The following is a 91,055-nucleotide window of genomic DNA, read 5'->3' as shown; positions in this document are numbered from 1 at the left end:
TTATGTAATAATTCAGTCAAGTGCATGATGGTGAACCCTTATAATGTCGAAAATATATTGGATCACATATCTTCATGCACTTCAAAAAAAATTATTCTTTTTTTAAAAATAATGGTCACTTTTTGTGACCATCTCTCAGGCATAAAGCGCTGGAAATAGGCGTAATTAAATGAAATGTCAACAGACTTTAGTGGGGAAGGGGCCTGACCCCATAAGTGCAAGCTATGCTGAATAACTGTTATCGATTTTTTGGCGAACTCCAATTTTCCAAAATTTCACCTGCTGTTTGGACAATTTTGTTTAATTCCTGCTTAAAATTTTTAAAAATAGAAGAGTTAGATAAAGAAAGATCGGTGCTTTGTTTAATATCTTGTGATGTTTCTTTCTCAGCAGTCAGTGCATAATATTGATTAAGTTTGGGATAGAAATCTGTGGTAAAACGTTCAATAAATTTTGTTTTATCTGGTTCAATTAAAGCCTCAAAGTCCAAGGGGATTGGATGCTCATAGGGTATAACCGGTAAACCAATTTTTTTCATCATCGTTCTGGCAAACAATTCTGTCGTTGCAGCACTACCGCGATCACAAGGCATGGCATGAGCCAAATACCATACCATTTCACCTATTTTTTGCATGTTTTCTTTTGTTGGCTCCGGATGTTCAAGAACTGCATGAAACAGCTTATTAATTTTTTCATAAACTTTGGGAATATGTTGGGCTTCGGTGTGAAGAAAATTAAAACTCGGATCGAACCCCATCATATGTGGCAGCGGTTCTTTGGGATAGGTAATTCCTGTCAAGGGCAAATCGCCATCGGTTATGACTACCCAGTCACCTCGCCTGAAATTTCCCTTGTTAGTATCTTTCTGAATTACATATCCACCCTGTGCCTGTGGCACTTTATTGTATAACGACCGGATTCGTTCTTTAACTTCTGGAAAGAAATCTTGATACTTGCCATTTGGATAAACTGGAGTAGTTGGATTGCCCGGTTCATCATAGGATCTCATGATCCCAACTCTCTTCTTTGAGGGTTGGTTCAATTGTAGCGCAATCGCATGTCTTTGCTCGGCTAAAAACTCATATAACGATTTAACAGTCATGGGTTCAGTATTTAGCTTTTGCAGCGATTGTTCAACCGCAGCATGACAAAGCTGGGCGTAATGTTCCTGATCGCTATTCCATGCATTACTAAGACTTTTTGAGTTATTTTGAAAAACTCGCCATTCTTGCTCAGGATCAACACTGTAATCGATCAGATCTGAATCAGGAGCCGGAACAGGTTTCTTTTCCATTCTTGGACCTGTTTGTGAGTCTAATGGTAATGTCTGAGACTCTTCAGAATCAGGATTAAGAGGATCTGAATTCATAATACGGCCTATAAATTCCAGTGTTTTTATTAGTATAGGATAAAAATGATAGTTTATTAGGTCGCTTAAAATGGTAAAGAAACCTAAACATCTCTAGCTTTTCTAATTGCAGTTTCTAAAGCATCTCTTCACGGAAATTTTGAATCATTTATATTCTCCCTGCTATTTATAAATTTTGTATTGCATAATAAAATGTCCAGTGGTATAATTATTGAACAATAACTGATTGTAATTAAAACTTCAGTTATAGCGGCCTATCTTCTCCCAAAGGATTTAAGGAGGACTGGTACTACCTAGTTTTAATCACTAAACGGGTTCGTCGCTGATAAGACTTAATGAAGGAAAGTGTATTCGTTACATACTCATTAAGCCTGGCTCAGCAAACCTGGCTTTTAGTATTTCTCGCAATCACCAATTTTATTAAGTCTATTAGGTTAGATATTCTTTTATGAGGTGATTTATGTATACGAGAAAGGACTATAGGCAATTTTTTGGTGGTTATAAACGTCCAACTAAAACACCATCACGACCTTTAATACAGACACGTGGATTGAAAGAGCGATTATCAGACGAGCAAAAATTAGTGGCAGAACTTTATAAGGAAGGATACGAAGAACTAAAAGAAATTTTTGAAGCAACGAGAGAGGCAGATAGACGCCTTGATCGTATGGCGCATGAGTTCGATCAGAATAATTTAAACTACAGTACAACAAGTGTAGATTCTTCAAACTCAGGCCAGACAGTACAGAATGGTGCTTCTTATTCCAGCGGACAGACAGCGGATTCGCAAAGTACTAATTCTACTTCGCAAAGTACTAATTCTGCTGATTCGCAAAGTACTAATTCTACTGATTCGCAAAGTACTAATTCTGCTGATTCGCAAAGTACTAATTCTGCTGATTCGCAAAGTACTAATTCTGCTGATTCGCAAAGTACTAATTCTGCTGGTTCGCAGAGTACTAATTCTACTGATTCGCAGAGTACTAATTCTACTGGTTCGCAAAGTAACAACTCTACCGATTCTGACGCAACATCAACTGCTCCTAGAAGACGGCCAGCCAATCCAAGAGACAATCTCGCTATAAGCGCAGCCTGCAAATTATTATTGGACCAAATGTTTTATGATGTCCGCGAGAAAGCTGGCAGCTTTGCAGTTGCAGTAAATCTGCTCGAACCAATGTTCCGCTCCAAAGCAAATCCTTGGTTAGAACGTCTTATTGCTGCTTATGTTTTTGCTAAAAAAGAAAGAGAAGTTACACCGGAAATGTATGCAACAATATCTTGTAAATCAAAATATATACTAATTGCTTTACTGATAATTGTAGCCAATATATTCATTTACGAGAAGCTTAAAGAGTTGGAAAAATTGTTTTCTGAAGTCAACGAGCTCCAGAAGCGTTATGATCAAGCCCTTTTACAACATGGAGGAGATGTTGCAGCTGTTAATCAAATATTAACAAAATTAGAAGCCATTGCGAAACAAAAAGAATATTACGAGAAAGCGCTGCACGAGATTAGCACAGTGGTTCGTGAACTCGATGAAGGAGAAAAAAGTTATGTTCAAAAATTATTAACTAATTATATTCATAGTAACATCACTAATGAAGCGCACAGGAATTTTGAGGTTAAAGAGCATTTGAAAAATACCAGCGACAGCATCGAGTCGCCTGGATATCGGGAAATGGCCAAAATAGGTAGCGTTGATGGTGCAATATTTCATTGTGAAGACCAGGTCAAAAAACTAAGCAGTGATATAAATGGGATTAATGAAAGGCTTCAGGAAGTACAAGAAAGAACAATGAAAAAGAAGGCACTTGTCGAGGAAGTTGGTACAAACCTGGATAAAACGCAGGCCAAGTTAAAAGAAAAAACAAAATACCTGGGGGTATTTTTTAAGCAGCCATCGGAGCCAAAAGAAACCGAACAGTACAATACCCATATCCCCTCTCTTGAGTAAAGAAAAACAATCCTTTTGCAAACTGCACTAAGTGCAGTTTGTTTCTTTTCAGGTACACAATAATCTATAAAAGAAATTCATCCTGTATTGAAAAGGAATGCGCCTATCTCTATAAATTAACAACTGTAGAAAAATCTACTCCATATATCTTTGAACTGCCAGAAAAATGGGAATAGTCATAAATGAATGACAACTTTTGACAAATATTATTTTAATGTACATGTCAAGGACTGAGTCTCGCGAGATTCAGCATCAATTGCAGCAATAAAATTATTACCAGTATCTTTTAGTTGTTTAATATTTTCTGGAGTTGGGTCTTTTATAACCTTATCAAGATAGTCTGCATAGGTATTCAGGTGTTTTTCTCCCTCGTAATTTCTACCTTGAGAATGGTGTTTTTTTGTTTTAAAAAATTGTAGCATTTCCTCTCCTGTTTTGATTTGCTCAAAATTTCATTTATATTATCAAAAATTGAATAAAAAATGAGGCAACATTGCCGGCCTAAGTACAAATTATACTAATTTCCTATTTATTTGGGTACATAAATTCTGATTACAGCTCCCAATCAGATAACTAATTTTATTTTGCAGTGGATCGAGAAAATAAACGACTTATTATCTCAACTAATGAATTGTTGGAAGGAGTTCGTCTTTAATTAGAGCGAAGGCATGATTTTGATTAATCATGCCTAAGAATAATATTTCTAAGAAGCGGAATAACTCACTTATTTTATTCTTTGAGATTTCACAGATAAATTTAAATGTTCTTAGAAGAACATTATGCAAATTTATAATAAGCACCAAAAAGAACAGAATTAACTTGTACACCTTTTAAATTAGGCACCGCGTTAATGTTGATAACGTTATTAGCTGGAGAATCAACGTTAAAATCAAATTGTGGATTCGTGATACCAAAAGCATGGGTATAAGCTACTGATACTCCCCAACGCTGCATATCATAAACCGCGCCTACCTTCACTTCAGGTAAAATATAGCTTTGATTTAAATTGCCGGTAAATCCACTGTTTATAACAACATTTGAACCGCTTATTGATAATGTACTTACTTTACTATTAGCGAATTTGTACCGTGCATTTTCAAAAAACGTTCCGCCTTTGAGAAACACACCAAAATGGGTAGGTTTATATAAAACCCCCAATAAAAGGTCTGCGCCATCTAAAGAAAGAGACCCGGTGCTTGAACCATTGTTTTTAGACTCATTCTTCTTACCTAAATAAGACCAACCGGTTTCTGCTGTAAAACTAAAATTATTCAAGTAGGAATAAATTAAACCACCAGCCACACGACCACCCCAAGCATCTTTATTTGAAGAAATGGCAGTAACGGTAGAATGTAAAAAATCCAAATCAAATGCAGTCCAAGAAGCTTCAGCACTGACAAAGGGTATAACCGCATGATTTACTTGCACAGGACCCATTGTTCCTGCTTGAGCAGTAGCACCTATTAAAGCGGTCATTATCCCCAAACCACAACTTACTTTTAAAAATTGATTCATATATTTATCCCTAAACTTTGAGAAAAAAAATTATTTTCCTGTATAGAAAATCACGAGGTGTAATTTTTAAATATCTTATAATTGATATGGTCTGTAAGCAAGAACATTAGTTGTGTAAGGCATTAATGATCTCATAAGTGCGGTTAGATTGTTCTTCATGGGTCTGGACGTTATTGATACTTATTGGTGTCTAAAATCTTGCTGTTCGACATTTTGTTCTAATTTCATTTGTTCTGGGGTTAAGAACACACCTTTATATACATGCCATTTGTCATCAAATTTTGAGTTAACAACTATCTGGTTATTTTCCGCATCGAAATAAACATCCATATCACCTCGGTGATCAACCGACTTAAACTCATTAATTTGAAGGGTTTTTTGATCGGCTCTAAGTGTAAAATGATTTGGGAACATTATCTGATATCCAACAATGCAAACTTGAAGGTTTTCTGGATTACCAAGATGTTCCATAATCTTTGATCTAAACTCATTCATTGTTTTTCCATCACAGCTGTCTCTAGAGTAAACATGGGAAACAAACAGCAGATCATCGGTTATAACAATTAAAGCAACACAATTGGTAATACGCTCCAAGCAATACACCACATGGTTAGCGCTCTCTAAACGAGTGAGTTCATCTTGTGTAGATCCTAAGGGTACAATTTTTTTTCCTTTCAATTCATCAGGCATTTGTTTTGTATACCAGGATTGCAAATTGGGATTAGTGAGATATAAGCAATCAGAATTATTCAAAAGATCAATGTATTGAGTAAAGTTTTTTACTTCTGTTGTTCTTTTAAGTCTGTCTGATAAGGATTCGTTTATGGACAAAATAAGGTCATAAGGCAGTTGTCCACGAGGAATTCCAAGGAATACTTGGGCAAACTTCAGTTTGCGGAGTAAAATCAATTGTTCTTCAGAATCTCGATCTCTTAACAGAGATTTATTTATGAGCTGTCTGGTGCTTATTTTCTTTTCTGTACTTATAGTATTCGATGAGACTTGATCAACCAGCTCTTCTATAGACGGATTAGGGTTGCATAAAACCAGGAACTTAGCCGAATGCGATATAAAACTATGAAACAAGGGTGATAATTTTGTTGATTTAAGATAATTGTTTTGCCAGTGTACTGATAACATAATGAGGTTTTGTTCGAGAGAATTTAATAGCTCGTGATTTAGATTATCTTCACCAGTTTCGTTCATCCGCTCTAAACAGTTTTTTAAAGATAAGCAGAGTTCTGACAATCTCTTGTCTTTAAATATTTTTTCCTGATTTGCTTGATTTATTTTGGATAAATCAGAAAGCAATCTATTTATATTCTCTTTTAAAACCATGATATTTTCTTTTGCCCTCCATATTGGAAGTATAGATGTGAGTATTGAATCAATCCATTTTTCCATAATGCATTATGGAGTGACGCAGATTACAAAGAATTCAATATTCAAAAAGGTTTGATTCAATGCGATCCGCTTGTCTAATGAGTGGGGTTACACTCGAAAAAATACTCTTCTTTCGCCCACAATTTGGTTCTATGCAAGATGAAGAAATATGGTCGTGTACAAACACACCCTAATAATTCGTAAGAAAAAAAACTGGAGGTATAAAACACTTAATAGTTAATTAATAATCATTGTGTATTATGCATATGTCGTTGGCGTGGCAATTATCTATTGCCTTAACCTTGTAGTCTTCTATGCTTAATCATGAACATTTAGTTGCTATTAATGGATTATTTATGAACCCCAAAAAAGGGAAAAGTAAAGGAGTATGTTATGGTCTCTCATGTAAATATTTAGATGCGTTATTTTGTAACGATAGAGCTACTCTCTATAGCCGGTTCGAACTAATTGAACGATACCAAGAAAACCCAGATGAGTTATTACAAAATATTCAAATGGCATATGATAAAATTAAACAATCAATCAAAGATAATCCAGTTCTAACCCATGAAGAATTTGCATGCCTTGAAATTCGTCCTTTTTTTGAAAGCATTATCTTACAGCTTCACCCTGATTTTTATCCTGAAATTTATGATCAACATGTAATGCAAAACTACGCTGCAAACCATAAAGTTTCGGCCCCCAAACAATTAGAGAATGCAGCCCCCAAACTTTTGCATCGCTCTTATCATGCTAAAAATAAAGATGAACTTACTATTTATTTTGAAGAATTAAAATCGCTACTCCAATCATGTGAACAAGTGGTTGGCTTTATTCTAGAATCTGATGAACATGCGATTGCTTTAAGCTACAATCAAGAACATGACGTATGGGAATTATTAAATGCGGATAATTTGATTAGGTCTGAAATTACTGGATTTTATCACCAAGAACTAAATAGTATTGAGTTAGCTGAGGCGTTGTATCAAGCATTTAACCCTCAGATCGAAATTGATGAGGAAGAGAAAGCGGAGTACAAGCCCTCTGAATTCACTGTTTTTAGTATGAGCTGTTTTGGTTTAGAGTTTGACCCAACGCTGACATACCGACTTAACTCTACTTGCCCTCTCCCTATTGATAAAAAGATCTTACATAGAGCAAATGAAGATCATGTATCGATTTTTTTTCTTGCTGCCCAATCTGGTGATATTGAAGCAATGAAGGTACTGCTTCCAAAAATAAACGATATTGATGAGGAGCGATATGATGGTGAAACTCCATTATCGATCGCGGTACAGGAAGGCCATATTGAAGCGGTAAAATTTTTAATTAGTAACGGCGCAGATATAAATCATTGTAATGAGAGGGGTGAATCCATACTCCATTGTGCAGCAGTGATGGGCCATTCTGAGCTTATAGAATATTTAATTTCATTAGATTTAGATCTTGAAGAAGAAGACTTTAATTTTAATACCCCATTAATAAGCGCGATTTTCAACAATAAAGAAAAGTCTGTTTTAAGTTTATTAAAAAATGGAGCTGATGTTAATGTTCTTGATAAGGATCAATTCTCACCCCTATTCATTGCTGCATTTATCGGCAACCCTGAGATAGTAGTTGCATTAATTAATACTGGTGCAAATGTAAACTATCAAATAGACGATGGTACCACCGCATTGGATATAGCATTATCTAGGAATAACGTAGAGGCTGCAGAAGTCATACGCTTGTTTAAATCTACTAATGTGCAACACGATACGCAGAATTCTATTTCACAAAAAGCGTACAAGGATAGGTTGTTAAACGTTGTTGCTGATAATTCTTACTTAGTTGATGGGCAAGATAAACCAGTAGCTTTTTTTGATAAAATGCCTCAGAAACAATTATCTGAGATCTCTAATCAGTCTAATGTGGGGAAGCAAAATTTTATTCCCAAGTGTTAAAAAAATACTATATTTTTCAAATTGATTCGGGCTTAAATATCCTAAGAGCGCAATTTGTGGCAGTTATAAAGGCATCGCGATGTGAATCAAAATCTCCTGTTGAGCCTCCTTACACTTCTACTTATGGGGCCATATTTACGGGGTCAGGGCCTGACCCCACTGATGCTCAAATTATTTATTTGATTAATTCTTAATTATCGTACATGGACCTTGGCCGTTAGGGGACCATTTTGCAGCGACAGGATATAATTTATCACAATTATTATTTGTACAAATGAGGTTCGCAGGCCTAATGATGCAAGCACCATTTTTACCGTTATAATTAATTCCAATGGCTTGCAAATTGTTTTTGGGGTTAGCTATTTGAACTGTATAATTCGTACTGGTTGGATCGTTTACTGTCTTAGCTGATGTCCAATTATTACCTTTATCTTGAGTATTTAATGAAATATCCTGTAAGGGAAGTTTTAAATCATCTACATTAAATTGCAATGTCATTTCCCCCGAAGGTTTTGAAGGTGAAGGCGGAAGCTGATTAGGATCTAATTGAAATTGATCCATCCCTGGAAATTGCGCCGGATCACAAGTGATTTTTTTTTACTGCGATTGCATCGGCATCTAAACTCAACTGGGGAGTTCCATTAAATTCCGCGATTAAATTAGATAAACCTCCATTGGTTGTGGGTGTTTGTAATGTTTGATCCGTATATAAGCCAAAATTACCCTCATTAGGTCGCTGAATTAAACGAAAAACCATACCGCCACTCACCACCTTCGCTCCGTTATTAAACATCCAATCTACTTGAGCAAACAAACGAGGCGAGTCTATTCTGCCAAATTCTGTCAAAATGACGGGTACGTTAATACCAGCAAACCCATTGCTTTGACTATCGCCATTGCCCCCAGGTAAGACGGGTTTATATCCGATATAAGTTTTTAATAAAGAGGGGTAGGAACCCGGGTCAGAGCCTGCTCCCCAACGATAGACATTGTAGCCAATAAAATCTGCTGATGTATCTTGTGCTTCCTCTGGTAAATGGCAGGCGTAATAGTACGCTAAAGGAATGGTGACATCTGGGGTATCTCTAAGCACAATACCTACTGGAAGCTTATATTTAAGATTAGAACTCGCTTTAATATAAGCCTTCATATCTCTGATTAATGCCTTCATCGTAGGTGAGGGTCTTAAATAATTTTCATCTACTTTACTCGGTTGTAACCATACTTCATTGCCAACAGAAAACCCTAACACATTAGGATATTGGCTAAATTCATCGATTTAAGCTGTGTAGCATTTATATAATGTTGATGGATAATCACCTGTATCTCTATTCACAGTACACGTTGTTCACTTTTTATAATCAGCTAATCCTACTAAAACAGAAATATTATTAGCACTTAATAAATTCATAACTTTACGGTGGGAAGCGCAAGTGCCACCTGGGCATACTTGATAGACACGAATGCTATTAACACCGATAGTTTTTAGCGTTGGAATTAAAGTATTTTGTACATAACTTAATTGATCATCGCTGAGTGGATCAACATTTTCTTGCGGCTGAAAGGCTACACCTTTGAGCATTAAGCGTTCTTGGCCAGCTGTACAAGACTAAACACCAAGTTGTTTACCACAAATTAACATACCTGCTTGAGCTGAATTGGCTAACAATATGCTAAGCATTAGAGATGAGCACTTTACTTTCATTTATAAAAGTCCAGTTGATTATGAATTACTTTTATTATAGTAAATAATCACAAAAACATTACTTAAGTTAAACTAAATGTGCACTAATCTTTCATTTTTATTTTGTTACGGCTTGTTTTGTTTGAGTTAATATATTTTGTGACTAGCTTTTAAAAAGCACCACTATTCAGATGAGTAACAGAAGGCTTTCGCGAAAAGAATTAGAATTATTAAGATGCAAAGCGGTCGAAGCGGTATTAACACTTATCACTAAAGAGGGCATGGCCTGCCCCACTGCTTTACTTCTTAATTTCAATCGATAAGTTCATGAACATTTTTGAATCATTTATATTATAATTTAAATAATGGGGTTGCAATTTATGAGGAGATTCTAATGTGTAGTCTCAGAGATATAGTGATCTCTTTTGCAGGAGCAGAGTTCTTTCATACCATTAGCCATATTTTATTGCCATACTTTATAACATTGCCTATCGATATGAAATTCATGCAATTAACTGCAACTTTTAATTATTGGACAATAGCAATTAATGCAGTTATTACCATAGCATTATTATGGTGGGCTCATAAACTGAAGAAAAACGCCACATAGTAAAAATAGGAAAATAATTAATTCAACTTGAACGGTACCTATTTTAATTAGAGGTTGTTGACATTAATTTAATTCCGCCTAGTTTCCGCGTGGTCTTTATACAGAGCACACATAAATGTACCTTTTTTTAATGCGCCTTTACTGGATTTCGCGCATAAGGAATGGAACGTAGGCTAAAAAAGCAATTGTCAACAGACCCTAATTTATATCGAATTTATTTAATGAATTTTTTTAAAATCATTTCAAGTGGGCAAAATTGAGTAAATCCACTTTGCAACAAATTTGCACCGACAAAAGCGGTAAACCATAAAAACTTAGAACTGATGTAGACTGGGCTAGCAGGAACTCCAAGACTTAGCGAAATCAAAATGAAAAAACCTGCAACAATTCGAATAATGCGTTCAATACTCATATTTTTCTCCTAGTCATTGTCTCGTCTTATGCATTCTTTTCCACCAACTTAAATAAATTAAAGGAATTAAGAATAAGGTAAGAACAGTTGAGGCAAAAGAACCAAACATTAAGGATATGGCAAGCCCACCAAATACTGGATCCGATAACATGACGGCGGAGCCTAAAATAATTGCTAAAGCAGTCAAAATAATAGGCAAGAGACGCTCAACTCCTGATTCAATCACTGACTGTTCAATCGAATATCCTCGATGTTGATGCTCCAAAATAAAATCAATCAATAATAGGGAATTACGAACTACAATCCCTGCTAAAGCAATTACGCCAATCATGGACGTTGCTGTAAACGGTTGGTGCATGAGCCAATGGCCTGGGAATACACCAATAATCGTCAGAGGAATGGCCCCCATAATAATAAGAGGAATAAAAAAAGATTGATAAAAAGCAGTCAGTAAAATGTAAATTAATACAATAGCCACAATAAAGGCCGAGCCGAGATCACGAAATACATCAAGGGTTAAACGCATTTCTCCAAGCCATAATAATTGATTCTTGGTCAAGTTTTGTGGTTGCTCTTCATGAAAGCCTAAATTACCTATCTCGAGCGAGAATGGTGGGTTTTTAAGCATTTGTGTCGCAGAAGTGACTGCATACGCAGGACTGGAACCTAAAACTTCACCTGTCACATAAACAATAGGAGTTTGATCTTTAGTAAGAATAGGTTTTTGCTCTTTACCAAGATGTAACCTGGCAATTTGTGCCAGCGGAATTAGTTGTTGCTGGTGGTTTTTAAGATAGAGATGATTTAAGACATGAGCATCTTCCCGGGCTTCACGTGGCAATCTCAAGATAATATGTTCTGGCTCTCTGGCGTTTGACTCATGCCCATTACCTACATAAACTCCTTTGAAAAAAGATGCAACTTCTTGCGCTACTGTTTGTGGCGGTAGTCCAGCGAGCATTGCTGCGTTGTGATTGATTTCAATACGGTATTGGTTTGCATCTGACATGACGGAATTATCAATATTAATCATGCCGTAGATTCGAGGATATACCAATTGAGTGATTTTATTAGCAATTATTCTTAAGTCATTATAATTAGGACCATAAAGACCAGCTTCCATTTGTGAGCGAACAGGAGGGCCTGGAGGACTTTCAAAAAGTTTAATAGTACTTTCAGGGTATTGCTTTTTAATCGGCATAAGGCTTTGATATACCGCTTCGGCTATTTCATGAGAGCCTACGCTACGGTCATGTTTATTAAGCAAATTAATACGAATCTGACTGTACTGATTTCCTCGTAACAGACTATCTCCACGCACCATGGCGGCAAAATCCTCAGGTGCTGTTTCCCCTAAATACAGCTCATAGTCACAGACATAAGGATTTTGTTTAATTATTTGGCTCATCGCTTTTACTACAGCGGTTGTTTTTTCTAAAGTGGCATTAGGCCCAGCATCAACGGAAATTAAAAATGTATTGACGTTATCATCGGGTAGCATTTTAATTTCAACGCCGAGAGGACTTAATGGGCCATTCGCGCCCGCAGGACGAATAAATTGCCATAAAGGCTGCAATAACACGACACCCAAAAGAATCACGATACTTAGATAAAATAAATGTCGCTTTTTAGATGAGACGAGTAATCCCTTGAATAAATAAAGATAAATGCGCTGCAATAGCGTTGTATGCGCATGATGTTCTTGATTAATTTGGCTATGTGCTTTTTTTCTGAGCCAGCGATATGCCAGATAGGGCGCGACACTGTAGGCAATAAAAAGCGAGACTATCATCGCTAAAGGCGCATTAAACGGAATAGGGGCCATAAAAGGGCCCATCATTCCACCAACAAAAGCCATAGGTAGCAAAGCCAACATCACCGTAAAGGTGGCAATAATTGTTGGTTTGCCAATTTCATTGGCGGCATAAATTACTAAACGGGTAAAATTCCGTTGTACTCCTTTCATTATGTGGCGATGAATGTTTTCAATCACCACAATACTGTCATCAACTAATAAGCCCAAGGATAGAATCAGGGCAAACAAGGTAATACGATTAATCGTTTGTCCCGACAACCAGCCAATCCCAAGAACTAAACATAAAATGAGTGGGATGGAAAAAATTACGATGGATGCTTCTCGCCAACCTAAAAATAGCATGAGTAAAACAACAACACTGGCAATCGCAATACCTAAATGCTCGACCAGGGTATTGACTGCATCATTTGCTTCATCACCATAGTTACGGGTGATTGAGACCCCAATGGTCTCTGGAATCAATTTATCATGTTGCATCAGTTCAAGTTTTTTTAGGATTGCTTGAGCCACATCTACCCCATTACTTCCTTTTTGACGTGCTAACGCAATGGTTACAGCAGGTTCTAAATCAGGGTTGTTTTGCTTCACATGTGATCCATAAGAAAAATAAGAAGCAATGGATTCTTGTTCAGGACCTTCCTCAATAGCGGCAATTTCCTTTAACAGAATGGGTTTTGCACCATCAGTGCCAATGATGATGTTGGCTAAATCCTTGTTGGAAATCAATGAGCCCTCAATGCGTAAAGGGGTTTCACTGAATCGATGCTCCAGAGTACCCGCATCAAGGCTGATGTTGTTAATGGATAACGCTTGTTGGATATTGGCAATTGAAATGCCATGCTCTGCCATTTTTTGGGGATTAAGCCATACGCGAATGGCTTTGGGCGATGCGCCCATTACCCAACTTTTTCCTACCTGAGGTACTGCACGTAATTGCTCTAACACTTTATTTGCGAGTGTGCGAAGCTTGAGTGGATTTTCACCTTTGGCATGCAAGGTAACTGTTACCAATGGAACATCATACAAACTAACTGAACGGATTAAGGGCATCAACGTGCCCGGAGGCATTTTGTCCATGTTACTGTTAATCTGGTTATAAACCTTAACCAGACTACTCTCTTCATTTTCATTTACTTTAAAGCGTACCGTTACCAAAGCGCTGTCATCTATAGCCATTCCGTAGGTATGTTCCACTCCGGGGATAGAAGCCATCAGCCCTTCTAAGGGGCGAACGATTTGATTAAGTATTTCCTGGGTGTCACTGCCAGGCCTGCTCACCGAAATGGTTACCACTGGGACAATAATTTCAGGGTTATAGGTTCTTGGTGTGCGCTCTAAAGCCAGGGCACCAAATAACAAAATACTAATGATTAACAGAAGAGTAAGCTTTGACTGAATAAACGTTCTTGCCAGTTGCCCTGCTTTATTTAATTTATCCTTTGAATAAGGAATATAATTCACAATACGTCTCCCTTAGAGGTATCAGTTAATCAGGCTTTCGTGGTTGCCTTGGGAATTAATTGATTCGTTAGCATCAAAATATGTGCTTGAGTGAGTCTTAATTGATGTAAGGCTTGAAGTTCTTGCGCTTTGCTTTGAGTCAATTTCATTTGGCTTTCTAATAATGCACTTAATGGTATTAAGCCTCGGCCAAATCGTTTGCTTAATTTTTTGATGGCCTCTTCTTCTTTTTGAGCCATTTGACGGCTTAATTGCAATTCATAGTTAAATTGCATCTCATTACGTGTTAATTGTCTAAGAAGTAGTTTGAGTTGATTACGTTGTTCATCCAATTCAAATTGTGCCTTTTTCGCCTTGGCTGTAGCCGATTGAACAGCTCCTGCACGTTCTCCTGCACTAAAGAGTGTCCAATTAGCACCTAAAGCGATTGTATCTGAGGGTAATCCTGAACCGAGGGTGTAGCCATTCCAATCATGTCTTAGTTGAAGATTTACTTGTGGTTTATATAAAGATTGCGAAGCAAGAATATTTGCCTTTTCGGCTTTTATATGAGAACGAAGCGCTTTAAGCGAGGCATTTTCTTCCAGCGCCTTTGATATTAGAGAGTTTAATCCACTGTTTCTTTTCCTCAACGGAGTATGCTGACTCGGAATAAGAGAACTATTAGGATTGCCCATAAGCGTTCTGAAGTTATCCAGCTCATTTTCTGCTTGTAATCGGGCGCTTGATAACCCAAGAGAGGAGCTATTTAAATAAGCTTCAGCCATCAATACATCGCTATCTAAAGTTATTGATTGCTTTCTTAACGCTTTGGTGGTTGCTAAAAATTCTTGTGCGCGAGTAACTTGTTGTTGGGCAACATGGATTAATTGATTGGCTGTTAAAAAACCTTCATAAGACATATAAAGCTGATAGGCTAATTGGTTTTGTGCTTGTTGATTCCCATGCTGAGCGGATATCAGTAATGCGCGAGTATTTTCTTGTTGTGCTTTTATTTTTCCACCTGAATAAATGGGTAGAGTCAATTTAAACGCGGTATCTAAATTGCTGTAATAACCAGGATGATTTAACGCATTAGGTCTCGTAAATAAGGTACTTGGCCCTGTATATTGATCGGCACCAAAATCAGCAAATGATGCATTCCCTTGACTTAATTTATACCCAAATACAGACAGAGGATTATTGCTCCGCGCTCCATTGAATTCTAACCCAAGCTGAGGCCAACGCATGCTATTTGCTTGTTTCAAAGCACCATAAGCTGCTTCAATTGAAGTCTTAGAGCTCTGTATGGATGGATTATGATTTAAGGCCCGCCTTACCGCATTAGGGTAGGAAATAGGTTGTTCTGTATGTGCCCAGAGTGTGGTCGAAAGAGAGCATGCGATAACAATGAATATGATGCATTTTTTTATTATATGACAACTGAGCAACATTAAATATCCTTGGTCATTATATTAGATTTTACTAATATATTGGTTAAAATTTAATCTTTGCAATAAATTAAATACAAAGTTGATAAAATCGCTTCCACTTCAGGCTTGTTGATGTGGTAATGAACATACTTCCCTTGCTTTGTAACGGATAAAAAGCCATCTTTTTTCATTTTTGCCAGATGTTGAGATAGTGCAGACTGGGATAATCCTATCAATTCCTGAAGTTCACTAACAGTACGCTCATTTTTCAATAAATGGCATAAAATAAGAAGCCTCTTGGAGTTTGCCAAGAGTTTAAGCATTTTTGCTGCCTTAGAAGCATTATTTTTCATGACTTCAAGGCGATTATTAGTTAATGTTATCATTCCTACATTATATTAGAATAAACTAATATTTCAATAGTCCAAAATACTTGCTTAATTTACTCATAAAATATGATGGCTTTAATTTGCTAAGATCCTCTATCTCGCGTCATTAAATTCGAATATTAATAAACTGCCAAGGGTCGCTTTGGTCCGTATCTTTATTATTTGAATTGCTCCGGTCCTGTAGGGGATTCCAATTTGTATAATAACCCCCGACTTTACCAAGATAAGGGAGGGCGAGACTCAAAATATACTCATGGTCCATATCTTCAGGCTCTATAATTCCACGCTCTGGGTTTTTAATAGCCCAAATCAAACCCGATAAAACTCCAGCTGCAACTTGTAAGCTTGTAGCATTATTATGATTAACTAATTTTCTGGCTTCATGTATAGATAGATAAGAGCCATACCAATAAGCTCCATTTTTATTTCCCATTAATAACACTCCGAGTTCATCAGTGCCATCAACAATCTCTTTTAAAATAATTCGTTTTTCTTTTTGTGGTCTGTATTTTCTTTGCACGAGTTCTTTTAAAGATAAAATAGCATCAGGGCAGGGATGATAAGCATAATGAACTGTGGGTCTGTAATATACTTTATTATCTTTTTTCAAAGTTAAATATTCTGCAATAGATAAAGACTCAGCGTGAGTAATTAAAAAACCATTAATAGGGCCAGAGTTTGGGGTCCAGGTACGGACTAGAGTCTCGGCTCCTGGCTGACTAAGATATATGCCGCAATTTGAGCCAAAGTCGTGATGATTTGCATCATGCGGCCAATGACGTTCATGGCTTCCCCAGCCCAGTTCGGCAGGTCGAAGCGCTTCAGAAATTAAGGCATCGACGGACCATGTATTTATAAATTCATCTGTTTTTTTAGTTTGAGAGGAAATTTGAGTATCATGTTCAGAAATATGGATCGTTTTTATATCAAGATCATGGGCTAATTGAGCCCATTCCACAGGTTTTTGTGGTAGATTACCCTGCCACTTGTTATCGTTAGCGACATTCCATAACGCTTGTTTAAGAAAGTGAGAGACCAGCCCAGGATTAGCTCCATGGGTTAAAACTGCGGTAGGGCCCTGCTTTTTATGTTGTAATGTCGCATCTCGCAGAGCATAATTAGAAAGTAGTTGATTCGAATCGCTATACCTTTTCTCCCAAGATTCAGCGGCAGCATCCAAATACAATATTTTATTTAACTGGCAATATTTTATTAAATCAATAGTCGATACCCCTACGGATAAATTTAACAAAAAATCACCAGGTTTAAGAATAGAGGACAAAAGTTCTTGGTAATTCTGTTCTTCAACAGCAATTTTTTGGAATGAAACGTTATAATTTTTTGCTACATCTGCGCCAAGATTATGTTTTGAGAGGATGTAAATTTGCGATGGATCTAATTTAAGACATTGAAATAAGAGTGGCAATATTGCTTGGCCAATACTTCCGAATCCAAGAATCAGAATTTTATTTTTAAATGCTATTTGAGTCTCAAATTTATCCATAATTCCCCCAAATAGAAACATCTATAATTATGAAAAAAGAGGTTTCCAGAGTGTTTAACCAAATCAATTTACTTAACCATCATATTTTAAGTTTAGCTCACAAAGATAATCTAATTCTAAAATTTTAACTATTTGATGCGGCATAGTGAAATGATATGCTGATTAGGTCCACTAATTGGTGAATGTAGGTTTTTCTGATTCGGCGGTGATTTTTCCTCACAAGGAAAAATTAATTTTATAATCCGAACGGATCTACAGATTTACAGTTTAAATTTCGCCGAGTTGACTTTCCTTGTAGACTGTAAACTATTCTGCGACAGAACCAAACTCAAGTGGTAAAGGAACTTATCGCGCTCAATAAAAAGGGACTCAATAAATGAAAAATTATGAAATGTATATTGATGGAAAATTTACTTTAGCCATAAGCGGGAACACTCGCGACATTATTGATCCCGGTAATGGCCAATTGCTTGCAAAAGTTCCAGAAAGTGCCAAAGAAGATGTTTTGCTCGCCATCAAGGCTGCACGTAAGGCTTTCGATGAAGGTGGTTGGAGAAAAACATCAGCGCTTGATCGAAGTAAACTATTGTTCAAGGTTGCTGATTTGATTCGTGCTAATGCAAAAATGTTAGCGGAGCTTGAAACACGAAATTGTGGAAAACCTTTGTTAGAGGCAGAATATGATGTGATCGATGCAGCCAATTGCTTTGAATTTTATGCTGGGCTCACTACTAAAATTCATGGCGAAACCATGTCGGTTCCAGCAAACTCTTTTAGTTATGTTATACGGGAGCCTATAGGGGTATGCGGACAAATTATTCCCTGGAATTTCCCACTCGTTATGGCTGCCTGGAAGATTGCTCCAGCACTTGCAGCAGGAAATACCATAATATTAAAACCTTCAGAATTGACACCGATAACTGCACTTGAGTTATTCAAACTTATTGATCAATGCGGATTTCCAGCTGGTGTAGTGAATCTTGTTACTGGCCCCGGCGTGGAAGTGGGTGAAGAATTAGCAATGAATCCAATGGTGGATAAAGTTGCATTCACAGGTGGGACAGTTACTGGCAAAAAAATAATGCAGGCCGCTACAGGAAATTTGAAGAAAATATCCTTGGAGCTGGGTGGAAAAAATCCAAATATTGTATTTGCAGACTGTGATCTTGAGATGGCAATTGATGGTGCTCTTTTCGGCGCTTTTGCCAATCAAGGTGAAGTTTGTTCCTCTGGATCTCGTTTAATCGTTGAGCGTTCTATTCACAAGAAAATGGTGGAAGGGATGTTGAAAAAAATTCCAAATATCAAGCTTGGCCATGGTTTAGATTGTGGTGTCAAAATGGGCTCACTGGTTTCAGGTGCTCACCGTGAAAAAGTAGAACAGTACATCAAGATAGGGATTGATGAAGGTGCAAAATTGATTTGTGGCGGGAAGCGTCCTACAGGTGACGTTTTTGAAAAAGGAAATTTTTTTGAGCCAACTATTTTTGATGAGGTGAAGCCTACAATGCGTATCGCTCGAGAAGAAATTTTTGGTCCGGTACTCGCAGTCATCCCTTTTGATACGGAAGAAGAAGCAATTCAAATTGCAAACGATACCGATTATGGTTTGGCAGCAGCTGTGTGGACTAAGGATCTTACTCGTGCTCATCGCGTGACCTCTCAAATTCGTGCCGGAATTCTTTGGGTAAACCACTACCATCCAACTCATAATGAAATGCCTTGGGGCGGATACAAACAAAGTGGATCAGGACGTGAGTTAGGTTTGTATGGAATCGAAAGCTATCTTGAAATCAAGCAGGTGAATATTAATCTAGATGATGAACCAATTGGGTGGTATTAATGAATCAAATTAATATTAAAACACAAATACCGGGACCAAAATCACAAAAATTAATGGAGCAGCGTTATAAACATGTTGCGCGAGGTCCATTTCACGCTACTCCCATCTTTGTGGAACGAGCAAAAGGTTCATTTGTAGAGGATGTAGATGGAAATGTATTCTTGGATTTCTCATCTGGAATTGGTGTGGTGAATACAGGGCACTGTCCCGATACGCTGGTCAATGCAGTCAAGGCACAGGTTGATAAATTCATGCACACGAGTTTTAATATTCTTCCTTATGAAGGCTATATCAAGGTGTGTGAAAAATTAAATTATCACACTCCCGGTTGTTTCGAAAAAAAATCAATCCTATTGAATTCGGGAGCTGAGGCTGTAGAAAATGCGATTAAAGTTGCTCGTGCCTATACTGGAAAGCAAGCCGTGATTTGTTTTGATCATGCTTACCATGGTCGTACTTACATGGCTATGGCACTTACCGCAAAGAATAAACCCTATAAGCATGGATTTGGTCCATTTCTTTCAGAGGTTTATCGTGCTCCCATTCCATATGAGTATCGTTGGCAGGGAAAAAATTGTGTCGAAGAATGTTTCAACGATTTTTCTGAACTCGTTAATTTGCGTGTGGGTGTTGAAAATACCGCTGCAGTGATTTTAGAACCCGTGTTAGGGGAAGGGGGATTCATACAATTCCCAGTTCCATTTTTACAAAAGCTTCGCGAGTTTTGTTCTGCAAACAAAATTGTTTTCATCGCCGATGAAATTCAATCAGGTTTTGGTCGTACAGGAAATCTATTTGCAATGAAAACAATGGGCGTGGAGCCTGATCTTACGCTGACAGCAAAGGGGTTGGGTGGTGGAACAGTGATTGCTGGTGTAACAGGAAAAGCTGAAATGATGGATGCTGCAATGGTGGGTGGGTTGGGTGGAACCTTTGGCGGAAATCCACTGAGTTGTGCAGCAGCTCTTGAAGTATTCAAAATCTTTGAAGAGGAAGGGCTTTTGCGTCATGTTGCGAGTCTTTCAAAAGTACTTCATTCCAGGCTTTCTGGATTTAAAGAAAAATATAAAATAGTAGGTGATGTTCGTGGTTTAGGTGTTATGCAGGCGCTCGAACTGGTGGAAGATAAGAGTACGAAGGTACCAAATAAAGAAATGGCGGACAGATTAACAAGATTTTGTTTAGAGCGTGGACTGGTAATTCTTAGCTGCGGAGGATATGGAAATGTAATTCGCCTCCTTATGCCTCTTTCGACAGAGATAAAAGATTTGGAAATTGGACTTTCTATCATTGAGGAAGGACTCAAAACCTTATAAAAAGAAGTGCAATATAAGTGGCGTGAGCAAGTGTGCCTAAATGCGTTAAAAGTCAAAAATCGCTAAAATGTTCTATATTTAACCATGATGGTTAAACTTCAAGGAGGAATAGAAATGCATAAAAAGAACATTTGGTCGATAGTATTAACACTTTTAATTTCTTCATGCTTCATTTTTACAGAAGCTCAGGCTGCATCGGTAAATGTTGACCACCTGTCACAATGTATGGCAGCTTGTAAAGGAAATAAAGGCTGTGTTGATAATTGCGTTTCGAAGGATACTACGCGAGGGTTGAGTAAAGATATTCTTCAATGCCTTGCTGGTTGTGGTCTAGGAGTCACCTCGACAGCGAGTGATGCAACCCTAAAAGAGCAAATCAAAGCCTGCTGTCAAGGTTGTCTCAATGCGATGCATTAACGCAGCAATGAATAAAAAATTAAAATTTAGCCTAAATTTTAAATTGACACGAAAAAATAGTGAAGGAGCATGTTATGGATAAGTCATGGAATAAAATTTGTACCATCTTGCTGGGAGCAGTAATTACTATTGGCTTTAGTAATTTGGCAGTTGCTGATGATGCATGCAAAGCAAAATGCGAAGTCAACTCTAAAAGTTGTACCAAAGGATGCGATGGGAATACCGATTGCATATTAAACTGCTCTGATACACGAGATAGTTGTGTTCAAGGCTGTGGTGATTAGCAAGAAACGCTCTATTTAGCATGAGTTTTACACAATATAGAAAAGGAATAGTGACCTGAGAAAGCAGCTTTTTTATTCTTATTGCTATTCCTTTTAACCTTTCTTAGTTAATAATCCATGACTCAAACATCCCCTTGGCGGTAGAGAGATCTTTTTCATATTGTTTTATTGGTGAAGCATAGCTCCAGGTATAAAAAGCTAATCCATCATCCCTTAAGAAGATTATATACATTTGCTTAAATTCTTTATTTTTATATTTGTAAGTAAAAACCAAGAATTCTCCATGAAATCTCTTAGGATTTTGGGGCAGATTTATCTCTCCTTGTTGTAATAACTTAGGGTCTTTGGTATTCGCAAAAATCTGAGATTTTAAATCATCTTTTAATTCTTGAATGGTTGAGTATGTTCCTTTATTTTTTTTGGTCAACAGCGTCTGGATGGTAATTGTTGTGTTGTAAGAATCAGTGCCTTTTTTACCTTTAAAGTGAACAGTTCCTTTTCCTGGTTTAATATATTCCCAGTTACTAGGATATTTTAGGGAGTATCTACTGTTTTTATTATCGAAATTCACCCATGTAAATTCCTCAGATGTCGATAAGTTTGGTGGAGTGAATTTTTTATGATCTATATCTATTCCTGCCCCAGTATAACTTACCTTAATATTTAAAATCTTCCATGCTCCATCTTCCCATATTAAGCGATATTCAATTGGTGTCTTTGCGCCATCTTTTGCCGTCAGGGTTCCTTTAACAAATCCTATATTATTTTCAATGATTCGTTCATTAAAAAATGCGCTCTCATTATTCGTTAATGAAGGATACTGATTTATAAATTTTTTAAAATCAGAAAGAGAGGTCGCTTTTTGGAAGTCTTTTGAAGTATAGGAGTATGCTTTTTCAACATTACCAGATTTTAATGCACTAAGCTGATGATCAATGGAGTAAATCAAGCCACTTGTAAGAAACAATACAATCGCAAATACCGTACCAACAAAGAGTAAAAACCAGGCGCCAATAATCCCAATTATCATCATTGCTTTTTTTAATGGAGATGGATTTTTTGTTAGTTGAATCAAGTTGCCATTTTTATCTTCAAATTTGTTAGTAACTAAAAGAAGTAAATCGATTAAATACCATATGCCAAGTCCTCCTACTGTAAGGAGCATTAATAAGCCGGTAGTTATTTTTCCTACATAAATTCGATGAATCCCTAAAACTCCTAAAAATAAACCTAAAATGAGTACAAGAATGGGGGATTTCTGAGAACTTTCTTTGCCGGTGTATGGCTTTTGTGTCTGAGAGAAAGAAGAATCTGCTTCTATAGATGCGCCGCATTTACTACAAAACTGGGCATCTTGTGTTAGGTTATTTCCACAATGCTTACAAAATTTAGATGCATCCATGCTTACTCTCCAATGTAATATCGAGCCAGTTCGAATAGACTCTAAATTCTATAGGCTAGATCTTGATATCTTACTTTTATATATAGATTAAATTTTAATAAACTCAATAAATCTTATCTAAAATAGGAGATTTCCTACAAAAGGTTTCAATATATTGCTTCGAGGAGATAACCATGCAAGAAAATATATTCAATTGCTTCAATGATCGGCTAAGGGAACTCAAGCTGCATCTCACTGCCTACATCCCGCGAGATGAATTGCAACAGCCCCTAGCTGATTTTATTACAAAAAAAATTAATAAAGATTTTTTATTAACGCTTCTTTTCTATTGTCTGTAAACGAATTCCGTTCTCTTCAATATCAATCAAACCGCGTTTATAAAGTTGTCCCAATGCACTTTTAAAATTTTTTTTACTCTCGGCAAATGCCTGCTGAATTTCTGCAGGAGAGCTTTTATCATGTAAAGCCAAAAAACCACCGGATTGTTCAATCTTGGATATAATGCGCTGCGCTAATTCATTAATAGTGTTTTGCCCTATTTGTCTCAAAGTAATATCAATTTTGCCATCATCACGTACCTTTTTAATGTACCCTTTCATTTTTTGGCCATAAATTAATGTTTGAAAAATATCACCTGCATGGATTAATCCCCAGTGACTGTCGTTGATAATTACTTTTCTTCCAAGCGGTGTACTCTCTGCAATAAGTAAACTAACTTCCTCACCTGGCTTAAAGTTAGCTGTTGTCTTATCCAAAAAATAATCGATTTTTGAGCTTGCAATAATGCGTCCCTGATTATCTTGCTTTAAATAAACAAGATAAGATTTACCAATTTCCATGGGCCGGTGTTGTTCTGGTTTGGGCACCAATAAATCCTTATCTAATCCCCAATCAAGAAAAGCTCCTACAGGATTTACATCAATTACTTTTAAAAATGCACAGCTGCCTAGTTTGGCAAGAGGATGCCTGGTTGTTGCTATAATTTTGTCGTCTGAATCAAAATAGACAAAAACATCCAGTACATCACCAACCAAAGCGCCTTTAGGGACCGATTTATTGGGTAATAAAATTTCCCCCCACTCTCCTCCTTGAAGATATACTCCAAAAGGAGCTTCCCGTACCATTTTCAATTTATTAAATTGCCCAATTTTTATCATGACCAAACTCGTTTTTTCATATATAAGTCAAGCTTAACACAGAATGTGTGTATTATTTATTAATGTTGTAGCCAAATTATTAACTGATAGTTGTATGGGTAGGACTATCTATGATGTTATAGCCGCATAACAAAGTGGAGATACAAGGTTGATGCATTTTGACCCAACACAAAAATCCACTCAAAAATATGTATTTCAAGGCATTTTAAACATATGTTGCAAATTGATTAATAAAAGAAAATAATCGGCTCCTAATTTTGTTTCAAAGAGTCGATTATTATGAAGCCAGCGAGAATTATAATATCCCTAATACAAGTGGCTATTTTAACTTTTTTGATAATTAAAGGGGCCATTTCTGGTGATGTGCATGTTATTGGCTCAATAAAACATACAATACAACCTACCGCCGAATCTTCTTCAAATTACAGTGGACTAAATAATACAAAGGTCATTCAACTGCTTAAAATTGAGTTATCTGACGAGGCTAAAAAACTGCTGGTGAGACGCATAAAAGATATCGCCACAGATCATTCTCAGACTTCACTTTCATTGCTAGATGCCGAAACTCCTAAAATGGTTCAATTGGCTATGAATCATGTTCCTGTTCTGGATCAAGGGCCACATGGAACATGCATCACATTTGCCATAACTGGCGCGCTTGACGCCGTGATTGGACAAGGGGATTACATTAGTCAACTTTGTCATTTACAGCTAGGCAATTACTTAGAAAAATATGGATATGCTCTGAGCGGTTGGGATGGCAATTATCCTATTGCAGTAATAAATCAGATTGAACAGTATGGAGTTGTGAACAAAGAAAAACAAACAACTGTAGGATGTGGTGGTTTGACTGAGTACCCCAATCATTCGAATAAGAAACCTGAGACTTTTATAGATCCCAAAGAATACAGCACAATGAATGAGCTAATCTTCGGTAAGATAGTGAATTGGTCAAATATCTATTGGAGAATCAGTTCTTCCTGGACATTAAATGAAGTAAAAGAAGCGCTTCGCTCGGGCGACCGATCTGTTTTTGCGATCATGCTACCGCGTCTTGACATAGGTGTTGTTGGTGCTGTTGGAAATTATAAAACCAAGAACGATACTTGGTTAATCACCTCAGATGTGTTAATGGGTTTATCAAATATACAAGCGGCCCATGGAATGATCATTACTGGTTACGATGATAATGCGGTTGCTGTTGATAATTACGGTAAGAAACACACCGGATTATTAACCCTACGTAACTCTTGGGGGAGTAACATGGGGAATAATGGAGAGTTTTATATGTCATACGATTATTTTAGATTACTGACATATGATGTAAGACGTTTTTCGCCCAATTAAGAGCATGACCTAATATTCAACCCAGTATATCTTGGATGCATGCAAATGACGTCGTACTTACTAAAATGTAGGCAGGATCCTAAAATTAGAGAAATTCTGAAATCCATCCATGACAAGCAAAACGATGTGCAGAAATTAGAACAACTGCATAGTTAAAATGGAACTACATCAACTTGGCAGCCATTCTCGCCAGTGATAATGGCTATAAAATTCTACAAGCACAAAATCGAGTTTTGACAATCTATTTATAATTCCAATATAATACAACCATAATACTATTTGGACAATTTGTTTAATATGAGTGGTAAAGGCTTAGCTTATTGGCGACAAGCTTGGCAGGATGCAGGGTTTGGTAATAATTATGAGAATGCTCTGTATTTGTTGAAGCGTTATGCACGCCAATCATTTAATACTTACGGCAAGGACGTCGCCAATTTTTATTTTGGTGAATCAAGAAGTATTTTTGCTCCAAGTATTAGTCATAAGAGTTGTCGCTTAACTCGTGATGAAAGAAGCATGGAGCGTGTTATAAAAGATTTGCAAGGTATTCTTGATGGCCGCCCAATTTATCAAGATGGGGATTTGCATAATATACTTAAAGTCTTTGGTGAAAAGATGAAGCAGGATTGCACGACATCTTTTAAGATTGTACAAAAGCCATCCTTTTTTGAACATTTTATGTTCCTTGAATATTTTCTTTCATTGTTGCAGAAATGTTTTGGGAACGATCCAACTGAAAAAACAGGAAATGGTTTCTCTCCGAAAAATTAAAAGTACTCTGTTTTTCCTTGATCTTAAAATATAACCCACTGCATCGATGCTGATTTTACCTTAAAGATTGCCTACCTTGTGGTAGGCAATCCAATTTAAGACAAATTGCGTTTTGCAAACACTTCCATCGCCGCAGTCAAAAACTCGACCAAATCAGGATGATAACGATTAAAGAAATCACGAAAATCAGGATGGTTGAGATAAGTTTGCCCAAGCCCTAAATAAGTATCTTTGGTTGGCGTCCAACAATTTTTGACCCAGTCATAGTGCTGTTGAATAAGGTCCTGTACTTCCTTTGATTCTATATTAAGGCCTTGTTTAACTGCATTAGCAAGTGCAAGATTTAATTGCTCTCCAGAAGCTTTAAATGTCTCCCAATCAGGTTTTTTCCAATGAGAAACTTTTGCCCAACTGTCATCAATTTGTTGCTGTGACATTACGCCCGCTTCAACCAGATATTTTTCATGTTCTTGTTGTTTGATGGGGTCAAATCCCTCAAACATTTCTTCGATATTCATTTTATATTGTCCTCTTAAATGGGAAATGGTTTTATCAATCGTCTGTATGAGTGTTTGTGTTCGCTCAACATTAGACTGCAATGAGGATTTTTGTTGCTGTAACGATTTTATTTTATCGAAATCATTGCAGCTCAAAATTTCCTTAATGTCGTTAAGAGGAAACTCAAGTTCACGAAAAAACAGAATTTGTTGAAGTAAAAGTAACTGCTCTTCCTGATAATAACGATATTGATTATCACCATAGAATGCAGGCTTTAATAAACCAATTTCATCATAAAAGCGCAAAGTCCGGGTGCTTATACCAGAAAGCTTCGCTATTTGTTTAATTGTGTACTTCATATGGTATTCCTCTTAAGCCACAAGAGACACAATAAGGGTTAACGTTGCGGCAAGGTCAAGTATTATAATCTACTTTATAAATTCATTAATTTTTAGCAAGCATTCCCTGATTGCTATCCAAGCCTAATTATGTTGTCCATAAATTATTTTATCTGATATATTTGAGGCTTTGGTGTTCAAATGTAAGTCTTTTGGCAGTTGATGTTCTAACCAATTCATTTTAGCCCTCTTAAGACTAGTTTTAGAGGTTAACTACGAATTAAAATCCAAATAATAAGAGGATAATACATGAAACTGATGTTGGTCATTGGTATAAACCTTGAAATAACAAAATGGAGCGTAAGTGAATCCAGATCTCCATTCGATGAGGATGATTATCTGTGTGTTTATGAATGCATTACGCCAGAAGAGGCTAACCAGATGCTGGAAAATATAAAGTCAGCATTCAAGATGGACTATCCTATGGAGTTGGATATAGAAGAGCAAGAATCCTTATCATCGGAATATTATCTAGAAACACATGGAATTTATGTTGTTGCATCAATGAAGTTTTTAGAAAGATATTTTGACGGGAAAGTTCAGGAGGTTCATCCGGAAGACAAATTCGGAAATAAATCGTTCTATATATACAAGTCAAAGATGGGGCAAGATGATAATTCACGTGCCCGTTTAATTATAGTAAATACCAGTAAAGATTCACTAACAATTAAGCGTATATCACCTGAACAAATTGAGGAGTCAGAGTTAATTGATTTTTCGGAAGAATACCTGGGTGCTACTTCATATACTAAAAGGAATAAGGGGAGTGCTCAAATAAAAGCAGCCTATAATTTTAATGGACTATTCTTACCTGGTGATAATTTTAATGTACTTTGGTTACCTGCCAAGCCTCATCAAGGGCATGCTATGTTTACTGCCTATGGATGTACGAATCATAAGATTGCTAAAATGCTGGAAGCAAAAATTAGAGATGACGAAAAAAGGAAACAAAAAGAAACACCGTTGGTAATTAATAGTGAACACATTACTCTGGTGTGTGAGGGGCCTATTTTATTGGCTTCAGGGAATTATTTAGAACAAATGTATGGTAAGCCAATTCATGTCTCTCTAGTCAATGATTTGGTAAGGCGAGGTCTTGCTGATAAACAGGCGCAACAACGAGCAACTGCTGTAGATAAAATCTATGCTGAATGGGATGCAAAAGTTCAATTAAGGAATCAGACTTATCTTTTAAAGCAACAAAGCAGAACAGCTCCAGTGTTCTTCCCGCCGCAATGGATTCCAACTGGACCCTATCAAAAACCTTCGTGCGCATCTTCATTCAATAGTGAAAACACGATTGTTCCCAAACCTGAACCGCTACCGTATCCTGCAATTCTTATGAAGGAAAAGACCGTTGTTCCAAAGCCTGAGCCACTGCCATATCCCTTTATTACCGGGAGACAAAGTTCTCTAACAACTCATGAGCAAACGAAAATGGTTGCTCCACGAGCTCAATCAATATTCCATGAGTCTGATGCAAATGAGCCGTTAAAAGCCTTTACTGAAGAGGAGTATTTGGGCCTTTTTCAGTAATAGATTAAGCAGTCCATAGCCAGGTTGCAAGCAACCAGGCTTCGCTTTTTTGATATACGAATACTCAAACAGAAATAATGTCAATCTACCTTTTTGCCAGTCGGTTTTGCACTGATTTTTGCGGGGGTAAGGTTATTAGTGATCCGCGAGACTGCCTTATCTACTCGGCGCTGAAGCGTGATTTCAACCATTACTGTTTCATTTGGATGAATAATTTTGTTCATGTCGGTAAGCGAGGAATGAAAATCAAGCAACCTATAATAGGCGAGGGCTTGGTTACTTGACTCAGGGTATGCCTTAATACGTAATCCCAGATTACCTTTCATTTTGGGCGTATTAATCCCTGCCTCCATGATGTCGTAGTTAAGAAAATAAGTGAGTTTTCCTCGATTATTCAAGTTTTTTTGGCGATCTACGAAGAACCCTGTAGGAAGTGCCTGCTCGCTATATTTGGGACCAGCAGTTAAATAGAGATCATAATCGACAAGATGATTGCCCCGGTCATCAATAAGCCGGAAAATAATCATGGAGTAGCGATTGGTGATATATTCGCGCTTAAAGATAAGCGTGTTCACTGATTCTTTATGCTCATTGTTCTGAGTTTCTTTAGTAATCTTATCGAGCTCTTGTACTAATGTATTATAAGAGGCAGGATTTTTTACTTGCAGGCATCGCAGAACCCATATTGCCGTGGGATGAGTGGCGGCATTGGCCATAGTAACACTACGGATGATTCCGATATTTTTACCGGAATGCGAAAGCCCAGGAAGAACCCCAAATGCCATTGGTTTTGACCGTATCATTTGGGAGAATGCAAGATTTTCACCGTTATTTCCCTCCTGATGTAGTTTCAACAGACTATAATTCATATTGGTAGCCGCCACGCGTACCACTCCATCAGACCCAGCTTCCCCCGTGTAGGAGTTAAGTGCATCATAAAGTTGGCGATCAATTTTCTGGCCGGTAAGTACAAAGGAATAGATACCATAAGCTGTGCAATCGTAATCAAGCCAACTTTCATTAAGTTGCCAGCTCATATCGCTTCCGAGCTCAAGCCAATCAAGTACACGTTGCCCAGGTTCAACACCTTCAAAAAAACTCTTTATACGGCCTAGCCGAGATTTACCAAGTTGTGCAAGAGCAGAGCCGTGGTTGGTAGGGGCCAGCATGATAAGATGGCTCAAGGGACATTTCGCAAGATTATTCTTAAAGTATAAATCCATCCATTTTCGTACAATGGGGCCACCGGTAGAGTGCGTAATACAAGCAAAACGCTCCCCATCTCGCAGCTTATCAGCAATTTCATCACGTAATGCCTCATCCAATGCACGGGCTATATCGTCAACCGTTATCGTATCGTCAAAGCTGATGTAGTGCCCGAGATAAATATTGCCAACCCGGATATCCAGCGTACCGTTTTTGCTCTGACTTGCAAGCCATTGGGGAAGCTCCCCATAAGTATTGGTATGTGTGACACTCCAACCATGGACGAAGATAACAATCATGATGCTCCTTAACTGATTGACTCTACAACAGGACATTGTTGAGTAACTCGCTGATATTAGATTATTTTAAACTTGAACCTCAAGTTTTTTAGTTTGGCCTCCATGATTAGATTAATTAAGATGCTCTTCTATGAAGAAGAGGCTATCAAAGTGCACAAAGGGTTTTGGAAGCATCCATCTAAATCCGCATAAACATACCGCAACACACATTTACAGGACTTACGAAAAACCCCAATCTCTTTGTTAAAAAATGTTTTTAATTCGGTCATTTAGTCTATCTAAACTCCCTCATTAAAAACATTTTTTGCCTCGACCTTGAGATTTTTCGTAAGTCCTGATTTATAAAGAATATACTCATTCATCAAGTTTGAGATTGTAGATTCTGGTTGCTTGTTTCTTCAGTTTTAAACAAGGTATATTGGTCAATTATCATTAAAATATCCCTATTAATCTAAAAAAGAGAATGTATTTTGAGACGCAATAAATTTTTAAATAAGGTGCTTAGATGAAGATTATGGAGATTCATATTGCGCAATTAACTATTCCATTAATTCGCCCATTTATAACTGCGGTAAGACGTACTGAATGCGTTGAGGATGTGGTGGTAATGATTAAAACGGATAGTGGCAATTGGGGGTATGGTTCAGCTGCTTCAACTCCTGCCATCACTGGAGACAGTACGGAATCTATTATCTTTGCAATTAAAACCATTCTTGGTCCGCAATTAATTGGACGAAGTATTTCAGAATTGAATTTATTACTCCAAATGAATAACCAGGCCATAGCAAGGAATACCTCGGCAAAAGCGGCCATTGATATCGCATTGCATGATTTATTTGCCCAACATTGTGGCTTACCTCTTTATAAATTGCTGGGCGGTAATACGAACAGCATTAGCTCGTGTATTACGATAAGCGTTAAAGAGATTGATGCGATGGTGCAGGATGCGGTTGACCTCGTCAATCAAGGGCACCAAACTATAAAAATAAAATTGGGATTAAATCCAATTGAAGACATCAAGCGCGTCCATGCGATTCGTCAAGCGGTAGGTGATTCTATTACGTTACTTGTTGATGCGAATCAGGGATGGTCTTATGACGATGCCTTGAAGGTTATTGAGTCATTGAAGCAACAGCATTTGAATATTGCTTTGGTCGAACAACCTATTCGTGCTCAAGATCTGCTGCACTTAAAGGCTATTAGCGAACAGGTAGACTGTCTGATTATTGCCGATGAGGCGTGTTTTTCCCCTGAAGATACTCTGAATATTGCAAAAATTAATGCGTGTGATGGGGTCAATATTAAGCTAATGAAATCGGGTGGCATTGAGAATGCGCAAGCGATCTATAATATTGCTAAATCAGCACACATGAAAATCATGGTTGGATGCATGCTGGAATCACCCATTGGAATTGCTGCTATCGCCAGTTTTGCTTTAAGTAAGCCGGATATCTTCTATGCAGACCTTGATCCTATTTATTTGATTCGTGACAATTATGTACTTGGTGGGGCGCAACGCCTTGGCGCTAAAATCATTTTATCAGACAAACCTGGTTTGGGAATTGAAGGTATTTTCCAGGGATTAAATCAGATTGGAGTGATCCATTAATGTCTTTTTACATTCAGTTAGCCAGTTTAGGTATTATTGTTCTTTATGCTGTAATGCTATTTCGCAATGTTGATGCGTTAATCGCGACCGCAATCTGTGTTGGACTGGGCTATTTGTGGAATCTAAGCAGCCCAATTGACATCGGAAACTCTATGGCTAATGCGTTAGGCTCATTCATGGCCTTAGTTGGTTTTATTATCATGCTGGGTCATGGCTTAGGTGAGATCTTAACGCATACTCAGGTCAGTCATACCTTGGTGCACCAAGTTGTTTATGGGATTGGGATTAATACTCAGCGACGCGCTAAAATTGGCATTGTACTTTCATCTTTTATCATTGTAGGTTTGCTTGGCACTTTGGCAGGAGGGTTAGCTATTTTAGCTCCCAGTTTACGCCCTATTGCAGGTTCTGTTGGACTATCACGCCCCAGTTTGGCTGTGTTAATGCAGGCTTCAGCCGAAGAGGCTTTAATTCTTGGACCTTTTGCTCCTCCAGTCGTGGCGTTACTGGGTGTTACAGGACTAAATTATGTGACGGTGCTTCTTTATGCATCTCTTCCAGTGGCCTTGGTTACTTTAATTACTACGTGGGTGATGGCTAACCGATTACAACGAAAGTATGCGAATGAATCTTGTGAAGATGAGGATACTTCAGAGCCATTTGCGCCCAGTAAACAACAAAAGCGGGCTACTTTGCTCTTCTTAATTTCTTTTATGGCGTGTGTCGTCTATGGTTTATTGGCTCAGGCAAAAACCACCTATGTCATTTTTGTCATGTTATTTCTAGCGCTGATTACGGGATTGGCGAGTCAATTAAGTTTAATCCAAGTTTTTAAATTGTTTGTTGAGGGGATGCAAAAAAGCCTACATCTCTTCTTTTTGTTTATTTTGTTTGATCCTTTTATGGTTTTAATTCATCAGGCGGGAGGATTTATTGCATTAACAGAATTATTAACCCCCTTAATTAATTTAGGGGGCAAACCCATATTATCGATGTTAATTGGATTCACAGGTGCTTTTGGCATGCCGGGTGCTGCGGAAGCAACCATTAAAATGCTGCATCAGCTTTTTTCTCCTAGTGTCCTTCAGATGCAATTGCCCATGATATCGTTCGCTTTGTGCATGATCTTCGCGACCCGTGTGACTAATTATGCCTATCCTGGTGCCAATATGTTTGCTGCGATGGGCTTTGCTGGAAGCGAAAATGTCAAAGCAATGATACAAAACGGACTAACTGTCACTGCGGCACAAGTCTTATTTCTAATTGTATACAGTTTATTCTTATGATTGAGCGTGTTCATAAAGTTAGGTTGGGTCGTGACTCAACCTAACTAATTTTGCGGAGAATGAGAGTAGGTATATTCCTGGTTGCAAGTGACTAGACTACGCCTTGTTGCGTAAAGCAATTGCTATGAATATGTAAGTCCAACCACTGATAATCATATCAATCGCAATAAACAATCCGATGACCCATAATCCACTCATTGGCCAGTGTGATAAAATCATGATACCAAGTATTAAAGTGCATATCCCCGCAAATAAGATCCAACCCCACCCCTTGGTGTGCCGTAAGGATATGGACATGCTAATGCGAACAATACCGATAACGATAAGCGTCCATGCGAGTAATGCAGTAATGATAGTTGACGCTAATAAAGGATCATATAAGACGATGCCGGCGCCAATAAGGTAGAGTATTGCAATGAGAATTTGCCAAACCGTACCTTTCCATTCTTTATGTTTAAACGCATCAGCAAAGTGCGACAATCCTGAAATCATGAGTAATGCAGCGAAAAAATACATGCTGACTATGGTTAAGAAGATATCCATTCCTAAACCAATAACACCCAAGACCAAGAGCAGAATTCCAAAACCTAAAAACCATCCTCTATGTTGCTGCATGATTTTTGTGTCGGGATGAAGTGCACTGTTAGTTACATTTTCCATATCAGTTCCTTTTGATCTATGTAACTTTAAATATAGCCTATTATTAATAACTGAATGATTATTTTGTTACCTTTTCCTGTTTAACTACTATCCAACACCATCTAATACCTTTTCTATAGTTGGAAGAATAGATCATAAAATGGAGTTTATTGTAAAGTTACATTAAATGCTGTCGATCGTTTTGAAGGCGAACGTATTTTACTGGATATTCTTAAAAAAAATGGAACATCTAGACCGTAAAATGTAGACAGTTCGAGACGTGGAATTGAAAAGGGGATAAATGTAAGATGAGATTAGTTCTATAATTGAAAGATAACTACGACGAAAAAAAGTAGATATGAACACTCTTCATAAACGACTGATTCGATCTTCAACTGTAGGGACGCTTGTCATACTGGCACTCCTTTTTATTCCTGCGGGCACCCTGGACTATTGGCAAGGCTGGATTTATATGGTGGTGACTGGTATTGAATCCGCTGCATACAGTGTATATCTAGCAAAACATGATCCTGCTCTTCTTAAGCGTCGTACCGAAGTAGGCATATCGTATGAAAAGGAACCCGCTCAGAAAATCATTATCTTTTCTCTTTATGTTACCTGTCTTGTACTTGTCGTTCTGCCACCACTTGATGTACGTTTTGGCTGGTCGTTAGTACCTTGGTATATTTCGATCCTGGGTGACATGTTGGTTGCATTTTCATTCTACGTTTTCTATCTTGTATCGAAAGTAAATACCTATGCCGCCGCCAATATTCGCGTTGAAGAGGGGCAAAAAGTAATTACGGCGGGTCTGTATGGAGTCGTCCGTCACCCGATGTATTTTGGTGCTATTTTTCTTTTTATCGGCACACCGCTTGCGCTTGGATCATGGTGGACACTGCTGTTGGTTCCCGTCTTCTTATCCATTCTAATTGCCCGTATCCTGAATGAAGAAAAAATACTCGCCCGGGATTTGCCCGGATATAGGGAGTACCAAAAATAAGTCACAACTCGGCTTATCCCATTCATTTGGTAACTGCTATGATTCGCAAAACAATAAATAGTCAATTCTCTGCTGTTGCTGTGATTATGAGTTGTCATTGCGAGGTGCATAAGAGTAATTTGCAAACAATCAGTTGATACGTACTATAATTTAATTTCAGGAGGTAAGATTATGGAAGTTGACCTTTTAGATGATTATAAAGATATTCTTTCCCGACATGGGTATGATGAGAATGATTTCGATTTGACTGAGAAAGATGAAACTGATTATGCTCAAGATCCTTATCTCATCATTGGAAAAGTTAGCATTCGATGTAAAGCCACAGATATAACAAAAACGTACAATACCGGTTATGCAACTATTTGGCCAACTGATTTTGAAGATGATTTAAGAAATGGGTATTTCAACGATACAATTTAGGCTTAGATTATTGTGACGCTTCGGTTGCAACCTGGCTGCGAACAACCAGGCTACATTTCCGTTTTAGATGCAGTTTTCTGAGTTTTATCCACGCTTTGGTAGTGCTATAAATAATGAGCCTGAGTGATTTAGTTGATTTGCTTCCACACCAGCTTGATCTCCCTCCCCCTTATAGACGTCCACATGAGCTCCCATAATAGCGCCACCGGTGTCTTGAGCGACACACCATGAAGTCGATTTTTTGCAATTATAGATAAAACTCATTCCAACAGGGATTACCTTGTGATCTGTTGCACATGAAGCATGTGGCGTAAGAGAAATATTTTCTGAACCATAAGGGCCACCATCTTCTTTAGCAAAAAATACATAGCTTTGATCGCGATTTCGCAAGTCGGCGGCTTTATCACGGTTAAGAGGGTTATCCAAATATTGGCGAATTAGCTTTTCTGATGCAGCACTTTGTCTAATTGCTTTAGACACATTGCAGCGCAACTTTGCTTCATCATGACATTTAGGATCTTTAGCACAACGTTCTATTGTATCCAGGTTGCCGCCGCAGGTTGGGTCTTGTGCGCATTGGACTATGCGACCTAGCATAGTACGGGGCCTGCCGTTGGCGCCATCGTAATTGATATGGAATAATTTGCCATCAAGAATTAATGAGCCAGAGCCTTCAAGCATTAAAAATGCTGGGTCATTTGGATCTTTAACGTAGCCAATTATATATTTTGGATTTAAAGCTCCATGCTCAATCTCTTCTCTGTCCGGCACTACAGAGTATGTGCCATCGGCGTTTTTCAGACAAAATCCACGTGCCATTTTAGTCAGTGGGTCGACTCCGCAAAGAGGTGCTTTCAAATTAAATTTTTTGCATTCTGAAGCTACATTTACAACACCTGGATTACTGTACATAGGATATAAAAATCCGTCGCCACGTTTAGTGCGCGCTTCAACAGGGGCTGGTGCATAATAGGCAGTAAATTGAAATTCACCCTTTTTAAATCCGGCATGATTTTCAGGCCATCCTTCGCTTTTATACCAGTCAAATTCAGTTTTGATGCTTGATAAATATTTTTGAAAATCACCACGGGCAGCTTTAGCAAGAGCGAGCATTTTTTTGTTGATATTATGGCACCATTCCTGGCGTTTGAATTTATGACCCGCGATAGTCATGGTCTGAAATTCACCGCGGCTTTTATTGCAGTTTTCAATCTGATTATTTAATGCTTTAATCACTTCATCCATATTACCCACAGGGTTAGCTAACGGTAGCTCTGATGCCGAAATTTTATGAAATTTAAAGCGCAACACACCGGGTTCTTTAGCAGCCATTTTCTGTCTTGTGGTAAAGTCCGCGAGTCTTCTAACATCTAAGCAGCGCTGAATCGGATCAGCAGGAAGGGTTGCTTGAGCGATGATGCTAAAAGTCATTAGTGCAATTATTAACGCTGATTGAAACATTGGTATCCTTTACCAGCCATTATTATGTAACAAGATTATATAGGACTATTGACTCGTCATCAAAGATGATGAACATAGATGAGATGCAGAAGTGAATCAATCCAAGTGTAGCCTGGTTAGAGCATTGGTAAAAATGCGATTAAATTGTTATAATTGAGCCAACTTGAGTTAAATTTAAACCAATCCCTCATCATTTTTATCGTCAAAGGTTGATGTATGCGCCATCAAGATATTACCGACATGCTTAAAAATACAACGAAACAAAGCGGTTTCTTTTCGAGTGAACTTACTACCTGGACTTGCGTCGAAATTTTTTCAAATCAGGAATGAACGATACTTTGGTTAAGGATTTTTCTGGACTGAAACTGGGCATTGAAATTTGTTATGATAGCATGCAAAGTGCTTTATCTCATTTTGTTAATGACAACAATATGTCCTTAGATGTACAGCTGATTATCGCTGATGGCGCTGAAAAACCTACTTTAGTGACTCGGCCAGGGACACTTTTTATTAAGGTTGAGAAACAGGCAAACCAAACGGTGATTGGTATGATAACTAATACTTCTAATGCTACTTTTGATATACAACCGGCCATCTTCTTAGGCTGCGTTGAAGAAAACGATCTCATGTGTTTTAAATTTAGGTGAAGCTTAGCCTGCAACCTGGAGTACCAGATTATTGCCATAAAGGTTGAGGCAAGATGCTTGAACGCTTGAGCATTTAGTTGATTAAATAATCTCAGTATAAAGACAATATCTGAACTATAATTTGATTTAAAGTTAATTAATTTGGTTTTTTATGAAGTTGCCAAAGGCCATTGTTCCTTATTCAAATAAGGATGCTGCTCTTCTTGCGAATAAATATGCAAGAGAATTTATAATAGAGGGCGGAACTCAACTTATCAATAATACTTATCCTATTGATAAGAAAAAAAGTCTTAGTGATGCAGTAAAAGATGTAAGAGAACAATCTCAAAAAACCGTAAACTCATGGTTAGAGTTTGACTATTATATTTACGAATTTTATCAATCGGTTGAATGCAGTAAGAAATATTCAATTGGAAATTGTAATGAGCTCTCGGAATTAGCTTTGGATTATATTGCTCATTATGCTCCTCATGTAAACGCGGAAGTTTTTCAATTAATGGGCGGAAATCATGTGGTACTTGTAGTTGGAAGACAAAAAGGGAGTGATCCGCGTAAACCAGAGACTTGGGGTAAAGATGCTTATATTTGCGATCCTTGGTCCGATGATGTATATCCTGCCTCCGAATATCTGGCTCGAACTAAAAATTACTATCAGACCTATGACGAGGTTTTAGATACATATACTAATCATGTAGAAGATTTTAATCCTTCCAAACATACTTTTGGCCTGATTCGAAATTATAATACCGACTACATCAGAAAATATAATACTCAAGAACACATTATGGAGGTTTTTGATCTTTTTCAAAAAAAACAGCAAATGATTGTTGAGGCAGCAGTAAATTTAGAGAGGGCTCTTATTACAATACGCAATAAACTAGAAGAAAAATATGGCGAAAGTAATGAAAAATATCAGATTATCCAAAACAAAATAAACCAGATAAAGAGCGCCACGGAACAACTCACTAGAGATTTTATAACGCCAATTGACGAATCAAGTAATTATTATGAAACCATATCTCAATTAGATAAGACTCTACGACAATCAATTAAGACTTATATTAAAGCAGCGGAACTCTCAAAAGAAGAAGCAATTACTTTAGCTAAACCTGTTGCAAAGACCGGACGACATAAATTTTTTCATTCAAAATACGATGTGGTATCAAAAATTAATGATGCGTTAGAGGAGTCTAGTGATATGTTAAAAAATGTTACCGGAAAGAAGTAACTAATATAAAATCCAAGCTGAATATGAGCGAAACAAATCAGCAAAAATACCTTCTGAGAGCTTTGCTTTTTTAAGTTTGAAGAGTATTTAAGTAAAAGGCAATTAGTTAATATGGAAAATTATGATGCTTGCATGTATATTCCCCCCCAAATCCTAGTTTAGGTTAAGGATTTCCTTTGATTCAAGGATATAGTTTGGTTGCACTATTTTCCTGGAAGAAATGAGTGCAACATTATAAAATGTAGTGATGTCAGTCGCCGAATTCTGTGAGCAAAAATGATTTCAATGTTTGCAATCCCCAATTGTGATACTGTAAAAAAAGCACGAACGTTCCTGGAGAAAAATAACATTGATTATGAGTTTATCGATTTCAAAAAAAATCCCCCGAAAGCAGCACAAATAAAAGCATGGGCTGATTACTTGGGCGAACTTCCCATCAATAAAAAAGGAACGACGTACCGAAAATATAAAGACCATTATGAAGCATTGAGTATGTCGGAAAAAATAGATTTTATTATCGAAAATGCATCGCTCATTAAGAGACCTGTTTTAGTCGAAAATGGCAAAACAATTGCCTTGGGTTTTAATGAAGAACAATATAATGAATTATTTACGAATTCCTGAGGTATGATTCCAATCTGTCCTTAAAAAGATAATTAATGAAAGTAAGGCGCAAAATAATTCCGGATTTTGACGGCTAAAAATCACTGGGAAATCCTGGTTGCGAGCTACACGTACTGCACCTAATTAAAGTCCTAATAGAGAGCCAATAGTGTCCATAATCAATTAAGATGCTCGTTGATTTCTAAAAATGTACCTTGTTTTTTGTCAGAGATTTCTCTTTACGAATTTATTCATCTGAAAAATAAGTATTATATAATTTTATGTATGTATTATCTTTTTCTATTGCTTTTAATACATCATTAATACGATCGATTAATGCTTGATTCTTGGGTGATGCCAGAATTACTATGCCATCTCCAACTTCATCTACATCGCCTAATGGCCTAAATTGATTACCCCCTTCATGAGTCCAATAATTTACTGATGAGCGATTGAGAAAGGCAGCCGATATGGTTTTATTGTGTATATCTGCCAAGACATCTTCAACATCTTCATAGAGTTTAATTTGAAATAGTTTTGGATAATGTTCTAGTAAATATTCATAAAACACCCCCCCATTGAGCGGGTTTTGCAAAATACCGACAGTTTTTCCTTGTAATCCGTTAATTGAATCAATTTGACTATTTTTCAAAACGAGAAACTGCCCCTTACTTAACATATAAGGCAAGCTGAAAATGAAATTAGTTTTTAGGTCATAAGATATCGGAATACCTCCCATTGCCAAGTCAACTTTACCCTCTTGTAGTTTTTTGTAGAGCTCATTTATTCCCATTGGAATAAAGTTACATTGTTCTTTTAAGCGCTGGCATAGCAATTGTGCCAAATCAATATCAAATCCATTTTTTGGAGAGAAAATGTAAGGTGGTTTAAATATAAGAGTTCCAATATTAATAGTGGCATAACCCATTGAAGAGATAAGAAGACCGAGCGCCATTAAAAAGGTTTTAATTGGCATTATTTTAACTCCTTTTAATAATTCACAGATCCATCCTTATATTTAAATATAATACCTAGAATATATAATAGTTAAAAAATATAAATATTTGTTTCAGGAAGGATTTTTCTTTTATCTATTCATCGTGGGTTTGTACACCTTTTTAGCCCGTTCATGGGACCAGCTATCGTGACCCCATTTGAGTTGATTTTAACACCGAGTACGTGTTGTTGACTGGGTGAGGGCGCAAGTCGTAACCCGGGTTATGCTGCATTTTACTCACCTTTATTTTCTTAAAGAGCCGCTGTGGCACTATAAGTGTGTGAATGAGGCGCAATTAGATAAGAAATGGCCTGCTTATCTAAGCTGTGATCTCTATTATAATTATAATCAACGTCCGGTCTTGCCAATGATTGAGTTAGTGACATTTTTAACTCGTTGTGTAAATGCTCAAATAGATGCTTATCAAATGTTAATAAATTTGTTACGTGCAGCTCCAGTACCAAAGCAACCCAAGGAGTAGCATGTGGAATAATTGCTTTTAAGATTTTTTGCAGTCTTTCCTTTTCGATGGGGCTATCTTTCTTAATCTGAGCGATGATTATTGCAAAATCTGCATGTCGTTCAAGTGGGGCATGGCAAATAATCGTTGCAAATTGTTCTGGAGATAGAACCCGGGCGGCCATTTCACAAAATGGTTCTTGAGTATTTCTAAAAATTTCCCAAAATTTATTTTCTTTCAGAGCACTTTCTAATTGCGATTTAGTTATATTCTCTAAAATAATCTTTAGCCTATTTTCTCTACAATCTATATTTGATTTACTGTTTAATGTTTTCGCATCGAGTAACCAAATGTGGTTTAGCAGATGTGTATATCTTGCTGCAGATGCGGCTTGTTCTACAAGCATTTTAATTCGATAATCGGGCAAGCTATCTAAATCTGCAATTATTCTTTCTGCATTTAACATAAATGTTGGGGCATTTAAATCGCGTATGAATGCATCAAAAGCCTCATCACTCCAATTCTTTCTTTGAACAGCGCTGCTCGCGTAGACTGGCTTGGTAGCCGTCGGCACTGGAGCCCATTTTCTTGCAGGATGGGGTGTTGGTATGCTATGCGATGTGTTTGATTGCGAGGCTTCATGCTGTTTTTCATGCGTTTGAAAATTAACTTGAATGTAATGGTCGACCAATTTTGTCAGTTCGAGCTTAAAGGATGGTGGATGCGCCATATGGCTTATCTGATCGATGAGCGACATTCTGATGCTCCCTGTAGCATAAGGCATAATTGAAACAAGTTTACCTAATAAGTATGGGCCGGGTTTGAGTTTCTTGATCATTGAGTTTAGCGTTTCATGCCGTGTGCTATTGGCTGCAAACAACTCCAATTGCTTACGCGTGAATGTATTCACTGCACTATCAGCAAAGGCGTCCTTATTTAATACGTTTAAGAAGTCGGGTGAGTCAAACGATGCTTTTAATTGTTCCTCAGAAAGAGCTTCGAGCATTATTGCAAATTTGCTTGCTTTATTTTCTCTTTTTGAGACTTCAAATTCAAATCCGTTAAATTGACGCCATAAATAATCCAGTTCAGTTGAACCAAACTTGCCGTTTTTTTTGTTGGCACTGAGTTTACTTACAAATAATTTAATGTCCTTGTTGCTCATCTGTTCCAAGCGATCCCAGAAATCATTTTTTGCAGAGGCTGGATTTTTGATTAAGGTAACTAGTGTTTCGATATAGAGTTCTTTTACTTTAGAGGAATCATCTTCTCTTTTAATTGGAGCTTGTGCCTCATCTTGAGCTATAAATTGATTAACTTTAACTAGGAATAGCTGAATTTTCGCAGAATCATTGGCCTCATGGGATGAAGTAGCTTGAGGTATCCCTGCTTTTATTTTTAACTCGGTTCGGGAAAAAAAGCGATCGGAAACAGTGCTTGGTTTGAGCGTTGGACTCGTGTCTTTGGTTTCTTCCGTGGCTTTTGAGATGACAATTGGAGCGTTATCCTCGACATGTAATTCAGTGGGTTTGCTTTTTACCAACGGTTTCTTTTGTTCGCCAGACTCTAGAACATTGGGTCTGAAACGTACTAATTCTATTCCGAGAAGAATTATATTTATAGAACCAAAGGAGGCTATTCTTATTCCTTCAAAACCTGATTCCAGTGGGTCTTTTCTATCAATAATTCCCTTTAACAAGCCGAAAATTCCTCCTAAAAGAGAAATGGGGGAGGTTAATATGAATCCGAAGATACCAAGCAAAATAAGCAAGAGACCGCCGATACGCTTTAAATAATAAGATATTACGGATTCGTTTAAAAAGTTAAGGAGCATATTTTAATTCCAATATTTGAAAGTTTAGGTGCCAAACTTAAACCGTTTGAGTTCATCTCTCACACGATGCGTTGCTTTTCGTCCTTCATAAATGGTTGCTTGGGGTCGATCGAATTTCCATCAAACCAATATGATGAATCTTAGGTGTAATCAGGACATAATTTCTAAGTCATTCAACGATGTGTATCGTTTGATATGAACATATAAGGTCTTCTCATTTCAATAGCCAGAATCTTTTGTCATTACTGAAAATGTAATTATGCTAGCGTCCACTCTTGGTCAAATTTTTTAATATCCAACGAAAAAAATCCCGAACAACTTGTCTAACAAGAGTATTCTTACTGATTGTTACCAATATAGAAGATTCTGAGCTTGCTGTTTTCTCTTGCCCAGGTGCAGATGAGGAATCCATAGCTGGGTTTTGTTTCTTTTCTGCCAGCATTTCTGATGCCGAATGCGGATTTTCTGCACGAGCATAGCGTTGATACAAATGAGATTTGCTTAGTATGTGCTGTGCTTCATCCTCAGTCAAGACACCCATTCTTGATTCTGGTGGTCGAATCAAACATTGAATTAGTGGGGTTGGCTGTCCTTCTGCATCAAGGGCACTTAAAAGCGCCTCACCAATACCCAGTGTAGTTAACATGTTCTCTGTATCATAATGAGTTGATGGCGGAAAGTTTTGGGCAACTAATTTCATTGCTTGCCGATCTTTTGCTGTAAATGCTCGTAGTGCATGTTGAATTTTTAATCCGAGCTGCCCCAAAACAGCCTCCGGGATATCGTTTGGAGTTTGAGTGCAAAAAATTAAGCCGACACCTTTAGAGCGAATTAATTTAACAATCGTGTCTAATGTATTTAATAAGGCTTTACTGGCATTTTTGAAAATAAGGTGCGCCTCATCAATAAATAAAACTAATTTGGGCTTATCAGGATCACCCAACTCGGGTAGTTGACGGTAAATATCAGTAAGTAATTTGAGCATAAATGTTGAAAACAGTTGTGGCCGATCTTGCATGTCCATTAAACGAACAATGGAGATAATTCCCTGGCCATTTTCGTCGCATTGTAATAAATCATCAATTTTAAACGCGGGTTCACCAAAGAAATCTGCGCCACCTTGGGATTCTAATTCAACAATTTTACGCATAATGGAGCCTATAGAGGCTGTAGCGACACTACCATAGCGAGATTCTATTTCTGAATTACCTTCTTTACTTTGTACATATTGCAATAAGGCTTTAAAATCTTGCAGATCAATAAGTGGCATGCCATTGTCTTTAGCATATTCAAAAAGAATAGTGACAACTCCCGCCTGGGTTTCATTGATTCCTAACATCCTTGAAAAAAGTAGTGCACCAAAATCAGAAACAATTGCACGTAAAGGAATTCCAGAGACCCTGCTTAGGGTAAATAATTCTACGGGATATCCGCGTGGATTAAACGATAATTGAAGCGATTTGCATCGTTTATCAATACCTGAATTGACCTCGCCTGGCATTGCCAAACCGGAAATATCCCCTTTAATATCCATGACCAGACAAGGAACCCCAGCCAAAGACAATTGCTCAGAAAGCACTTGCATGGTTTTGGTTTTCCCACTACCTGTAGCTCCAGCAATTAATCCATGGCGATTAAATGATTTGAGTACGAGATTAACGGGGGTATCTTTTAATAATTTATCTTGAACAAGAATACCTCCCATTTGTAAGGATGCGATACTTTTAGGTGTTTGATAAGGAGTGCTGAGATCGTCATACATAAAAACATCCTTGTTGCAGTTTCATATGAATTAATTATATGCATTAATTTAGATTATTGTTGGATCCAGGAGCAATCTTCATTTAGGGGGCAAATGAACACAATTAAAATGCACGGTAAATGAGTTTTAGGATAAGCTTTTAATAACTTCCCCTGTATATCTATATTTTATGTTAGATATTTCATTTTCTATTGTTAAATTAACTTTATAGATCGCATCATTAATTGCCTCTGTCATCAGCCCACATGTTTTTGTTTTATTATCCAATTCTGAATAGGCGGGATCCAAGGAAAGTTCTATAATTTGGTGAGTACCATTCACCTTTGCTTTAGCAAGTCCATTACTGGAAGAGCCTTCAACAACCAATGACTCTAATTCCTCCAATTTTGCGGCGATTTCTGCTTCCATCTGGATTCCTTTGGCCCTAATTACTTTCAAAGTACCGGCTCCAAGGCTTTTCAACATATCCTCATCGACTGTAAACATATTTGCGGATTTCATTATTCTACCTCCTATATAGGTATGCTTAATGTGTTAAATCAAAATTTATGCGAAGTTCTTTATAACTTGGGTCCTTCTGCGTTTGCGGGAATGTTTGTTTTTCCCAGCCCGTATTGTTCTAATACTTGAGGTACTGCAGTAGTCAACTGTTCTAATACCACTGAATTATTGCTAACACCTCGAGCAAAATTATCGAATGCTCGTACTGAAATTAGACCAATAATCGCCTGCATGGATTCTTTTGTATCTTCTGTTTTTGAACCTCGTTCAGCGATGACTTTGATGAGTTCCCCGCCGGCATAGATCGAGGCTGAATAGCAATTGGAGCGAAAAAGATTACACGATTGCTCATCACAAATCGCTTTATTTGTCCTCGCTATGACCTCTTTTATTTCCTGCCCCCGAATTACCACAAATTCTGAATGAGCAACATCCTCTTTATTAATTTTTCTTAATGCGATAGATGAGTGAAAAAAAGGAGATTTTTGTGTGATATCTGCAAAACCCTGTTTACGTGCAAAACCCACTTCAAACAGTTCATCATCGTTAATCGTATCTAAGTCATCACTGAGCATCTTTTCTGGTTGAACACGTACTTTGGGCGTTTGCCCTTTTTTTGCAAACATTTCTACTACAAAATCACTGCCAGCAAACAAATCAAAATGTTTCTCGTTATCTAGCTGGGTTCCTAATGACTTAAACCAGATAGAGCTCGAATGTATTTTGTGCTGTAGATGCTCCTTGGGGGTTTTTTCAGTATCTCGAACGTAACCGGGACTTTGCCTACCTAATATGAGCCAATTTTTTTGATCTGCATCGACAATATCAGAAGTATCATTGATCATAGTTTGCAATGCCGTCATGTCTTCCTGTAATTGTTTATACTTGTATGCATCATATGCAAGAAAAAGAGTACCAGCTCCAGCTGAGCCGATTAATTTGCCAGAATGTCGACTTATTAGTCCAAACATAATTATCTCCGCAATAATCCATTTTTAATGATGCTTTGTATTATTATAGATCACCATGGAATTTAATTTTGCATTGCGTGCTGTTGACGATAACTGATTACTGTGTTAAAGATACTAAATAAAGTACACTCTGTGTTGAATTGGCATTAAATGGAGTTGGAATTATGCGTGCAAAGTTAGCAAAGATAATAAGTCCTCAAGAATATACGAAGAATGGATCTGCATGGAGCCGGTATGCTATGTTTCAGATGAGAAATAAATCTCCAAAATTATTGACTAAAGATGAAGGGGCTCATGCAGAAAAAACAATTTCATTACGCCCTGAATCCATAGAGCCCGATAAAATGCGCTCATTGGATGATTCATCTAAAGGCGATACCTTTGAATTAATGTTTGCGACCAAACCCGGGCTACCGCTTCCTTACATGCCGATCAGCCATTCTGCTATTGCTTTAAAAAACAGTAAGGATGGTTCTTTTTCTATATATGGACGCCAAAGTCCGTGGGATTTCTCACAGTGGTTGCGAAATGGAGTAACATTTCATACCCAAAAAGATAATGAAAAAAAATACTTAAGTAAGGGATATAACTTTGTTGGCTATCCAACAGGAGTTTCTTTTAGCCAGCAAGAAATTAATAAATTTCTTGATTCTGCAGATCAACTCATTAATCAACAACAGATGTGCAACATGTATCGCTCCAATTGCTACTCTTACTCAACTACAGCATTAAGCTTTGCTATTGAAGCGTTATTGGAACGTCCTCATTTTGATGCCAAATCTATCAGTCGCATCATCGATGTTTTAGAAGAACATCCCTTGCAAGATCATTTTTCTATTGGCGTTCGGAATAATCCGGTTGTTGTTGATAAGCTCACATCGGTTCTTTCTGCGGTTCAAAAGAAAACGGCTTCTTTACAAGCTCCTTCACAAGCCGACAAGCAATTGCATGATAAGGCTGATCTTTTATATACGAAACTTAAAAATAGCAGTCAGGATGAGAGCAAATTGACGATGGGTTAATAGGTAAGTTCATTATTATTTTTGATAGAGTTTTAATCCTTTAAACCTGAGCGAATGTAGGATAGGAAACGATGCCGAACGCCGGATAGCTACATATAAAGATGACTTTTTGATTTTGGCAAATCGTTTATTGCATCAATCTAAATAATCTTATTCTAGGTTTTCTGAGCACCGATAATATTCCAATACTAAGGATAAAATTAATTATAGAAACGCGTCAACTTACGTACTGTTCGATAAGCAACTCTGAATAATGTATGAACTTTTCCTGTTTTTATTAGTTGTTTTCCCGAGATTAACTCCTCCAAGGCCTCTTCAGGAGCAACTCGTGTTCCTTTATCCCAACTAATGTACATTGGATAAAGCAATAAAGCCCCGGCAATTAATTCGTCTAGCTTTAGTTTTCGAGTGCGTCGAGGCGTACTCATCATGTCTGTTGTTAATCCCCAGCCTGCATAAAAGGGCAATCCATAACATGTAACGGCTTTACCTCTAAGAAGCGCTTCAAATCCAGCCAAGGAGGTCATGACATGTACTTCATCGATGTATTTTAATAGATGTTCTATCGATACATCATCAAGATATTCGTCACAATATTGATGCGTTTTATGCTCATCAATTCCTTTTGCTCGCAGACCCGCAACAATGTCTGGATGGGGTTTATATATTATCCATGCGTCAGGATTCTTTGCACGTACGGCTCGAAGCAATTCTATATTTGTTTTAATAACTCCAGTTCCAAATGCAATTGAAGCATCTGTTTCAACTTGGCCTGGAACCAGAATGATACGTTTTTCATTAGCAGGTGGTTTCCATGCTTGTCCCTTTAGATTATATTTTGTTACCCCATGTGCGACTATACGTTGATGAAAAGAAGCTGCGCGTTCCAATAATGGCTCTGTGAACGTGGAGTATTGTAAAATATTTTCTAAATCAGAGGTTTTGGTTCCATTATAATAGATTCCTTGGGTATCAATAACCCACGATAAAGGGCGTGTCAGAGCGGCACCTAGGCCAACCGAGCGTAGAAAGCCATCTTCCAGTCGAGCAACTGAAACATCCCCTCGTAGCTTAGGTGGAGTTGGGCGCGACCCCCAAAGCAAAAGGACGCTCCCAGGTTTAATGGAGCGTGTTCTCCGAACAAAGCGGACGGTATGAGCTGCTAGAAATCGTCGAATAATTGGTCTTTTCCAATATGGCATGCGCCAAGCATAAATCATTGAATGAGTGAGATTTTGCCTGCTGCTATGGATGTCCTTGGGACCCGTAGAAATAGCAAAAGCGGAACAATTATTAGGTATAGAGGGTACGATGTTCTGGTTCGCAATAGATTGTATAAGATGTTCTGAAATCAAAAAATGCTTCCTCCAGCTTGGTGCTTTATAGTCAGTTAATCGTTTTTTTTGTGCTTGTCTTAACCTGCTGTCTGGTTGTGCATAATTCGTAATGATGTTTATCCATTGCACAGTATCTAGGGGGTCAACATACTCGGGAATATTGTCGCCAATCTCTACTAGAGCAGGTGTTGTGCTGGCAATAACCGGAACACCGGCATTTAAAGCTTCAATCAATGGTAAGCCATATCCTTCAACAAATGAAGGAAATAAGAGCGCTTGAGCATGTTGCAAGCAAGACGATAACTCCTCATCGGAACATCGATTCCATTCAAAGACAAAGCCACGCAGTTTTGAGCAACGATCGAGCATACGAGTAATATGCTCACACTCCCATCCTCTCCGTCCAATAATAATCAGTTTGGGTGCCTTACTACCCAGTTGTTTAATTAAGTTTTGCCATACATAAAGTAACATAATATGATTTTTACGGGGTTCAATCGTACCAATCACAACAAAATAGGGTGAATCCATCGTTCGAGAATACAAACGTGATTGTGGCAAATCCACTCCAAGTGGCGCGATGCATACGGCAGGCAATTTTTTTTCCAGGGAGAGCGCAAACTTAAATAAAGCATTATATGTATCTTTAGAGTTTACAATAATGCCTTTCCCCAAGGTCAGTGCATGAATCATTCGTCGAGTATGTTTTTCCTTTTCACCTGCGCGGCAATACTCAGGATGGCTTATTGGAATTAAATCATGAATGAAAAAAATAGGCGTCAATCGTATTCTTTTAATCTCTTCGGCATAACGGGTTCGTTCTAAATCGCTATGTCCTAAAAGAAGTAAAATGCCATCATGTTTTTTCTCAAGAGAATGATGAATTGCAACTCGAGTAATAAAGGCATACAGGCTAATACGACTTAAATTGCCAGCTAACAACGAATGGAAAAGATATTTTGATTGTTGTTCAGATAAAATCCAAAGTCGCCCAAAATAATAAATAACTCCACGAGCAGAATCCTGATAATGTTTTAAATAGGCCAGCATCACCCGATCAATTCCAGTTGGTTTTAGTTGTTGAAGCTGTCTTCGAATTAAACGAGTAACGTCAATATAAAGCGAATAAGACATGTGTTTTAACCATACTAGATAATTCCAGCTTGCAAATGGTGAATGGAAATAACACCTAATGGATCAATTAAGGCTAAAGAAATAAGAGATTGCTTAATGAGGAAATTGCTTGTGCTTTGATTGCAATGACATCCAATGCCAATTGAGCAATGTGATCCATTGGTGCTGCTCTGTATCCTGCAATTAATGGCATTTATATCATGAACGAATATCAAGAGGAAGATTCCGCGATGCAATATTTATGATTAGGTTTCGTTAAGTTTATTCCAGAGTATGAGTTAGGTTCAGGTCATGTTTTAGTTGTTATTACTTGAGTTTTTTCTGTATATTACGTGCTTGTATTAGGGAAAACCAAATATGTATAAGAACAGTTGTAACTCTATTTTTCAAGGTAAGAACATATTATTACTTCAAGGACCAGTAGGACCTTTTTTTGCTCATTTGGCCGCAAGCTTGAAAGCTCAAGGAGCCCGAGTATATAAAATTAATTTCAATGCTGGTGATTGCTTTTTTTTCTTGTTTGGAGCAGTGACCTATAGGCAAAGTATCGAAGAATGGCCTTTATGGCTGGAAGATTTTTTACAACGTTTTGATATCGATATTATTTTTCAATATGGAGATTGTCGCCCTATTCATCGTATCGCGACAGAAATCGCTGCACGACACGGGATAGAAGTAGCAGTTTTTGAAGAGGGTTATATTAGACCTAATTTTGTTACTTTGGAGTATATGGGGGTGAATGCAAACTCTCATGCGATTACCCATTTTCATCCAACTGAGGAGCAATACCAAGAGTTTCAATATCAGGAACAACAAATAGGACGCGCATATTGGCAGATGGTCTGGTATGGCTTCTGCTATTTTACTGTAGGGGGGATAGGAAAGTTTCTTTTTAAAAATAATGTTCACCATAGACCACTTACAATTTTAGAGGCGGGGGTGTGGCTGCGTTCTGCGTGGAGAAAGTATTGGTATAAATGGCGAGAAGCGGATATTGAACAACAGTTATTGGGGGTATTACGTAAGCGCTATTTTTTAGTTCCGTTGCAAGTGTTTTCTGATTACCAGGTAACCGCTCACTCGGGGTTCAAAGAAGTTGAACAATTTATAGAGCTTATCATCGATTCTTTTGCCCAGGGATCAATGAACGATACCTTTCTCGTATTTAAACATCATCCTATGGACAGAGGATATGTAAATTACACCGATGTAATCAGGCGTTTGGCAATTAAAGCACAAATAAAAGAACGAGTGATGTACATTCATGATCAGCACTTACCTTCATTACTCGAGAATGCACTTGGAGTCGTAGTTATTAATAGTTCAGTTGGCATTTCTGCGTTACACCATAATGTACCTACCTTTGTGTGTGGTGATTGTTTTTACAATATTCCAGGGCTTACCTATCAAGGTACACTTGATGATTTTTGGATATCAGCATCGCATACGGCTGTGGATCGCGATTTATACAAAAAATTTCTTAATTTTATAATTACCAAAACCCAATTAAATGGCAGCTTTTATAAAAAGTTTAAAAAGGAGACATCATTTGCTGGATTGATTGTTCAAAAATATAATGCATTTTTTTTAAAAGTTGATAATAAGCAGAGCTAGTTTGGCTTGCATTTAATTGGCCTGTCATTGTTATTTTTAGCCAAGGACAGTAGAATGTCCCAATTATAATTTAAACAGTTTTTATCTGGAATCGAGCCTAACTAAAAGGAGTTAGTTTGAAGCAATTTAATCGATTATTATCTGTCAATGCATTACCCTGGAAATCATCTATTCAAAGCGCTTCTCTTTTTTTAACCAAAATAAATAAGTTATTCGTACTCACAGTCATTATTCCTACGTTATTGGCTATCTTTTATTTTGGCTTCCTTGCTTCAGATGTGTATGTGTCTGAGTCGCGTTTTATTGTGCGCAGAGCAGGGCAACCTCCAGTAAATTCTGGTTTATCTGCTTTATTGGCTTCTACTCCTCTTTCCAAGGCAGAAGATGCTGATTATAGTATTCATGATTATATATTGTCTCGTGATGCGTTGTCTGAACTGAACAAACGACTTAATTTGAAAACTCTTTATAGCGACGGAAATATTGATTTGTTTCATCGTTTTGCATTACTCGGATTGGATTCCAGTTTTGAATCACTTTATCGTTATTATAAAAATCGAATCCATATTGTCATTGATTCTTCCTCTTCCATTTCGACCTTGCAAGTGCGTGCTTTTACTGCCAAGGATGCATATCAAATCAATCAAAATTTGCTGGAATTGGCCGAACAATTTATTAATCGGTTTAATATTCAATCAAGAAAAGATTATGTTGATTTTGCAAAAGCAGAGGTGGATTTGGCGATTCAAAAAGCTAAAGAAGCCAGTCTTGCTTTGTCGGACTATCGAGGTTTGAAAGGTGTTTTTGATCCTAATCGTGAGTCTGCGATGAGGCTTCAGCATGTATCAAAGATGGAGGCCGAATTGATTGCAGCAAAAGGTCAATTAGCGCAAATTCAGAGTTTGGCACCGCATAACCCCCATATTTCTTCGCTGCGCAAAAATATTCAAACGCTACGGTTCTCAATCAATACTGAAAAAAGCAAGGTTACTGGAAATCTGACTTCGCTTACGAATAAATTGCGACGATATGAACGATTGGTTTTAGATAAAAAATTTGCCTATAAACAGCTTGTATTTGCTTTATCCACATTAAAAAAAGCGCAAATCGAAGCACAACGCAAGCAATTATATTTAGAGATGATTGCTCATCCTAATGAGCCTGATAATTCATTTGAACCTTATCGTATCAGGAATATTTTTTCGGTATTCATCTTGGGCCTTATTACTTGGGGAGTTATATCCCTTCTGATTGCAAATGTTAAAGAGCATCTGGAATAAATTTAATTGTTAGGATTATGAGTGTATGCATTGCAGTATTGATAAATATAAGATTAAACCATCTTACTTGGCGTTAGTTGTTCTCTCAATAATCTCTTCGGGTTGTACCATGATGTCGAGTGGGCCTAGTGCAAGAGTAGTCAAGCAAGCAGCTGAACCAGTAAATAGCGATGTTCAGTTGCTTGATATAACCCCGGACATTGCGCATCAATTAGCAATAAACAATAAAAGTTATTTATTTTCTGATGCATTTAAACAGAATCGCTCAAATCGCTATAGTGTGGGGCCTGGAGATGTGCTGGATTTTTCAATCTGGGAAATCCCCCCTGCAACATTGTTTACTACTCCTACAATTGTTGGTCTTTCTGGGAAGACATCAAATCCTATGAACTCATTGCCATCACAAGTGATTTCTCAGGAGGGGACAATCAGTTTTCCTTTTGCCGGCAAGATTCATGTTGCCGGGCTTAATGTACAACAAATTCAGGATAAAATAAGACGAGCATTACAAGGCAAGGCAAATAAACCCCAAGTGTTAGTTCGTCTCGCTAAAAATACTACCTCGGCGGTGACTATTGTAGGGGAGGTTGTTTCGAGTTTGCGCTTGCCATTAACTCCCAGTAAAGAGCGATTGCTGGATGCATTAGCTGCCGCAAAAGGTGTAAAACCCCCAGTGAATAAAACCATGATTCAAGTAACCCGGGGACAGAAAGTATACTCCTTACCACTGGATATTATCATTCGTGATCCCAAACAAAATATTGTATTGCAGGCTGGCGATGTAATTACCGCCTTATTTCAATCTAAAAGCTTTACTGTATTGGGTGCAACTGGGAAAAGTGAAGAAATTAATTTTGAAGCTCAAGGAATTAATTTAGCTCAAGCTTTAGGACGATCGGGCGGTCTTCAGGATCACCGAGCGGACATTAGTGGGGTGTTCGTTTTTCGTTTTGAACAGGCTTCAGCGATTCATTGGCCACGAAAACCTGGATTTATCACTCCGGATGGAAAAGTACCGGTTATTTATAGGCTGGATTTAAAAAATCCACGTAGTTTTTTTGTGGCTCAAAGTTTCCCGATTAAGGATCATGATATTCTTTATGTATCCAATGCTCCGGTTGCGGAACTGCAAAAATTCCTTGGAGTATTAGCGACAGCTACAGCACCACTGAATCCATTTTTATATGCAACCACCATAGCGGCTTCTTAAAAGAGCAGCCGTTTAAACTTGAGCTGAAATTCTTTGGATTCCAGGAGACGAGCTCGTAATCGCTCAAATGAACCATATGATTTTTTCATTTTTTTCAGCTCATTCGGTTCAGGATCGCGAGCAAGAATGAGGTTAAATGCAAGAGTAATATCCTCTTCCTGGGGCGTAATAGAACGAAGCGTGTCTGAAAACACATCGAACTTATCGTGAAATAATTGATTTTTAAATTCCTCGGAAGAAAATAAGCATTTTCTTAATTTTTCTACGGTGTCACAGGCCGATTGTTGAAATTGGATCGCAAATTCATTTTCGGGCTCGCGTCCGAGTATAAAACGATAAGCAGCAATGACATGCTCTCTGGTTGGGGCATTGATTCGTGTTGATTGATAAAAATCGTATGCATCATTTATTTTATCGAAGGAATAGAGTCGGCCTTTGCTGAGGACAGCTGCTGATTCACAATGTGTTTTTATATAAGTTGGATCATGAGACACAATTACAAGCGCACGGTCTTTTCTTTTTTCAAATAATTCTTCATAACACTTTTTGTGAAATCGGTCATCGCCTACAGCAATCACTTCATCAATTAAGAAACAATCAAACTCCACGGCCATTGAAATGGCGAAACTCAAACGCGCTCGCATTCCAGATGAATAGGATTTAATGGGCTCATGAAAATAGATACCCAGCTCGGCAAAATCATTTACAAATTCGATTTTGTCGATCATGAGTTGTTTCTTAATACCATAAATTCTGCATATAAAACGAAGACAATCGAGTCCTGTTTGATTGTCTTGAAATGCATCACCAAAAGCGAGAGGCCATGAAACACTCATACCCCGGTGTATTTTTCCTGAACTTGGCTGTTCGGCGCCACTAATGAGACGAATCAAGGTCGACTTCCCAGAACCATTGCGTCCTAAAATCCCTATTTTTTGACCTTGGTCAATGGTTAAATTAATCTTATCAAGAACGGTACGTACGCCTTGGCGAATAGGATAAACCTTGCTGAGATTATGGATATGAATCATTCTGAACCTATGCGTCTACTCGCGTCTTTTACCATGGCAAGACTCAATAGACTTAAGACCAAGCAAAAAGAAGACAGATATTGAATTGAATAATGAGTATGAACCGTGGTTCCAAAAAATCCTTCACGCACTAATTCAACGCCATGAATCATCGGCAACCATAAAACAATTTCCTGTGCTTTTTGGGGCAGCCAGTCGACCATGAATGCTGCACCAGACATTGGAAAAAGTAAGTACGCTACGGTATGCCATAATCGTTCAACCGTTTCAAAGTGTTCGCTAATCGCACCAATCATCAATGCCAGGGCAACAGCAAACCACATAAGTAATAACCAACCGAATAAAATTGTTAAAATATTATCCGGGAAATCCATTAACCCCATGCTGATAAATGCTATGGATAAAATCAAAAAGGACATCGTCACGCTACTAATTTCAAGGGTTATGCGTGCTAAAAACAAGTGCAGCACTTTAATGTAACGGTGATGCAACAAACTGCGATTTGAACGTACCGCCATGGTGCATCGAGTTACTGTATTTCGCCACACAAGAACCGATGAATATCCGGTGAGCGCGAAGGCCGTAATGGGTAAACTGGAGCCGTGAGTGAGCCTCGTTAATGTCCATAAAGTAGTTACCCCCAAGGTGAATAACATCGGCTCTACGATGATCCATAGAAAGCCTATATTGTGTCGGCCATAGCGAATTAAGATTTCTCGCATAAGCAGCGCGCCTATTACCCGAGCTTGTATTTTGAGTAAGGAGTCCTTTTCCAGCGACATAAAAAATCCTATTTATTTAATGGCGTTTTCTAAATGATAAATAGAGAAAATCGAATTGGGATAGAGTCTTTATCTTTGAGCTAGAACAATTGTTATTTATAATTGAAAAAGTATAATTGATTCACAAAAACAGGACAAGACTTATACCTTTAAGCCCCATTGAAACGGCTTATACGTATAAGTGGAAGAGGTCAATTTAACTGCTTGGCATTGAATTAAGGATTTTTATGAGCTTCGTGTCTTTCGCACAAAATTTTGAAGACGTCATGTTGTGGCGAGCACTAAAGCATGTGCAGAACGGATTTTATATTGATATTGGTGCTCAGCATCCAGTCATAGATTCTGTTAGTAAAGCGTTTTACGATAAGGGATGGCATGGTATTCACATTGAACCTGTTCCTGAATTTGTCGCGCTTTTGCGAAATGCGCGACCCGACGAAACAGTTTTGCAGATCGCATTATCTGACCATAATGGATTACTTGACTTTCATATTATTCCCGGAACAGGCTTAAGTACAGCTATCGACTGGATAGCAGAGTCTCACTTCAATGAATTAGGATTTCACTCTCAGAAAGTGCAGGTGCCTACACTCACATTGCAATCAGCTATGAGTACTTTAGTTGAGAATGATGTTCATTGGATGAAAATTGATGTTGAGGGATTTGAAAAACAAGTTCTGAGCGGTTGGGATTATACGAGCTTACGTCCCTGGATAATAGTAATTGAAGCGACAGTTCCCCATTCATCTAAAATAAATTTTGCCCATTGGGAGCCGTTGCTTATTGCAGCCGACTACCTATTTGCTTATTTTGATGGACTCAACCGTTTTTATGTTGCCAAAGAACACCCTGAACTCATGGATGCTTTTATTAGTCCGCCTAATATCTTTGATCAATGGCAGCTCACTGAGAATTCATCGCTTTGTCATGAATTGGTGTCTGCTTATAAAGTAAAAATTAATACTTTGTTGGAGCAAACAACAAACGAACTTAATTTCGCAAAGGAATATCAGGCACAACTACAAAACCATACTCAAAGTTTACAGCAGGAAAAGGATGCTTTAGTCCAGGAGATAGGAATACAAAAAGAATACCTGGCCCACCATCAAGTATTCGTTCAAAATTTGCAAAACGAATTAAATAGCGTTAATCAAAAATTAGGTTCTTTAAACGAAGAGCTTATCGCAACAAAAGAACATCATAGGGAAGAACAAGTACGTGCTCAGAATTTACAAAGTGAAGTAAATAGGGCCAACCAAAAATTAGGTGCCCTGAGTGATGGGCTCATAGCCGAAAAAGAATATCGTAGAAAAGAGCAAGCACATACTCAAAACTTACAAAATGAATTAAATAGCGCCAACCAAAAATTAGCTTCTTTAAGTGATGAGCTTATTGAGGAAAAAGAACAGCGTAGAAAAGAACAAGCACATATTCAAAAATTACAAAATGAATTAAATAGTGCCAACCAAAAATTAGACTCCTTAAATGATGAGCTTATTGAGGAAAAAGAACGTCGTAGAAAAGAACAGAAACATATTCAGACTTCGCAGCAAAATCATATGGCTCATGTTTCAACAAAAAATCCAACCCACATCAAATCGCTTTTGTATCGTCAAGGAGAGGATTTTATTTACCATGCTTATCTTTATGGATTGAATAGAGAACCTGATCCGGAAGGAATGCAGTATTTTCTTGAACAACTTGTTGCAGGACGCGATAAAATATTGATATTAAGAGATTTAATAAACTCTCCTGAAGGACGAAGTAAAAAAACTCGAGTCAAGGGATTCAATAAGGCTTGGTTCTTTTATAAAAGACGAAATTGGCCTGTGATTGGACCATATTTCAGAACAGTTTATGAAAAGCAAAATAGTAAAATCAGGCAACAGATATTGTTCCCAAACAATACGAGTAAAGTGGAGTTTGAATTAGATCATTTATCGGAACATGAGCGTCATGTTTTTTATCAATTTAAAAAATGCCTTGACGTTGGTGCTTGCTAAAAATAAGCGTCAAAAGATTAACTTTGCCAAATCATTTGAACCAGATGTTAATAAAGGATTGCACTATGTTAGAAAATACCTCCTGTTGGAAAACGGAGTTGACAGAAAATCAAATTTATTTGGGGTATACATTTGAAGATTTAAAACGACTTGAAAAATATCAGATACAATCAGAAGAGGAAAAAGGATTTTATACAGACTATTTTGGCATTAAAACCGATTTATCTTTTTTTTCTATTAATAATACACACCATGACCAATCTATTGGTAGACTCCCTTTTCCTTGCGATACACTTCATGCTGAGGCTCTTGAGTATATTGGCACCATCAAGGCAGTAGAATCTGCTAGAAATCGATTCGTATGCATCGAATTGGGTGCAGGCTATGGTCCTTGGTTGGTATTTGCCGCAAAAATTGCGCAACAAAATGGAATAAATGACATTACTCTTATCGGTGTAGAGGCAGATAAAGAACGCCTTGCGCTGATGAGAGCCCATTTTATTAAAAATGGGCTTCCTATCTCCGAACATGATGAAATTAAAATTGAAAACCAGATCACTACACTTTGCATTTATGGTGGAGTTACTGAAAGTAATGGGCCTTTATTTTATGGAGCTAGTGGAATTGGTGATTGGGGCGGGGCTGTCTCGAATGATTCCTCTGCAATGGATTATCGTGGATATGAGCTCGCCAAGAGTCGGGTTCCATCTTATACAATAGAAGACATATTAAATGATTTGAACCAAGTTGATTATGTCCATATGGATATTCAAGGTGGTGAATTTAAATCACTAAAACATTCAATTGAATCAATAAATAAAAAAGTTCGTTTTATGCTTATAGCAACCCATAGTCGAAAAATCGAAGGGGAGCTACTGGAGCTTTTCATCCAAAATAAGTGGACTTTACTTCATGAAAAACCGTGTAAATTTGATTTCAATCCAAAACTTTCTAATCTAACGGGCATGACAACCTTGGATGGGATTCAGGTCTGGTTCAACGCAAATTTATAAGAATATAGTGACATTTTAAATTGAGCAAACCAATCTGTACTCGAGTTTTCTAATTTATTTTTAAATTAAAAATCCATTTGGATTGCATTGAAGGAGTTGTTATATGCGTATTGTCTTGGATCTTCAAGGCGCTCAAACACCCAATACTCGTTTTCGTGGTATTGGCCGTTATGTACTTTCCCTCGCCTTGGCGATTGCCAGAAATCGTGGAGAGCACGAAATTTTTATTGCTCTTAATGGGCAGTTTCCAGAAAGTATTGAACCGATACGAGCTGCATTTGATGGAATATTGCCACAGGAGCATATTCGTGTGTGGTACAGTGCAAATGAAAATGATTGGTCTCATCAAACAGCTGAGCTGATACACGAAGCATTTCTTGCTCATCTAAAACCCGATATCGTCCTTATCGGCAGTTTTTTCGAAGGATCAAATGGCGGTGGTGTCGCCACGAGTATCGGCAGACTAAGCAAAATCATACCCGTAGCTGTCGTGATGCATGATTTAATTCCTCTGGTGTATGCAGATCATTACCTACACGATTCAAAAACAAAAAAGTGGTACTTTAAAAAACTTGAGTCTTTGGGACAAGCTGACTTACTGCTATCTAATTCAGAGCACTCAAGACAGGAAGCGTTAAACTATTTAAGTTTTCCTGAAGACAAAATTGTTAATATTTCTTCCGCTGTGGATGATTATTTTAAACCCATAAAGGTAAATAATGCAGAGAGTTTAAGGAAACGATATGGATTAACCCGTCCATTTGTTTTATATACTGGCGGAATTGATTTCCGCAAGAACATTGATGGATTAATTCGCGCTTATGCGAAATTACCACTCGATGTTCGTAATCAGCATCAATTGGTGATTGTGTGTTCTATAACACGTACCGAAAAGAAAAGCCTTCTTTCGTTGGCGGCCTCACGTGGTTTGGCGGCTCAGGAATTAATACTTCCCGGATTTATACCCAACGTCGATCTGCTGGGTTTGTATAATTTATGCAAAGTTTTTGTATTTCCTTCTTTGCATGAGGGATTTGGTTTGCCAGTTCTTGAGGCAATGTCGTGTGGTCAAGCTGTCATTGGATCGAATAAGAGCAGTATCCCGGAAGTGATTGGCCGGGAGGATAATCTATTTGATCCTCGCGATGATAAGTCAATAACAAAAATGCTCTTCAAGGTATTAATGGACGATAATTTTCGGCTTGAACTGAAGCGCTTCTCACTTGAGCAGGCTAAATTATTTTCCTGGGATATCAGTGCTCGTAAGGCAATAAATGCTTTGGTGGCTTGGGATAGTGAACGAAAGAAACAAGGAAGAACCTCACTAAGTACGAGCAAACGACTCAAGCTGGCTTATGTTTCTCCACTGCCTCCAGAACATAGTGGGATAAGTTATTATAGTGCGGAACTTTTACCTTCGCTGAGTCGGTTTTATGAAATCGAGGTTGTTGTAGCACAAGATGACGTTTGTGATTCATGGATTACTGCCAATCATCCGGTTCGTTCGATTAAATGGTTTCAAAACAATGGGGGCAATTATTACGATCGGGTTATTTATCATTTTGGCAATTCTGTTTTCCATCAGCATATGTTTGAGTTATGCAAACAAATACCTGGCGTTATTGTGTTACATGATTTTTTCCTCTCCGGCATTACTGACCATATGGCTTTTCATGGTAAATCAAAAAATTTATTCAATTTAGAGTTATATTATTCGCATGGATATAAAGGATGCCTGGATAATACGAAGGCGCATGATGAAGCATTGTCTAAATATCCATGTAATTTGCGAATTCTACACGATGCAAAAGGCGTTATTGTCCATTCAGAGTATTCGCGGTATTTAGCTAATCATTTTTATGGGGCAAATGCAGCAAAAGATTGGTTTGTTGTCCCGCTTTTAAGAAAACAAGCTGAGTCCATGAACAAGCTTGATGCTAGAAAACAGTTAGGACTAAATCCTGATGCATTTATCGTGTGTAGCTTTGGAATATTGGGTCCTAATAAAGCTAACCATAGGTTATTAGAGGCTTGGTTGGCTTCTGAACTTGCACGCGATACACATTGCAAACTAATCTTCGTAGGAAAAAATGATCCTAAAAGTATTTATGGGGAACAGTTGTTAACCACGATTAATGCCGGTTCGGGAAAAAATATCACTATTACTGGATGGTGTGATGAGCCAACATATCGATGTTATTTAGCGGCAGCAGATACAGCAGTACAACTGAGGAAAAATTCTCGTGGAGAAACATCAGCCGCTGTGTTGGATTGTATGAATTATGGTCTTCCTACTATTATCAATGCACATGGAAGTCTTAGGGAGTTGCCAGATAATTGTGTGTGGAAGTTACCAGAAGATTTTACTGATCACCAATTGAAAGAATCGCTCGAACTTCTATGGAACGATAAAAATCGTCGGCTAGAACTAGGCGACTTGGCACAACAGCATATAAGATCTCAGCACGCTCCTTATGATTGTGCGCAGAAATATTATCATTCCATTGAAAAAATTTATGATATAGCTTCAGCTGATATTTTTTCATTAGGTAAGTCAGTAGCTCAACTCAAGTCTTATTCTCCAAATACCGACGATTTAATAAGGTTAGCCAGAGATGTGGCTCAATCTATTCCCAAATCAATTCCTATCCGACAATTTTTTATTGATATATCCATGCTCATTGTTGAGGATGTGAAATCAGGGATTCAACGAGTGACGCGAAGTATTTTAAAAAGATTATTGGAGTCACCACCATCAGGTTATAGAGTAGAACCCGTTTATGCTTCTGAGCGTCATACCTACCGGTATGCTCGTAAATTCACGCTTAATTTATTATCTTGTTCTGCTGAGGGTTTTGAAGACACCCCCATTGATGCATTTGCCGGAGATATTTTTTTAGGTTTGGATTTATGTCCGAGTATTGTACCTAGACATGAAGAATATTTGCTGAATCTTCGTCGCAAGGGAGTTTCTATTTATTTTGTTATTCATGATTTACTGCCCATATTAATGCCGCAAATGTTTACTCCTGAAACGGAGAAAAGGCACCATTCCTGGATGAAAACAATTTCAATGTTTGATGGTGGATTATGTGTATCTCAAGCAGTGGCTGATAATGTTTTTGACTATTTAAAGGGCTTTAAAACAGAGCACTCTCGTCCCTTCAAAATTGGTTATTTTCACCATGGGGCCGATATTGAAAATTCTTTACCAACTCATGGGATCAATCGTGATGAGGAGCGGATTCTTCAACAATTGAAACGAGATCCTACCTTTATTATGGTTGGAACTGTTGAACCACGAAAAGGTCATAAACAGGTGCTAAACGCATTTGAATTATTGTGGTCACAAGGGCATCGGATTAATTTGGTTATTATAGGAAAGAGGGGATGGAATGTAGAAAAACTAGTCCAAAAATTGCAAACACACCCGCAATTATTTAAAAATTTATTCTGGCCAGAACAGGTTAGTGATGAGTATTTAGAACAGCTTTACGCCTCTTCCTCCTGCTTGCTGGCTGCGAGCGAAGGTGAGGGGTTTGGTTTGCCTCTAATTGAAGCAGCAAAGTATAAACTTCCCGTCATAGCAAGGGATATTAAGGTTTTTCGTGAAGTAGCTGGCAATCATGCTACCTATTTTAATTCCAATAATCCCTCTGGTCTTGCAGAGGTGATTTGTGTTTGGCTTGAAGGCTTTAAAGAAAATAAACACATCTTATCTAACGATATGCCCTGGCTTACGTGGGAACAGAGTACCCGACAGCTGCTTGATGTACTCTTCAAAAATAAGTGGTATACCCAATTGACATCAAATCAAAATAAGCTCGATTGGAGTCAATTTTTAGCAGTGAATGAAGATCTCTTAGAGCAGGAGGAGCAATGCAACTAACTAAATCCCCTAAAATTGCAATGATCACCGGGATAACAGGTCAGGATGGTGCGTACCTCGCTGAATTATTATTAGAAAAAAAATACGTGGTCTATGGTGCTTATCGCCGCTCTAGTGCGACTAATTTTTGGCGAATTAAAGAGTTAGGTATCGATAAACATCCGAATTTACATTTGGTTGAATTTGATTTAACTGATTTGAGTTCAATTATCGGTGTACTTAAGAAAAGCCAGGCGACAGAAGTTTATAACTTGGCAGCACAGAGCTTCGTCACTTCTTCTTTTGAACAACCGATGATGACTTCTTCAATTACAGCACTTGGTGCTTTAAATATTTTAGAAGCAATTCGTATTGTGAATCCGATGATTCGTTTTTACCAGGCAAGTACTTCGGAGATGTTTGGAAAAGTGCAAACTGTGCCGCAAACTGAATTAACGCCCTTTTATCCTCGTAGTCCTTACGGGGTTGCTAAATTATACGCCCATTGGATGACTGTTAACTATCGTGAAAGTTACAATCTGTTTGCGTGTAGTGGCATCCTGTTTAATCACGAATCTCCCCTGCGAGGCAGTGAATTTATTACGAGAAAAATAACCAACGGTATTGCAAAAATCAGATTGTGCCTGCTCGATGTCTTGGAAATAGGAAACCTGGATGCGAAACGAGATTGGGGCTTTGCCAGAGAATATGTAGAAGGCATGTGGCGTATGTTGCAAGCAGAAGAACCTGATACTTATGTATTGGCAACTCAGCGAACTGAAAGTGTTCGAGATTTCGTAAATCTGGCTGCACAAGCAGCGGATTTTGATCTTGTTTGGGAGGGAAGTGGCTCTAATGAAATAGCTGTTGATCAACGCACTGGAAAAACTATAGTGCAAGTGAATCCTCAATTCTATCGGCCAGCAGAAGTAGATTTGCTGATTGGTGATGCCTCCAAAGCAAAAAAATGCTTGGGATGGGAGCCTAAAATAACTTTAGAACATTTATGTCAAATGATGTTCGAAGCGGATCTTGAACGAAATAAGCGTGGGGTAGCTCTATAATGAAGAAGGTTATTATTACCGGCGCTTCAGGGTTTACCGGTTATTATCTTTCTCTGGAACTGATGCGTGCAGGAATGAACGTAATCGGTCTTTGCCAACGCCTGCCGCTCCATCCTATCCCGCAAGTGAGTTATTTCTCATGCGATCTTTTAAATAAAGAGGAGCTCGACAAGATCATTAAAGAAATAGAGCCTGAAGTGGTTGTTCATTTGGCGGCAATTTCTTTTATAGGACAGAATAATGCGGAAACAATGTACCGGACAAATATCATCGGTACCCGGAATTTATTAGAATCTTTATCCCAACTATCAAAATGTCCGCATAACATTCTCTTGGCCAGTAGCGGGAATATTTATGGAAATACGGATCGTGAGTTCATTGATGAAACCGTACCTGCCGCACCAGTCAATGATTATTCCGTGAGCAAATTATCTATGGAACACATGGCAAGACTCTGGATGAGCGAGCTTCCGATTACCATTGTGCGTCCATTTAATTATACGGGGGTGGAACAGTCATCTCTATTTCTGGTGCCAAAATTAGTAACGCATTATTCACAACGTGCCGATTTTTTGGAATTAGGCAATTTAAACATCGTGCGGGATTTCTCTGACGTACGTGATGTCGTACGCGCATATCGACGGCTCATTGAAGTGGGTGGTGTTGCCAATGAAGTTGTTAATATTTGTACGGGGAAAGGGTATTCTTTGCAGCAGCTTCTCTCCATGCTGAGCAAATTAACGGGGCATACCCCGGAAATTCGAATTAATCCTTCATTTGTTCGCAGTCATGAAATAAAGAATTTAGTTGGATGTAAACAAAAACTCGAGCAAATTATAGGTCCTTTTTCTCACTTTTCTTTAGAAGATACTTTAAATTGGATGTTAAATGCTTAACTTTTAAGTTGAAAATCCATTCACATCGCTCATTTTAATGCTTAATTTAAATACATTAAAAGGTATAATATTTTCTCTAATTGAGTAATTTTGAAGTTGATTGGGAATTATTATGCATTTATTGTCACGAGAAGAGTTTGTAGCTATAGGTACAGAGGCTATTTTAAATACTAGAAAAAAAATAACGATCGGGAATCAAAAAAGTGGATATGTAAAATATCATCGTGAAATTAAAGAAAATAACTACATTTCTAAAAATGTCCGAGCCCATCTTATTTCCTCCACGGAAGAGGAGTATATGTTTCGACATGATCTGATTGAACATGTTGGTTTGGGTAATTGTCATGAGCTTGCAGATTATCTTTTAGTAGAGGTTGGTAAAGAAATTACTCGTAAAGGTGCAAAAGCACGAATTCGGATTGTTAGCTCGGTCAAATATGATCATGTTTATTTAGAAATTATGATTCGGTTAAAAGGGGAAAAAGATTATTCTCTTTGGGAGGTTGATGCTTGGGACCCACGAATCATTGATATTAGTACTCGACCTGATGGTTCAATTAAAAATCATGAGTCTCTACTCTATGGATATTCAGCGAACACGCAAAATTCCGTATATACAGATCAGATTAACTACAATCGCCGATACACTTTTTTTAACGCAATACCAAAGCCTGCGCTTGGCAGTCCGCCCGATGGAAGTGCGACACCGGAGCGAGAGATATTGGATAAGCATTCTAAAGTGTACGATGATTACACTTTAGAAGAATCAATGGAAACAGGAATGTTTGACACATCTGGGGACATTCATTACTTACAAAAAGTTTCAAGTTGGCAGCAACTAATATAAAGTCAGTTTGAGAGTTCCTATGGTTTCAGAATTTTAAATGATCTGTCATCACTTTTTTAAAGAGGATAGCGAGCTTCATCTGGAGGAAATAAAGGTGAAGCTTGGTTTTGACTTTAAAAATTCGGTACCCAGAGTTGGCTATCACTCCATAGTAAACTGCAGCTCATCATCTTCATCATGCTGTTGAACTTCATTTTGTGTTTTAGCTTCTGTTTCGAAATCATGTTTCGCTTTAGGCATTAAACTATCAGCATTTTCTTCTAGAAGCTTGATATTTTTTTGTAAAATCTGTTGGTGCGAGCTTAATGTTTTCTGATCATTGTTCTTACTATTCTTCTCCTCAATTTGTTCATTTAGTCTTATATTGGTTGATTCTAGAAGACTAACTTCAGCTATTAAAGCATTACGAGAATCATACTCAGCACATTTGCTCTTCGCTGCATCGATCGATTTTTTGCGTATAAACAATAAGAAAAAACTTTTAAGTAAACCAGGTTTTGTATCTGCTATAAAACGGGCCCAACCTCCAGGTTCCTCTGATGGTAGATTACCTATCATTATTCTCTTTGCAGTCATCTGTTGCTCATTAAATTTAACTTCTGAGTCCAACGTTTCGAGTTGTTCTAGCATCTTGTTTATTTGATCGAGCTCTTTATCGATGTTGGGAAGTCCTATTTTAAATTTATGAATAAGAGCAATTAAGTCATCATCGGTAAGCGCTTCTAAAATAGATTCATAGTAATTATTATTGGTGATAATTCGAGCTTTTTTTAGTTGTTCAAAAGCGTCATAGCAGATGAGGCTAATATCTTCATCATCTAATTTTAGGATCTCATTAATAGCGTTTTCAATTTCTTGGCCAGCATTAATTGCACTTTGGTCATTTGGGTCTCGACTGGAAAGTCTATAAAGGGTCTCCCCCATTTTTATCTCATACTGTATTCTTCACATAGTATAATTTTAATACAAAAAATTAATGATTTATTAAATAAGGCTTGGGACATGGGTATCCTTGCTCCCGGAAAGATAAAAAAATGAGTCAGCCTCTCGATTGAGAGGAGGATTTTCAGAGGTAAATTTCTGGCGATCAATTATATTTTACATTTGCATGCTATTGCTTTCTTGTTAGTTCAAAATATATTAATAGATAGGACATATTAATTCATGGTCACCAATGAAGCTTATAATGAATAAAAAAAATAGCGGGGAGTCAATAACTCTGGAGCTGGAGCCAACAACAGCAATTAAAGAGTTGTTGTTCATTCTTTATGGTTATCGAAGTAAAATTTATGATCGATTTTCTTTTGATGAGTATCAAAAATATATTTCAGTATATCAGTGTCTTTTATATGGGGAGCGATTTAAAAATAAATTGCTTTCGGAGACCAATTTATCAGATTATCAGCTTGAGGATCCCTGTTATTTGACTTGGGAGGAGTTCACTGAGGAGCGATCTCTTTCACCTCATGTTGAGCTTATAGATAATAAAGTTCTTTTTTGGCAGGCCGGCACGAGACCAGTTACACCCGAGATTGAAAAGGAGTCTTGGTCTGCGCGTAGCCACGATAATATGAAGCCTTAGGCGACGATAATTTTTTTATGGGGCTAAATTTATTATTGCTCAACCTCAAAAGTATATCTTTTTCTTATATTGTACGCCAAATGAACATAAAGTTCATTATTTGTATTGCGACAAATTTTATCTATCCAAGCTTAATAAATGAATATTCTGAGGATTTAATGCAAGCGATGATAAAAAAGCAGCGAAGTGACTTGAGGGCCGGTATGTATCGATATCAGGTTGTAAGCCAATTAGAACCCGGAGGCATTTAATAAACAAGTTTTATTTTTACCTCCAGATCAAATCATAACGTTCTGTTCATGTCCTCAAAAGATTCACCGCGATTTCATTGCAATAGAAATGTCTCATCAAGAGAGGAGACATCCTTCCTCGAGTCGAGATCTTGAAGAACAATGACTCTCCTCTTTAGACTCAAAGAAACTTAGAGCCTTGGAATGTGCAGATGGACGATTGGAGTTGCTTACGGTATGTTTTGGTTCGGCGTCATAATCTAATCTCTTCAAGAGATAGACGTTTTTACACTCAGCAGTTTCTATAGTCATTCCTGCATTTGTATTATTTGCTGGCACAGACGTCACTTCTTGGTGTTTAAAACGATATAAATTAGTTAAAACAATTGCTGATTCTAGCACCATTAATGCAACACCTACAGCAGGATTAAGGGCAAAACCTAGCGCAACAAACAATCCGCCTGCCACTAGAGTAATTATTGAATTATAACTCAAGCTTATAGATAAATTTTGGACAATATTTTGTTTTGTTTTTTCTGCGACATCAAATGCAGTTGCAATGGGAAATAATAATCCTTGCTGAATTACTATGCCGGCATGTTGTTGGGTGATGGTATCCCCAATGCTTGATTTAACCGCAATTCCAAGATCGGAATAGGTAATTGCACTCACATCATTGGCTGCATCACCTACCATGGCTACTTTACAGCCTCTGCGTTTTAGCTGTTCAATATAGCTTATTTTGGATACCTCCAACGGCTCAGTGACGGCACCTACTGTATTGGCACAAATATTTTCTTTAGAAATACCCAATAATACTGCATAGTATTCTGCAGTAGCTTGATCTGCTCCCGTACAAATATGAACTGTTTTACCCTGGCGCCGTAGTTGTTGTACAGTGGCAATAGCATCTTTACGCAAAGGGTCAGTGAGAGCAATTTGTCCTATTACTGTTGAGCCGCGCACAATATATATCGAACCTTTTTCAGGCCTATCATAAGGCTCATTGATATGAGTAATTCCATTCGCAAAAAGCATATTTTTGTTGCCTATCATGAATGTCTCGCCCTCAATTACTGCCTTTATTCCTGAGTGATGACTTTTATCAATTGATGTGATTTCTAAAGGATCGTCCGCAGTAGTGTTTTGACTTTCAATATAAGCCCTAATTATTTGTGCCGTTGGGTGATCGGATTGGCTTTCTAATAATGCGATATGCCGCAAGAATTTTTTATCGGCAATCTGCAATGCCTGCACCTCAATGTTTCCTTGAGTCAGGGTACCATTTAAATCAAAAACAACGGTATCAATATCAGCGGCTGCTTGTAATGCTTTGCCATTGTTAAAATGAATCCCATTTTCGGATGCCTTTTTCATACCGATTTTAACTGCCATAGGCGTAATCAGGCTCAAAGCGCATGGACATGCACTTACAAGGACCGAGATAACGCATTGAATAGCCAAGGCGGGATTAAATACCGAGCCTATGATTAGGCCTGAGATGAGTGCTATTGCGAGCAAACCGGGAATAAAATATTTTAATACTTTATTTGCAAATTGTTCAATTGGCGCTTTTTCAGCATTCGCCTGCTCAATATTTTTTGCAATTAATGATAGGTAGGAGCTTTGGTACGTTTTTGTAACGCGCATTTCCAATGAGGTGATATGATCCGCCAAACGCATACCTGCCTTCACCTTGTCGCCTGGAAAAAATGTTTGCAGATGCGGTGAGCCATCGATGCGCGTGGTGTAAAGCAGTGCGGTTGTTGTTAATACCCCATCGACAGGAATAACAGCTCCTTTTTCAACGACAATCATATCGTTAGGGATTAAATTTTTGACTGAAATTTCCTTATCTGGCTTACCTTTTAATAGAACTGATTGAGGCAAACAATCGCGTACATCTAATTTGTTATTGATTTCATCAAGTAAGGTATGTTCGATTCCCTCGCCTAAATGCCAGAAACCCAAGACCAATGGCGCTGCTTCGAACATCATCGGCAATCCAGGAATAAACAGGCTTGCGATGGATACCGCAACGATGGTCAATGTACTAATTGCATATAAAGTTGTAGTATCCCATTCTCTTTCAAGCAAGGTATGCCAGGCTGATTGATAAACACTATATCCCAAATATAAGGTCATCAAAGTAGTAAGCCCTGTTATGACATAATAGGCAATCATAGGAATATTAAAACTCCCGACGGCAATTACGAGCATGCCTATTCCCCAAATCAACCCTAGCGCTGCTTTAAGCCAATGATTTTCATCACCATCTGAGTCGTGGGTATGATGGGAGTGGCCATGAGGATGCTTGTGGCCATGAGAGTGACCATGACCATGAGAGTGGCTGTGGCCATGAGAATGCCCGTGAGAATGAGACTGTTTTGCTTTTTTTCTAATCTTTTTATTAAGACCCGAGGGGGTGGGGTTGGTGGCCGATGCATGCTCTACATGCACTATTCCTTCTTCATACTCGATAGCCTCCGCTTCCATTATGTCGCTTAAAAAAATTCCTTCCTTTGATAAAAGCTGAGTCACGATTGTTTGTACTGTACTCGAGTTTTTAGACTTAGATAACAAACAGATGCTTTTATCTGGGCTCGTTAAATCGACTGCTACTCGTACTAACTTTAAATTTTGGTCTGAATACAAAATCTGTTCGATTTGTGTTCGAATGCTTTCCAAATCGAGAGGCGACACGTTATCAGAAAGGCGGAATCTATAATTAAAATACATTGGTTTCCTCCATTTAAAGGACAACATAAATGTTAAAGAGGAGCAACGGCCCACTTCAGTTGTATATCCATATTAATTTCAGACTTGTTACTGGTAATAGCAGTAGTTTTAAAACGGTATTCCCAAATCAGTTTTTTCTGCCTTAAAAACCGATAAAACAGCGTCTGGTATTTTGTTACGATGCGTCCTAGCGTTTAGAAAGTGTTACATTGTAACATTATCTTGCCAAAGAACAAGTCATATTAAATAATTTTTAAACCAGAAAAATTTTGCTAATATTTAGAAGCATTTGTTTGATAATTTTTCTGTAAAACAAGGACTATGGTATAATAGGATTAAGTTATTAATTTAAAAATGATTGATGAAATACAATTTGTTGGACAAGGCTTATAAGCATTGCATGCAGCATGGCTATCGGTTTACAGAACCGAGAGAGCGTGTCCTCAAGATATTGATAGAGGAAAGAAAGCCTCTAGGTGCTTATGAAATCTTGCAAAGATTATCCACGCAAATTGAAAATCCCAAGCCGCCCACAGTCTATCGTGCGATTCAGTTTTGGCATCAAGAGGGGTTCATTCATTGTATTGATAGCCTTAAATCCTATGTTGCCTGTTTGCATGGGCATCATGTGGGACAAGCCCAATTCCTAATTTGTAACCAGTGTGATTTTGTCAAAGAATTAGAATGCATTATTGATTTCACGTGCATCACAGAATTAGCAAACTCACTTCAATTTTCAATTATCAATTGCACCACAGAAATCAAAGGATTATGTGCCCGTTGTAAACTGACAAATCGAGAAAATTAGGTCGATTATTGTCAAAAACGCTACATACGATTTCTGTTATCTGTCCAAACGTGCTTTTATCTTGACGTGGATTTTTATCATCCCAGGGAAGCTACCCATTAGTAAAATTAGTACTATGATTAAAATGGAATAATAAATAATCGAGGGAGAGAAAACATGGCAGATGAAGAAATAACAACAACTTCATGGTTTTCTCGATTAAAAGAAGCGCTCCTGGGTATTTTTATTGGTATTGCATTAATTATTGGGGCTATTGTTCTTGTATTTTGGAATGAACAACACAGTTTACATATGGCACAATCTTTGGCGCAAACAAAAAATATTCTAATTGCTGTACCCAATGCTCCCATAAATAAACAAAATAATCTTAAGGTCATTTATTTAAGTGGTTTAGCTACTACCAAAGATCATTTGGAAGACTCTTTGCTGGGGATAACCGTAAATGCTATTAGCCTTAATCGTAAGGTCGAAATGTATCAATGGAAACAAAAAACTGAAACGCGAACAGAATCACAACTAGGTGGTTCAGAAAAGCATATAACAACCTATTCTTATGATAAAGTTTGGTCGGAACGTTTAATCGATAGTTCTAATTTTAAAACTCCCGAAGGGCATCAAAATCCAAAGTCCATGCCAATTCAGTCACAGGTACATTTTGCAAAAACAGTAACTGTGGGTGATTTTTTGCTGCCTGATACTCTAGTAAAACAGATTGACATCAGTCAACCAATCAATTTGGCCCAGGTTAATCAAGAAGCCTTAAAAAATCAATTTAACAAGCCAGTGACTTTAATTAATAATGAATTGTATCTAGGGCAAGATGGTCAAAGTCCTCAGCTGGGTGATATACGTATTAATCTAACAGCTGTTGAACCGCAAACAGTGAGTATTATTGCCCAGCAAATTGGAGATACGCTGCAAGAATATCGTGCACCTGCTGGGCAAAGTGTCATTTTATTATCAACAGGCCAGCATTCCCCGGATGAAATGATTGCACAGGCTGAATCACAAAACACGTTACTCGCATGGGTCTTGCGTTTATTTTCTTTGCTCCTGTTCATTGGTGGATTCTCTCTCATCATGAAGCCACTAGTTATTATGGCCGATGTAGTTCCATTTATAGGCGCTGTTGTAGGGTTTGGTACTGGATTTGTAGCCTTTCTATTAGGTTTTAGTGTGTGGCTTGTTGCTACGGCAATTGCCTGGTTTGCTACACGACCGCTCATGTCAATTGGTTTATTAATTATTGCGGTTATTGGTAGCTACATATTGATCCTGTTAAAGACAAAAAAATCTAAACTTTCTCTGCCTGAAACGACTCATAATTAATGAGCAATGAATGTATTGTTAATTTGAGCAGAGGATATGTTATCCCGAACTTGCGTTATCATCACTTTTTTTGAAGAATTCACTGAGTATCTAAATGGGCAAATTGTTTATATAGCATCATTGCTTGTTATTTGTCATTCCCGCGCAGGCGGGAATCTATTCTTAAACTACCACTGTAGCTTGCTAGAAATAGGTTCCCGCCTGCGCGGGAACGACAGTGGGTTAAGGTTTTTTGTTATTCCAGGGACATTAGGAATTTTGTTGTTCCCGAGTGGACGTTAGGGATTTTGTTGTTCCCGAGCGGACGTTAGGGATTTTGTCATTTCCGCGAAGACATTAGAGATTGTTGTCATTCCCGCGCAGGCGGGAATCTATTCTTAAACTGCAGCTGTAGCTTGCTAGAAATAGGTTCCCGCCTGCGCGGGAACGACAGTGGGTTAAGGTTTTTTGTTATTCCAGGGACATTAGGAATTTTGTTGTTCCCGAGCGGACGTTAGGGATTTTGTTGTTCCCAAGCGGACGTTAGGGATTTTGTCATTTCCGCGAAGACATTAGAGATTGTAGTCATTTCCGCGCAGGCGGGAATCTATTCTTAAACTACCACTGTAGCTTGCTAGAAATAGGTTCCCGCCTGCGCGGGAACGACAGTGGGTTAAGGTTTTTTGTTATTCCAGGGACATTAGGAATTTTGTTGTTCCCGAGCGGACGTTAGGGATTTTGTCATTTCCGCGAAGACATTAGAGATTGTTGTCATTCCCGCGCAGGCGGGAATCTATTCTTAAACTGCCGCTGTAGCTTGCTAGAAATAGGTTTCCGCCTGCGCGGGAACGACATAAATTTTGAACAAAATGAATTATTAATGTGGACATAAATAATTAAATACTCTTTTGCATAAAAAAAGGTAACGATAACTCAGATCTCGAGCGTAGTGATGAATCCCAGAAGGCGGTATGAGTTAAAATCAGGAGCTTCTTGCCGTAAACTCCTCTGAATGATGTGATCGTGAACACTGCCTAGTCTGGATGAAAGCACATGCTGTAACAGAGAAATCTGTGTTAACAAAACCGGGATTTCGCTTTGCTTTAACAAGGCTACACTCTTAGCGCGATTAATCAAGAATGTAACCCTTAATCCTTAATAAGAGGGAGAATAAAACCTATGATTTAATGGCTTTGAATCAACTTGATGCGTTAAGTTGCTGATTTGTTGGCGTAACTCGTCAATGGTATCTTGCTGCTGTTCAATCACCGATTTTTGTTTTTCTTCTTTTGCCTGCATTCGTTTGAATAAAATGTAGAACACATAAATAGCCGTGCGTTCTTTTGCAGTGAGGCTTGCTAGTTTTTTTTGAGTTTCTTTTTGTTCGTTTGTTAATACCCCCAGTTCTTTTTCTTGTTCTGAATTTATTTTTTTTTGTGCAGCATTTTTTTCCAATAGTTCTGGTACTAAAAGAGCGTGCTGATGTTCCGTGCATATTTGTTCTGCAATGTCACTAATTCGAGCATTGGAAGTTTGTGTGCTTATATTAAAAGATCTCAAAACACTATCGTTTAAAATATCCCCTGAGTTACATAGTTCACCGCCAATATAACCATCATTTTTTAAACCAGACAACCCAATGGTCATTTCCTTAGTATCTTCAGACTTGCTGTAAGTCATTCTATAGGTTTTGTGCTTTGGTGTATCCAAAAGCTCCCTAAGATCAACAAGCAATTGAAAAATTTGATTTTTGTATTCTTCTAATTTGGCAGGCTCAAGCGAACCAGTTTTGTCTAGAAGTTCCTTTAGTGATGATATTTCATGCAAAATATAATATAAGAAGGGTCTTCGACCGCTATCGCTGCATTGCTTAATGAGCTCATTCAAGCGTATTTTAAAATGAACCTCTTTATTTTGAATGATTTCTTTAGCGCGAATTAGTGATTTTTCTCTGAGTAGCTCCTCATTAGTTTCACTAACCAATTTTTTTACTTTCGGCTGACTGTCATGATAGCGAACAATAACTGCAGTCAGGGAATAAATTAATTCTTCTAGTCTTGTCATGTAAAATTCCTTTTAAAGCTAAATCCATTAGTCTAAATCTGGAACTACATACCAACTTGATATTCCACTATATTGAATGTTTCACCAAAGTGCAAGTATTCAAAATATTAAATCTCATTAAGCAAGAACAATCTATTTTTTCTTTTTATAATAAGTTCCATCGGCATAAACATTATGACCAAAACCACAATCCGCATCAGAGCCATCTTGCTTGACAGACAACATTCCAGGCTTGATGAATGTGATGGTGATTGTACATGAGCCATATTCAGAAGAAGAATATACAGCAGTATCTCCTTTAATATTGGCCACGCCCGATAGTTCTCCTGTATTGGCTTGAAGTTCTCCATTAACCACATAAGGATATGTTAATTCGAAGGAAATATTAAGTTTCCCTCCTCCCAAGGCACGAACTGTCAGAGCATTGGAAATATCATTATGTGGTGCAGGAAGTTTCATTATGAAAGTCCCATTTACTTCTTCTTTAGAGACACTGTCCCTATGGGGTTCGGTAAAACCCGATGCCGAGTAAACAACTAATAGGCTTAATAAGGTACGTTTTATAATTTTGTGGTTCATAGTCGCGGTGATCCTGTCTTTATTTTATTAAGCTATCATAAAGCTCTCATTGGGAGGTCCGCAATTTTTTTGTGAACTAAAATAGGTTTTCGCATCTCTTTGCCAATCATGAGTCCAATTTATCAAGATAAGTCTCTCTAGTGTATCGAGCCGCAATAATAGCTATAACGACCCAAAATATAATATATAATGCAGGAGCATATTTATTTCCGGTTAACTCAACCAAGGTTAAGGAAACTAGAGGCATGGTCCCGCCGAAAGCTGCCTGACCAATATTATACCCAATAGATACGCCACTGGCGCGAATCGCGGTGGGGAACATCTCTGCAAGCATAGTAGGTACGGTGGCATTCAGTGGTGCAAGTATGATTGCTAATACGATTTCACCTATAAGGATATGCCACCAATTTCCGCTCAGAAAAAGAATAAAGAGAGGATAAATAAAAATAGAAATACCAACAGCCCCCAATAAGAAAACGGGTTTCCTGCCAAAATAATCTGATAATAAGCCCATCAATGGAATTAATATCGTTAACACCAATAGTGCTATAAAGTTAGCGACTAGAGCATCTTTTAATAAAAATCCTTCTGATTTCACGAGAAAACTTGTTATATAAGCAATGAGTAAATAGTTGCTCATTGCTAATATGCTCGTAAAAATAATGGCTAATAATAATTTACGCTGATGAACAAAAAGCACAATCTTTGCAGGAGGCTCGGTGGTATGTTTGGTATGCAAAAAGGTTTCAGGTTCAACGCTTTTAAGACGTAAATAAATTCCTATTAATCCAAGTAGCGCTCCAATTAAATAAGCCAAACGCCATCCCCAAGAGTGAAGAGTATCTTCGGTCAATAAAACACTGAGCAACGATGCGGTAAATGAACCCAAAAAAATACCAAAAAAGGCAGTACTTAATACTAAACTTCCCGCAAAACCACGTCGATGGCCGGCCATATGCTCAATGAGAAAAGTTGTCGAACCAGGAAGTTCTCCTCCCACGGCAATTCCTTGAATTAATCTAAAAAAAACAAACAATATCGGGGAAAGGATACCCAAAGAATGAAAATCTGGTACCAAAGCGATACATGCTGTGGAACCTGTCATAATCGACATCGAGAGAATCAAAGTTTTTCTTCTGCCGATATGATCGGCATAATGTCCTAATAATACCCCTCCTAATGGGCGCATAAAAAAGCCTACTGAAAATACGCCAAAGGTGAGAAGGAGAGACACAAAATAGACATTAGATGGAAAGAATATTTGCGCAAATAAAGGAGTAAAATTGGCATAAAGAAGAAAATCAAACCATTCTAAAGTATTTCCGTATAAGCCGGCAAAAATACTTTTTTTCTTCGTACGATCCATAATTGTATTTTGTTATAGTGTCCCTTAGTTCTTTATAAACTATTTTACTTTAATTTGTCTCTATTTTATTTCCAGCGATTGAATAGCCCTAATGGATGTACGCTATCGCGAAACGCTTGGGGTCTGAACATCCTTTAATAAGAGTGTCTTAGAGGGGCTTTTTAGTGAACCACGAAACAGCGAGGGAGATTTCTCATTTCCTCGTTGTTCTAAAAAGATAAACTCTTCTGAGTTAATCCAAAAAGGACTCCATGCCAATACGCCCTTTGGAGTAATCCGGATTGCTTTTTCTGAGTCAAGATCAAATGTCCATAATGCAAGTGGGGGCTCATTCCAATTCGTTCTGTGGATGTTTTCATCCATATCTACATCCATAATTAGCGTTTTTCCATTAGGAGAGACGTTGATATGCGAAGCACTGCTCATGCTTGCGTGCGGGATAATGACATTAAGGCGCCATTTTTTTATTAAATTGCCTTCAAAATCCATCCAATAAATTGTCTCCAGATCATGGCTCAAAAAAGATGTTCCATTCGCAGCCCATGCTGGACTGTATTCGTTTTGAGTATTCTTTATAATGTGATAACCACTGCCATCAGCATTGATTAATGCCAGGTGCCAATCATTGTCTATAAAGGTATTGAACAGTAGTTTTTGGCTGTCGGGCGACCACACTGGATTAAAGCTATTTGGGGAAGGGGCATTTTTCAATAAGGTGGCTTTACCTGTCTCAAGTGCAATTATTGCCAGGAAGCGGTTTTCCAGGTTATCAGCATCTGTTTATTCACTATGGAGGGTGATAACATCAGCAACGATTAAGGATGAGCTAAGGAAAGTGATACCATGAAGGAAGGAGTCAATTCATTTATTTTTTTTATAGCCCTCATTGCTGGATTTGGAGGGTTTTTATTTGGTTTTGATTCCAGCGTCATTGCGGATGTTAAAGATCAAGTTATGGCCCAATTGTCTCTTTCCGAGTGGCAATGGTCCCAGATTGTAAGCATTAGTATCCTTGGTTGCGTTCTTGGTATTCCTTTAAGTGGTTTCTTTGCTGACAGGCTAAGTCGGCGCTTCTTACTAAAAACAGTTGCAATGGGCTTTATTTTGGGGACCGCTCTATGTGCACTCACCGGTGATTTCATATGGTTATTAGCTGGTCGATTCATCATCGGCGTTTGTATTGGTATTGCTTCTTATATAGCTCCGTTGTTCATCGCGGAAATTGCTCCTCCCAATAGAAGAGGAACTTTAGTTCTGATTAATGGTTTAACGATTACTTTTGGCCAAGCTATAGCTTATTTAATCGGTTATTTCCTTCATGATTATTCGACAAACAGTTGGCGATTGTTATTTGGAATGGGAAGTATTCCTGCTTTGATTCTATTTACCGGGATGCATTTTGTTCCCCATTCTCCACGTTGGGTCATGAAGAAATATGGAGTGAATAAAACACTCAGGCTTTTACAGAGAATCCGTCCCTCCGGTTATGACATTCAAAAAGAAATCGATGAAATTCAGAGTAATTTAAAACGAATTCAACCGAATAATAACTTATTATCCAAAGCGCCAATTATTTTTGTTCTCGCTGTTGGCATTGCTTTAGGGATATTTCAGCAATTCTCGGGAATTAATGCCGTCATGTATTACGGGCCAGTGATCTTTGAATCTGTAGGCTTTTATCCTGTTACTAATGCCATTTTGGCCACTTTTTGCATGGGCGCGGTTAATTTTTTATTTACGCTACTGACATTATTTTATATCGATACCCTTGGTCGACGTTTCTTATTATTAAGCGGTACGATGATCGCTGCATTGAGTCTCTTTGTGGTTTGCTTGTTATTTAATACACCATTACCAGGTCAAAAATTTTGGATATTGGGGGCTTTATCAGTATACGTGATGGGTTATTGCATTAGTGTCGGATCTTTATTTTGGGTTTTAATCTCCGAAATCTATCCTTTATCCGTGCGTGGCCTGGCGATGAGCATTGCCACTGTGGTGCAATGGGGCGCTAATTTTGTAGTCTCTATATCTTTTTTGACGATTTACCAAAATTTAGGCGAGGCGCTTTCTTTTGCCATATTTGGTTCATTATGCTTGATGGCCTTTTTCTTTATTTATCATTTTGTACCTGAAACAACAGGAATTTCTTTAGAAAAAATAGAAAAAAATTTACTAGCAGGTAAAAAAATCAGGGACATCGGCAAGCCAGTATCAGCAATAAAAACAAATGAATTTGAATTAGTGAGAGAGTAAAAATGGAAAATGAAAATGAACAAAGAAGATGTCGTATAGGAATCATTGGTGCCGGACGAATCGGTAAATTACATGCAGAGAATATCAAAAATTATTTACCACAATTTGAGCTACAAGCCATCGCCGATCCTTATTTGAATAAAGCGTGGGCCGATAAATGTTCTATTGCCGGCCAATACACCCATTTTGAAGAAGTACTGTTTCATCCAAATTTGGATGCGATTTTGATTGCTTCACCTTCGAATTTACATGTGCAGCAGATTAAAGCAGCAAGTGAAGCTGGGAAAGCGATATTTTGTGAAAAACCAATTGGCTTGAATGAAGAAGAAATTTTGGATGCGTTACATACAGTGCAGGCGAATAATACGTTATTGCAGCTTGGTTTTAATCGACGTTTTGATCCCAGTTTTGCGTATCTACAAAAGCAGGTGCAAGCAGGTGAAATTGGAGCAGTGCATCTGGTTAAGATTACCTCTCGTGATCCTGTTTGTCCTCCTAAAGAATATTGCGCTACCTCCGGTGGTATATTTATGGATATGACCATTCATGATTTTGATATGGCGCGTTTTCTAACCCAATCAGAAGTTGTTGAGGTCTATGCAACCGGAGCAGTTCTTATTAATCCTGATTTTGAGGCATTAGATGATGTCGATACGGCGATCATCCAAATGCGTTTTGCCAACGGTGCTTTGGGAGTAATCGATAATAGTCGTCAGGCCGTTTATGGATACGATCAACGCATTGAAGTCTTTGGTAAAGAAGGAATGTTACTGGCAAACAATCAATTGAAACATTCAGTGATGCATTACGCCAATACGTTCACAGAACAAGCCAATCCGGAATATTTTTTCCTTGAGCGCTATCATCAGGCATTTAGGGCAGAGTTAACTTCATTTTATGATGCCTGGCGGCATAATCAACCAAGTCCTGTGTCTGGGAGAGATGGGTTGCTCGCTTTACGCATAGCTCAAGCAGCGAAACAATCGCTAGTAACCAAATTACCTGTTTTTTTGAGTTGAGGACGGCATGATTCATCAATCATTTTATTTTGATGCAACAAGACCTGTAGATTTGATTTGCATGGGGCGTGTGGCAGTTGATCTTTATGCAGAGCAAATTGGCCTTGCACTGAGCGAGGCCCAGAGTTTTAAAAAATACTTAGGCGGCTGTGCGGGAAATATCGCTGTAGGCGCGGCTCGCCTTGGCCTGAATTGTATGATGTTTTCTTGTATTGGCCAGGATGAGATGGGGCGTTTTTTAAAAAACGAACTCGAAAGTGAAGGAGTCAATACGAATTTATTGCAAGAAACTGCCCATCATTTAACTGGCCTTGTTTTGCTAGGTATTAAGCCGCCGCATGAGTTTCCTTTAATGTTTTATCGCACTGATTGTGCGGATATGCAAATTAAGTCGCATCAAATAAACCAAAATATATTGCAGCAGGCAAAAGCTATTTTAATTACAGGCACGGGTTTATCCACAGAAGCGATGCTACAAACTACTGAAGAAGTTGTACAACGTGCACGAAAAGCCGAAACTGCAGTCGTTCTTGATCTGGATTATCGTCCAGTTCTTTGGGGATTAACTGCATTGGGAGATGGAGAAACTCGATATCTCCAGAGCCAAAACGTGAGTAAAACCTATCAACACATTTTGCCTTTTTGTGATTTAATTGTTGGTACGGAAGAGGAAATTTGTATTGCCGGTGGGTGCGATGAAGTGGATAGCGCATTACAGAAAATAAGGGGGTTAACTCAAGCTCCTGTAGTGATAAAACAAGGTGAAAAAGGATGTGAAGTTAATTTTGCCCACAGCAGCCAGAACCTGCCAACTAAACCGTTTCCTGTTGAAGTACTTAATGTACTTGGTGCTGGGGATGGATTTATGGCCGGTCTTTTATCTGCTCTTTTACGAGGACAAACTTGGGAGGTTGCTACTACTTATGCAAATGCAAGTGGTGCTTTAGTCGTCACGCGTCATGGTTGTGCTCCGGCTATTCCTTATAAAGAAGAACTCGAGTATTTTATTCACCATTTTGATGAACATCCGCGGATTTGGAACAGTGCTCATTTAACGCAATTGCACCAAAAGAAAGCGCATCCCCAGGTGCTTATTAAGAATCCACAAGGGTTCCCTAACGGATTCAATTCGATTGTCACCATAAATCCTTTATCGAATGACAGCATGAATTTTAGCTCAATTAAATTAACTGCAGGACAGAACTATTTATTTAATGAGCATTATGAATTTGCGGCGCTATTAATGACGGGAAGCGTAGAATTTCATTTTGCGCATCAACGTCAACGCGTCGCGCGATACGATTATTTTTCTCAAGAACCTATAGTCCTACATTGCCCATCAGGCCAAATAGCGGCTGTTGAAGCGTTGACTGATTGTGAAATTCTATTGATTGAAACTGAGAATGATGCTTCATTTGCTCCTTTATTATTTAATCAGTCGAATCTTTTGGAGTTGGATAATCGAGGAAAAGACATTTTAGACGATAGCTCGTATCGCATCGTAAGGACTGTATTTGATAAGCGCAACAGACCTGAGTCAAATTTGGTTGTTGGCGAAATTATTACCTTCCAAGGGAGATGGTCAAGTTATCCCTCCCATTATCACGATCAACCTGAAATCTATCATTACCGTTTTTCAGAACCACAAGGCTATGCGTTTGGTGAACATGGGAAAGAGGTTTTACGTATCGAGAATTATGATACTTATCGAATCGCGAATGCTCAGACCCATGCGCATTGTGCTGCCCCTGGGTATGCTCTTTATACACTTTGGTTTATACGTCATTTAAAAGATAACCCGTACATGACGCCAACCTTTATCAAAGAGCATGAATGGACGAGAACACATAAGGCAAATAACCGGGTATGGAAAAATAATAATCTTATAGGACAGCTTTCATGAAGATTAGATTGACAATGGCTCAGGCCTTATTGAGATTTTTAGCAAATCAATATGTAGTGTTGGATGATAAATCACATCAGTTTGTTGCAGGCATATTTGGAATTTTTGGGCATGGCAATGTGACTGGTATAGGCGAGGCTCTTGAATACGACAATTATGGTTTGACTTATTATCAAGGGCATAACGAACAAGGAATGGCTCATGCAGCGACAGCATATGCGAAACAAAAAAATAGATTAAGTATTTTTGCTTGTACCTCTTCCATAGGTCCAGGTGCGACCAATATGATTACTGCAGCAGCTACCGCCACAACCAATAGAATTCCTTTATTGTTACTACCAGGCGATATATTCAGTTGCAGACAACCAGATCCTGTATTACAACAACTTGAAGCATCACACGACTATACTCTATCTGTTAATGACTGCTTCAAACCGGTGAGTAAGTATTGGGACCGAATTAATCGCCCAGAGCAGTTGATGACGGCGTGCATCAATGCCATGAGAGTGCTCACCGATCCTGTCGAAACCGGTGCTGTCACTTTATGTTTGCCGCAGGATGTGCAATCTGAAGCCTATGATTATGAAGATTCCTTTTTTGCAAAACGGTTTTGGCACATTGATAGAGCGCCGGTGGTTGAACGTGCTCTTGAGGAAGCAACGCAACTTATTCTTAAAGCCAAAAAGCCTTTCATTATTGCCGGAGGGGGCGTGCATTATTCATTGGCGGCTGATGTGTTATCGCAATTTGCTGAACATCATAAAATCCCTGTTGCGGAAACCCAGGCTGGTAAAAGTGCTTTGCCAGCCAGTCATTCCATGAATGTGGGCGGAGTAGGTGTTACGGGTTCTGAAGTAGCGAATGTTTTGTGCGCACAAGCTGATGTGATTTTAGTGATTGGTTCACGCCTGCAAGATTTTACCACCGCGTCTAAATGGGGTTTTAAAAATCAAGAATGCCAAATTATTCATCTCAATGTTTCTCGTTTTGATGCAATCAAAATGAATGGTTTGATGTTGAAAGGAGATGCAAAAACAGGCTTGGAGCAATTAGGAAGGAAATTGGGCGCGTATCAAACACCCCAAGAATATCAGCAACAGGTGCGGCACTATCAAAATGAATGGCAGCAGGAGGTAAAACGCATTGGTGCTTCGCCCCAGGTAGCAGAAGGTGGGTTATCACAAATTAAGGTCTTAAGTCTATTAAATGAGATGGTGACTGAAGAGGATGTCATTATCTGTGCCGCGGGCAGTTTGCCCGGTGATTTGCACCGTCTTTGGAATTCCAAAAAGCCTAAAGATTATCATCTGGAATACGCTTACTCTTGCATGGGCTACGAAGTCGCAGCGGGTTTAGGGGTACGACTGGCGAAAGAAAATACTCCTGGTAACGTATATGTCTTGGTGGGTGATGGCAGCTTTGTGATGATGCATTCTGAACTGCTGACGAGTATTCAAGAGCGTAAAAAAATGACCATTATCATTTTTGATAATCATGGTTTTCAATGCATTAGAAACTTGCAAGAAAGTCAGGGTAGCCAAGGATTTGGTAATGAGTTTCGCTATCGGGAGGCTAAAACCAATAAGTTATCCGGGGATTATTTACCGATTGATTTTTGTAAATATGCCGCCGGACTCGGCGCTAAAACTTTTTTTGTCGATTCTTATGAGCAACTGGCTGTTGCTATGGATGCGGCTCACAATGAACAACAATCCTCCGTGATTGTCGTACCGATACTGCCTAAAACCATGAGTAATGGCTATCAAACCTGGTGGCGCGTCGCGGTTGCAGAAATATCCAATTCTAAAGAAGTAACCAAGGCGCATCACGTGATGCAGGAACAATTAAAACAGGTTAAAGAATATTAAGGAAAAGATGTATGCATATTAAACTGGGAATAGCACCAATTAATTGGTGCAATGATGATGATCCTGAGTTGGGCAAGGAAATTAGTTTTGAACAATGCATTAAAGAAATGTCAGAAGCAGGTTATGTGGGGACAGAACTTGGTAATAAATATCCTCGTGAGGTTTCTGTTTTAAAAAAGGCGTTAAATGAGCGTAGATTGCAGTTATCTAGTGCTTGGTTCAGTACTTATTTTACCGAGTCTACGCAATATGAGCATACTTTATCGCGATTTATGGAGCATTTAAGTTTCATGCGAGCGATGGGCGCATCGTTTATCAATGTTTGTGAATGCGGCCATTCCATTCAAGGAACACAACAGCCTGTTTTAAGTCCGCAAAAACCTGAATTTAGTGAGGCACAGTGGGGAAAACTGATTCAGGGATTACATGCCATTGGCCGTATTGCTTATGATTTTAATATGCGTCTTGTTTATCACTATCATGCAGGAACGGGGGTTTTTTATGAGCATGAAATCGATTATTTAATGGAAAATACAAGCCCGCAATTGATTTCTTTATTGCTTGACACAGGGCATGCCGCGTTGGCGAATATTGATTCGCTTGATTTAATCAATAAATATAATGATCGCATTTTGTATGTTCATTTAAAGGATATTCGTGCTGAAGTTCTTAGCCGAGTGAAGAACGAACATATGAGTTTTATGGATGCAGTACGTGCTGGGGTATTTACTGTTCCTGGAGATGGTGCCATTGACTTTCTCTCCATCATTAAGATGCTGCAAAAAAATCAATATTCCGGTTGGATGATCGTTGAGGCGGAACAAGATCCCGAAAAAGCGCCTCCACTTGCGTACGCGCGAAAAGCCTTTGATTTTTTGCAGCAAAACCTAAAAAGTGAATAAAACTCCAGAACGAATGTTATTGAAGGTGCATGACCAGGGATTATTTACACACTAATCCCTGCTCCGCCCTGCCATCAAATTCGCTCATTAAAAGATCAATTTTTTGTCCTAAATGATTCTTCCCTACTATTTGTTCGGAGGCTTTATAAAGATAAGCCATGAAATTATAACTTGTTGTATTTCCTTCTGATTGGCGTCGTTGTATTTTTTGCTCTTCCGAACGCATGCTCTTTAATAACGCCTTCATCAACTCCTGATAGCTGGTATCATCTTCCTTCATGTTAAATCGAGAACAGAGGTCCCCTACGCTTTGGATATACTTAAAGATCAATTGTTTTTTTGCATCAAAAATATCTCTATCCACTTTATTGACCGCAATGTCAAATTCTCTTTCAAGAATATATTCATACAAGATAAATGAAAATTGACAAACCCAGGGAACATTTCTCTCGTTGCTAAAGGACGATTTATCTTTAATGTCAGTAATGAGAGTAGGGCTACTTTCAAACAGGTTACGTAAGGCTTGAATAAAATTGATTAGACTGCTATTAAAAAGGGTTTCATAAAGATCCGTGGTAAATTCTGTCTTGAATTCTTTATTGTATTCTTTGACTGCCGATTTAACTTCTTTTAGATTCAGATTGATTTCTTTTAAAACGCGTTCAAAATAGTCAAGATGATTATTATCATTAACTTCTATTTCTTTAATTTTTTTGATTAAACATTTAGCAAAATCATTCCTTTGAACCAATAATTCCGCTTCTTTACCTTTATAGGTTTTTTCATCCGCTTGCGATTGATAGGTTTCCAATATTTTTTGACAATAACGGTCTGTCATATCCTTAAAAATGCCCATTATCCCTCTCTTCTTTAGTTAGCCAGAAAAATCCTCAAAATTACATTCTGTTTTCGAGGACGTCCATTCTTCCGTTCACAGCATTACTTTCAAAATCACTAATGTCAAAATGATAGGCCAATGAAAAATACGGTTTATTTTTCAACAACAGCCTTTTTTTCTAAATGCGATATCTTATGTCGTCATTATAAAAAATATAATTTCTACGAAGTTTTCATAACGAATTGTTCAATTTGATCTGCAGGAATTTAGAATTCAAAATGAAGCCATGAAAATAGTTAAGATAATCATAGTGATTAATATTAACTCATTGTGAGCTATAGTAAAAGTTATTTTCTTGAGTAAAAAAATTCTCGTTTTGGTGCCGAAGAATTGACGGGGAAGTCTAGATTTTAATCGATATGATTTTAGTTCTTTGCTCAAGATTCAATTCATTAGGGCGTGTTAACAATTCATTCCCTAGTTAAGTGACAAAGAGTTTGCTTATCGTGAGAAGTTGAACAAAAAAAATCTAAACCATTATTAAGCCTATCAAACTAAAGGGAAGGCCATCAGTGCCAATTGTTGCATTCTTTTTTAAAAATAATCTGTAACTCCCCTGGTTATCCCTTGTTTAAGTAATTTTAAACCTAAATGTTCAACTATAATTAAGATTATAAGCGCGATGTGGAGCAACCTAGTATTTTTTAATGTGATAAAAAATAATAAATTTTCTTCAAACACGAATACATTCCAGGTGTTTGCTCATTAAAAAATACAGTTTTTATTTGAGGCTCTTATGGGATATGCACTATTGGATTTTTTAGATTATGGTAGTGATGGACAAGCCACATTTTATGCAACCATTGAAGGAAAAAAGGCCAATTCCTATCAGGATTATTTACTTGTTTTAGATAGCGTTACGCGTATCAGTCAAAATGAAGAGGATGCTCCCTTATCACCAGCGCATGTGAGAAATTTGGCAAAAATGCTGTTGCAAAAATTCCAAGCGCATCTTCGAAAGATGCAAAACGATTGGCACGATAAAAACAACCCTCAACTATATACAGTAGCGAAACAGCTGGAAGCGTTTGCTTATCTAACAGGAGAACAAGAGGCAATTAAAAAAATACTTATAGAATTCCCCTTATTGAATTCTATAAAGTGTGATTATGAAGCTTATAGGGATGAAAACTTTTTAAATAATTTTTTAAATGAGGAGGATACGCTTAAATTTAAGAATTTCGATCGTAATTTACTTGCATTACAAATGATGATTCGCGTATTGGATCCCCGTTATATCAATCAACGAGATGAGCAGGTCTGCGGCGTTAATGCTTTTGTACACAATCTCGCCTTATTTAATCCCTTGAAATACGTACAAATCGTATCACAGCTTGTTTCAAAAGGCGTGTGTGATCTTAAAGAATTTGCTGGCAAAGAAGGCATATTGCGCATTGAAGTAACTGACGCGGTTGCAAATAAAAAAAGTGACCAGGGAGATACTATTCGAGATGTCGATCATGTCATTTTAAATGGGATCCGTTCTTCGGAAAATTCTATTGCTCGCTATAGTGAAGAAGGTGCAGAACTGGCCAAGCAGCTCTTTGGCGTTACGACCCACCAGGAAATCAACCGGTGGATGAAACAGGCAGGTTATCACCATGTGCAAAATATTCCCATCCATAATCGGGAAGCAATAAAGCAATTACAACTCCTCATCCAGGATGGTTACAAGGTTGGTTTTGCGGGTACAGGAGATCTTGCTTCTTATATTCTTGATCCAGAGGATGGTGTTCCTGAGAGTAAAAATCTAATACAACGCTTTATGGATGGTCATTTTTTTATTATTAGAAATATCGAGTATGATGAACAAAACGATGAGGTAAATGTCCGCATTATGACTTGGGGGCGGGAAGAATCAGCATCCATTCCGTTTGATGTATGGAAAAAGAACATAGGGCTTGTTGGCACGGCGGTTGTTGGTCAAGACCCCTACATGAACTTTATGTTCCGTGCTCGCGCTCGAGAGATAGATGATTTGCAACATAGCACTTATTGCTCTCCTGAAGCCTATTGTTTGAATGTAAAGAATATCATCGGAGCTACGCCTGGATATGAAAAAATTAATAAATTATTGAGTCAGGCGTTTAAGCATGAGAATGGAGTAACCTGGTATCAAGCAGCCAAAGAAATACAAGATATGATCCAGGAATTACCTAAAGAAAAAGCGCTGATGATCCCCTCAAAAATATCGATTATTCCCAATGTTACATCGGAGATTAAAACGGAGTTTGACCGGATTCATCATCTACATAGTCGTACCCAGAAAATTATGGCTTTAGAACGTCTTGGAACCCAAGATAATATTGAAGTTCAGCGACAATTAATGCCATTGTATGCACAATCAGGCCAATGGGAGAAGATAAGAGGTCTCTTAGCGAATGTAGAGGGTTACAGTCGCACGGATAGGGAAATAATCTATGAAAGCCTGGAACTAGGATGTTGTCTTGTACTTGGAGACGTAAAAGTCCCCAAAGATATAGCGGAATTGGTAGAAGAAAATACAAAATTTAATTTTAAAGCCAAGGATTTAATCCGAGTATTAAGTGAAATTACCGGGATACCTAAAGGGGGAGCTTTTACCTACGGCATTCGAAGCAGATTGTTAGAGGTAGTTAATCATAGGCTTGAGGAAGAAGGAAAAGAAAAGGTTCGTAGTCTTAGTGAGGTTATTTTATATAAGAAGGATATCTTTAATTTAGTGTCGTTACTGGATAAAGAAATCCTTGGTATGGACCCGTCCCATGATGTTATGAAAAAAGAGCAACTGAAGAAATTTTGTAATGTACTTGTGGGTAGAATTGAAAACAAAGACTCATTACAAGATCAGGTTGATTTACATTGTGCTTCAAGCCTAAAGCACAAACTACCCAGAGTTTTAAGAAAAGTATCTGAGTTTTTTTTAAAAGTAGCTTCTATTTTTGATAAAAATATCATAACCAAAGGTGTTGCAAAGATTAAGAGTTTTAAAGAAGAGATCAACAATAATAGAGAAAATGATAAGCAAGAACAATTGGGCTCAAGTGTAATGCCAAACTCAATGCCGTCTTAATTCCTTTTATATCAAACCTAAAGTGCACCTGGAATGCAAGAGTTATAAGGAATAATAAGGTTTGGTAGCTCTTGCTTCTATGTGTTCAGTGAATTTGCTGAAGGAATTTTGGAAGTGCTCGGGTAAATCTAGGGATATTAGCATTTTATCAATTCTTTGGAGATTAGGTAAAATCTCATTAAGGACTGTTGCATCGATTTCTTCTCCACTATCCAGATCGTTACTATTTCTAATTGCAATAAATAACTGAGCTATTTTAGATGGTACGAGCATTAATAAAGTTTGTAATGTATCTTCATCATTCGACCCCTCTCTAGGATTTTTCAATTGTTCGACGATGTTTTCTATTTTTTTGAATTGATAAGATGGAATTTTGCTTAAGTTAATTAGATTTGTTAAGGAATAATTCAAATAATTAAATTGTTCAATTTTTAGCACTCGTTCAACAATTTTATCCTCTTCGCTGAACTCCTCTGCTGTCTCGGCCTTAAGAATGTAACTTACAAAAGTTTCCAAATCAGATTCAGAATAACTTCGGGCTAAGCCTAGATAATAAAGATCGCGAATCGCTCGACTCCCTGGCTCTGCGCTGAGGTGGCCAGTTCTATTAAATAATTTGTGTTCTTTACGAAGTGAATTTTCACAAAGAGTTCCACCTTCAATGGTCCAATACTCCTCAGCCGAAGGACCATAACTATACATGGACTTTGTAGGATATAAAGTTTCCATCAAGGGATCATCTCTATATTTCGGTCCCTGGAAAAAAGGTCCAAAATTATCTCTGGCTTTGCCTGTAAGATTGTGCAGAGCGTGAATAAGTTCATGACCTAATAAAATAAATGGCGGGCCAATATCAGTTAGCCCCTTGCCAGCTGAGGCATAGACCTCCAAATTCAATGAAGAAACTTTATCATTATAGCGATAATCTACACCAATACGCACTGTTCCAGAACCGACTCCGCGAAGGGTCTCCCTTTTAAAAATCGTTTTAAAATCTTGCTCAGGTGTTATCGATTTTCTGGAAAATTCCGGGCTTGTTTTTGCGAGTCCTCCTGCAGCCATTGAACATTCAAAATTATTGCTGGGCTTTAAGATTAATTGAGCTTCCTTCGTTGTTAGCAAATAATTTAGTTTTACAATCAACTTTATTCCTTCCGGTCTGGAAGCAATTTGCATTAAGAGTGAGTTAATGAAATTAAATTCTTCGCTAGTTAGTGAATTATTTTTATTTATATTAGTGAGTAGTTGGTAAAAATTGGTTCGCACAATTTCCTTGGGTTCTTTTTCTTTTAATTCGGGAAGAATGTATTGGTTGTTTAATGAAATTTCTTGTTCATCATGAATATAGAGCGCCGAAATTGCATATAAATTATTTGTTAAATCATTATGGACAACTTGTAAGTCCCTCAAGATATTTTTTATCGCGAGAATTTTTTTGAAAAATATAATTTGCTCTTCTTTCGATGCTTCGGGGTTAAATTTTGCATATTGCGCTTCGATTGCTTCGTATGCCGCATGATTTAACTGATCAATATACGCGGCTTGTTGCATTAAATCATGCTCATAGTCCCGCGGAAGCTCACTTTGATGCTTAATGCCCAACTCAGATAATTGTTGGGAAATAGCCTTAATTTTATTTGCCATGATCAAAACAAAATCAATTGGGGTTATTTATATTATAGGTGATTAAAATTTGACTATCCTGGGGGAAAGGAATAATCGATGATGCTTCTTGCAGAAGAAATATTAATTAGCGCAGGGAAAATGTAATGAGGAGACGTTTGGATTAAATACACGTTCTATACTTATGAAAAACCATTACTTTTTTTGGAACCGCGATGCACGAAAATTTTATGTCTACCTTGTTGAGTCCTATCACGTTGCTGTTTCTTGTTGAGGCTTTTTTCTTAATTTTTGTTACTGCATTTGTTTGGAATATTTTTCTTAATATGCAATACACCAATTTTTTATTTCAGTCGTTTAATAAAACACACAATGTATCTGCCATATTATTGAAGTCAGTACTCTTTGTTCCCATTGTACTTATTGGATTGATCGCTGAGTATGAATGGTCGTTGTTAACCCATGCGAATTTCTTTCCTTTAATCAGTTCCCCATTTGTACGCTTTAATTTTGTTGGGTTTATTGTTTCTCTAAGTGCATTAATTTTTATTAAAAACCTGGATAAAAAAGAAAGGGCCTCAAAATTTGAGGTTTCTATATTTTTTGTCACTTATATTCTGGTTTTGTATCTATTTTATTTAATCATTCTTATGGGGACAGTTATAATCCGTTTGAATGCATTTCCTGATGGATTTCTTAGAAGTCATTCTTATCCAGTGGCGCAACGAATAAACCTCTATGTTCTTGGTGCATTATTCTTGGTTCATTTGCTTGTTGTTTTCCTTGCGGTATCTGTTAAGACATTGCAGCGAGTTTTGCTCTTATTGACCTATACTATTGCCCTTGCTGCTGCCTATTCAATGGTGTTTTAAAAAACGGTTTGTTCCTAAGCGAAGAAAATCACTGGAGACTCAGTGAGAGCCTCCTTTTATCATGATAATTATGATGTTTATAGATAGTTATTTAATGATTTAAAATCTTGATCAAATTCGTCATCCTTTTCGAATTCCTCTTCAGTTGCATTGAGGCCTGTTAATTGCCTTTGTTGATAGGCCAGCATTAGTCCATAAATACTATTCGAGAGCGGGGGAGAAAACATGCCTGTTTTAGGTGCTTCAATTAACTCAATTCCTTGTTCAGCAAGCTTCGCAAGCGTATCGATTTTTATTTCATTAATAAGCGTTCCTGCTTTTCTTAGTAGTTCAATTTTAAGCAAGGGTATTTGGGCTAAGTTTATGGTTTTAAACTTATCTATTTCGGTCTTGATAAGACCAGTAAATTCTTTCTTAATTTCTAATGTGCTATACATAGTCGAATAGGTATATTGATCTGCATAGAGTAGTCCGGAGATAGTCTTGATCAAGGCATGCCAACTACGATCATGCAGCATCCATAATATGGGATTGTTAGGAAATTCTTTATAGCCATTTTGTAAATGAACTGCCCCAGACTCCAATAACTCAACCAATTTATTTGCGAGCAAATTAATATCTTTTTCAAATTGATTTAAGCCGTTATGTACTTTCTCTGCTCGAAGCAAGCCGGTGATTTCTTTTTTTATTGTCTTTATTTGTTTATGTAAAGAAATTAAATCGGCTTCTTCATTAAATTGTCGCTTCAAATAATGCGCTGACTCAATGTAGTTTTGAAGCGGTTCTGTTTGTATACTTGGGTGACGATAGATAGAAAAATAGAGCTCGCAAACGCCCAAACACACTCGGTAAGCCCCCAAGGCACAAGCAAATTGTTGCATAAAGGCTTGTGCTTCGGGAGTATAGTTTTTTTCGGGTTTAAAGAGGTATACACCGTCTTGTTTATGAAACTCTAAGGGTAAGCCACTTGCTAAAACGTGAGTATCAAAAGCGGCTACAAGACGCGGGTTTTCTGCTGAATCCATAATTGATTCTGCAGTCGCTACTAATATACGTTCATCAGCCAAGCATTGTTCCATAGCATCACGAACCATATTGAAGCTAAAAACTTGTTCTTCTCCCTGAGCAACTTCGGTGAGTTTTTGGGTGCGCCCCTCATTAAAAAAATAGTTCTTTAATAAGTTCCTTATTTCAAACATCACTTTGCGATAGTGTTCAAGACGGGTAAAAATTGGCTGAGTTGCCTTGTTTATTTCTTGTCGGTGGAGCTCGAGTTTTTCTTCCATAGTATCTCCTTCTATATCCTTTAATGGTTTAATTTCTACAGTGCGCTAGGTTCGGTGTCAAGGTGTTTAATTTTTTCGATAAAATTTAATACTTTTTTAATTGTTAAAAGAAATGGTGATGCACATGATGTGTGTATTCCGGAGCGAAATGATCACCAATTCCGGCCGCATTTGATCGCAGATTCCGGAAACACTTGATCAGAGATTCCGGCATTACTTGATCACCGATTCCGGAGCATTTGATCAGTG

General features: G+C 37.8%; 71 protein-coding genes and 1 pseudogene. 38 read left to right on the top strand and 34 right to left on the bottom strand.

The genetic code is table 11. The features are described from left to right. Nucleotides 1–238: 238 nt before the first annotated feature. Nucleotides 239–1,369: a type III effector AvrB4-1 gene (locus ELY20_RS12820; RefSeq protein ID WP_110142828.1), complete on the bottom strand. Its 1,131-nt coding sequence runs from the start codon at nt 1,367–1,369 to the stop codon at nt 239–241. 460 nt (nt 1,370–1,829) lie between these two features. On the opposite strand from ELY20_RS12820, the gene ELY20_RS12815 reads away from it, so the two are divergent. Then, entirely contained in the window at nt 1,830–3,326 is a 1,497-nt protein-coding gene (locus ELY20_RS12815) for a hypothetical protein (RefSeq protein ID WP_126955586.1), read from the top strand. A gap of 206 nt (nt 3,327–3,532) precedes the next feature. On the opposite strand, the gene ELY20_RS12810 is transcribed toward ELY20_RS12815, so the two are convergent. The 3 genes from ELY20_RS12810 to ELY20_RS12800 form a co-directional block, all read right to left on the bottom strand. Beyond that, nucleotides 3,533–3,748, bottom strand: a complete 216-nt coding sequence (locus ELY20_RS12810; protein ID WP_110142830.1) for a hypothetical protein — start codon at nt 3,746–3,748, stop codon at nt 3,533–3,535. Nucleotides 3,749–4,103: 355 nt separating this feature from the next. Next, nucleotides 4,104–4,841, bottom strand: coding sequence for a hypothetical protein (locus ELY20_RS12805; protein ID WP_110142831.1), 738 nt, complete (start codon nt 4,839–4,841; stop codon nt 4,104–4,106). Nucleotides 4,842–5,021: 180 nt separating this feature from the next. Continuing rightward, a complete protein-coding gene (locus ELY20_RS12800) occupies nt 5,022–6,179 on the bottom strand; it encodes a hypothetical protein (RefSeq protein WP_110142832.1) in 1,158 nt (385 codons plus the stop codon). A gap of 401 nt (nt 6,180–6,580) precedes the next feature. Between ELY20_RS12800 and ELY20_RS12795 the strand changes: the two genes are divergently transcribed. Further along, a complete protein-coding gene (locus tag ELY20_RS12795; RefSeq protein WP_158618884.1) occupies nt 6,581–8,167 on the top strand; it encodes an ankyrin repeat domain-containing protein in 1,587 nt (528 codons plus the stop codon). Between the two features lie 183 nt (nt 8,168–8,350). Here ELY20_RS12795 and ELY20_RS12790 read toward each other — a convergent pair whose 3' ends face one another. Further along, nucleotides 8,351–8,728: a hypothetical protein gene (locus ELY20_RS12790; RefSeq protein ID WP_110142835.1), complete on the bottom strand. Its 378-nt coding sequence runs from the start codon at nt 8,726–8,728 to the stop codon at nt 8,351–8,353. A 19-nt stretch (nt 8,729–8,747) separates the two neighbouring features. Next, nucleotides 8,748–9,752, bottom strand: a pseudogene (locus tag ELY20_RS12785) (hypothetical protein); the annotation flags it as partial. Between the two features lie 493 nt (nt 9,753–10,245). On the opposite strand from ELY20_RS12785, the gene ELY20_RS12775 reads away from it, so the two are divergent. Beyond that, nucleotides 10,246–10,461, top strand: a complete 216-nt coding sequence (locus tag ELY20_RS12775; RefSeq protein WP_110142838.1) for a hypothetical protein — start codon at nt 10,246–10,248, stop codon at nt 10,459–10,461. 214 nt (nt 10,462–10,675) lie between these two features. Here the strand turns inward: ELY20_RS12775 and ELY20_RS12770 are convergent, their stop codons facing one another. The 5 genes from ELY20_RS12770 to ELY20_RS12750 form a co-directional block, all read right to left on the bottom strand. Then, nucleotides 10,676–10,873, bottom strand: coding sequence for a YgaP family membrane protein (locus tag ELY20_RS12770; protein ID WP_110142839.1), 198 nt, complete (start codon nt 10,871–10,873; stop codon nt 10,676–10,678). 13 nt (nt 10,874–10,886) lie between these two features. Next, entirely contained in the window at nt 10,887–14,150 is a 3,264-nt protein-coding gene (locus tag ELY20_RS12765) for an efflux RND transporter permease subunit (protein ID WP_199739238.1), read from the bottom strand. 29 nt (nt 14,151–14,179) lie between these two features. Next, a complete protein-coding gene (locus ELY20_RS12760; RefSeq protein ID WP_110142840.1) occupies nt 14,180–15,583 on the bottom strand; it encodes a TolC family protein in 1,404 nt (467 codons plus the stop codon). 50 nt (nt 15,584–15,633) lie between these two features. Further along, entirely contained in the window at nt 15,634–15,948 is a 315-nt protein-coding gene (locus tag ELY20_RS12755; protein ID WP_165831605.1) for an ArsR/SmtB family transcription factor, read from the bottom strand. A 109-nt stretch (nt 15,949–16,057) separates the two neighbouring features. Continuing rightward, entirely contained in the window at nt 16,058–17,455 is a 1,398-nt protein-coding gene (locus ELY20_RS12750; protein ID WP_110142841.1) for a saccharopine dehydrogenase C-terminal domain-containing protein, read from the bottom strand. 376 nt (nt 17,456–17,831) lie between these two features. Between ELY20_RS12750 and ELY20_RS12745 the strand changes: the two genes are divergently transcribed. From ELY20_RS12745 to ELY20_RS12730, 4 genes are all read left to right on the top strand, one after another. Further along, a complete protein-coding gene (locus ELY20_RS12745) occupies nt 17,832–19,298 on the top strand; it encodes an aldehyde dehydrogenase family protein (protein ID WP_110142842.1) in 1,467 nt (488 codons plus the stop codon). Next, the gene (gabT, locus tag ELY20_RS12740; RefSeq protein ID WP_110142843.1) at nt 19,298–20,614 is read left to right on the top strand and encodes a 4-aminobutyrate--2-oxoglutarate transaminase; all 1,317 of its coding nucleotides are present in this window, start codon (nt 19,298–19,300) and stop codon (nt 20,612–20,614) included. The genes ELY20_RS12745 and gabT overlap by 1 nt, the downstream gene beginning before the upstream one ends. A 114-nt stretch (nt 20,615–20,728) precedes the next feature. Beyond that, nucleotides 20,729–21,031 (top strand): hypothetical protein, encoded by a 303-nt coding sequence (locus ELY20_RS12735; RefSeq protein WP_110142844.1) that lies wholly within the window; start codon nt 20,729–20,731, stop codon nt 21,029–21,031. Nucleotides 21,032–21,105: 74 nt separating this feature from the next. Beyond that, entirely contained in the window at nt 21,106–21,315 is a 210-nt protein-coding gene (locus tag ELY20_RS12730; protein WP_110142845.1) for a hypothetical protein, read from the top strand. Nucleotides 21,316–21,418: 103 nt separating this feature from the next. On the opposite strand, the gene ELY20_RS12725 is transcribed toward ELY20_RS12730, so the two are convergent. Further along, on the bottom strand, nt 21,419–22,717 hold the full coding sequence (locus ELY20_RS12725) for a DUF4864 domain-containing protein (protein ID WP_110142846.1): 1,299 nt from the start codon (nt 22,715–22,717) through the stop codon (nt 21,419–21,421). A gap of 311 nt (nt 22,718–23,028) precedes the next feature. Then, nucleotides 23,029–23,874 (bottom strand): CvfB family protein, encoded by an 846-nt coding sequence (locus ELY20_RS12720; protein ID WP_110142847.1) that lies wholly within the window; start codon nt 23,872–23,874, stop codon nt 23,029–23,031. Nucleotides 23,875–24,153: 279 nt separating this feature from the next. Between ELY20_RS12720 and ELY20_RS12715 the strand changes: the two genes are divergently transcribed. Beyond that, on the top strand, nt 24,154–25,221 hold the full coding sequence (locus ELY20_RS12715) for a C1 family peptidase (protein ID WP_110142848.1): 1,068 nt from the start codon (nt 24,154–24,156) through the stop codon (nt 25,219–25,221). 297 nt (nt 25,222–25,518) lie between these two features. Next, nucleotides 25,519–25,992: a hypothetical protein gene (locus ELY20_RS12710; protein ID WP_110142849.1), complete on the top strand. Its 474-nt coding sequence runs from the start codon at nt 25,519–25,521 to the stop codon at nt 25,990–25,992. Nucleotides 25,993–26,087: 95 nt separating this feature from the next. On the opposite strand, the gene ELY20_RS12705 is transcribed toward ELY20_RS12710, so the two are convergent. Further along, nucleotides 26,088–26,849: a MerR family transcriptional regulator gene (locus ELY20_RS12705; RefSeq protein ID WP_110142850.1), complete on the bottom strand. Its 762-nt coding sequence runs from the start codon at nt 26,847–26,849 to the stop codon at nt 26,088–26,090. A gap of 288 nt (nt 26,850–27,137) precedes the next feature. On the opposite strand from ELY20_RS12705, the gene ELY20_RS12700 reads away from it, so the two are divergent. Beyond that, nucleotides 27,138–28,424, top strand: coding sequence for a hypothetical protein (locus tag ELY20_RS12700; protein ID WP_110142851.1), 1,287 nt, complete (start codon nt 27,138–27,140; stop codon nt 28,422–28,424). Between the two features lie 80 nt (nt 28,425–28,504). On the opposite strand, the gene plaB is transcribed toward ELY20_RS12700, so the two are convergent. Beyond that, the gene (gene plaB, locus ELY20_RS12695; RefSeq protein ID WP_110142852.1) at nt 28,505–29,929 is read right to left on the bottom strand and encodes a phospholipase PlaB; all 1,425 of its coding nucleotides are present in this window, start codon (nt 29,927–29,929) and stop codon (nt 28,505–28,507) included. 505 nt (nt 29,930–30,434) lie between these two features. On the opposite strand from plaB, the gene ELY20_RS12690 reads away from it, so the two are divergent. Beyond that, a complete protein-coding gene (locus ELY20_RS12690) occupies nt 30,435–31,538 on the top strand; it encodes a dipeptide epimerase (protein ID WP_110142853.1) in 1,104 nt (367 codons plus the stop codon). Then, the gene (locus ELY20_RS12685) at nt 31,538–32,824 is read left to right on the top strand and encodes a Na+/H+ antiporter NhaC family protein (protein WP_110142854.1); all 1,287 of its coding nucleotides are present in this window, start codon (nt 31,538–31,540) and stop codon (nt 32,822–32,824) included. The genes ELY20_RS12690 and ELY20_RS12685 overlap by 1 nt, the downstream gene beginning before the upstream one ends. Before the next feature lie 96 nt (nt 32,825–32,920). On the opposite strand, the gene ELY20_RS12680 is transcribed toward ELY20_RS12685, so the two are convergent. Then, on the bottom strand, nt 32,921–33,484 hold the full coding sequence (locus ELY20_RS12680) for an HdeD family acid-resistance protein (RefSeq protein WP_110142855.1): 564 nt from the start codon (nt 33,482–33,484) through the stop codon (nt 32,921–32,923). A gap of 337 nt (nt 33,485–33,821) precedes the next feature. Between ELY20_RS12680 and ELY20_RS12675 the strand changes: the two genes are divergently transcribed. Both ELY20_RS12675 and ELY20_RS12670 read left to right on the top strand, forming a co-directional pair. Beyond that, nucleotides 33,822–34,466, top strand: coding sequence for a methyltransferase family protein (locus tag ELY20_RS12675; RefSeq protein WP_110142856.1), 645 nt, complete (start codon nt 33,822–33,824; stop codon nt 34,464–34,466). Between the two features lie 171 nt (nt 34,467–34,637). After that, complete coding sequence (locus ELY20_RS12670) at nt 34,638–34,886, top strand: hypothetical protein (RefSeq protein WP_110142857.1); 249 nt, start codon at nt 34,638–34,640, stop codon at nt 34,884–34,886. Between the two features lie 84 nt (nt 34,887–34,970). On the opposite strand, the gene ELY20_RS12665 is transcribed toward ELY20_RS12670, so the two are convergent. Beyond that, entirely contained in the window at nt 34,971–36,347 is a 1,377-nt protein-coding gene (locus tag ELY20_RS12665) for an MltA domain-containing protein (RefSeq protein ID WP_110142858.1), read from the bottom strand. A gap of 326 nt (nt 36,348–36,673) precedes the next feature. On the opposite strand from ELY20_RS12665, the gene ELY20_RS12660 reads away from it, so the two are divergent. The 3 genes from ELY20_RS12660 to ELY20_RS12650 all read left to right on the top strand — a co-directional run bounded on the left by ELY20_RS12660 (nt 36,674) and on the right by ELY20_RS12650 (nt 38,846). After that, the gene (locus ELY20_RS12660; protein WP_110142859.1) at nt 36,674–36,994 is read left to right on the top strand and encodes a hypothetical protein; all 321 of its coding nucleotides are present in this window, start codon (nt 36,674–36,676) and stop codon (nt 36,992–36,994) included. Nucleotides 36,995–37,145: 151 nt separating this feature from the next. Next, nucleotides 37,146–38,222, top strand: a complete 1,077-nt coding sequence (locus tag ELY20_RS12655; RefSeq protein WP_110142860.1) for a hypothetical protein — start codon at nt 37,146–37,148, stop codon at nt 38,220–38,222. Between the two features lie 276 nt (nt 38,223–38,498). Then, nucleotides 38,499–38,846, top strand: coding sequence for an arsenate reductase family protein (locus ELY20_RS12650; RefSeq protein ID WP_110142861.1), 348 nt, complete (start codon nt 38,499–38,501; stop codon nt 38,844–38,846). Nucleotides 38,847–39,072: 226 nt separating this feature from the next. Here the strand turns inward: ELY20_RS12650 and ELY20_RS12645 are convergent, their stop codons facing one another. The 5 genes from ELY20_RS12645 to ELY20_RS12625 all read right to left on the bottom strand — a co-directional run bounded on the left by ELY20_RS12645 (nt 39,073) and on the right by ELY20_RS12625 (nt 45,350). After that, complete coding sequence (locus ELY20_RS12645; RefSeq protein ID WP_110142862.1) at nt 39,073–39,801, bottom strand: transporter substrate-binding domain-containing protein; 729 nt, start codon at nt 39,799–39,801, stop codon at nt 39,073–39,075. 272 nt (nt 39,802–40,073) lie between these two features. Next, the gene (locus ELY20_RS12640) at nt 40,074–42,116 is read right to left on the bottom strand and encodes a hypothetical protein (protein WP_110142863.1); all 2,043 of its coding nucleotides are present in this window, start codon (nt 42,114–42,116) and stop codon (nt 40,074–40,076) included. A gap of 262 nt (nt 42,117–42,378) precedes the next feature. Continuing rightward, nucleotides 42,379–43,878 (bottom strand): helicase HerA-like domain-containing protein, encoded by a 1,500-nt coding sequence (locus ELY20_RS12635; RefSeq protein ID WP_110142864.1) that lies wholly within the window; start codon nt 43,876–43,878, stop codon nt 42,379–42,381. A gap of 126 nt (nt 43,879–44,004) precedes the next feature. Then, a complete protein-coding gene (locus tag ELY20_RS12630) occupies nt 44,005–44,379 on the bottom strand; it encodes a YbaB/EbfC family nucleoid-associated protein (protein WP_110142865.1) in 375 nt (124 codons plus the stop codon). A 59-nt stretch (nt 44,380–44,438) separates the two neighbouring features. Next, the gene (locus ELY20_RS12625; RefSeq protein WP_110142866.1) at nt 44,439–45,350 is read right to left on the bottom strand and encodes a hypothetical protein; all 912 of its coding nucleotides are present in this window, start codon (nt 45,348–45,350) and stop codon (nt 44,439–44,441) included. A gap of 164 nt (nt 45,351–45,514) precedes the next feature. Here ELY20_RS12625 and ELY20_RS12620 point away from each other — a divergent pair, with 164 nt between their 5' ends. Beyond that, on the top strand, nt 45,515–46,372 hold the full coding sequence (locus ELY20_RS12620) for a hypothetical protein (RefSeq protein WP_110142867.1): 858 nt from the start codon (nt 45,515–45,517) through the stop codon (nt 46,370–46,372). A gap of 200 nt (nt 46,373–46,572) precedes the next feature. Here ELY20_RS12620 and ELY20_RS12615 read toward each other — a convergent pair whose 3' ends face one another. After that, a complete protein-coding gene (locus ELY20_RS12615) occupies nt 46,573–48,843 on the bottom strand; it encodes a capsular polysaccharide export protein, LipB/KpsS family (RefSeq protein WP_110142868.1) in 2,271 nt (756 codons plus the stop codon). A 357-nt stretch (nt 48,844–49,200) separates the two neighbouring features. Between ELY20_RS12615 and ELY20_RS12610 the strand changes: the two genes are divergently transcribed. From ELY20_RS12610 to ELY20_RS12600, 3 genes are all read left to right on the top strand, one after another. Next, nucleotides 49,201–50,457 carry a capsule biosynthesis protein gene (locus tag ELY20_RS12610; protein ID WP_110142869.1) on the top strand — a complete coding sequence of 419 codons (1,257 nt, stop codon included), beginning with the start codon at nt 49,201–49,203 and terminating at the stop codon, nt 50,455–50,457. Between the two features lie 116 nt (nt 50,458–50,573). Then, nucleotides 50,574–51,737: a sugar transporter gene (locus ELY20_RS12605; RefSeq protein ID WP_199739237.1), complete on the top strand. Its 1,164-nt coding sequence runs from the start codon at nt 50,574–50,576 to the stop codon at nt 51,735–51,737. Between the two features lie 25 nt (nt 51,738–51,762). Next, nucleotides 51,763–52,947 carry a polysaccharide biosynthesis/export family protein gene (locus ELY20_RS12600; RefSeq protein WP_110142870.1) on the top strand — a complete coding sequence of 395 codons (1,185 nt, stop codon included), beginning with the start codon at nt 51,763–51,765 and terminating at the stop codon, nt 52,945–52,947. Here the strand turns inward: ELY20_RS12600 and ELY20_RS12595 are convergent. Together ELY20_RS12595 and ELY20_RS12590 are read right to left on the bottom strand one after the other, a co-directional pair. Next, nucleotides 52,944–53,978 carry an ABC transporter ATP-binding protein gene (locus tag ELY20_RS12595; RefSeq protein WP_110142871.1) on the bottom strand — a complete coding sequence of 345 codons (1,035 nt, stop codon included), beginning with the start codon at nt 53,976–53,978 and terminating at the stop codon, nt 52,944–52,946. The genes ELY20_RS12600 and ELY20_RS12595 overlap by 4 nt on opposite strands. Beyond that, the gene (locus ELY20_RS12590) at nt 53,975–54,760 is read right to left on the bottom strand and encodes an ABC transporter permease (protein ID WP_110142872.1); all 786 of its coding nucleotides are present in this window, start codon (nt 54,758–54,760) and stop codon (nt 53,975–53,977) included. Before ELY20_RS12590 ends, ELY20_RS12595 begins: the two co-directional genes overlap by 4 nt. A 227-nt stretch (nt 54,761–54,987) precedes the next feature. Here ELY20_RS12590 and ELY20_RS12585 point away from each other — a divergent pair, with 227 nt between their 5' ends. From ELY20_RS12585 to ELY20_RS12560, 6 genes are all read left to right on the top strand, one after another. Beyond that, nucleotides 54,988–56,763: an FkbM family methyltransferase gene (locus ELY20_RS12585; RefSeq protein WP_110142873.1), complete on the top strand. Its 1,776-nt coding sequence runs from the start codon at nt 54,988–54,990 to the stop codon at nt 56,761–56,763. Nucleotides 56,764–56,828: 65 nt separating this feature from the next. Next, a complete protein-coding gene (locus tag ELY20_RS12580; RefSeq protein ID WP_158618882.1) occupies nt 56,829–57,776 on the top strand; it encodes an FkbM family methyltransferase in 948 nt (315 codons plus the stop codon). 103 nt (nt 57,777–57,879) lie between these two features. Next, the gene (locus tag ELY20_RS12575; protein WP_110142875.1) at nt 57,880–61,665 is read left to right on the top strand and encodes a glycosyltransferase; all 3,786 of its coding nucleotides are present in this window, start codon (nt 57,880–57,882) and stop codon (nt 61,663–61,665) included. Then, nucleotides 61,656–62,708, top strand: a complete 1,053-nt coding sequence (gene gmd / locus ELY20_RS12570) for a GDP-mannose 4,6-dehydratase (RefSeq protein WP_110142876.1) — start codon at nt 61,656–61,658, stop codon at nt 62,706–62,708. The genes ELY20_RS12575 and gmd overlap by 10 nt, the downstream gene beginning before the upstream one ends. After that, nucleotides 62,708–63,604 carry a GDP-mannose 4,6-dehydratase gene (locus ELY20_RS12565; protein ID WP_110142877.1) on the top strand — a complete coding sequence of 299 codons (897 nt, stop codon included), beginning with the start codon at nt 62,708–62,710 and terminating at the stop codon, nt 63,602–63,604. Before gmd ends, ELY20_RS12565 begins: the two co-directional genes overlap by 1 nt. Before the next feature lie 112 nt (nt 63,605–63,716). Beyond that, nucleotides 63,717–64,451, top strand: a complete 735-nt coding sequence (locus tag ELY20_RS12560) for a hypothetical protein (protein ID WP_110142878.1) — start codon at nt 63,717–63,719, stop codon at nt 64,449–64,451. Between the two features lie 141 nt (nt 64,452–64,592). On the opposite strand, the gene ELY20_RS12555 is transcribed toward ELY20_RS12560, so the two are convergent. Further along, nucleotides 64,593–65,375, bottom strand: a complete 783-nt coding sequence (locus tag ELY20_RS12555; RefSeq protein WP_110142879.1) for a hypothetical protein — start codon at nt 65,373–65,375, stop codon at nt 64,593–64,595. A gap of 262 nt (nt 65,376–65,637) precedes the next feature. Between ELY20_RS12555 and ELY20_RS12550 the strand changes: the two genes are divergently transcribed. Together ELY20_RS12550 and ELY20_RS16790 are read left to right on the top strand one after the other, a co-directional pair. After that, nucleotides 65,638–66,033, top strand: coding sequence for a hypothetical protein (locus ELY20_RS12550; RefSeq protein WP_276309326.1), 396 nt, complete (start codon nt 65,638–65,640; stop codon nt 66,031–66,033). An 80-nt stretch (nt 66,034–66,113) separates the two neighbouring features. Beyond that, nucleotides 66,114–66,284, top strand: coding sequence for a hypothetical protein (locus ELY20_RS16790; RefSeq protein ID WP_158618881.1), 171 nt, complete (start codon nt 66,114–66,116; stop codon nt 66,282–66,284). Nucleotides 66,285–66,380: 96 nt separating this feature from the next. Here the strand turns inward: ELY20_RS16790 and ELY20_RS12545 are convergent, their stop codons facing one another. Next, a complete protein-coding gene (locus ELY20_RS12545; protein WP_110142882.1) occupies nt 66,381–69,002 on the bottom strand; it encodes a heavy metal translocating P-type ATPase in 2,622 nt (873 codons plus the stop codon). Nucleotides 69,003–69,363: 361 nt separating this feature from the next. Here ELY20_RS12545 and ELY20_RS12540 point away from each other — a divergent pair, with 361 nt between their 5' ends. Continuing rightward, nucleotides 69,364–69,810 carry a Fur family transcriptional regulator gene (locus ELY20_RS12540; RefSeq protein WP_110142883.1) on the top strand — a complete coding sequence of 149 codons (447 nt, stop codon included), beginning with the start codon at nt 69,364–69,366 and terminating at the stop codon, nt 69,808–69,810. 156 nt (nt 69,811–69,966) lie between these two features. Next, a complete protein-coding gene (locus tag ELY20_RS12535; RefSeq protein ID WP_110142884.1) occupies nt 69,967–71,139 on the top strand; it encodes a TMEM43 family protein in 1,173 nt (390 codons plus the stop codon). A gap of 1,134 nt (nt 71,140–72,273) precedes the next feature. On the opposite strand, the gene ELY20_RS12530 is transcribed toward ELY20_RS12535, so the two are convergent. From ELY20_RS12530 to ELY20_RS12515, 4 genes are all read right to left on the bottom strand, one after another. Next, nucleotides 72,274–73,182 (bottom strand): hypothetical protein, encoded by a 909-nt coding sequence (locus tag ELY20_RS12530; RefSeq protein WP_126955583.1) that lies wholly within the window; start codon nt 73,180–73,182, stop codon nt 72,274–72,276. Nucleotides 73,183–73,314: 132 nt separating this feature from the next. Beyond that, nucleotides 73,315–73,761 (bottom strand): hypothetical protein, encoded by a 447-nt coding sequence (locus ELY20_RS12525; protein WP_233590592.1) that lies wholly within the window; start codon nt 73,759–73,761, stop codon nt 73,315–73,317. 106 nt (nt 73,762–73,867) lie between these two features. Beyond that, nucleotides 73,868–75,127: an MFS transporter gene (locus tag ELY20_RS12520; RefSeq protein ID WP_110144131.1), complete on the bottom strand. Its 1,260-nt coding sequence runs from the start codon at nt 75,125–75,127 to the stop codon at nt 73,868–73,870. Nucleotides 75,128–75,229: 102 nt separating this feature from the next. Further along, the gene (locus ELY20_RS12515; protein ID WP_233590591.1) at nt 75,230–75,802 is read right to left on the bottom strand and encodes a TolB family protein; all 573 of its coding nucleotides are present in this window, start codon (nt 75,800–75,802) and stop codon (nt 75,230–75,232) included. Between the two features lie 168 nt (nt 75,803–75,970). Between ELY20_RS12515 and ELY20_RS12510 the strand changes: the two genes are divergently transcribed. Genes ELY20_RS12510 through iolE form a run of 5 tightly spaced genes read left to right on the top strand, consistent with a single transcriptional unit; the run spans nt 75,971 to nt 83,075 of the window. Next, nucleotides 75,971–77,383: a sugar porter family MFS transporter gene (locus ELY20_RS12510; protein WP_110144133.1), complete on the top strand. Its 1,413-nt coding sequence runs from the start codon at nt 75,971–75,973 to the stop codon at nt 77,381–77,383. Nucleotides 77,384–77,385: 2 nt separating this feature from the next. Then, on the top strand, nt 77,386–78,402 hold the full coding sequence (iolG, locus tag ELY20_RS12505; protein ID WP_110144134.1) for an inositol 2-dehydrogenase: 1,017 nt from the start codon (nt 77,386–77,388) through the stop codon (nt 78,400–78,402). 7 nt (nt 78,403–78,409) lie between these two features. Continuing rightward, nucleotides 78,410–80,305: a 5-dehydro-2-deoxygluconokinase gene (gene iolC / locus ELY20_RS12500; RefSeq protein ID WP_110144135.1), complete on the top strand. Its 1,896-nt coding sequence runs from the start codon at nt 78,410–78,412 to the stop codon at nt 80,303–80,305. After that, on the top strand, nt 80,302–82,173 hold the full coding sequence (gene iolD / locus ELY20_RS12495; RefSeq protein WP_110144136.1) for a 3D-(3,5/4)-trihydroxycyclohexane-1,2-dione acylhydrolase (decyclizing): 1,872 nt from the start codon (nt 80,302–80,304) through the stop codon (nt 82,171–82,173). Before iolC ends, iolD begins: the two co-directional genes overlap by 4 nt. A gap of 11 nt (nt 82,174–82,184) precedes the next feature. Continuing rightward, nucleotides 82,185–83,075, top strand: coding sequence for a myo-inosose-2 dehydratase (iolE, locus tag ELY20_RS12490; RefSeq protein WP_110144137.1), 891 nt, complete (start codon nt 82,185–82,187; stop codon nt 83,073–83,075). A gap of 40 nt (nt 83,076–83,115) precedes the next feature. Here the strand turns inward: iolE and ELY20_RS12485 are convergent, their stop codons facing one another. After that, nucleotides 83,116–83,931: a hypothetical protein gene (locus ELY20_RS12485; RefSeq protein ID WP_110144138.1), complete on the bottom strand. Its 816-nt coding sequence runs from the start codon at nt 83,929–83,931 to the stop codon at nt 83,116–83,118. Between the two features lie 778 nt (nt 83,932–84,709). Here ELY20_RS12485 and ELY20_RS12480 point away from each other — a divergent pair. Then, nucleotides 84,710–87,025, top strand: coding sequence for a hypothetical protein (locus ELY20_RS12480; RefSeq protein WP_110144139.1), 2,316 nt, complete (start codon nt 84,710–84,712; stop codon nt 87,023–87,025). Nucleotides 87,026–87,067: 42 nt separating this feature from the next. Here ELY20_RS12480 and ELY20_RS12475 read toward each other — a convergent pair whose 3' ends face one another. Then, the gene (locus tag ELY20_RS12475; protein ID WP_110144140.1) at nt 87,068–88,669 is read right to left on the bottom strand and encodes a hypothetical protein; all 1,602 of its coding nucleotides are present in this window, start codon (nt 88,667–88,669) and stop codon (nt 87,068–87,070) included. A gap of 194 nt (nt 88,670–88,863) precedes the next feature. Between ELY20_RS12475 and ELY20_RS12470 the strand changes: the two genes are divergently transcribed. Further along, the gene (locus tag ELY20_RS12470; protein ID WP_110144141.1) at nt 88,864–89,520 is read left to right on the top strand and encodes a hypothetical protein; all 657 of its coding nucleotides are present in this window, start codon (nt 88,864–88,866) and stop codon (nt 89,518–89,520) included. A 77-nt stretch (nt 89,521–89,597) separates the two neighbouring features. Here the strand turns inward: ELY20_RS12470 and ELY20_RS12465 are convergent, their stop codons facing one another. After that, on the bottom strand, nt 89,598–90,806 hold the full coding sequence (locus ELY20_RS12465) for a hypothetical protein (protein WP_110144142.1): 1,209 nt from the start codon (nt 90,804–90,806) through the stop codon (nt 89,598–89,600). Nucleotides 90,807–91,055 lie beyond the last annotated feature (249 nt).

This window comes from Legionella qingyii (genome assembly GCF_003990155.1).
Classification (GTDB): Bacteria; Pseudomonadota; Gammaproteobacteria; order Legionellales; family Legionellaceae; genus Legionella; species Legionella qingyii.
This window is presented reverse-complemented; position numbering and strand designations above follow the sequence as displayed.

What these genes read in the sequence shown, in the direction of transcription:
- ELY20_RS12485 (WP_110144138.1), bottom strand. Translation starts at nt 83,931, where the DNA reads ATGGGCATTTTTAAGGATATGACAGACCGTTATTGTCAAAAAATATTG.
- ELY20_RS12650 (WP_110142861.1), top strand. Translation starts at nt 38,499, where the DNA reads ATGATTTCAATGTTTGCAATCCCCAATTGTGATACTGTAAAAAAAGCA.
- gmd (WP_110142876.1), top strand. Translation starts at nt 61,656, where the DNA reads ATGCAACTAACTAAATCCCCTAAAATTGCAATGATCACCGGGATAACA.
- ELY20_RS12545 (WP_110142882.1), bottom strand. Translation starts at nt 69,002, where the DNA reads ATGTATTTTAATTATAGATTCCGCCTTTCTGATAACGTGTCGCCTCTC.
- ELY20_RS12525 (WP_233590592.1), bottom strand. Translation starts at nt 73,761, where the DNA reads ATGAACCACAAAATTATAAAACGTACCTTATTAAGCCTATTAGTTGTT.
- ELY20_RS12530 (WP_126955583.1), bottom strand. Translation starts at nt 73,182, where the DNA reads ATGACAAGACTAGAAGAATTAATTTATTCCCTGACTGCAGTTATTGTT.
- ELY20_RS12820 (WP_110142828.1), bottom strand. Translation starts at nt 1,369, where the DNA reads ATGAATTCAGATCCTCTTAATCCTGATTCTGAAGAGTCTCAGACATTA.
- ELY20_RS12690 (WP_110142853.1), top strand. Translation starts at nt 30,435, where the DNA reads ATGAAGATTATGGAGATTCATATTGCGCAATTAACTATTCCATTAATT.
- iolE (WP_110144137.1), top strand. Translation starts at nt 82,185, where the DNA reads ATGCATATTAAACTGGGAATAGCACCAATTAATTGGTGCAATGATGAT.
- ELY20_RS12680 (WP_110142855.1), bottom strand. Translation starts at nt 33,484, where the DNA reads ATGGAAAATGTAACTAACAGTGCACTTCATCCCGACACAAAAATCATG.
- ELY20_RS12590 (WP_110142872.1), bottom strand. Translation starts at nt 54,760, where the DNA reads ATGTCGCTGGAAAAGGACTCCTTACTCAAAATACAAGCTCGGGTAATA.
- ELY20_RS12470 (WP_110144141.1), top strand. Translation starts at nt 88,864, where the DNA reads ATGCACGAAAATTTTATGTCTACCTTGTTGAGTCCTATCACGTTGCTG.
- ELY20_RS12675 (WP_110142856.1), top strand. Translation starts at nt 33,822, where the DNA reads ATGAACACTCTTCATAAACGACTGATTCGATCTTCAACTGTAGGGACG.
- ELY20_RS12580 (WP_158618882.1), top strand. Translation starts at nt 56,829, where the DNA reads ATGTTAGAAAATACCTCCTGTTGGAAAACGGAGTTGACAGAAAATCAA.
- ELY20_RS12755 (WP_165831605.1), bottom strand. Translation starts at nt 15,948, where the DNA reads ATGATAACATTAACTAATAATCGCCTTGAAGTCATGAAAAATAATGCT.
- ELY20_RS12510 (WP_110144133.1), top strand. Translation starts at nt 75,971, where the DNA reads ATGAAGGAAGGAGTCAATTCATTTATTTTTTTTATAGCCCTCATTGCT.
- ELY20_RS12575 (WP_110142875.1), top strand. Translation starts at nt 57,880, where the DNA reads ATGCGTATTGTCTTGGATCTTCAAGGCGCTCAAACACCCAATACTCGT.
- ELY20_RS12560 (WP_110142878.1), top strand. Translation starts at nt 63,717, where the DNA reads ATGCATTTATTGTCACGAGAAGAGTTTGTAGCTATAGGTACAGAGGCT.
- ELY20_RS12645 (WP_110142862.1), bottom strand. Translation starts at nt 39,801, where the DNA reads ATGCCAATTAAAACCTTTTTAATGGCGCTCGGTCTTCTTATCTCTTCA.
- ELY20_RS12480 (WP_110144139.1), top strand. Translation starts at nt 84,710, where the DNA reads ATGGGATATGCACTATTGGATTTTTTAGATTATGGTAGTGATGGACAA.
- ELY20_RS12635 (WP_110142864.1), bottom strand. Translation starts at nt 43,878, where the DNA reads ATGTATGACGATCTCAGCACTCCTTATCAAACACCTAAAAGTATCGCA.
- ELY20_RS12725 (WP_110142846.1), bottom strand. Translation starts at nt 22,717, where the DNA reads ATGGATGCATCTAAATTTTGTAAGCATTGTGGAAATAACCTAACACAA.
- ELY20_RS12805 (WP_110142831.1), bottom strand. Translation starts at nt 4,841, where the DNA reads ATGAATCAATTTTTAAAAGTAAGTTGTGGTTTGGGGATAATGACCGCT.
- ELY20_RS16790 (WP_158618881.1), top strand. Translation starts at nt 66,114, where the DNA reads ATGAACATAAAGTTCATTATTTGTATTGCGACAAATTTTATCTATCCA.
- ELY20_RS12790 (WP_110142835.1), bottom strand. Translation starts at nt 8,728, where the DNA reads ATGGATCAATTTCAATTAGATCCTAATCAGCTTCCGCCTTCACCTTCA.
- ELY20_RS12640 (WP_110142863.1), bottom strand. Translation starts at nt 42,116, where the DNA reads ATGCTCCTTAACTTTTTAAACGAATCCGTAATATCTTATTATTTAAAG.
- ELY20_RS12565 (WP_110142877.1), top strand. Translation starts at nt 62,708, where the DNA reads ATGAAGAAGGTTATTATTACCGGCGCTTCAGGGTTTACCGGTTATTAT.
- ELY20_RS12735 (WP_110142844.1), top strand. Translation starts at nt 20,729, where the DNA reads ATGCATAAAAAGAACATTTGGTCGATAGTATTAACACTTTTAATTTCT.
- iolC (WP_110144135.1), top strand. Translation starts at nt 78,410, where the DNA reads ATGATTCATCAATCATTTTATTTTGATGCAACAAGACCTGTAGATTTG.
- ELY20_RS12655 (WP_110142860.1), top strand. Translation starts at nt 37,146, where the DNA reads ATGAAGTTGCCAAAGGCCATTGTTCCTTATTCAAATAAGGATGCTGCT.
- ELY20_RS12700 (WP_110142851.1), top strand. Translation starts at nt 27,138, where the DNA reads ATGAAACTGATGTTGGTCATTGGTATAAACCTTGAAATAACAAAATGG.
- ELY20_RS12775 (WP_110142838.1), top strand. Translation starts at nt 10,246, where the DNA reads ATGTGTAGTCTCAGAGATATAGTGATCTCTTTTGCAGGAGCAGAGTTC.
- gabT (WP_110142843.1), top strand. Translation starts at nt 19,298, where the DNA reads ATGAATCAAATTAATATTAAAACACAAATACCGGGACCAAAATCACAA.
- ELY20_RS12555 (WP_110142879.1), bottom strand. Translation starts at nt 65,375, where the DNA reads ATGGGGGAGACCCTTTATAGACTTTCCAGTCGAGACCCAAATGACCAA.
- ELY20_RS12550 (WP_276309326.1), top strand. Translation starts at nt 65,638, where the DNA reads ATGAATAAAAAAAATAGCGGGGAGTCAATAACTCTGGAGCTGGAGCCA.
- ELY20_RS12730 (WP_110142845.1), top strand. Translation starts at nt 21,106, where the DNA reads ATGGATAAGTCATGGAATAAAATTTGTACCATCTTGCTGGGAGCAGTA.
- ELY20_RS12770 (WP_110142839.1), bottom strand. Translation starts at nt 10,873, where the DNA reads ATGAGTATTGAACGCATTATTCGAATTGTTGCAGGTTTTTTCATTTTG.
- ELY20_RS12720 (WP_110142847.1), bottom strand. Translation starts at nt 23,874, where the DNA reads ATGATAAAAATTGGGCAATTTAATAAATTGAAAATGGTACGGGAAGCT.
- ELY20_RS12760 (WP_110142840.1), bottom strand. Translation starts at nt 15,583, where the DNA reads ATGTTGCTCAGTTGTCATATAATAAAAAAATGCATCATATTCATTGTT.
- ELY20_RS12750 (WP_110142841.1), bottom strand. Translation starts at nt 17,455, where the DNA reads ATGGATAAATTTGAGACTCAAATAGCATTTAAAAATAAAATTCTGATT.
- iolD (WP_110144136.1), top strand. Translation starts at nt 80,302, where the DNA reads ATGAAGATTAGATTGACAATGGCTCAGGCCTTATTGAGATTTTTAGCA.
- ELY20_RS12795 (WP_158618884.1), top strand. Translation starts at nt 6,581, where the DNA reads ATGAACCCCAAAAAAGGGAAAAGTAAAGGAGTATGTTATGGTCTCTCA.
- iolG (WP_110144134.1), top strand. Translation starts at nt 77,386, where the DNA reads ATGGAAAATGAAAATGAACAAAGAAGATGTCGTATAGGAATCATTGGT.
- ELY20_RS12630 (WP_110142865.1), bottom strand. Translation starts at nt 44,379, where the DNA reads ATGAAATCCGCAAATATGTTTACAGTCGATGAGGATATGTTGAAAAGC.
- ELY20_RS12585 (WP_110142873.1), top strand. Translation starts at nt 54,988, where the DNA reads ATGAGCTTCGTGTCTTTCGCACAAAATTTTGAAGACGTCATGTTGTGG.
- ELY20_RS12465 (WP_110144142.1), bottom strand. Translation starts at nt 90,806, where the DNA reads ATGGAAGAAAAACTCGAGCTCCACCGACAAGAAATAAACAAGGCAACT.
- ELY20_RS12705 (WP_110142850.1), bottom strand. Translation starts at nt 26,849, where the DNA reads ATGAAGTACACAATTAAACAAATAGCGAAGCTTTCTGGTATAAGCACC.
- ELY20_RS12620 (WP_110142867.1), top strand. Translation starts at nt 45,515, where the DNA reads ATGCGTGCAAAGTTAGCAAAGATAATAAGTCCTCAAGAATATACGAAG.
- ELY20_RS12595 (WP_110142871.1), bottom strand. Translation starts at nt 53,978, where the DNA reads ATGATTCATATCCATAATCTCAGCAAGGTTTATCCTATTCGCCAAGGC.
- ELY20_RS12810 (WP_110142830.1), bottom strand. Translation starts at nt 3,748, where the DNA reads ATGCTACAATTTTTTAAAACAAAAAAACACCATTCTCAAGGTAGAAAT.
- ELY20_RS12715 (WP_110142848.1), top strand. Translation starts at nt 24,154, where the DNA reads ATGAAGCCAGCGAGAATTATAATATCCCTAATACAAGTGGCTATTTTA.
- ELY20_RS12625 (WP_110142866.1), bottom strand. Translation starts at nt 45,350, where the DNA reads ATGTTTGGACTAATAAGTCGACATTCTGGCAAATTAATCGGCTCAGCT.
- ELY20_RS12815 (WP_126955586.1), top strand. Translation starts at nt 1,830, where the DNA reads ATGTATACGAGAAAGGACTATAGGCAATTTTTTGGTGGTTATAAACGT.
- ELY20_RS12610 (WP_110142869.1), top strand. Translation starts at nt 49,201, where the DNA reads ATGTATAAGAACAGTTGTAACTCTATTTTTCAAGGTAAGAACATATTA.
- ELY20_RS12665 (WP_110142858.1), bottom strand. Translation starts at nt 36,347, where the DNA reads ATGTTTCAATCAGCGTTAATAATTGCACTAATGACTTTTAGCATCATC.
- ELY20_RS12540 (WP_110142883.1), top strand. Translation starts at nt 69,364, where the DNA reads ATGAAATACAATTTGTTGGACAAGGCTTATAAGCATTGCATGCAGCAT.
- ELY20_RS12685 (WP_110142854.1), top strand. Translation starts at nt 31,538, where the DNA reads ATGTCTTTTTACATTCAGTTAGCCAGTTTAGGTATTATTGTTCTTTAT.
- ELY20_RS12520 (WP_110144131.1), bottom strand. Translation starts at nt 75,127, where the DNA reads ATGGATCGTACGAAGAAAAAAAGTATTTTTGCCGGCTTATACGGAAAT.
- ELY20_RS12660 (WP_110142859.1), top strand. Translation starts at nt 36,674, where the DNA reads ATGAACGATACTTTGGTTAAGGATTTTTCTGGACTGAAACTGGGCATT.
- ELY20_RS12475 (WP_110144140.1), bottom strand. Translation starts at nt 88,669, where the DNA reads ATGGCAAATAAAATTAAGGCTATTTCCCAACAATTATCTGAGTTGGGC.
- ELY20_RS12710 (WP_110142849.1), top strand. Translation starts at nt 25,519, where the DNA reads ATGAGTGGTAAAGGCTTAGCTTATTGGCGACAAGCTTGGCAGGATGCA.
- plaB (WP_110142852.1), bottom strand. Translation starts at nt 29,929, where the DNA reads ATGATTGTTATCTTCGTCCATGGTTGGAGTGTCACACATACCAATACT.
- ELY20_RS12535 (WP_110142884.1), top strand. Translation starts at nt 69,967, where the DNA reads ATGGCAGATGAAGAAATAACAACAACTTCATGGTTTTCTCGATTAAAA.
- ELY20_RS12745 (WP_110142842.1), top strand. Translation starts at nt 17,832, where the DNA reads ATGAAAAATTATGAAATGTATATTGATGGAAAATTTACTTTAGCCATA.
- ELY20_RS12615 (WP_110142868.1), bottom strand. Translation starts at nt 48,843, where the DNA reads ATGTCTTATTCGCTTTATATTGACGTTACTCGTTTAATTCGAAGACAG.
- ELY20_RS12670 (WP_110142857.1), top strand. Translation starts at nt 34,638, where the DNA reads ATGGAAGTTGACCTTTTAGATGATTATAAAGATATTCTTTCCCGACAT.
- ELY20_RS12600 (WP_110142870.1), top strand. Translation starts at nt 51,763, where the DNA reads ATGCATTGCAGTATTGATAAATATAAGATTAAACCATCTTACTTGGCG.
- ELY20_RS12800 (WP_110142832.1), bottom strand. Translation starts at nt 6,179, where the DNA reads ATGGTTTTAAAAGAGAATATAAATAGATTGCTTTCTGATTTATCCAAA.